Consider the following 110,546-nt stretch of genomic DNA (forward strand, 5'->3'; position numbering starts at 1 on the left):
GCTTTCGTCGAAGCCGTCACCCCCGCCATCGCCAGCGATGCGCAACTTCATGACCAGTACGAGCATCTGAAGATCAGAGGAACCAACAAGGCGCGTGTAGCGATCGCGCGCAAGCTTTTGACGATCGCCTTCCAGATCCTGCGTGACCAGCGCGCCTATGAGCCGCGCGGCGAAAGCACGATGGGAGGCGCGTCGACGATATCCCGGTTGTCCTGATGGCTTTTTAGCGAGCCCGGCAGGTCCGGGCTGCGCTCCTTAAGGAGAATGGGAAACCGGGAGCCGAACGCCACTCTGTGACCGAAGCCAAGGCATCAGGGTCACGCATTGGAGACTGGTTCAGAACCGAAGGACGGCCCTGTCCAGCGGAAGGAAGAACATTGAGCCGATCGGCAAAAAGCCGGTCAGAACGAAACCGAACCCAAGGAAAAGCCGCCAATCGAAGGCGTTTCGCCCCTTGTGTTCTTTCATTGGAGAAAATCATGCAGCAGTTTAAAGCGTTACAGCGCCTTTAGCGCGTCATATGACGCGCGGCGCCGTAGCGGCGAGGTGCGTACCTATCAAGCGGCGACGACCGATAAAAAAGACCGGCGGCAGGTGACAAGCTTTGTTCGCTTGCCTTATGTTCGTGCCGGCATCCTCCCGATCGCGCACTTGCTTTCATCCAGTCCAATGGAGCGAAACCATGGAAAAACGCAGACTTGGCCGCACTAACCTTTCAATCGCGCCGCTTGTCTTCGGCGGCAATGTCTTCGGCTGGACAGCTGACGAAAAGACGTCCTTCGCCCTGCTCGACGCCTTCTTCGATGCCGGCCTTAATGCCATCGACACCGCTGACGTCTACTCGTCCTGGGCACCAGGAAACCAGGGCGGCGAATCCGAGACGATCATCGGCAAATGGCTGAAACAGTCCGGCCACAGCCGCGACAAGGCTGTGATCGTTACCAAGGTCGGTTCCGAGCTTGGGCCGGACCGCAAGGGCCTGTCACGCCGCTGGGTCCTGCAGGCGGTCGAGGATTCACTGAAGCGGCTGCAGACTGATTATATCGACCTTTACCTCTCGCACTGGCCAGACCCCGAAACGCCTTACGAAGAAACACTTGCCGCCTATGACCAGCTTTTGTCTGAGGGCAAGGTGCGCGCCGTCGGCGCCTCGAACCTGAACTCGCTGCAGCTGCGCGAAGCGCTCGATGTCAGCGCCAATGGCGGCCTGCCGCGCTATGCGGTGCTGCAGCCGGAATACAATCTCTACGATCGCGACAGTTTCGACGGGCCGTTGCGCGATCTTTGCGTCAGCGAAGAGATCGGCGTCATCAGTTATTTCGGCCTGGCGCGCGGCTTCCTCTCGGGCAAATACCGCACGCACAAGGACCTTGAAGGGTCGGCGCGCGGCTCGGGCGTCGAAAAATATCTCGACGGCCGCGGCATGCGCATCCTCGGCGTGCTCGACGAAATCGCTGAAGAGACCGGAGCAACGCAGGCCGAGATTGCGCTCGCTTGGGTGCGAAACCGCAAGGGCATCACCGCTCCCATCGCCAGCGCCACCAATCTCGACCAGTTGACGAGCCTCATCCGTTCGACCCAGCTGACCTTGAGCGACGAGGCAATTCGACAGCTCAACGACGTCAGCGAATAGCAGGAGCAAGGCAAGGACGATGGCATTGAGCATACGGGCGGCGACCGCCAGCGACGAAACGCATTGGCGCCGCCTGTGGGCCGGCTATGTCGCCTTTTCCGGCATTGAGCTGGCGGAGGACATCGTCAGTCTGACCTGGAGCCGCCTCATCGATCCCGCTGCACCGCTCTTTGCCCGGCTGGCGATCCTCGATGGCGAACCGGTCGGTTTCGTGATCTGCCAGGAACAGCTCGCGACCTTCTTCCGACACCCCATCTGCTGCATCGAGGATCTCTACGTTGATCCATCAGCGCGCGGCCAAGGCGTCGCCCGCGCCATGATCGACGACCTGATCGCGCTCTGCCAGGCGTCGGACTGGGACCGGCTCTATTGGTATACCGAACGCGACAATGCCGTGGCGCGCCGTCTCTACGACCGCTACTCGGCAACCGACGACCACGTGCGCTACAAGTTGACTTTCGGCACGTTCACCGGCTCGGGCAAGAGTGCGTAGAACGCATGATGGCTGCCGTGCTGGTTCGCCATGCCGGGCTTGGTCAGCATCCCGCGCGGCTCGGCGAAGCTTCGGATCCGGCGCGCCGGCCGCTCGTGCCATTGGATATTGAACGCCCAGAGTTTCGGAAAGAAACAGAGCGATGAATAGGGCAGATGGTCGTGGATCCACCAGGCGATCGACTGCCAGCCGCCGAGCTCGTGGCGACGGTCCCAGACCCAGGGAATGACGATGCAGGCGGATGCGCCGATGCAGCCGTCCGCATCGCGCATGTCCCAGATGTGATCGGCCGCCGACGCCGCATTGCTCGAGCAGTTGAGACCGCGGGCATTGCCAAAACCGTTGACCGCGCGGTTTCGGTATCCGGAGCGAATGGTCAAACGGCCGAAGGTCGCTTCCAGCGGTTCCAGTAGCTCCTCGCACAACCGCCGCCCGGCCTCGATCGCCAGCTCGGGATCATCGGGTATATTCGGGATACGATGAAAATCGGCGATCTCCGAATGCAGGAACTCGCGCAAGAAGAAGTTTTTCGACAGCCGCACGCGCCCGAGATCTTCCAATGCGGTTTCTTCACTGCGCTTCCCCTCGTGACACACCGCGTCAGCGCGACTTTGCCCGGCCGACCGGCGATTGCAAGTCCGATGCAAACGCCGATAGCCGTTGATGAGGGCCATCAACCGGCCTAGCTCGCATGCTTGAAGAAATCGATGAAGGCGCGAAGGGCCGGGCGCATCTGGCGCCGGCTCGGATAGTAGAGAAACGGGCCGGCATAGGGCGCGCACCAATCCTCGAGCACGCGGATCAACCGCCCTTCGGCGATTGGCGTTTCCACCCGCGAGAGGAAGAGATAGGCAAGCCCTGCTCCACCCATCGCCGCCTTGATAATCGGCCGGTCTTCCCCAAGGATTAACGGCCCCTCGACGGAAACCGTCAATTCCTCGCCGTGCCTCTCGAACTCCCAGCGATAGAGCGTGCCATTGGAAAAGCGTCGCCGGATGCAGCGGTGGCCGGCGAGATCGCTCGGATGAAAGGGGCGGCCGAAACGCTCGAAATAATCGGGCGATGCAACAACCGCACTTTCCAGCTCCGGCCCGACCTTGACGGCGATCATATCGGCTTCGAGGCTTTCGCCGAGTCGGATGCCGGCGTCGTAGCCTTGTTCGACGATGTCGGTGAAACCATCCTCGTTGGCGATTTCCAGCACGATCTCCGGGTAGCGGTTGAGAAAGGCACCAAGCCGGGGCGCCAGGATAAGATCGGCGGCAAATCGCGGCGCCGTGATGCGCAGATTGCCGGCCGGACGGTCGCGCGTGTCCGTGGCAGCCTCCAGCGCGTGGGCGATCTCGTCGAGCGCCGGTGCCAGTCGTTCAAGGAGGCGCCGCCCCTCCTCGGTCGGCGCGACGCTGCGGGTGGTGCGCGATAAAAGCCGCACACCAAGGCTCGCTTCAAGGCTGCCGACCGCGTGGCTGACGGCCGATGGTGCGATGGCAAGCTCGCGGGCGGCACCACGGAAGCTGCCATGGGCGGCAACCGCGGCAAGGACGGCGAGTTGGGAAAGCTGGGTCCTGTTCATTGATCTAAATAATAGAACAGCCCGTGAGAGTTGACAGAGATTTTCAACCGCATGCTGCGGCCCTATCCTTTGATCATCGTCGTAGCCAGACGGCACCGGGAAGAGCGGCATGCAGGACGCCGCTTGGAGCCGACTGGCCAAGCGCCGACGAATACCGGGCGTTTCGATGCGTTCGCGGGCCACCTTGGCGCGCCTGCATGGTCGCCCCTACCCCGAAAGGACATGACATGAAGACCCGCAAACTCGGGAATGAACTGACCGTCTCCGCCATTGGTCTTGGCTGCATGGGCATGAGCTTTGCCTATGGCGGCGCCGACGAGGCGGAATCGATCCGCACGCTGCAGCGCGCCGTCGACCTCGGCGTCACCTTCTTCGACACGGCCGAAGTCTATGGCCCTTACGAGAATGAAAAGCTTGTCGGCCGGGCGTTGAAGCCGCTACGCGACAAGGTCACGATCGCGACTAAATTCGGCTTCCGCATAGAGCCCGGCAAACCAGCGGCCGAGGCGATCAAAGGCATCGACGGTCGACCGGAAAACGCAAGGGCCGTGGCTGACGCCTCGCTGAAGAGGCTTGGGATCGATGTGATCGACCTCTACTACCAGCACCGCGTCGATCCCGGGGTTCCGATCGAGGAAACCGTCGGCGCCATGGCCGATCTGGTGCGCCAGGGCAAGGTGCGCACGCTCGGGCTTTCCGAGGCAAGTTCCGAAACGATCCGACGTGCCCACAAGGTGCATCCGATCGCGGCGGTCCAGAGCGAATATTCGCTTTGGTCGCGAGACCCGGAAGAGGACGTGCTGGCGACCTGCCGCGACCTCGGCATCGGCTTCGTGCCCTATAGCCCGCTTGGGCGCGGCATGCTGACGGGCACGATCCGCAAGGCTGACGATCTTGCAGCGGACGATTTCCGTCGCTCGTTGCCGCGCTTCCAGGCGGAAAACCTCGGCGCCAACGCCGCCCTTGTCGAAACGCTGGAAGCGCTCGCGCGCGAAAAAGGCGTAACCGCCGCCCAGCTGGCGCTCGCCTGGGTGATCAATCAGGGCGACTTCATCGTGCCCATCCCCGGCGCGCGCAAGCTCCACCACCTGGAGCAGAATGCGGCCGCGGCCGATATCGTGCTGAGCGCTGACGAACTTGCCCGGCTCGGCGATGCGCTGTCGCCGGCGCTCGTTGCTGGCAAGCGCTATACGGAAGCATCGCTGGCGCTCACCAATCGTTGAACGCGCATGCCCCGCCTCCTTGCCGAGGCGGGGCATTCACCCATCGAATTTTCAGCCGGATGCACTACCTTTCCTGTCGTGACCAACAATTTCGGAGGATCGGGAATGTCCGACGAGCAGGCGATCAGCGCGGTGGTGCATCTCTATGTGGACGGCATGGCCTTTGCCAACGAAGGTGCGTTGCGCAAGGCGTTTCACCCAGACGCGGCGATCATCGGCAACTACAGAGGCGCGCTCGAATGGATGACGCGCGACGGCTTCATCAAGGCGGTTCTGGACCAGGGGGCCGCGCCGCCCGGGAGCCAGCCGGAGATGGATGTGGAGATGACCGACATTACCGGCGATGCGGCAACGGTGAAGGTGATCGACAGCTTCGCCGGCGAACGCTTTTCCGATTATCTGTCGCTGGTCAAGATCGACGGGCGCTGGGTGATCGTCAACAAGATCTACCACCTTCACGCCTGATGGCGGGATCAAGCGGGAGCCTCGAGGCCATAGGTCAAATCATGGCGCTCGACCATGTCCAGCTGGCCATGCCTGCCGGGATGGAGGATGTAGCACGGGGTTTCTATGAAGGGCTGCTCGGCCTAACCGAGGTGCAGAAACCATTGAACCTTGCCGGACGTGGTGGCTGTTGGTTCGAGCGAGGAGAGGCAAGAATTCACCTCGGTATCGACCCGGCTTTCTCGCCTGCGCGCAAGGCTCATCCCGCCTTCCTTGTCGACGACCTTGCCCTGCTCCCTTTGCGACTCGAAGCCTCCGGCGTGTCGATCACGCGTGACGCGCCACTTGCCGGATATGCCAGGTGTTACGTCAGCGATCCCTTCGGCAACCGGATCGAGCTGATGCAACGCATTGGTTAGCCGCATGGCAAAGGCCGCTGCAAGCAGCGGCCTTTGCCATGGTTATAAACCGAACGGCCTTCAGGCGCGCAACACGCCGCCTGTCGTCTTGGTGACGTTGGCGACGATCTTGGCCGTCAAAGCCTCGAAGTCCTCGTCGGTCAGCGTGCGCTCGACCGGCTGGATCGTCACTTCGATGGCGATCGACTTCTTGCCTTCGCCAAGGGACGCTCCCTCGAACACGTCGAAGACGCTGACGCCGGTCACCAGCTTGCGGTCGGCGCCGGAGGCTGCACGCAGGATGGCACCTGCCTCGACGCCCTTGTCGACGACGAAGGCGAAGTCGCGCTTGACCGCCTGGAACGGCGAAAGATCAAGTGCCGGCTTGGTGCGGGTCGCCTTCTTCTTCGGTTCCGGCATGGCGTCGACATAGATTTCGAAGCCGCAGAGTGCACCGGAGACATCGAGCGCCTCAAGCGTCTTCGGGTGGAATTCACCGAAGGAGCCAAGCACGATCTTCGGACCGAGCTTGATCGTGCCGGAACGGCCGGGATGATACCAGGCGGGACCGCCGGCTTCGAACTGGACATTGCCCATCGGCACGCCGCAGGCTTCCAAGACCGCGATCGCATCGGCCTTGGCGTCGAAGACGTCGACCGGCTTGCCGCCGCCCTTGGCAGCATTCGACCAGAGACGACCGGCGCCGTTGAGCGATGCGGTGCCACGGCGTACGCCACCGGCAACGCGGCGCTGCTGATCCGGGCCATCGCCTTCATAGGTGCCGGAGACTTCGAAGAGCGCAACGTCGCCAAAGCCCTTGTCGGCATTGCGCTGTGCCGCCGACAGGAGACCCGGCAACAGCGACGGGCGCATGTCCGACATATCGGCCGCGATCGGGTTGGCAAGCTTCAGCGCCGGCTGACCGCCGCCGAAGAGCTTCGCCTGGTCTTCGGAAATGAACGACCAGGTGACGGCCTCCAGCATGCCGCGGCTCGCCAACGCGCGCTTGGCAAGGCGGGTGCGGATCTGCAGCGTCGTCAGGATCTTGCCATTGACGGTGCCATGGCTCGGCAAGGGTGCTGCAACAATGTTGTCGACGCCGTGGATGCGCATGACCTCTTCGACGAGATCGGCCTTGCCGTCGACATCCGGGCGCCAGGACGGCACCGAAACGTTGACGCGCTCGCCCGAGCCCTGGACGCCGAAGCCAAGCTTCTTCAGGATCGTGACGCTCTCTTCCGAGGAAACCTCGAGCCCCGTCAGGCGCTTGACCTCGGACATCGGGAAATCGACGATCTTCGGGCTATAGCCGGCATAGCCGACGACTTCTGCCTTGGCCGGCTTGCCGCCGCAAAGCTCGAGGACCAGTTCGGTGGTGCGCTCGAGACCGGGCACCATGTATTCCGGATCGACACCACGCTCGAAGCGGTAGCGCGCGTCGGTGATGATACCGAGCGTGCGGCCGGACTTGGCGATGTTCATCGGGTCCCAGAGCGCCGATTCGATCAGCACGTCTGTGGTGTTCTCATCGCAGCCGGAGTGTTCGCCGCCCATGATACCGCCGATCGACTCGATGGCCTTTTCGTCTGATATGACGACGTTGTTCGGGCCGAGCTTGTATTCGCGCTGGTCGAGCGCAAGCACGGTTTCGCCTTCCTTGGCGCGGCGCACAGTCAGGTTGCCCGTAACCTTGGCCGCGTCGAAGACGTGCATCGGCCGGCCCTGGTCGAAGGTCATGTAGTTGGTGATGTCGACCAGCGCGTTAATCGGACGAAGACCGATCGACAGCAGCCGCTGCTGCATCCATTTCGGCGACGGGCCGTTCTTGACGCCGCGCACGAGCCGCAGGCCGAAGCCTGGGCAAAGGTGACGATCTTCGCCAAGGTCGATCGTCAGCTTGACCGGGGTCTCGCCTTCGACCGCAAAGGCGGGTGCCGCGCGGGCCTTCAGCGTACCGAGGCCAGAGGCTGCGAGGTCGCGGGCGATGCCGTAAACGCTGGTGCAATCCGGGCGGTTCGGCGTCAGGTTGATCTCGATCATCGGATCGTCGAGGCTGGCATAGGCCGCATAGCTCGTGCCAACAGGCGCATCATCCGGCAGGTCGATGATGCCGTTGTGGTCGTCGGAGATCTCGAGTTCCTTTTCCGAACACATCATGCCGTGGCTTTCGACGCCGCGAATGTTGCCGACGGAGAGCGTGACGTCGATGCCCGGCACGTAGGTGCCCGATGCGGCGAAGGCGCCGACGAGGCCGGCGCGGGCGTTCGGCGCGCCGCAGACGACCTGAACCGGTGCGCCTGTGCCGGTATCGACCATCAGGACCCGAAGCTTGTCGGCATTCGGATGCTGCTCGGCGGAAACGACCTTGGCGATGACGAACGGCTTGAAGGCGGCCTTGTCGTCGACATCCTCGACTTCAAGCCCGATCATCGTCAAGCGCGCACAGATCTCGTCCAGCGAAGCGTCGGTATCAAGGTGGTCCTTGAGCCAGGAAAGCGTGAATTTCATGATTTCACCTGTGTCCTCGAGCGTTTCCGGCTTAAACCGGGTTGCAGAAACACTCTATCCCTTTGTTTTTACACATTTCCTGGCGGAAAACCGCTTCGCACTTTTCCTGGAAATGCTCCAATTTTCAGCGCGATCAGGCCGAGAGGCCGCCGAACAATGTCGGCATGTCGAGCGGGCGGAAGCCGTAATGGTTCATCCAGCGGACATCGGCGTTGAAGAAGTCACGCAGGTCCGGCATGCCGTATTTCAGCATGGCGATGCGGTCGAGACCCATGCCCCAGGCAAAGCCCTGATACTCGTCCGGATCGAGCCCGCCGGATCTGAGCACGTTCGGGTGGACCATGCCGCAGCCGAGGATCTCCATCCAGTCGGTGCCCTCGCCGAACTTGACGATCGGGCCGGAGCGGTCGCACTGGATGTCGACCTCGAAGGACGGTTCGGTGAACGGGAAGAACGACGGGCGGAAACGCATCGTGACCTGATCGACCTCGAAGAAGGCCTTGCAGAATTCTTCCAGCACCCAGCGCATGTTGGCGACGTTCGCGGACTTGTCGACGACCAGGCCCTCGACCTGATGGAACATCGGCGAGTGGGTGGCGTCGGAATCCTGGCGATAGGTCTTGCCGGGGATGATGATGCGGATCGGCGGGTCCTGCGCCTCCATCGTGCGTATCTGCACCGGCGAGGTATGCGTGCGCAGCACCTTGCGCTCGCCCTTGTCATCTTCATTGAAGAAGAAGGTGTCGTGCATCTCGCGGGCCGGGTGGCCTTCCGGGAAGTTCAGCGCCGTGAAGTTGTAGTAGTCGGTCTCGATGTCAGGACCTTCGGCGATCGAGAAACCCATGTCGCCGAAGATCGCGGTGATCTCGTCGACGATCTGGCTGATCGGATGGATACGGCCACGTTCGGCCGGGGACGAGCGCACCGGCAGGCTGATATCGACGGTTTCGCGGGCCAGACGCTCGGCGATCGCCTGGTCCTTCAACGCCGACTTGCGGGCGGTGATCGCTTCTGCAACCGTGGTCTTCAGCGCGTTGATCTGGGCGCCACGGGTCTGGCGCTCTTCCGGCGTCATCGTGCCGAGCGTCTTCAGTAGCTCGGAGATCGAGCCCTTCTTGCCGAGCGCGCCGACGCGCACCGCCTCGATCGATCCTTCGTCGCCGGCGGCATCGATGTCCGCCAGCAGTGTCCGTTCCAGTGTTTCCAGTTCGCTCATTCTGTCCTGCCTCGATGCGGGAATGGGTTCGGTCTATATCGGTTGTTGTCTTCAGGATTGTGATTGCGTCGCCAGTGAGTCCGTCGCCGCCACGAGGCGCACGGGGTCATGACCGTTCTGGATGCGCAGGAAGAAGCGCGCCAGCGGCAACAATCGCGTAAAGAGCGGTTTGATCTCTGAGGGAGCGACGGCGGCTTCCGCTGGCGCCGCAAGCTTCCAGGCGGCAAAAGCCCGGTCCGGCGTTTCTGGCTTCAGCGCGCGGCTTGCGATCTGCAGGAAGAGCAGTCCGAGACGCGGGCCAACGCGCCGGTCACGCTTGATCCAGACCATACGATCCCTAGGCTGGCGTCGTTCGACACGGGATGATCCGCCGGCAAGTGCTGCCAGCAGAGCCGCCATGTCCTCGTCGTCAAGCTCGCGAACCGCAAGCGGCCCCTTTCGATCGTCGTACACTTTCGTCCCGCCAAATAAGAAAAACCCGCGCTAGCCCTGCCAGCGCGGGTTTCCCAACAAAAATCAAGAACGGTTTTGGGAAAACGCTGGCTTAACGAACAGCGCTTTCAAACTCGTTGGTCGTACCGGCTTCCTTGAGGTAGGCAAGTGCCTTCTTGGAAGCTTCGACGAGGGCGCCGAATGCTGCCGGCTCATGGATAGCCATGTCGGACAGAACCTTGCGGTCGACTTCGATGCCAGCCTTGTTCAGGCCGTCGATGAAGCGGCCGTAGGTCAGGCCGAATTCGCGGACGGCAGCGTTGATGCGCTGGATCCAGAGAGCGCGGAAGTTGCGCTTGTTGACCTTGCGGTCGCGGTAAGCGAACTGCTTCGAACGATCAACCGCAGCCTTTGCAGCGCGGATGGTGTTCTTGCGGCGGCCGTAGAAGCCCTTGGCTGCCTTGAGTGTCTTCTTGTGCTTGGCGTGAGCGGTTACGCCGCGTTTTACACGTGCCATGTCATGATCTCCTTAACGTGTCCAAAATGCCTGAAAGTCTTAGAGACCGTTGGGCAGGTAGTTCTTGATGACCTTCTTGCCATCGGGCTCCGCGAGAACCATGGTTCCACGTGCGTCGCGGATGAACTTGTTGGAACGCTTGATCATGCCGTGGCGCTTGCCAGCAGCTGCTGCACGAACCTTGCCGGTAGCGGTGATCTTGAACCGCTTCTTGGCAGACGATTTCGTCTTCATCTTGGGCATTTTGCTACTCCATTTTTCTTAAGAATTCGAAACGGACAGACGAGGTCCATTTCCAGCGTTAAGAACGGCCACGGCATGCCCTGCCGGACCGTTCGGACGGGCGCTTATACCCGGACCTCCCCGAAAGCGCAACTGCGGAATCGACGAAGCGTCATAGAAGCGACATACAACGTCAAACCGGATCGCGCCGACGCTTGCGCCGGCCGGCCGTTTCGAAGGCGAGCACCGCCTCCAGTCCGCCGAGCGGCGACTGCCCGAGGATCAACTTCGCGCCATAGGCATCGGCGATATCGGCGCTGATGGCAAGGACCCTCAAACGCAAAAAGCCGCCCTTCGGGCGGCTTCCTACCTGATCCAGTTTCCGGACATTGCGCCCGGACACCTCGGTCAACGCGGAGCGAGGACCATCATCATCTGGCGGCCTTCGAGCTTCGGCTCGGCCTCCACCTTGGCGATCGTCTGGGTGTCATCCTTGACCTGAAGCAGGAGCTTCATGCCGAGTTCCTGGTGCGCCATTTCGCGACCGCGGAACTTCAGGGTCACCTTGACCTTGTCGCCCTCTTCGAAGAAGCGATTCATCGCCCGCATCTTCACTTCATAATCATGCGTGTCGATGTTGGGACGCATCTTGATCTCTTTGATCTCGACGATCTTCTGCTTCTTGCGCGCTTCGGCCGCCTTCTTCTGGTTGGCGTATTTCAGCTTGCCGAGATCGAGGATCTTGCACACCGGCGGCTCGGAGTTCGGTGCGATCTCTACCAGATCAAGACCGGCCTCTTCCGCCATGCGGAGCGCCTGGTCGATCGGGATGGCACCGATATTCTGGCCTTCGGCATCGATAAGCTGAACCCGGGGCACCCGGATTTCCTTGTTTGAGCGCGGTCCCTCCTTGACGGGGGCGTCCGTTTTGAACGGTCTGCGAATGGTCGTACTCTCCTCGAGCTGTTTCCGAAAATGCGGTTCAATTATTAGTCGGCGCGGCCTTGGCCGAAATGCTTCAATCTGCCGCCGACGGCAATGTGTGAATTGCGACGGGAGAGTCAATAGCATGGCTCGCAGGGAAAATCACCACCTGTCGAAGCCAAGACGAATCTGTTTTAGAAAGAAATTCGCCGCCAATCCGGGCATTTGGAGAGAATTGAGATGCAAACGACGCCAGCCGAAACCGAAACAACCTTCATCGAGGTTGGCAAGGATGCCGCCCGTCGCCGCATCGCCATGCGGATCCTGCGGGCACAAAAGCGCTCCGATCGGCCGACGCTTGTGTGGCTTGGCGGCTACCGCTCCGACATGACCGGGACGAAGGCGGTCGAGGTCGAGCAGCTTGCGAGAGACAGGGCAACCGACTGCATCCGCTTCGACTATTCCGGCCACGGCGCCTCCGGCGGCGCCTTCAAGGACGGCACGATCTCGCGTTGGCTGGAAGAAAGCCTTGCCGTCGTCGAACATGCCGCCCCCGGGCAGCGCCTGATCCTGATCGGCTCATCGATGGGCGGCTGGATCGCGATGAGGCTGATCCAGGAACTACGCCAGCGCGGCCTCAGCGAACGCATCGCCGGGTTGGTACTGATCGCGCCTGCTCCCGACTTTACCGCCGAACTCATCGAACCAAACCTGACGGAGATCGAGCGGCACTCGCTTGCCGAGCGCGGCTATTTCGAGGAACCGTCCGAATACAGCCCCGAGCCCAACATCTATACGCGCGCCCTGATCGAGGACGGCCGCGACAACCGCGTGCTCGTCGGCACCATCACCACCGGCTGCCCGGTTCACATCCTGCAGGGCATGCGCGACCCGGATGTGCCCTACACGCACGCGCTGAAACTGATGGAGCACCTTCCGGCCGACGACGTCGTCATGACGCTCATCCGTGACGGCGACCACCGTCTTTCGCGCGAGGAAGACATTGCTAAAATGAAACAGGCGATCGGAAACATGCTGCCTTCGGCTTAAGCCGATAGGCCGGCGCTCGACGCCCTTTCTACCCCCAATTTCCGCGTCCATGCGCCGCAGACCGCCTGCTGCGCAGGGCTTTGCGCTGCGTTTCGGCAACGGCTTTAACCATAAAGTCCAATGGCCGAATCAGTAGATTGACTCTCCGACCCCAACGCTATTAACTCTTTATTAACGATTAGAGCAGCGTGAGGCGGAAGACCTGAACAAGCTGCCCTCAACTCAGGATTGCGCGAATACGTCCGGACAGGAAGAGCCCGGCATACCGCGTCACGCAGGGGATTTGTATGGCGTCTTGGACCGGGGTTAAGGGAAGTATCGCGGCGTTTTGCGCACTTTTCATTTCAGCGAACACGGCAATTCCCGCACAGGCGGGATCCTCTCCTTGGATGCAGACCGGCTCGGTTACCTCGCAGCCGATCGGACATTACGAGTTCTGTCAGAAGCACAAGGGCGAATGCAGCGTCAAATCGAAGACGAGCGTGGCGCCGCGTGTCACCGAGCGCGGCTGGGCGACGATCCGTCAGGTCAACGCTGCCGTGAACCGCGAAATCACGCCGGTGACCGATCAGGAACTCTTCGGCAGGGATGAAGTCTGGTCCTACCCGCAGGACGCCGGCGATTGCGAGGACTTCGTTCTCGAAAAGCGCAAGCGTCTGATGCGCAAGGGCTTTTCCCCCAGCGAACTGCTGATCACTGTCGTTCGCAAACCCGATGGCGAGGGCCATGCCGTGCTGACGGTGCGCACCGCCCAGGGGGATTTCGTCCTCGACAACCTCGAAAACGGCGTGCGGCTCTGGACCCAGACGCCCTACCGTTATCTCAAGCGCCAGGCTTCGTTCAACAGCGGTCGCTGGGTCACCATCGACAACGGCGCGGAAGTGGTCGTCGGCTCGGTCGGCAACTGATACCGCAGCATCATCGCTTTACGAAAAAGGGCCGGTCAAACCGGCCCTTTTTTCGTTTCAAACGCTGCACGCCCGATCAGGCATTACCGATCAGGATGCCCGCTGCCAGCACTAGGCCGCCGCCCAGCACAACCTGGAATGCGGCGCGCAGGAACGGCGTTTCCATGTAGCGGTTCTGAATGAACGCGATTGCCCAAAGCTCGAAGAAGACGACGACTGCGGCCGTGATCGTCGCCGTCCAGAAATGCGGAATGAGATAGGGCAGTGCGTGCCCTAGACCGCCGAGCGCGGTCATGATGCCCGATGCGAGGCCGCGCTTGATCGGCGAACCGCGGCCCGACAGCTTGCCGTCATCATGGGCCGCCTCTGTGAAGCCCATGGAAATACCAGCGCCGACCGAGGCCGACAGGCCGACGAGGAAGGTCTGCCAGGTATCCTGTGTCGCAAAGGCAGCAGCAAAGATCGGTGCGAGCGTCGAAACCGAGCCATCCATCAGCCCAGCCAGCCCCGGCTGAACGTAGGTCAGGATGAACTGTCGGCGCGCCGTCTGCTCCTCCTCCTCGCGAACATCGTCCGGTGTGTGCTTTTCACCGAGCCTGCGGGCGAGCGATTCGTGCGTTTTTTCCGCGATTGCCAGGTCGCCCAGCAGCTTGCGCGTCGCCGCATCCTGGGTGCGCGCCGCCGCCTCGACATAGAAGCGGTGCGCCGTCTCCTCCATTGCCTCGGCTTCCGCCCGCGCCTTCTCGATCGGCATTTCGGCGATCAGCCACTCAGGCTTGCGATCGGGGAAGTCGCGGACATGCTCGCGGCGGATCAGCGGGATCCGGTTGCCGAAGCGCTGTACGTGCATGTCGATCAGCCATTGCCGATGATGGCTCTCCTCCTCCGCCATTTCTTCGAACACTTTTGCCGAGTGCGGATATTTCTCTCTCAACGCATCCGCATAGGCGAGATAGATGCGTCCATCGTCCTCCTCCGACGAGATCGCCAGTGCCAGGATTTCCTGTTCGTTGAGGGAGAGAAACGGACGCTTGGAGCGGGAGAAGAGACGGGAAAACATCGTTGAAAACCTTCTTTAGAATAATTCTAAATAGAAACCCCGGGAATGTGCGTCAAGGTCAAAGCCATGCAATCACGCGACAATCACTCGACAGAGTGTCGCGGCTCGGCCACCATGCAGGCGCATGCGAATCCCCTTCCCGCGGCTGGAGCAATCGCCTCCATGAGGACCATCTACCCGCTTTCGGAAAGCAAGGATACGTTTCTGGACCGGCTCGGCGCCCGTATGGCCGCAAGGTTGCAGACGCAGACCCTTGGCTACGAACCCTACACGCCATCCGACCCGGAAACGCTGGCGCGCACGCTGCGTCCGGGCGACGTCCTCTTGATCGAAGGCAACCAGAAGGTTTCCGCCGCGATCAAATACCTGACGCAATCCACCTGGTCGCACGCGGCATTTTTCGTCGGCGACGAGATGCCGCTGACGCTCGACCAGGCGACCCTGCCGGTGATCGAAAGGCCTCAACTGATCGAGGTGAATATCGGCGAAGGTTGCGTCGCGGTGCCGCTGAAGAAATATGCATCGTTCAACACGCGCATCTGCCGACCGGTGGCGCTGACGCCCGACGATCGTACCGCGCTGGTCGGCTTCATGATCGCCCGGCTCGGCATGAAATACGACCTGAAGAACATTCTGGATATGCTGCGCTATTTCATGCCGGCACCGCCGGTGCCCGTGCGCTGGCGTCGTCGCCTGCTGGCGCTTGGTTCAGGCGATCCGACGCGGGCGATCTGCTCGACGCTGATTGCCGAAGCCTTCGAGCAGATCCGCTATCCGATCCTGCCGGAGGTCACGCGCGCGCCTGGGCGTGCGTCGGCCGCCTCCACCTATTCACGCGAAGAGATCCTGCATATCCGCCACTATTCGCTCTATACCCCGCGCGACTTCGATCTCTCGCCGTTCTTCTCGATCGTCAAGCCGACACTCGAATTCGGCTTCGACTACAAGCGGCTGCGCTGGAACGGAGATTGACCGGCACGATGCCGGTCAAATGGGGCCGGTCAGATGTTGAGGTCGAGCGCGTGCTCGCGGGCCATGAAGTCGCGCTGGCGGTCGGTGATGTAATCGCGCACGATCGGTGCTGCGTCACGCGAGCGCGACAGCTGCATGTGGAAGACCAGCTGGCTGCCGGTGCGGAACATCATTTCGGCACTGATCAGATAGAACTCCCACATGCGGGCAAAGCGCTCGTCATACATCGCGATCACCTTGTCGCGGTTTGCCTCGAACCGCTCCCCCCAATGCGCCAGCGTCGTGGCATAGTGCACGCGCAGGAACTCTAGATCGGTGACCCAAAGGCTGTTGCGCTCGACGACGTCGAAGACCTCCGAAAGTGCCGGCGAATAGGCGCCGGGGAAGATGTATTTGCGCAGCCAGGCGCTCGCCATGCCGGGCGGGCTCATGTGGCCGATCGAATGCAGCACCGCAACGCCGTCATCCGGCATCAGCGCATTGAGTTTCTTGAAAAACTCGTCGTAGTGATTCACACCGACATGCTCGAACATGCCGACCGAAACGATGCGATCGAACGGTCCCTGCACATCCCGATAGTCTTTCAGTTCGAAGCGAACACGATCGGCGAGCCCGGCCGCCTGTGCGCGTTGCGAAGACAGCGCCTGCTGCTCCTTGGAAAGCGTCACACCCAGAACCTCGACGTTTTCGAGTTTCGCCAGGTACATCGCCAGATCGCCCCAGCCGGAACCGATATCGAGCACCTTCATGCCCGGCTCCAGGCAGAGCTTGGAGGCGAGCAGCCGCAGCTTGTTGCGCTGGGCTTTTTCCAGGCTCTCGTTCGGCTCGCGGAAATAGGCGCAGGAATAGAGCATGTTCTCGTCGAGGAACAACTTGTAGAAGTCGTTGCCGAGATCGTAGTGATGGGCGACGTTCTCCTGCGCCTTGCCCTTGGGATTTGCCTGCTGGCGCTTGCGGAAGCGCATCTTTATCGCGCGCAGCACCTTCTGGATCGGGTAGGAGCCGAGCGAGAGCCGGTTGATCGAAAACAGCGTCAGGAAATCCTTGAGCGTCGAGCCTTCCTCGAAGCGCATGGTACCGTCCATGTAGGCCTCGCCAGCCGCCAGCTCCGCATTGAAGACAAGGCTGCGATAGAGCTTCTTGTCGGTGAGCCGCATGGTGACTTCAGGCCCCGGCTCGCCGGAGAAGACATGCCTCCTGCCATCAGCGTCGATCACCGTCAGGCGACCCTTGCGAATGAACGACTTCATCATATGCGACAATGGAAACATGCGGGCCCTCTCATGGCGGAAACGTCGTAGCGCCGGCATCCTAGCACCCGTTTTTCGAAATGCTCCCCCTAAATTTGCGGTTGCTTATCCGATCTCTGCCACAGCTTCCGGGCTCTGCGGCGTCGCGCATCCGGTGACGCGCCGAGGACGCTGTAACGCTTTGAACTTGCTGCCTGGTTTTGCCCCTGAAACACCAACGGTCGAAGGAGCCCAGCAGTAGAAACGACAACGGGGACGGCAGGTTGAACCTGCCGTCCCCGTTCGATGCGATCGCTCGATCGTCAGTGCTTGAGCGTGTCAGTCCTTGGCGCGCTCGACATAGGAGCCGTCTTCGGTCGCGATGATGACGCGGGTGCCAGCCTGGATATGCGGCGGCACGAGCGTGCGAACGCCGTTCGACAGAATAGCCGGCTTGTAGGACGACGATGCCGTCTGGCCCTTGACGACCGGCTCGGTCTCGGTGATTTCGAGCGTCACGTGGCGCGGCAGGTCGATGGCGATCGCCAGGCCTTCGTGGATCGAAAGAATGCAGGCCATGCCTTCCTGCAGGTAGGCCTTGAGGTCGCCGATGTCGTCAGTGGTCATGACCAGCTGGTCGTAGCTTTCCGGGTTCATGAAGTGGAAGCCTTCGCCATCTTCATAAAGGAAGGTGTGCTCGCGGTCTTCGACGAAGGCGCGCTCGACCTGTTCGGTCGTGCGGTAGCGTTCGGAGACCTTCACGCCGTCGGAAATGCGGCGCATGTCGACCTGGGTGACCGGCGTGCCCTTGCCCGGATGGAAGTTCTGCGCGGTAAGAACGACATAGAGCTTGCCGTCAACGTCGAGAACGTTGCCCTTGCGGACAGATGAAGCGATGACCTTGACCATTAGTCTTCCTTGTAACAGAGGTATGCGCGACACGGCGCGCCGGGAAAGCCGGCCCCGAAAGACGCGAAAATTATGATATCGCGCCGCCACTACCCTAATTTCGTGCAAATAGCCAGCCTGCGCCGGCATTGACGCGAAGATAGCCTAGGGCGCGAAGAAAGCCTGGATCGAACGACCATGTCGCATGCCTCACCCTGGTGGACGCCGCACGTCCATGCCGACCGGCGCCCGTTTCTTCTCGGACGCAACCGGATCCAGTCGGCGCTGCGCCGGTTTTTCGACGAGCGCGACTTCATCGAGGTCGATACCGCGACGCTGCAGGTCTCACCGGGCAACGAAGCCCATCTGCACGCCTTTGCCACCCAGGCGCTCAACCATGACGGCTCCGCCGATCCGTTCTATCTGCACACCTCGCCGGAGTTTGCCTGCAAGAAGCTCATCGCTGCCGGTGAAAAGCGCATCGCCTGCTTTGCCCATGTCTATCGCAACCGCGAGCGTGGGCCGCTGCACCATCCGGAATTCACCATGCTCGAATGGTACCGCGCCGGTGAGACCTACGAGACGCTGATGCGCGACTGCGCCGAGATCCTGACGCTCGCGGCACAGACGACCGGCGTCAGTCAGTTCACCTTCCAGGGCCGCACCTGCGACCCCTTCGCCGAGCCCGAACGGCTGGCGGTGGCCGAAGCCTTCAAGCGTTTTGCGAAAATCGACCTGCTCGCTTCGATCGCCTCCAACGGAGAAACGGACCGGGACGCGCTTGCTAGCGCGATGGTATCGGCCGGGCTGCGGGTCGCCGCCGACGATAACTGGGCCGACCTGTTCAGCCGCGTGCTTGTCGAAAAGGTCGAACCGCATCTCGGCTTTGGCCGCGCGACGATCCTCGATGAATATCCGGTCGCTGAAGCAGCCCTTGCCCGGCCGACCGCGCGCGACCGCCGCGTTGCCGAGCGCTTCGAGCTCTATGCCTGCGGCGTCGAACTCGCCAATGCCTTTGGCGAACTGACCGATGCGGCCGAGCAGCGCCGTCGTTTCGAGATGGAAATGACGGAGAAGGCCCGCGTCTATGGCGAGACCTATCCGCTCGACGAGGATTTTCTGGCAGCGCTCGCCATCATGCCCGAGGCGAGCGGCATCGCGCTCGGCTTCGACCGGCTGGTCATGCTGGCGACCGGTGCGTCGCGCATCGACCAGGTGCTCTGGGCACCGGTGGCGGAGACGGCATCATGAACGTTCACCGGCCGATCAAGACAGCCGGCGAATTGGTTGATGCCGGCCTTATCGAACCGTCACAGCAAACCGTCGTTTCGCAGGTCGCCGAGCGCTACGCGGTCGCCATCAGTCCTGCTATCGCCAAGCTGATCGACCGCAACGACCCGAACGATCCGATTGCCCGCCAGTTCGTACCCGATGCCGCCGAGCTGACGCTGCTGCCGGAAGAGCGCGAAGATCCGATCGGCGACAAGGCGCACAGCCCGGTCGCCGGCATCGTGCATCGCTATCCCGACCGGGTGCTTTTGAAGGCCGTGCATGTCTGCCCGGTATATTGCCGCTTCTGCTTTCGCCGCGAAATGGTCGGACCGCAGGGACTGGGTACGCTGACACCCGCCGAACTCGATGCGGCGATCGCCTATATCGCCGAACATGACGAGATCTGGGAGGTCATTCTCACCGGTGGCGACCCGCTGGTGCTTTCGCCGCGCCGCCTCACCGAAATCATGGAGCGGCTGAAGCCGATCGCCCATGTCAAGATCGTGCGCTTCCACACCCGCGTACCGGTGGTCGAGCCCGAGCGCATCAACGCCGATCTCGTTTCAGCCCTCAAGGCCAGCGGCAAGGCGACCTATGTGGCGCTGCACGCCAACCATCCGCGTGAACTGACACAGGAAGCGCGCGACGCCTCGGCCCGGCTGATCGATGCCGGCGTCGTCATGGTCAGCCAGTCGGTGCTGCTGAAAGGCGTCAATGACGATGCGGACGTGCTTGCCGCACTGATGCGCGCCTTCGTCGAAACCCGGATCAAGCCCTACTATCTGCACCACCCGGATCTGGCACCCGGCACCAGCCACTTCCGGCTCTCGATCGAGGAGGGCCAGGCACTCGTCGCGTCCTTGCGCGGCCGGGTCTCTGGCCTCTGCCAGCCGACCTATATCCTCGACATTCCCGGCGGTCACGGCAAGACGGTGATCAGCGCGGCATCGATCGCTGCGGACGGCGGCGGTTGCTACACCGTGACCGACTTCCGCGGCAAAGAGCACGCCTACCCGCCAAAAATCTGAGAAAAATTTCAAGACGGCGTCACAGCGGCCGGAAGCCAATCGTCAGTTGGTCATGAGCAACGATCGACGGAGTTGTAATCATGACCGATATGAAAACCGTCCGTTACGAGCAGAAAATCCCCGACGGGCTCGGCGCGCTTGCCGGCGGACGCAAGACGATCGACCAGGACAGCATTGACCGGACCAAACAGATATCGAGGCATTGAGATGGGCGGCGCAAACAGCACGGCAATTTTCGAGGAGGCGCGTCCCCGCCTTCTCGGTCTGGCTTACCGGATCCTTGGTTCGCGCGCGGACGCGGAAGACGCGGTGCAGGACACGTTCGTGAAGTGGCAGGAGGCCGATCAATTGGCGATCGAAAGCCCGGCCGCTTGGCTGACGACCGCCTGCACCCGCCGCTGCCTCGACCTCTTGAAGGCGGCACACCGCAAGCGTGTCGACTATGTCGGTGCCTGGCTGCCGGAGCCGATCCACACGGCAAGCGACGACAATGCCGAGGAGAAGCTGGCACTGACCTCGTCGCTGACCACCGCCTTCCTCTTGATGCTGGAGCGGCTGACGCCGAAGGAAAGGGCTGCCTATCTGCTGCATGAAATCTTCGGCCAGCCCTATGAGGAGGTGGCTGAAACGCTCGACATGCAGGAGGCGGCCGCACGCAAGCTGGTGTCGCGCGCCAAGACCAATATCGGCGTGGAGAAGAGCCGTCACCAGACGCCGCGCGAACGCCAGGACGAGTTGCTGTCGGCTTTCCACACGGCGATCCACGGCGGCAATATTGCCAGCCTTTCGAGCCTGCTTTCCGCCGACGTACGACTGACGGCCGATGGCGGCGGCAAGGTGGCGACGGTGCTCGGCGTGCTCTCGGGCAAGCAAACCGTGCTTGCCTTCATCGCCGACCGGCTGACCGAATACTGGGCGCACTATGTCTGGGACGTTGCCGATATCAACGGCGGCCGCGGCATTGTGCTCCGGGGCGAGACCGAAAATGATATCGCCGCCAGCGTTTCCTTCGGCTATGACGGCGACGGAAACGTCAACGACATCTTCATCGTTCGCAATCCGGACAAGCTCACCCATCTCGGTGATGCCGTCGTCCACTGAATCAGAACATTTCCACGAAAAATGCGAAGCGCTTTTCCGTCAGGAAATGCGTAAAAACAATAGGATAGAGCCGCTCCAAAACTCCATTTGAAACGGGAGTGCTCTATCGGCGCCGACGGGGCAAGCCCGACGCGGCCGCGCAACGATGCACGGCGCGTTACTTGCCCGGCAGTCGTGAGGCGACAGGAAAAGGTGCACACATATGCTCGACAAGACATCCAGACCCGCTGAAAAAGCCGACAGCGGCTGGCTCGCTCTGCTGTCGGGCGAAAACGCCATCCATTCCGTCGTGCTGAGCGGCGGCGTAGCTCTCCATGCGCTCAACATCTATGTCGTAACGACGATCATGCCGTCGATCGTGCGCGAGATCGGCGGGCTCGAATATTACGCCTGGAGCACCACCGTCTTCGTGGCCGCATCCATCCTCGGCGCAGCACTCTCGGCCCGCTTGCTTGCCGTCGTCGGCGCCGGCTCGGCCTATGCGATCGGCGCGCTCGTCTTCGGCCTCGGCACGCTCATGTGCGCCTCCGCTCCCGATATGCTGGTGCTGCTTGGCGGCCGGGCGATCCAGGGCTTTGGCGGCGGCCTGCTCTATGCGCTCGCCTATGGCGTCATCCGCCTGGTGTTTGCGCCGGCGCTCTGGACCCGTGCCATCGGCCTGATCTCGGCGACCTGGGGCACGGCAACGCTTATCGGCCCGGCTGTTGGCGGCATGTTTGCGGAATTCGCCACCTGGCGCGCCGCCTTCTGGTCGCTGCTGCCGCTGACGGCACTTCTGGCAGCACTCGCCTTCTGGACGTTGCCGCGCAACGCTTCGTCCGAAGGAAATCGCACGCCGCTGCCGGTCGTGCAACTGCTGCTTCTGGTCGGCATCGTTCTGGCTCTTTCGATCGCAAGCACCCTGTCCACATCGGGCGAACAGCTCGCCTCGGTCGGCGCGGCCATCCTCATGTTCGCAGTGCTTCTCGTCGTCGAACGCCGGGCTGCCGGCAAGCTGCTGCCGAGCAGCAGCTTCACCATAACCTCCCCGCTGGCAGCGCTTTATGCTACGATCACGCTGTTGATGATCGGCATGCAGCCGGAGATCTACGTACCGTATCTGCTGCAGGAATTGCATGGGCTGTCGCCGCTGGTTGCCGGCTACATCGCCGCACTGATGTCGATCGGCTGGACCGCCGGATCGATGACCAGCGCGCACTGGCACGGCGACAGGGCGCAGCGCACGATCTTCGCCGGACCGGCCTTCGGCCTTGCCGGCCTGGCGCTGATCGCCATGTTCATGCCGATGGCCGGCACCGGGTTTGCCGCGATCTCCGCACCGCTTTCCGCCGGTATCATGGCGGTCGGTTTCGGCATGGGTTTCGCCTGGCCGCATATCGTGACGGCCGTCTACGAACTGGCACCACAGGGCGAGGAAGAGAAGGCATCGAGCTCGATCACCACCGTGCAGCTTTTTGCCGCCGCACTGGGTGCTGCCCTTGCCGGCCTGACCGCCAATCTGGCGGGTATCGAAGCAAGCACCACCGACGGCGTTGCCCGCGCGACGCAGTGGCTTTTCTGGCTGTTCGCGCTGGCACCGGCACTGGCGATGCTGACGGCGAGGCGCGTCCGTCGGGCGCGTGCGGTGAAGGCAGCCGACGACTAGGCAGCGGATACGTGCCACCGTTTCCGAGGCCGTGCCTCCTGCATAATTCCGTAAATCGGATCCGATTTAAGGATGAAATTATGCAGCACGTTTAAAGCGCTACAGCATCCTTTGTGCGTCATATTTGACGCGCGGCGCTGTGGGGAGGAAACGATGGATGCCGACGGGATCGGCCTGAGTGGCGCGCAAGAAACACTGCTGATCACGCTGCAGGCAAAGGCCGCCGAAAGCGCGCTTCCCGATTCCCTGCTGCGCGACCATTTCGCCGCCGATGCCATGCGTCGTCTCGGGCAAGCTGCGCAGCATCTCGACGTCGGCCACGACATGACGATCGGGATCGCCATGCGCGCCTATCTCCTCGACCAGTGGACACGGGCTTTCGTCACCAGGCACCCGGATGCAACTGTGCTGCATCTCGGCTGCGGCCTCGATTCCCGCGTTTTCCGCGTCGATCCGCCCGACGAGGTGCGGTGGTTCGACGTCGATTTTCCCGATGTGATGACGTTGCGCCGCACGCTCTATCCGGATCGCGCCAACTATACACAGATCGCATCTTCGGTGACGGAGGCGGGATGGCTTGCGGCGATACCGGATGACGCGCCGGCGATCGTCGTCGCCGAAGGCGTCCTGCCCTACCTTGCGGCAGAGGACGTCTACGATCTGCTTCGGCGTCTGCTGGAACGCCTGCCGGCGGGCGAGGTCGTCTTCGACGGCTATAGCCACCTGGGCATTCAATTGCTGCGCTTCAACCCCGCCATCCGCGCCACCGGTGCTGCGCTTCGCTGGGGCATCGACGATCCACGCATGCTGGAGCGGCAGGTGCCGGGCCTCAGTCTGCTGGAGGAGGTCAGCGACTACGATCCGAGCCAGATAGAAAGAATGTCAGCGGCCGCGCGCATCGCCATCCAGATCTTCAGCGTCATGCCCATGCTGCAGCGGATGGGGCGGCTTTTGCGCTACCGCTTTTAGCAGTACGGCGACGGGACGTCCGATCGACGAAGGGCCGCACTGTTCCCGGTGCGGCCCTTCTATATCAAGGTATCGCAGAGACCTATCAGCCCTGCTTGATCGGCGCGATCGAGATTTCGACGCGGCGGTTCTGCGCCCGGCCGGCCTCGCTGCCGTTGGAGGCGATCGGCCGTTCCTGGCCGAAGCCCATGGTGGCCATGCGGCGCTGGTCGACGCCCTGGCTTGCCAGATAATTGGCAACTGAGGCTGCGCGACGCTCGGAAAGGCCCTGGTTGTAGGAGGCGCTGCCGGTCGAATCGGTGTGGCCGTCGACGTCGATCAGCGTCTTGTTGAACTTGCGCAGCACGATCGCCACGGAGTTCAGCGTGTCGTAGAAGGCTGGGATTACCTGGTCGCGGTCGGTGGCGAAGGTGATGTTCGACGGCATGTTCAGGATGATGCGGTCGCCTGCGCGGGTAACGGAAACACCGGTACCCTGCAGCTGGGCGCGCAGTTCCGCTTCCTGGCTGTCCATGTAGTTGCCGACCAAGCCACCGCCGAGCGCGCCGATACCGGCACCGACGAGAGCGGCATCACGCCGTCCCGCAGCACTGCCGCCGACAAGAAGGCCGGTCGCTGCACCGAGACCCGCGCCGATCAGCGCGCCGCCGGCGGTGTTCGACATCTTCTGCTCACCCGTATAGGGATCGGTGGTCGTGCATCCCGAGAGATAGATGGCCGCTACAGCCAGTATGGCGCATTTCTTGATCATAGAATCAATGGTCCCCATTCGTGCTCAAAGGTGCTTCATACTAGCGATTGCGGCAGGAAGATGAAGAGACGTCCCACTGATGCCATTGTTTGGCGACAAATGGCGCCACGGCCACAGTCATCGTCATGACAGGGCCGGATACTAACCGATCCTTCACACGCTCTTGATAACAAGCGCGTTCGAGGAAAATCGAGGCGGACTATCTGATGGCAATCGAGTTTGGCGATACGCAACGCAGTCTCAGCGACACGCTCAACGGGATGATCGGGTCGATTCGCGGCAACACCATCACGCTTCGCGACCTGATGACGGGCATCGGCGAACAGGGCTTTCTCTTGCTGTGCGCGCTGCTGACGCTGCCGTTTCTGCTGCCGGTCTCCATTCCCGGCGTCAGTACCGTTTTCGGCGCCGCCATCATCCTGATCTCGATTTCGATTACCCTCAACCGCCTGCCCTGGATGCCGCAGCGCATCCTCGACCGGCAGATCGAAACCGAAAAACTGGTGCCGACGCTGCAGAAGGGGGCAGCGCTTGTCTCCAAGCTCGATCGCTTCGTCAGGCCGCGCTTCGGCTTCCTGACGCAAGGCGCACTGATGAACCGCTTCAACGGCCTGATGATCATGGCCGGAGGCGTGCTGCTGATGTTTCCGCTCGGCCTCATTCCGCTATCGAACACGCTGCCGGGCATCGCCATCCTGCTCCTGTCGCTCGGCATCATCCAGCGCGACGGACTGATGGTCGCTGGCGGCTATCTCTTCCTGATCGCAACCACGGTCTACTTCACCGTCCTCGCCTATATGGCAGTTGCGGCCGGCCAGGGCCTATCCAACTTCTTCGTTTCTTAAAACGTATCGCCATCGTGAACCTGACGCGTCGTCATCGACGCGCCGGTCGCGAGTCCGGCCGGCTACAGCGCCGTGCGTCAAATATGACGCGCAAAGGACGCTGTATCGCTTTAAACTTGCTGCATAATTTTATCCTTAAATCGGATTCGATTTAAGCAATTAAGCAGTAGCCGGAACGGCGCGATCTCATGCCGATGTCGCCTGGAAGCTCTTGTAGCTGGCGGAATCGGTCTCAACCCCGAGCTTTTCCATCAGCGCCGCACGATCGATGTTGAGGCTTCTATCGAACGCGCCGATCGCTGCTGCAACCTTCGGCGCGACCTCTTCGCTTTCGAATTCGATCATGGTGCAGAAGTTGAACTTTCCCGGGCCCGCATGCTGCTCGAGGAACAGGTCCTTGACGTAGCCGTCCTGGCTGCGGATCACTTCGAGGGTCTTTTCCACCAGTTCCAGAAACTGCGTCCGTGCGGCGGTCGGCACCGCAAACTTGTTGATACGATAGAGCGGTGCGACGATACCCGCCTTTGTATTGCTGCTCATTGAACTCTCCTTGAGTATCCCTTCAAATCCCGTCGGCGGCCATTCGGCGACGGGCAGGAACACTCGTACGACCTCAAGTAAAGTTGAGGTCAACAGGGGTTCGTGAGAAATCTGCGGCTGCCTGACGGCCGGAGTAGGCTCAGGTAGCAATGCCCTTGAGCACATTGGCGACGTTGAGGCCGATTTCGGGCACACCGTAGCCGCCCTCCATGCAGACGACGACCGGCAGGCCCGTCCTCTTCAACCTCTCGCCCATGCGCAGATAATCCTCCGACTTCAGCTTGAACGACGAAATCGGATCGCGCTCGAACGTGTCGACGCCGAGCGAAACCACCAGCGCCTCGGCGCCGAAGGTCTCGATGCGATGAAGTGCATCGTCCATCGCGGCCGACCAGGCCGAATAGGCCGTGCCGCGCGGCAGGGGATAGTTCTTCGTGGTGCCGAGGCCTTCGCCAGCCCCCTCTTCATCGGCAAAGCCGAGAAAGTACGGGAAAGCGTCGACGGGATCGCCATGCAGCGAGGCGAAATAGACGTCGCCGCGTCCATAGAAGATGTCCTGCGTGCCGTTGCCATGATGGAAGTCGACATCGAGCACTGCGACCCTGGCAGCACCGAGATCGCGTAGCCGCTGGGCGGCGCAGGCGGCGTTGTTGATGAAGGAGTAGCCGCCATAGAGATCGATCGCCGCGTGATGGCCGGGCGGGCGGCAAAGCGCAAAGGCGGCCGTGTTGCCGGCGTCCACATGCTCGGCAGCCGAAAGCGCGCAATTCATCGCCGCGCGCGCGGCGACGTAGGTGCCTTCAGTGATCGATGTTTCCGCGGCAAAGGCGTAATAGCCAAGCGCGCCGTCGATATCCTTGGGCGGGTGCTGGCGCATCCGGCGCGCCGGGAAGCACGTCGGGATCGCTTCGCCGCGATAACCGTCAGCGACCCAGCGCGCCCAGGCGGTTTCGAGAAAGTCGAGATAGTCGGCCGCGTGGAGCTTGAGGGCCGTTTCCAGGCCGTGATGCGTGGGCGCAACCACATCGGCAAAGCCAGCCTCCTTCACCGCCGCCAAAATCCATTCGGCACGAAACGGCGCCTCGAACGGCGCCACCAGTTCGCCACCGAAGAGTTCTGTCCTGGCCTCACGGAGCTTGTGATCTTCGGAATAGAAAACGCGCATGGCAATGTCCCGGTTGAGTTCGTGAAGCGAGCGAAGCGTCGGCAAGCTAGCGCAGGGTTCGGGCCGTTGGCTACCTCAGCGGGCGCCCCTCATCCGGCCTGCCGGCCACCTTCTCCCCGCAAGCGAGGCGAAGGAGACGCGCGGCAAACTCCAGTCCCCCCTCTCCCCGCAAGCGGGGAGAGGGCTGGGGTGAGGGGCAGCGACACTGAAGGAGGGGCATCCGAGGGAGCGACGATCCCCCTACGCCGCGATGCGCTTGTAGAAAAGCGTCGTGGCGCACAGGCCGCCCTCCGGCCACATGGCGTAATCGGGAATGACGCCGACGCGTTCCCATCCAAGGCGTGGATAGATCGCCTCCGCCTCGCTGCCGGTTGCCGTGTCGAGCACAAGCAGCACCTTGCCGCGTGCCGCCGCCTCCCGTTCGACGGCCTGCATCAGCAGCCGGGCGACGCCCTTGCCGCGGGCGGCGCGATGGACGAGCAGCTTCTTCAGATCGCCGCGATGCGGCTGGTTGGGCATCTGCGCCACGCCGACCTGGACCGTGCCGACGATCCGCCCCTCGTCTTCGGCAACTATCAGCAGCGTTTCATCGGCGGCAACCGCATTGGCGACGCCATCCCAGTAGGGCAACGCCGCCTCCGGCGGATAGGGCTGCATGAAACCGACGGATGCGCCGCCCTCGACGCAATCGGAGAGCACCTCGGCAAGCGCCGGCATGGCGGAACGGGTTTCGGCTTCGTTGAGCAGGCGGATCGTGATGTCAGGCATGGTCAAACCCTGGTTCGGCAAAGGACGACGGCATAGTGAGCCGGCTCATCATGGGGATTGTGAAAGACGTGGCCCTGCTCGAGCCCCATGAACAGGCAGTCGCCGGCTTCAAGCACATGCGACCCGGATTCCATGGTCAGTTCGAGCCGGCCGGAGAAAAGCCAGAGGTGCTGCGTAATGCCCCGATCGGCCGGTTGGCGTTCGAAGACGACGCGCGCGCCCGGCGGGAACTCGACCTCGACGATATCGACCGGCGAGCCGACACCATCAGGCGAGACCGAGCGGCGCAGATAGCCGGATTCCGGATCCCGCCAAAGTCTTTGATCGGCGCGCCGTGCAACCGGCGAAGCCTGCTGGCCGTCAAAGGCAAAGAGCGCCGACAGCGTAGTCGAGAGGGCGCTGCAAAGCTTGGCGAGCAGTTGCGCCGTCGGGCTCACCTCGCCGCGCTCGATGCGCGAGATCATGGCCCGGCTGACGCCGGACCGCGTCGCCAGATCGTCAAGTGTCAGGTTCTGCTCGGCCCTCAGCGAACGGACGCGTTCGCCGATGGCTTGTTCGAGTGGGTCGCCGGTGATTTCCATTATTTGAGATTACATTTCTCATATAATAGAGTCAAGACCTCGGGAACTGAAAATAAAGGCTGACAATGCCGCTTTGGCGACATTGCGACAACGCGCTTTCGGCTAAGGTCCGCAACGGGCATCCTGAGCGAAAAAACGTTCCCGCTCAATAATTTAGCACGACCTCACGAAACAGGCCGTCACGGCTGATGAAACGGACCGGCACGACATGGACAAGCAACCCTCCTCGCTGACGTCGATTGCCAGCATCGTCATGTCGATGACGGCTGTGGCGATCGGCAACGGCATGATGCTCGCCTATGTGCCTTTCGTGCTGACCCGGTCCGATGCGCCGGACTGGGTGCCGGGCGCCGCCGTCACCATGATTGCCTTCGGCGGGCTTGTCGGCTGCGTGATCGCCGGACCGATGATCCGCCGCGTCGGCCATGCCCGGGCGTTTTCCTGCTCGATGGCGCTGGTCATCCTTTCGGCGCTGACGATCAGTCTCGGCATGCACCCGATCCTCTGGGTGCTCGCCCGCGGCCTTTACGGTGCTGCCGGAAACACCAATTTCATCATCAGTCAGAGCTGGCTCAATCATGCGAGCGACAACCACTGGCGCGGCAGGGCGATGGCGATGTTCTACATGGCCTACGTGATCGGGCTTGGCACCGGCGCCTGGCTGTTCGGACAGATCCCCGTCGACGGTAACCTGCCGCCGCTCATCACCATCTTCTTCACGGCACTTGCCATCCTGCCGATCGGCCTGACGCGCCTGCCCACACCGCCGGCGCCGGCCAAGGTCAGCATCGATATCCCGATGGTCTGGCGCAGCTCACCTGTCGCCTTCATCGGCGTGCTTGCCGCTGGCGGTCTTTCGATGGTGGTACAGGGCTTCACGCCGATCTATGCGGCCGCCAATCAGGTGAGCCAGGGCGACGTTGCCAACCTGATGTTCGTGATGCAGCTCGGGCTGATCGCCATCCAGTATCCGATGGGCACGCTATCAGACCGGATCGACCGCCGGCTGGTGCTGATCGCCACCTGCCTGCTGATCGTTACCGCCGGCTTCTTCGCGCTCTCGGCGACCTTCAGCAATCTTCTCATGCTGATGGTGGTCTTCGCGCTGTTCGCCGGTGCGGTCGAGACCGTCTATTCCATCGCCAACGCACATGCCAACGACCGCACTGATCCGGCGGATTTCGTGCCGCTCGCCAGCACCATGCTGGTCGCCTGGTCGGCGGCGGCAACCCTGGTGCCGATGCTCGTCACGCTGCTGACGCCGGTGTTCGGGCCGCGTACTTTCATCTATGCGGCGATGGTCGTTGCGGCGCTCTATGCGCTGTTCGTGCTGATACGCCTCAGGAAACGCGACGAGGTACCCGCCGGCGAGCGCGAGACCTTCGAACTGAAGAGCGCGCAGGTGCCGAATGCCGGCGCGCTGATCGACGCGGATGCCAGAACCGAATAGCCGCCGCAGCCCCTCATTTATAGTGAACGAAGCCTTCATTTCCCGCTTTGCGCGGCTTGAAGGCACTGCTATATGCGGCCCATGAGCACAACATCTTCCAAGACGCCCCTGTCGCATATCCGTAACTTCTCGATCGTGGCCCATATCGACCACGGCAAATCGACGCTGGCCGACCGACTGATCCAGTCGACGGGCGGCCTTGCCGAGCGGGAAATGTCCGAGCAGGTGCTCGACAGCATGGATATCGAGCGCGAGCGCGGCATCACCATCAAGGCCCAGACCGTGCGTCTGCACTACAAGGCCAATGACGGCGAAACCTACGTGCTGAACCTCATCGACACGCCCGGCCACGTCGACTTCGCCTATGAAGTCTCGCGTTCGCTGTCGGCCTGCGAAGGTTCGCTGCTGGTCGTCGATGCGAGCCAAGGGGTGGAAGCCCAGACGCTCGCCAACGTCTACCAGGCGATCGACAACAATCACGAGCTCGTCACCGTGCTCAACAAGATCGACCTTCCCGCCGCCGAGCCGGAGCGGATCAAGGAACAGATCGAGGAAGTGATCGGCATCGACGCCTCCGAAGCCGTTCTGATCTCGGCCAAGACGGGCCTCGGCATTCCCGATGTTCTCGAAGCGATCGTCACCAAGCTGCCGGCGCCGAAGAGCGAGGGCGGCGATACCGCACCGCTGAAGGCGCTGCTGGTCGACAGCTGGTACGACGCCTATCTCGGCGTCATGGTTCTCGTGCGTATCATCGACGGCACCCTGAAGAAGGGCATGACCATCCGCATGATGGGCACCGACGCCAAGTACACGATCGAACGCGTCGGCGTGCTGACGCCGAAGATGGTGGCCATGGACGCGCTCGGCCCGGGCGAGATCGGTTTCATCACCGCTTCGATCAAGGAAGTGGCCGATACCCGCGTCGGCGACACCATCACCGAGGACAAGCGCCCGACCGCCAAGGCCCTGCCGGGCTTCAAGCCGGCGCAGCCGGTGGTGTTCTGCGGCCTGTTCCCGGTCGATGCCGCCGATTTCGAGGACCTGCGTTCGGCGATGGGCAAGCTGCGCCTCAACGACGCGTCGTTCTCGTTCGAAATGGAATCGTCGGCCGCGCTCGGCTTCGGTTTCCGCTGCGGCTTCCTCGGGCTCCTGCACCTTGAAATCATCCAGGAGCGCCTGGAGCGCGAGTTCGACCTCGACCTGATCGCGACGGCGCCTTCGGTCGTCTACAAGCTGTTCATGACCGACGGTTCGGAGCGCGAGCTGCACAACCCGGCCGACATGCCCGACGTCGTCAAGATCGCCGAGATCCACGAGCCGTGGATCCGCGCGACGATCCTGACGCCCGACGACTATCTCGGCGGCATTCTGAAGCTCTGCCAGGACCGGCGCGGCATTCAGATCGAGCTGACCTATGTCGGCACCCGCGCGATGCTGACCTACGACCTGCCGCTCAACGAAGTCGTGTTCGACTTCTACGACCGCCTGAAGTCGATCTCCAAGGGCTATGCCTCGTTCGACTACCAGATCACCGACCACAAGGAAGGCAACCTTGTGAAGATGTCGATCCTCGTCAACGGCGAGCCGGTCGACGCGCTGTCGATGATGGTGCACCGGATGGCGGCCGAAAAGCGCGGTCGCGAAATGTGCGAGAAGCTCAAGGAGCTGATCCCGAAGCACATGTTCAAGATCCCGATCCAGGCGGCGATCGGCGGCAACGTCATTGCCCGCGAGACCATCTCGGCGCTCCGCAAGGACGTGACGGCGAAGTGCTACGGCGGCGACGCCACCCGCAAGCGCAAGCTTCTGGAAAAACAGAAGGCCGGCAAGAAGCGCATGCGCCAGTTCGGCAAGGTGGAGATCCCGCAGGAAGCCTTCATCGCCGCGCTCAAGATGGGCGACGAATAAGCGTCAGACACCAATGACGTGCGTGGCGAAGGGGAGAGCCTGACGCCACGCCCTTGCTTGCAGACGTTCGCTGACGGCGTCTCCGTCCTCGGACTTGAGCCGAGGATCCACCTGCAAAATCTCGAAATAACGATCGCCTCTTTGCAGTTCGTGACGATGTCAGCATGGCCCGGCAGCGGGGCAGAGCTCGTCCATGGATCCTCGGGTCAAGCCCGAGGATGACAGTGGGAGGTGGTCCTGGCCAGCAACGGATCTCGGGGCAGTCGCCCACGGGGAGGCTGCAAAGCAGAGCTGATTTCTGTTCAGCCTCACACCCGACCGCCGTCATCCTCGGGCTTGACCCGAGGCCACCACCGACCACCAGCCGTCTTCAGCTCTCAGTGAGCAGATACCGCTTCGAGATGCGATCCACCGGAAGGCCGCTCTTGAGCGGCACCGCCTTGTCCACCTTGTAATCGACGAAACCCATCTTGCCGTAATAAGCAAGGCCGCCCGTGTTGTCGGCGCGGATGGTGGCGTTGATCGCGGTGAGGCCCAGCGCACGGGCATTGTCCCTCGTGGCCGCAAAGAGCGCCGAGCCGGCGCCGCGCACCTTGGCATCAGGGCGGGAGAACGTGCCGATATCGGCCCAGCCTTCCGGCAATCCGTCGTAGCGTTCCAGTGCCTGGAACGCGCAAGGGCGGCCGTCGACATCTTCGGCAACGAAGCAGCTGACGAAGCCCGGGCCGGCGAGGTAGTGCGCGGTAAAACTTTCGAGTGTGAACGGCGTCTCATTGGCAGTCGTGCCGCCGATCCGGATGATCTCGTTGAGGAAGGCGCAGAGCGCCGGCACGTCGGCAGGCGTTGTCGGACGCACCTTGATTGTTGTCATCTGGTCGACCATCAAAAACCTCTCTTTTGAACTACAACTTGCCGGATTGCGGCAGAGGCCGCGCCGGGTTGCCGACAACCGTCGCGCCCGCCGCCACGTCTCTCGTGACGACGGAGCCGGCCCCGACGATGGCGCCATCGCCGATCGTCACGCCACCGAGAATGATGGCGCCGCCGCCGATCCACACGTCCTTGCCGATCTCGACCGTCCTTGCGATCTCGATGCCACGGCTCCTGAGCGGCACGTCCTTGTGATGCTCGGCGCAATAGATCTGCACGCCCGGGCCTAGCATCGAACCTTCGCCGATCAAAATGCGGCCGCTGTCCAGCATGGTGCAGCCGGCATTGAGATAGACGCGGGGGCCAAGCGAAATGTTGATGCCATAGGAGCAATGAAACGGCGCTTCGATGAGAACATCATCGGCAACGCTCGCGAACAGCGCCCGAAGCGCCGGCGCCATCGACCCACGCGCATCGGGTGCCATGGTGTTGTGCTGGTGCACCGCGTCACGCGCGCGCTGACGCAGCCGCTCGAGTTCCGGGTCGAGGCAGCAGTACCAATCGCCCGCCGCCATCTTGCCGCGCTCGCTGGCGCTCACGGTTTTGCCCTTGCCTCGGCCGCTTGACGCCGCGCCAGGCTTTCCGCCGGCCACAGTGCCGCCATGTCGTAATAGATGTCGAAGACCGGGGCGCCGCCTTGAAGCGATAGCCAGGAGACCTTCGAGCGCGTGAAGATATGGGCATCCGGCGGGAAATCCGAAGGCCGATCGAGGCTTGCAATGCGCAGGAAGGCGAGCCAGCCGCGACGGCCGTAATCGCTCCAGAGCGCCGTCTGGCATTCACCGCAGCGATAGACATCGTGCGGCCGGCCACTCTCGGTCGGCAGCGTCACGACGATGGGTTCGCCTGCCGTCAGCTCGATGTTCTCACGCTCGATAACGCCATTGACAACGAAGGCGCTTCCGACCTGTCGCTGGCAATCGGTGCAATGGCAGCAGTTGACGAACATCGGCCGCCGTTTCAGCCGATAGCGGATGCGTCCGCAGAAGCAGCCGCCAGCAATGGTTTTATCCATCAGCAGGCCTCCTCCAGCACCTCGTCGCCCGACGCTGCGGCAATAGCATCGCCACGCCTGATGGTGGCGACCCAGGCGCGCGCCAAAGCGAGACCGGCGGCATTGGCCTTTTCGCCATGATGCCGGGCATGGGCAGGGTACTCTGCCAACCAGTTGGGGTCGAGCCGATTGATCGTCTGCGGGAACGAGCGGTTCCAATCCTCGACGAGATCGGTGTCGGCCTCGAAGTGGAATTGCGTGCCATAGGCGGCACGGCCGATGCGAAACGCCTGATGCCGGGTGACATCGTTTTCGGCAAGGTGCACCGCCCCTTCCGGCAGCGTGAAGGTATCGCCATGCCATTGGAAGATCGGAAAGCTTTCGCCGACGCTTGCCAGCACCGGATCGCTCTGCCCCTCGGCACGCACCCGCACATCGTGCCAGCCGAATTCTTTGGCTTCGCCCAACAGGTTCTTCGCACCATAGGCACGCGCCAAAAGCTGGCTGCCGAGGCAGATGCCGAGCACGGAACGCTCGCTGTCGCCGAAACGGCGCATCAGAGCTGCCAGTTGCGGGAGATAGGGGAAAGCCTCGTCGTCGAGCGCACTCTGCTCGCCGCCGAGCACGACCAGCGCATCGAAGCCATCGGGTTCAGTCGGCACCGGGTCGCCGGCATAGGCACGGCGAACCTCGATTTCGGCCTTGACCTCGCGAAGCGCCGTGCCGACCTGGCCGAGCTCCGTCTTCGCCATGTTTTCCACCACCAGTACCCGCATCATCACCTTCCCTTTGCCGTATGGGCGGAAGATTGATCACGACATGCGCCCCGGTTCAAGAGGAGAGAACCGGCATGGTGCTCATTGACCAACGCAGCCGGGCCTTGACTTCCGTGCCAAACTTTCCGACTTTCCTGATATCATGATGCTCGCGATTTCTTCCCTTCGCTGCTTCCGGGTGTGCCCGATCGCAGGAACCTGACCCCAGCCCGGATGCTTGCGCTCTCCGGGTCAGGGGAGCCTTTCGCGTCGGCAAATGAGAACCTCCGTTCCCATGCCACGATCCGAGCGCCGCGTTTTTCCAGAAAGAATCAGCAATGACGGCGCCCATGGCCCGTCGACAAGAACGTCAGGTTATCATCATGGCGACCACCGCCCGTAACAAACTTCCCGCGATCATCATCAATGCCGAGGACCACAAGCGTCTGACGGCGCTTGCCTCCTCCGCTCTCGACCGCATCCCCGAGGTCGCCGAGGCGCTTCTGTCCGAACTCGAACGGGCGCGGGTGACCACCCCTGGCAAGCTGCCGGCCGACAGCGTCCAGATGGGATCCACCGTCGCCTTCGACGCCGACAATGGTTTTGCCAAGCAGGTGACGCTCGTCTATCCCGGCGAGGCCGATATCGAGGCTGGGCGTATTTCGGTGCTGACGCCGATCGGCGCAGCACTCATCGGCCTGTCCGTCGGCCAGTCGATCGATTGGCACGACCGCTCCGGCAAGGTCCACCGGATGACCATCCGCAACGTTACACCGGCCGAGCGGGCCTGAGCGCACCCCCGAAACGCGTCGAGGAGGCCGGTCGTCAGACCGCCCTCCCCGCTTTTCAATCAACTCTTGCCCGAAGGTCGATCAGAACTGCTTGCCGAGCTTGGCGTCGACGGACTGGCTGTTGGCGCCGCGAACGGCGAAGAAGAACAGGATCGCTGCCCAGAGAATGGACTTTTCGGCGCCACCGAGGCCCTGGTCCTGCACAACGCCATGGAAGTAGACAGTGACGAGCAGCACGATCATCGCGGCAACCGAGGCCGGACGGGTGAGAAGGCCGATCGCGATCAGGATGCCGCCGAAGAATTCTGTGGCGGCCAGCAGCGGCGACCAGAAGACGCCGGGGTAGAAGCCGAGGCTTTCGACCATGCCGACAGCCCCGAAGGGATTGATGATCTTGCCGTAACCGTGGGTTACGAGCAGGACGCCGCACAGAACGCGCAGCAGCGTTTCGGCAAAGGTATCAAGCGGCAGATAGATCTTTTCCAGTGCCGGGAGGATTGCACGGGGACGGGAGGTCGAGACGGTAGCATCAGTCATGGGTAGGTCCTCTTGGAGGTGGCTGCGACAATATGTGCAATGCAGCAATGTCTCGCCGGGCGTCTTTTCGTTTGCAAGGGAGCGACCGATAAAAACATGACTAAATCAGTTGACAATTGCGTGAGAGGCGCGTGACCGCCGGTTGTTTCCAGATCGACCGCTACCGCGCCAAGCGGTCGGCGTGACGCACCAGGGACGGTGTAACGCCTGAAACCTGCTGTGTAATTTTCTCATTTAACCGGTTCCGGTTTTACGGGGTTATGCAGTATGTTGCCGCGCACAAACCAGCCGGGAACCACCAGATGGACGAGAAGCCGCGGATCACCATCCTTTATTGCACGCAGTGCAACTGGCTTTTGCGCGCCGGCTGGATGGCACAGGAGCTGCTGCAGACCTTCGGCCAATCGTTGGGTGAAGTGGCGCTGATCCCCGGCACCGGCGGCAATTTCGAGATCCGCGTCAATGACGAACTGATCTGGGAGCGCAAGCGTGACGGCGGTTTTCCCGGACCGAAAGAATTGAAGCAGCGCATCCGCGACATCATCGAGCCGGAGCGCGATCTCGGCCACACCGACAGGAGCTGATCCTGGATTTCGGCATTCTCGCTGGCGTTTTCTCGGCAGCCTTCCTCTCCGCGACACTGCTGTTCGGCATGTCGGAGGCGGCGATCGTCGCCGCCGCACTTCATGGCGAAACCGGCCGTGTCGCCCTTTTCGTCGCGGCCACAGCTGGCAACGTCCTTGGCGCCGTCGTCAATTTCGTGCTTGGGCGGTTCCTGATCCGCTTTGAGGGAAGGCGCTGGTTCCCGATCTCGCCTGCGGCGCGGCAGAAGGCGGAGACGCTGTTTGCGAGCTATGGCCAGCCGGTGCTGCTCTTATCCTGGCTGCCGGTGGTCGGCGATCCGCTGACGCTCGTCGCCGGGCTGTTGCGCATGCCTTTTGCACTGTTCCTGGTGTTCGTGGCGATCGGCAAGGCGGCGCGTTACGCCATCGTGCTCTGGCTGACGCCGTGATACCAACCTTGCGCTGATATTGACGTCTTGCGTGGGACCGTGCGGTCATCCGGCAAGGAGCATACCGCAGGACGATGCTTTGGCATCGGTCGAGGATTGCGACGCTGCCGGTGGCCGATACACGGCCCACCCGAAGGGCCGGGCGCTTTTGGCATCCTGATAGCGTCGACACTCCTCACCGCGCCGCTTGGGTCCGGTTGCGATTGTCTCTTTGCCGGAAACCAAAATCGCTCCGGCGCGAGAGGTCAATATCAGCGCAGGTTGGTATGACCCGTTCAGCTATGGGCGAAAATGTCGGTCTCGTCCCAGCCGAGCAGATCGAGCTTGGAGCGGGTCGGCAGGAAGGCGAAGCAGGCATCCGCATGGTCCATGCGGCCATCGCGCAAGAGCCGCCCCGTCAGTTTTTCGCGCAGCGCATGCAGGTGCAGCACGTCGGATGCGGCATATTCGAGCTGCGCCGGAGACAGGGTCTCGGCCGCCCAGTCGGAGGACTGCTGCTGCTTGGAAATATCGACGTCGAGCATTTCCTTCAGATTGTCCTTCAACCCGTGGCGATCCGTGTAGGTGCGCGTCAGACGCGAGGCGATCTTGGTGCAGAACACCGGCGTCGTCGTCACGCCGAAAGTGTGGAAGAGTACGGCGATATCGAAACGGCCGTAGTGGAAAATCTTCTGCCGGGCCGGGTCGGCGAGCATGGCGACGAGGTTCGGCGCATCCTTCTGGCCGGCGGCAATACGGATCACGTCGGCGGTGCCGTCGCCCGGCGAAAGCTGGACGACGCAGAGCCGGTCGCGGCGGGGGACAAGGCCAAGAGTTTCCGTGTCGACGGCAATCGCGCCCCGGTAGCGGGCGGCATCGGCTGCGGAAATATCGCCTTCATGGAACCGTATTGCATTCGCCATCGAAAATCCCCAGATGAAACGGAAGTGGTGTCGCCTATAGCGCAAGTTTGGCCCTGGCGAAACCGTGTCATGGCACCTCGCCGCGGGTGCACCCTTCGAAAGCTCGCATTGATGCCCTCCTCTCGCACCGCCTCGGCTCTTTCGATCATATCGCTCGTGCTTGGCTTCACGGTCGTGCCGGCGCTGGCGCAGAACTATAGGGACCTGCCCGGTGTGCGCCCGATGGATCCCCTGAACGACAACGGCGACAAGGTCGTCTGCCAGCAGACACTTGTCGATCGCGACTATCCGTTCGAATCGAGCTCGCGCGGCGGGCCGCGCTACGACACGATCTACAACTGCCGCCGCGGCGATGGCCCGGTGTTCCAGGGTAGCGATTTGCCACCGTCACTCTACCGGCAGAAGCGCGGGCTCGGCTACTAATACCAACCTGCACCGGTTCGGCTTGGCAAGCCGATGAATACTTCCTAGAAAATTGGGCAAGGAACTGTGGAGGTGTTCTGCCTCCACCGAGGAGGAACAATGCCCAACGACACGAGACCGCTCGCCATCAGCGTGCCGGCGCCGCGCACGCTCGACCTGATCTTCACAGCCGACGCCTTGAAGCAACTGCACGAGCGCTACCGCATCGTTGAGACCGATCCGGATGAGATCGCCGGCCTTGGCGACGAGGTGCTGTCGCAAGCGCGCTACATCATCGGCCAACCGCCGCTCGACCACGATACCTTGGCGCGCCTGCCGAAGCTGCGGGCCATTCTCAATGTCGAGAGCAACCTGATCAACAACATGCCTTATGAGGTGCTGTTCGAACGCGGTGTCCACGTCGTCACGACCGGCCAAGTATTTGCCGAGCCGGTCGCCGAAATGGGGCTTGCGATGGCCCTCAACATCGCGCGCGGCATCGTCGACGCCGATCTCGCCTTTCGCGAGGGCCGGGAGCTTTGGGGTGGCGACGGCAATCGCTCGGCGCGACTGCTCTCCGGCTCGGACATCGGCATCATCGGCTTCGGAGACCTGGGCAAGGCGCTCAACCGGGTGCTGTCAGGCTTCCGCGCCAGGATCCGCGTCTTCGATCCCTGGATGCCGGCCTCTATCCTCCGTGACAACGGCGTCGAACCGGCATCGCTGGAAACCGTGCTGACCGAAAGCGATTTCGTCTTCGTCGTCGCATCGGTCACCAGCGAGAATGAGGGTTTTCTCGGCGCGAGGGCCTTTGCCAGCATGCGGCCGGGGGCAGCCTTCATCCTGCTCAGCCGCGCCGGCGTCGTCGATTTCGATGCGCTAATGGCCGCCGTCGAAAGCGGGCATATCGTTGCCGCCAGCGACGTCTTCCCGCAGGAGCCACTTCCGCTCGACCACAGGGTGCGCCGCCTGCCCGGCTTCCTGCGCTCGGCGCACCGCGCGGGCGCGCTCGACAGCGCCTTCAAGAAGATGGGCGACATGGTGCTGGAAGACATGGACCTGATGGACCGGGACCTGCCGCCGATGCGCTGCAAACGCGCTGAGCGCGAGACGGTCGCACGGATGCGCTCCAAGCCGGTGACGGTCAACTGATATCGACCCAGCTTGGTATAAGCTCTTCGCCATCGGAGATTTCATCGTTTCGCTGACGGCCGGGAATGCATTGCCCCCGATTAACGTGTTTTATGGGAAAAGCACGTAGCATCGCCAGGACAGGCGCGAGATCAGAGACACGCAATGGCCAACAAGACGTCCGGCTTTCTCGGAACCAGGATACGCGACAGCTGGAACAGTTCGCTGCGTTCGCTGTTCAGCCTGGTGATGGTCGCCATGCTGATCGCCGTATCCGGCATCCTTGTCGGGCTTGACTATCACCGCTCACGCAACGCCGCGATTGCGGATGCCGAATCCAACATGCGCGGCTTTGCCGGCCGCCTGGTCGATCGTCTCGGCGTGCTGTCCGGCGACACCTCGGCGCTTGTCAGCCTCGTCTCGTCGGTCGCCAACTCCTTCCTCGTGCCTCCGCCGGAGCGCATGAACGACAAGGCGGCCGTGCTGCGCGAAGGCATCAGCCGCTCGCCGCATATCGACGGCGTCTATGTCGGCTACCCGAGCGGCGCGTTTTTCCAGGTGGTCGATCTCAAGCACATCGCCTGGCGCATGGCGCTCGATGCCCCACGCGGCGCCTCCATGGCTGTCCGCTCGATGGAGCGCGACGCCAGCGGCAAATCGATCAACCGCGTCATCTTCCTGGACGAGGCGGGCGAACCGACGTCGGAGCGACGGTTACCGCCGTCGGGCTACGATCCGCGAACCCGGCCCTGGTACCAGTCGGCCGTCGACGGCACGGCTGCCGTGTCGAACGGCCCTTACGAGATGGCAACGACCGGCGCGCTCGGCATGACGATCTCGCAGGCGCACCGCGGCAATCCCAAGATCGTCATCGGCGCCGACGTGGTTCTCGACACCATCACCGATTTCCTGTCGCGCGAACGGCTGACGAAGGGATCCGTCTCCTTCATCCTCGATGCGGTCGGCCGACCGATCATCCACTCCGACCGGACGATGATGAAACGCATCATGTCGGCCAAGGACAAGGACGATCCGATCGTCCCGCCGCAGAACGATCCGCTGGTGCAAAGCATCCGCCTCAACCCGCCACCGCCTGGAAAGGCCGGTTTCGCCGAGGTGGGGGACCGGACCTATCTGGTCATGGTGACACCGCTCGAATCGGAGCTGCTGCTGACCGGACACCGGGCGGTCGTCGCCGCCCCGCTCGACGAACTCATGGCCGACGCCAACAAGGCACTGATCCAGGGGCTTGCAATATCCGGCGCCGTAGTGGCGCTCGCCGTCCTGTCGTCGCTGGTGCTCGCACACCTGATCACTAAATCGCTCAACCAGTTGACCGCCAGCGCCAACCGGCTGCAGGACCTGGATTTCACCACGCCGATCGACGTGTCGTCGCATGTCAGCGAGATCTCCACGCTCGGCGGGGCGATGAACCGGGCACGCGACGCGATCTTCACCTTCGCGCTCTACGTGCCGAGGGAACTGGTGCGCAAGGGCATCGAATCCGGCCAGTTCAGCGGCCGCGCGGCCTGGCGTCAGGAGGTCACGGCACTTTTCACCGATATCTACGATTTCACCACCTTGAGCGAACGCCACGCGCCGGAAGAAGTGGTGGCGATGCTTTCGGAATATTTCGACATCTTCAGCGAGGTCGTCGATGCCCATGACGGCACGATCATCCAGTTCCTCGGCGATTCCGTCTTTGCCATGTGGAACGCGCCGGCGCCAGACGAGCGCCATGCGGAGAATGCCTGTCGTTGCGCGCTGGCAGTCGAGGAACGGTTGCAAGCGTTCAACGAAGCGCAGCGCAAGAAGGGCCTGCCGGAGTTCCGTACGCGCTTCGGCATCCACACTGGCACCGCCGTTGTCGGCAGCGTCGGCGCGAAGGAACGGCTGCAATATACCGCCATGGGCGACACGGTGAACGTCGCCTCGCGACTCGAAGGCATGAACAAGAACTACGGCACGACGATCATGGCGAGCGGCGCCGTCGTCGCCCAGGCATCCGACGCGATCACCTTCCGGCCGCTCGGATCGGCGCAAGCCAAGGGGCGCGCCACGGCACTCGATGTCTATGAGGTGCTGAGCGCGCGGCCGATCGTCGAGGATGCAGCCTTGAAATCACCGACGACATCATCCTGAGGCGCCTGCAGCGCGCGCCGTCAACGCCGGACGCCATCTCTCTGGCGCATGACCCAACGGATGCCAGCAGCAATAGCGATCGCAAGCAACGGCCACACCGCCCAGAACACGCCCCGCCAGGACAGGAGGTTGATTGCGACGAGAGCCAGACCGGCGACAGCAAGCGTGCCGATGACCCGGTCGATCTTCCTGTTTGCCCGCACCCATCGCAAGGCCGCGAGAACCGCGAATGCCAGCAGGGGCCATGCGGCCCAGAACACGCCGCGCCAGGTCAGCAGATTGAGCGCCGCGAGGCCGGCGCCGATGACCGCCAACGTTCCCATAAGCTTTCCGGTCAGGCCCGTCGGTTCAGCCGCGGCTTCGATCGGTACGGTCGCGGATCGGCCGGATTGCTCGGCCGACCGGCCCCATTCGGCTTGGCGGTCCGCAGCCGCCCCGCTGTCATCGGACGCACCGATGCGCACGGCATAGCTCGGCACGCCGCCGTCGATGTTCTTGACCTCAAGCTGGCCCAGAAACTCGAAGCCGACGGCGATCTTGTTGCGCACCTGGTCATAGACGGTGTTGGAGATCACGATGCCGCCGGCAGGGGCGGACGCCTGCAGGCGAGCGGCAACGTTGACGCCGTCGCCATAGATGTCGTCGTCCTCGGTGATCACATCTCCGAGGTTGATGCCGATGCGAAACAGCATCTGCGCATCGTCCTTGCTTCTCGCGTTGTAACCGGCCAGCTCGTTCTGGGCGTCGATCGCCGCGCGCAGCGCCTCGACGACACTGGGGAAATCGGCGATCAGCCCATCCCCCCAGGTGTTGATGACCCGGCCGTCATGCGCCTCGATCAGGCGCGTCATGGCATCCCGGTACCGCTTGAGAGTAGCAAGCGTACCCTCCTCGTCCGCCCGCATCAGGCGGGTATAGTCCTGGACGTCAGCGGAGAAGATGGTCGTCAGCTTGCGACGCGTGTCAGCCATCGCGGATGATCCTCGCTCGAAATCCGCCGCCGCAGCGGGTGATTGAATAGTAGCGAGCCTACCACAGATCGCAAGACGCGCCGCCACAACGGCTTCCTTACTGGCTGAATGACCCTGTACCGCGCAGATGCACCAGACGCTGCAGAAATGGCTCACGCGGCGCGCTAGCAGGCACACAAACCCTATGCAGGAACGTGGCTCCGCCGCGCGGTTTCGAACTCGGGAAATCGGGCATTTTTCATCAGGCAAACTTGCGGTGGTCGCTCGCCGTTCAGGCCAAAAGCCAGAAACGAAAAAACCCCGGCAAGCCGGGGTTTTTCGAACCAAAACAAATGTTTGGCTAAAGGAATGGTGCCCAGAAGAGGACTCGAACCTCCACACCCTTTCGAGTACCAGCACCTGAAGCTGGCGCGTCTACCAATTCCGCCATCTGGGCGACGGACCGGCATGTAAAAGGCCCGAGCCGAAGTGTCAACAGGCATTTTGAAGTTTTCGTGTCAGAACACGAAAAAGGTCAGTTTGACGTCACTTTTGCCCAGGATCGAATTGTGGAAAGTCCTTGAGCTAGCAGCGATTCCGCCTCTGCTGTCGTCTCGGCCTCGACATAGCAGCGCATTTCCGGTGCGTTGCCGGACGGGCGGAAATGAATCGTTCGACCATCGGCAAGGGTAACGCGCAGACCATCGATGTCGCTGACGGCAGCCGGACGGCCAATGGCGGCAAGGAAGCCGCCGAGGTTCTCCGCCCCACCGCGCAGAAACGCCATCAGCCGGCTGCTGGTTTCGACCGGGAAGTGTTCGAGGCGGTCGCTAAGCGCGACCGGAAGACGATAGGACGCGGCCAGCGCCGAGAGGGTCATCCGGGCTTCGGCGGCGCGCCCAAGCACGGCGAGGATCGGCAGGAAGCTGTCACGGGTGGGCAAAGCCTTGAGAACACCATTGCCGACGGAGAAGTCGCTCGCGGTCAACGTGCCGCCATTGGCCTCGAAGCCGGCCACCTTCGTGCCGCCTTCCGCAACTGCCTGCGCCATTCCGGCGATGACATAGGGCGAACCGACCCGGGTGCGGATGACCGACAGACCTTCGGCTCGTTCGAGACCCGAATTGGAGGTGACCGGCGTCACGGCGATCTGGGCACCGAGGAACTCGCAGGCGACGAGGCCCAACAGGTCGCCACGAAGCGGCGCGCCCTTTTCATCGGCAACCAGCGGCCGGTCACCGTCGCCATCGGCCGAGACGATCGCATCCAGGCGATGTTCAGGCGCCCAGGCGGTAAGCTTGGCGAGCGTTTTAGGCGAAACCGCCTCGGTATCGACAGGCACGAAGTCCTCGGATCGGCCGAGAGCGACCGTCTCGGCGCCGAGATGCGTCAGCAACTCGACGAGCAGATCGCGGGCTACCGTGCTGTGCTGATAGACGCCGATGCGCAAGCCGCCAAGCGAACCGGGTGGCAACAGGTCCCTGTTGCGCTGGAGGAACAGATCTGCGGCCGACGCCGCATGGTCTTCACCGGAGCCGGCCGAAGGCACGGCCTCGCCGGCAATGGCGTCGGCAATGGAACTGATCGCCAGTTCGTCGTTCTTGTCGATCTCACCGTCGGGCCGGTAGAATTTGATGCCGTTGCGATCAGCGGGAATATGCGAGCCGGTGATCATCAGGCCCGCAGCTTTGTGGACGAGGCCATAAAGCGCCAGTGCCGGGGTCGGAACAGTGCCGCAATCGAACACGCGAAAGCCTTCGCTCTTCAGCGCATCGGCGCAAACCCCCGCAATTTCAGGACTGGAATCGCGAAAGTCGCGAGCGATCAGGATCGGATCCCCGGCCTTCGCCTGCTCGGAGGCGATCAGGTGCCGCGCGAAGGCCTTCGCATAGCGTGCAGACGGCTCGCCTTTCAGCTCCTCGGACAGGCCGCGCAGACCGCTGGTACCGAACTTCAATTGCATCTTATACTCCGTGAATGCCAACGAACGGCAATAGGCAAGAATAACAGTGACATGGCAAACGCGCCGGTGCATTCTATACCGAACGGCAGACGGCGTGGAAATCCGGCCATCGGCCGAACGGATCCGCACCATTTCGCCATGAATAAACCAAGAAAAAAACACCTAATGTGAAGCAGGGACACAACCGGAAAGCAACCCTTTCGGAAAGTGAGGAAAGCATGACGGGATTTCGGAATTTCGTTGTCGGTTGCGCCTTAGCCGCCGCCTCCCTGATGACCTCGGTCGGGCCTGCCCTGGCCATGCCGCTGTCAGGCCACGACGTTCAAATCAGGGCGCAAGGCGATGTCCAAAAGGCCCAATATTACCCGTACAGGCGATACGGAGGCGTTATGTATCCCAACGGCTGGCGTGGCGGATGGGGCGGTGGCTGGGGCCCCGGCTACTACGGCGGAGGCTGGGGCGGCCCGTATTATGGTGGCTCGGGCTTCAGCCTCTATTTCGGACCGGGCTATGGAGGCTACTACAACAATTATCCCCGCCGCTACTACCGCGAGCGCTACTACTACCGCGACAACTATGTTCGCGGCGGCACCAACGCGCATGTGAGCTGGTGCCTTTCGCGCTACCGCTCCTACAATCCGGCAACCAACCGGTTCCTCACCTATCAGGGTGTCTATCGCGCCTGCTACTCGCCCTATCGATAGGTCACGCCCAAGCGGCGCAGCGCCGGCGTTGCGCCGCTTTACCAACTCCAATTTCTTGGAAAGGCTGGTTAAGCAGCAATTAACCTCGCCATCATACCGTTTCATCACGCTCGCAACTCTTTGCCGGAATGAAATGATGCTGCTCCCGACCCAGCAATCCAACGCCACCGCGACGACCAACCTGGTCGGCTCGATCCTGAAGGATATCGAGAAGCGCCAGGCGGAAGAGGACGAAAAGGCGAAAGGCACCAAGGACGACAAGATCCTGAAGGCCCAGGTGAAGTCGGACGACGCCCAGAAGGCAGCCAATACCAAGATCAACGATCATTTCTTCAATCAGGCAGGAAACGATGCCAATAACAACCGGATGGTGCTCATCCGGGAAGTCGGCGAGTTCTTCGACCTGAAGCGAGAGGATTTCAAATCCGATTTCGCCTTTGGCAGCGCACTGTCAAAGATCGTCGAGGACCTGCCACCGGCAACCGTTCGTGACATCGAAAAGAAGCTGGGGCTGACGGATATCGATGTCTCGCTGAACGAACTGATCGAGGCGATCAAGGACCCCGAGGGCAGCCGGGGCAAGAAGCTGGACGAGGCTCTCGACAGCAAGGGGTCTGCGAACACCGGCCAAAGCAACGGCGCTACGAAGGCGATACAGCGTCTTGCAGATGCTGCAGAGGCGAAGTCGCTGGACGAACTGCAACTGGACAGCCTGACTGGTGACCTGACTCGCGTCACCGACACCGAGACACTCGCCGAGCAGCAGAAAGAGTTACAAGCGCTTCAGGCCAAGGACAATCTGGAAGACGTGCAAGACGCGCGCGAGGCCGAAGCCGAGCGCCCGCTGCCGGTTCGGATCGACGAGATCGGTCGCTACAGCCTCGCCAGCCAGACGTTTATCGCCGCCTGATCATTTCCGACGGACGATACCCAGCCGGGCCATGACCTGGTTGGGTATGCCATAGCGCCGGATAGCGTCGCGGCTATCGCGCAGGCCGCAGATCTCGCGCTGGATAAAAAACGCCCAGACCGCGTCAGCCGCATCGTCGAGCAACCGCTCGCGCAGCTCCGGCGTCGTTTCATTCCGCTCGAGCGTCTGCAATGCCGCGATCGCCTTTTCGACCTTGAGGCCATGCCGCCCGAGCGCGTCGGCACGCTCCGAAAGCAATTCGTATTCGAGAGCGCTGAGGGCACCCGCAGCCGAATAGGAGGGGTTCAGGGATCTTGGAGGGCGAACGGTCATCCGAAACTCCATGGCTCCAACACGGATAGCGCCACGCGTTGACTACAGCGCCGCGCGTCTTATTGGACGCGCAAAGGTCGCTGTAGCACTTTGAATTGCTGCATGTTTTTATCCTTAAATCGAATAGGATTTAAGGAAACATGCAGTAACACGCGCAACTGCGGTTGCAGCGTGCATCTTGCCGCCGGATCGGTCGCGATGCAAAGGGTTCGTGCGGCAACGGGTCTTTGCGCGCCCAGGCGACAAGGCACTGCGACCTCCGTCGCACCCCATCGCATGGTTAAGATTTCATAAACCTGTCTCGCCTAACATCGAAGCATCATGCCGATTCCCGTATCCGCACCTTAGCTGCGGCAGGTCTGGCCGGTTGGCCGAGACGCGCATGAGGCGCCAGCCCGAACCGAAGTGACAACCTGCCCGACGGACGGTCGAGGTGATCCGTGGAACGGCGTGAAATGCGGATGCCGGCTGTCAACGGCCGCGCGCCAACGCGAGGGTCAAGCGAGAGGGAGACCAGAATGCTGACATCCATTCTCACGGTCAAAACCGCGACCGGACTTGCCGAGGAGGCAAGCGCTCGGCCCCAACAACCGGCAGCGCCTCTTACTGCCGCCCAGCGCGGCGAAGCGATCCAGAAGGTCCTCGACGCGCTGACCCGGCATCTCGCAGGCCGCGAGATCCTATCCAAGGACGCGCTTGTGCGGCTGATGGAGGACCTTGCCCGCATCCTGAAATTCCCGCCGCTGCCACAGGAAGGCGGGCGCGACTTCGTGCGACGGCTCGTCACCTTTCTTGAATCGATGCCGATGCCGGAACGCCTGGCGCTTGAGCGGCAACTGGGCGGTCGCAGCCTGGCGCTACGGGTCGGTATCCTTGCAGACCTGCCGGCCATCCGAAATGGTGCGGCGCCACCCTCCATGGGCGCCGCATTGCCCGGCCTCAGCAACCCATCCCTGCAGCCAGCCATCCCGCTGCATCTGGCCGCCGCCAGCGCACCGGCTGCAAGCGAGGTCGCCATGCTGCAGACCGCGCTGAAAAAAACTTTTGGCGTCGGCAGCGAGAGTGACACGTCGAGTCTCGCATCGGAGGAGATGGACGCGACACCACCTGCTGAAGACGCAGCAACGGTTCGGCCTCAGACTTCGCCAGAGCGGGGAGAACCGAGAGCGATGCCCGGCAGGCTGCCTTCGCTTGATGGCCCCGAGATCGAAGCCCTGGCCGCCATCATCAATGGCGACACCGACCCCGAACTCGTCGATCCGGAGGTTGTTACCGGCAAGGCAGCGGTCGATGATGAGGAAAATGCGTCGCCGCACCCTGCCGCCGCGGCTGACGATACCGATTTGCCCGCAAAGGCCAAGGAAGCAGAGCTGCGCAACGGCACCGCCCGGACGGATGCGGGCACCGAGGCTGGCCACGCCGACGAAGGCGAGGAGCCAGACGGCACCTATGGCCCGCTGCGCGACGGCGAGGATCAGCTGCTGAACGACAGGGCAACGACGCGCGGCAACGAGAGCCGTACGGACCGCGCGCTTTCGGACGCGCTGAAGACGATCGTGCGCGATACGCTCGGCCTGCCGGGAGAACCTGCAGGCGCCGACCGACCCGAAGGGATCGCACCCGAACTCGAAAGCGCCGAAGCCGACGCAGCAGCGAGCCATACAGAGACGGATGGCACGGAGCCGGGCCGCGCAAACCCGCTCCGCCCCCGCGATACGGCTGCAGGCGCTGAGCTTGCCGCCCTGAGCGTTGCGGAAGACCAGACGGAGCCACCAGGCCCGGCGGGCGCCACCGCCGTCCAGCGCGCCCAGAGGCCGACGGACGACCCGGCGATGCAACAGGCGATCGCACGGTTGATCGAAAACGGGCTGCCGCGCGAAGCGATACCCTTTGCTATGATCCCCTATCCGATCGCAGTTGAGGACGTGAAGAGCGAGGCGGAAAAGAGCGAGCGCGACGATGGCAGAGGCGAAGGCGGCGAAGAGCCGAACGGCGACCACGAAGCGGCGCAGGGCGACGGCGGAGCCGCACGGGACGAAGCCACGCAAGATGAGCAGCAGACCGAAGGCGGCAGGGGTGAAACGGGCGGCGAATGGAACGCCGAGCCCGATGTCTACGAACTCTATCGCAAGCTCGGCGGTCTTGGCTGACCCTCCGGACTGATCGCCGAAAGCATGTCGCGCAAAAGTGTGCAGTTGGTCCTGCGAGAACGACGTGCGCAAATCAAGAGCTGAAAGTGCCGCAAGCGAATCCTAGAGATCGCGATACGCGTTAGATCGGGTCGACTTCAGAAGAGCGATCCAGAAAACCAAGGACACTGCAGCCGAACGAAACGCTCACAAGCAAAAAGCCCGCGGAGATCGCTCTCCGCGGGCCTTTTTCATTTCAGGCGTCAGCGAACGATTACTCGTTGGTCTGGCGGTTCTTCAGAGCGGCGCCGAGAATGTCGCCAAGCGAAGCGCCCGAGTCGGACGAACCGAACTGAGCAACGGCTTCCTTCTCTTCCGCGATTTCCAGAGCCTTGATCGACAGCTGGATCTTGCGGTCCTTCTTGGAGAAGTTGGTGACGCGTGCGTCGACAACCTGGCCAACCGAGAAACGCTCCGGACGCTGTTCGTCACGGTCACGCGACAGATCGGCGCGGCGGATGAACGCAGTGATGTCCTCGTGGTTGACGAGCTTCACTTCGATACCACCGTCGTTGACGGCGATGATCTCGGCCGAAACAACAGCGTTCTTGCGCAGTTCGCCCGAAGCAGCGGCGTCGCCAACTGCATCCTTGCCGAGCTGCTTGATACCGAGCGAGATGCGCTCCTTGTCGACGTCGACGTCGAGAACAACGGCGCGAACGACGTCGCCCTTGTTGAACTCTTCGATGACCTGCTCGCCCGGACGGTTCCAGTCGAGGTCGGAAAGGTGCACCATGCCGTCAACGTCGCCGTCGAGGCCGATGAACAGGCCGAATTCGGTCTTGTTCTTGACTTCGCCTTCAACTTCGGTGCCAGCCGGATGGCTATGCGCGAATGCCTGCCACGGGTTCTCGAGCGTCTGCTTGAGGCCGAGCGAGATACGACGCTTGGTCGGATCGACTTCGAGAACGACAACGTCGACTTCCTGGCTCGTGGACAGGATCTTGCCGGGGTGTACGTTCTTCTTGGTCCAGGACATTTCGGAGATGTGGATCAGGCCTTCGATGCCCGGCTCCAGCTCGACGAACGCACCGTAGTCGGTGATGTTCGTGACGGTACCCGAGATCTTCTTGCCAACCGGATACTTCGCACCGATGCCATCCCACGGATCCGACTCGAGCTGTTTCATGCCGAGCGAGATGCGGTGGGTTTCCTGGTTGATACGGATGATCTGAACCTTGACCTGCTGGCCGATGTTCAGGATCTCCGACGGATGGTTCACGCGGCGCCATGCCATGTCGGTGACATGGAGCAGACCGTCGATGCCGCCGAGGTCGACGAACGCACCGTAATCGGTGATGTTCTTGACGACGCCTTCGACAACCTGGCCTTCTTCAAGGTTCTGAACGATTTCAGAACGCTGTTCAGCACGGGATTCTTCCAGAACGGTACGACGCGAAACGACGATGTTGCCGCGACGCTTGTCCATCTTGAGGATTTCGAAGGGCTGCGGGTTGTGCATCAGCGGGGTCACGTCGCGGATCGGACGGATGTCGACCTGCGAACGCGGCAGGAAGGCGACGGCGCCGTCGAGATCGACGGTGAAGCCACCCTTGACCTGGTTGAAGATGATGCCTTCGACGCGTTCGCCGGCTTCGAACTTCACTTCCAGGCGCATCCAGCTTTCTTCGCGGCGAGCCTTTTCGCGCGAGAGAACAGCTTCGCCAAGCGCGTTTTCGATGCGCTCAACGTAGACTTCGACTTCGTCGCCGACCTTGAGCGAGCCGTCCTTGGCCTTCGCGCCGAATTCCTTCAGAGCGATGCGGCCTTCGACCTTCAGACCGACGTCGACAACGGCGACGTCCTTTTCGATGGCCGTGACGATGCCCTTGGCAACATAGCCTTCGGCAAGATCGGTCTTCGCGAAGGATTCTTCGAGAAGCGCTGCGAAATCATCACGGGTTGGGTTGGTAGCAGACATGGAATCTCCTGATGCATCTCTAAATGAGAGACGCACATGCGCCGGGGGTTGGTGTTGAACAGGCCTGAACCCAGTCCGCCCCATCAAAGGGACAATCCGGCGCGTGGACGGAATTTCAGGCTTATGCAAGAAGAGCGATCCTGACAGTGTCGCGAAAAGGCTCTTCTTCAGATCTTCTTGATCAGGGCCGCATCGATCAAAGACTTCGCGGACTGAAACGCCGCCTCTATACTCATTTCAGACGTATCAAGCAAGTGCGCGTCGTCGGCGGGGCGCAAAGGACTGTCGGCCCGACCCATATCGCGCTCGTCGCGCTTCTTCACATCGTCGAAGATCGCCGCGTAATCGGCGGCGGCGCCGTTGCCGACGATCTCGTCATAGCGGCGTTTCGCGCGCACTTCCGGCGATGCGGTGACATAGAGCTTCACCGCCGCATCCGGGCAGACGACGGTGCCGATATCGCGACCGTCGAGCACGGTGCCCGGCTCTTTCCTCGAAAACGCCCTCTGCGCCTCGACCAGCGCGCGACGCACGGCCGGCATGACGGCAATCTTCGACGCCGCCTCGCCGATCGCGTGTGCCGACAGCACAGAGCGATCGAGGCCTGCCAGTTCGACATTCAGCGCCATGCGTTCGGCCACCGCCTCATCGTCGAGCGGCAGGCCGGCATCAAGCAGCGCCTTCGCCGTGGCGCGGTAGGTCAACCCGGTATCGAGGTGGTGAAAGCCGTACTCTTCGGCGATCTGGCGCGAGAGCGTGCCCTTGCCTGCCGCTGCGGGTCCGTCGATGGCGATGATGATCATAGGTGGTCCTGCAATCGATGTTGTTGCTGGCCTTTAGATCAAATTCGCAGGCGAATCCATGCTCATCCGATGCTCCGTCACCCTTTGCCGGCAGACCTCGCGCGCATGACGATCGCAGATACATTCACCATGGCCAGCAACAGGCTACCGACAAAAGCCAGCGAAGGCAGAACCGGGCCTACCGGAAACGACTTTCCCTTATCCCAATAGACCCTAACGCCGCCAAAGAGGTCAGACAAGGTTTGCACGCTTTGGAAAAGCCCGAACACGGCAACCAAAAGCCAGAACAAGAGCATACCCCTTGAACCCCGAACCAGTTTCATTCTGATCAGGCGCGCAAAATCGAGTAACTTCAGCGGTGGATTCAATCCCGATACAACAGGTGCGAGCGGCGCGCGATCCAGCATGCGTTGCCGCGTTCGGCGTATCCTTGCAATGAAAAGCACATTGAACGAAATCAGGGCAACGGCAATGACGCTTGCGGCGCCATTGTTTAGTCCGCCGGCCCAACGGTAGCCATCCGCCAACACGGCAATAATGACGCTAACAAACAGCGCACAAAAGCCATACCCGTTGTCGACTCCAATCGACGCAAACTGTTTCGCGGTCAGCATTACCGGGTTCGGCCAGTTCCGCGGCCAATAGAAAACCGAGCCGTCATCCAGCGTCTTCCAGTTCCGGGCATTGCGCGGCGGTTTGAACGGCTCGGGCGCCTGGGATGATCGTCTGGCTCCCGCAAGCATCCATTCGATCCGACGCTCTGTGCGGCGGAAATAGAGGTAGAAGGCCGCCACCCCAAAAAGAAGCGCGGCGACAGGTATCGCAAGCGAGACCTCTCCATGGCCCGCGAAAACGCCGAGCACAACCGTTGGAATCAAGGTCAGGAACGACACAAGCGGGATCATGAACCTAAACCGCACGATGCGGCCGAGTGTCTGCTCATCGATGATAAACGTCGGCCCGGAAGGCGACCGGCGATAGAGGATCGTTCCGTCCTCTCGTTTCTCCCAATTCAAGCCGCGGTCAAACATGAAATCTTCTCCTCAAACGGCGCATAGGCCGGTGCCACGCCTCGACACACGTCAGAAGGCCATTCGGCCGCACGTCCAGGCTGCAATCACCATTCAATGCACCTAGAGGATTACTAATTTCTTTCCTTTTTTCCGCGGCGCCACGCCTTGAGATGGACGCGCAGCACGTATCCCGAGACGATGGCCAGTGCGGCGGCTTTTATCGAGCTGCCACCTTTATCGACGAAGTCCGGATGGCCGACGATCTTGGCGATGACAACAGTAGCGTAGGTGAAAAAAACCATTCCGGACAAAACGATGCCGCATAGCATCGTCATTTTGTCGTCGAACCAAAGTTCCCGAACGTACTCGAGGGTCGATGGCTGCACCGATAGTGGACCACTCTCAATATGGCGCGGCGCATTCGCCAAAATTTCTCGTAACCGCTGTCGGGCAGTGACAATAACCCCTGCGCTCACCACGACAGCAAACACAACGAAAACGACGGGTATTGCAGGTTGCTTCGCCCAAAGGCCAAAGAGAGGCGCCGCGAAAAGGAAGAAAGCAATGGGCACCACCCAGCACTTCCCAGTCAACCGGCTCAGCTCATCGAGCTCGTCTTCCGTAACGACAACCGCGGGCGCTCGCAAATTTTGCCGATAGCTTATCCTGCCGTCATCATGGCGGCGTACCAGTTTGAATCGATCGTCCACCGACATAGGCATATCCTCAACCAGTCAAACCATAGCCGATGGTCGTTACCGACGGGTCGCGCCGGCCTTTAGGATTTTACCGATGCATCATTCGATCGCAGCGCCCAGCCCGGCCATTAGCTCCAGAAACCCGGGAAAGCTGGTGGCGATCATCGTCGCGTCGTCGACGGTGACGGGGTGCTCCGAGGCAAGGCCCATGACGAGGAAGCTCATGGCGATGCGGTGGTCGAGATGGGTGGCGACGGCGGCGGCGGCATTGCCGAGACCCTTGCCGCCGGGGCGACCGTGCACGACGAGGGCGGCAGGTGCCTCCTCGCAATCGACGCCGGTGAGCTTGAGCCCGGCAGCAACGGCGGAAAGCCGATCGGATTCCTTGACGCGCAGCTCCTCAAGACCGCTCATGATAGTGCGGCCCTCGGCGAAAGCCGCCGCAACGGCCAGCACCGGGTATTCGTCGATCATCGAGGGAGCGCGATCTTCCGGCACCGTGATGCCCTTCAACTCCGAGTAACGGACGCGCAGGTCCGCCACGTCCTCGCCGCCCGCAGTCCTCGCGTTCAGGACATCTATCTGAGCGCCCATTTCCAGCAGCGTCACGATCAGTCCGGTGCGGATGGGGTTCATCAGCACGTTGAGAATGGTGATGTCGGAACCCGGCACGAGAAGCGCTGCCACCAGTGGAAAGGCCGCCGAGGACGGATCGCCGGGAACATCGATGTCCTGGCCGGTCAGTCTGCCCTGCCCTTCGAGCCGAATGATGCGTTCGCCCTCATTGCCAGTCTCAACCGCCAAGTTCGCGCCGAAGGCCTGCAGCATTCTCTCGGTATGATCGCGGGTGATCACCGGCTCGATCACCGTGGTGATGCCGGGTGCGTTCAGACCCGCGAGCAGCACGGCGGATTTCACCTGGGCCGAGGCCATCGGCACGCGATAGTTCACCGGGTTCGCCGTCTTCGGTCCGCGCAACGTCACCGGCAGGCGGCCGCCTTCGGCCGACGCCACCTGAACGCCCATCTGGCGCAGCGGATCGAGTACGCGGCCCATCGGACGTTTGGAAAGCGAGGCATCGCCGACGAAGGTTGTGGTGAAATCATAAGCGCCGACGAGCCCCATGGTCAGGCGGCAGCCGGTACCGGCATTGCCGAAATCGAGCGGGGCTTCGGGCTCAAGCAGCGCACCGTTGCCGAGACCGTCGACGATCCAGGTGCCGCCTTCCTCGCGCACCGTAGCGCCAAGCGCCCGCATCGCTCGTGCGGTGTTGATGACATCCTCGCCTTCGAGCAGGCCTGCAATGCGCGTCCGGCCGGCCGCAAGCCCGCCGAGCATCAGGGCGCGATGGGAAATCGACTTGTCGCCGCGGATACGCACCGTGCCGCCGAGTGCCTTGGATCTGCGCGCAATGGCAGGCTTTGCGATCAAGCCAGCGGACATATGAACCTTCCTCAAACCTGCGGCCGGAACCATCCATCGCCACAGGCGAAACGGCTACGGAGGCGCGACCACCTTCCGTTGCGTTGCCTAACACAATGCGATTGCGCGATCATCCTCCCGGGCGCAAGAAAAAGCAGGCGGCGCAGGGCTTTCGAGTTTTATCTTTGACAGATGCGGCCAAGATGATTATGGGGACCGGCTAATCATCATAGGCTTGATATCCTTTCCACCCGCCGGCTTTCCGGCAAGCGCCGGTTCGGCCGGCCATTCAAGAGGCTTTGACTGTGGCAAAAGCGGAACTCGGAACAAAGCGCATTGACCCGGAAACGGGGCGCAAATTCTACGATCTGAACCGTGATCCGATCGTTTCCCCCTACAGCGGCAAGTCCTACCCGCTGTCCTTCTTCGAAGAAACCTCGGTTGCCAAGGTGCTCGAGAAGGAAGAGGAAGAGGACGTCGCTGAAGTCGACACCGAGAACACGGAAGTCGAACTCGTATCGCTCGAGGAAGCTGACGACGAAGCAGCCGGCGGCGACGAGATTCCGGATCTGGGCGACGACGAGGTAGAGATCGACGGCGACGACGACGATACCTTCCTGCAGACCGACGACGAAGACGACGACGACGACATGAGCGACCTCATCGGCGTGTCCGACGACGACGACGACGTCTAAGCGCTTAAAATATTACGCGAATGCCTCCCGTCCCCTGCCAAATGGCGTGGACGGGAGCAAATCGGGCCGGAGCCAAATTATTTCCACCGGCCTGACATTTTCGGCTTGCTATCCGCGAAGAGCAGAAGTAATAAGCCGCCACTCGCCGGGCACAACAGCCCGACAAGTTTCCCGGAACCGGCCTTGCCGGACCCGATATGGGGCTATAGCTCAGCTGGGAGAGCGCTTGCATGGCATGCAAGAGGTCAGCGGTTCGATCCCGCTTAGCTCCACCAAATTTCTCCTGAAATACAAACCTTTGAACTGACCGCCTTTCACCATGTTTGGGCCAAACGTCTGCGCATGTCGGCCGGTATATTCCTTTCCGCTTTTTTTCTGGTACCAACGGGAAAATCGAACGGTTCGCTTGCGCAACCGGGTCGAATGCAAGTGCCGGGGGATCAGATGAGTTTTACCGAAACGACCAGAACGTCGTGGTTCGCGCGCCTCAAGAACGGTGTCATCGGCATCTTCATCGGTCTGCTGCTGGTCTTCGGCATGATCTGGCTGCTTGCCTGGAACGAGGGCCGTTCGGTCAAGACCTATCGGGCACTCGTCGAGGGCGCCGGCGCTGTGGTCGACATCGACAGCGGCGCTGTCGAGGCTGGCAACGAGGGCAAGCTGGTTCACATCGCCAGCCGGGTCGAGCCCGTCGGCACGCCGGCCGACAGCCAACTCGGGATCTCCGCGAAGGGGGCTGCGGGCCTGCGCCGCTCGGTCGAGATGTACCAATGGGTCGAGGAAAAGAAGAGCGAGACGCGCAAGACGCTCGGCGGCGGCGAGGAAACGGTCACCACCTATTCCTACACCAAGGAGTGGCGCAGCGACCGCGCCGATTCAGCCGACTTCCGCGACGGCAACGGGCATCAGAACCCGGAAATGCCGATCTCAAGCGAGCGGTTCACCGTCGACCGCGCGATGCTCGGTGCGTTTTCCGTCAACGGCAGGGCCGTTGCCGATCTCGGCCGCGACAGCCCCGTGCAAATGGCGGACACTGACCTGCAGCACCTCGCCGACGCGCTCGACACCAATCGCCCCGTCAAGACCGACGGCCAGACGATCTTCGTCTCCGCCGATCGCCAGAACCCGGCCGTCGGCGATCTGCGCATCGGCTTTACCCGCGAAGACACGGAGACCGCGAGCTTCGTCGCCGCACAGAAAGGTGGCAGCCTTGCCCCCTACCGCACCACGAACGGTCGCGACCTGTTCCTGAGCTCAGCCGGCATCACCAGCGCCGCCGAAATGTTTGACGCCGCCCAGAGCGAGAACACGCTGATTTCCTGGCTGGTTCGGGTGGGCGGACTGATCGGCCTGTTCATCGGCTTCACGCTGATGCTGTCCCTTATCTCCATCATTGCCGACGTCATTCCGGTGCTCGGTTCTGTGGTCGCTTTCGGTACCGGCATCATCGCCGCGATCCTAACGTTGCTCCTCGGCCCTGTCGTCATCGCCGTCGCCTGGTTTGCCTATCGCCCGCTGTTGTCGCTGGCGATCGTCGCAGTCGGCGCGCTCATTGCTTTTGGCATCGGCTATCTGCGTGCCGGCAAGGCAAAGCCGATGTCCGGCGGCGTGCCGGCCTGATGAGCGGCGCAGGGTGTTGATTGGAGCAATTCCAGCAAAAATGCGGAGCGGTTTTGCGTCCGGATTTGCGTAAGAATAACGGGATCGAGCGGCTCCACGATTGCCTGGGTACGGGAGCGCTTTAGCCGGCCGGCCGATCGGCTTTGCGAAATATTAAGGGATCGTAGCGAAGAACACGGGCCTGATGTTTCTGCTTTCCAAGATATTCTGGCTCGTCGCGCAGCCCCTTTCCCTGGCGTTCTTCGCCGTCCTTGCCGGACTGCTGATGACGGCGGCCGGCCTCAGGCGCAGCGGCGTCGCCTTCGGCCTGCTCGGTGCGCTGGTGCTCTTCGTCAGCCTGTTCACGACCTCAGGATCCTATTTCCTGCAGATGCTCGAGGACCACTTCCCGCGGCCGACGGTACCGCCAGCAACCCTCTCCTGCGTCATCGTGCTCGGCGGCGCCTTCGAGAACGAGGTGATGGCGAGCCGTGGCGGCATCGAGTTCAACCAGGCGGCTGACCGCTTCATCGAGACGGCCATGCTGGCGAAGCGCTACCCACAAGCGCGCATCCTGATTTCCGGCGGCGACGGTTCGTTCAGCGGCGCCTATGACGGCGACGCCAAGGCATCGGAAGCCTTCTTTGCCACCTTCGGCATCGGCCCTGAACGGCTGATCCGCGAGGAGCAATCGAGAACGACATTCGAGAATGCCCGCAACACTGAGGCGTTGCTGACGGCAAACAGCCTTGCCAACTGCGCCCTGGTCACGTCGGCCTTCCATATGCCGCGTTCGGTCGGGCTTTTCCGCAAGCTCGGGCTGGAGGTCACTCCCTGGCCGACGGACTACCGCACCAGCGGCACGGTCACGCCCGGCTTCGATTTCACCCAACCCTCGCTCAATGCCCAATTGGCGACGACGGCGGTGCGCGAATGGATCGGGCTGGCGGCCTATTATTTCGGCGGCCGGACGGACAGCCTGCTTCCCGGCGTTTCACCCCCCAACGCTTCACCCCGTTGACGCGGCGGGCCTGGATGCTCCAGCTTGCGATGCGACCGATAACAGCGATGCGCCTATCAACGGAGCGGCCATGACGATCCTGGAAATCCTCGACTATGCGGGTGTTGCCGTCTTTGCCGCAACAGGAGCGCTCTCAGCTTCGCGCAAGCAGCTCGATATCATCGGCTATCTGTTCCTTGCCTCGGTCACCGGTATCGGCGGTGGAACGATGCGCGACGTCATCCTTGGCGCAACGCCGGTGTTCTGGGTGCTCAACCCGACCTACCTTCTGGTTTGCGTCTCGGTGAGCGTCATCCTGTTCTTCACCGCCCACCTGTTCGGCTCGCGTTACCGGGTGCTGGTCTGGCTCGATGCGATCGGCATGTCGGCCTATTGCGTCATGGGTGCTGCCAAGGGGCTGGCGGCAACAGGCTCGCCCGGGGTCGCGCTTGTCACCGGCATGTTGACGGCGACCTTCGGCGGCATATTGCGCGACCTCCTGGCGGGAGAGCCGTCAGTGCTGCTGCGTCCGGAAGTCTATGTGACGGCAGCTCTGGTCGGCTCCGCCGTGTTCGTCGTCGCGACGATGATCGGACTGCCGCTGGCCGCAACATCGGCGCTCGGCGTGGTCTCGGCCTTCACCGTGCGCGCCGGCGCACTCAAATACGGCTGGACGCTGCCCATCGGCAAAGCAAGCCCCGGCCGCGACCCCAACGATGTGATGTAGGAAAAGGTCGCTACGACCGTTCGCGCTTGCGGCGGAGACGAATGACCACGTCAACATGGGCAATTTCCATGCCTTCAGGCGGTTCCGGCAGATTGCCGATCTCGATATTGCTGACGGGAATATCGAGGACTTCGTTCTGGCCCTCGATGAAGAAGTGGTGATGGTCGGAGACGTTGGTGTCGAAGTAGGTCTTGGCGCTTTCCACCGCGAGCACGCGGATCATGCCGGCCTCGGTGAACTGATGCAGCGTGTTGTAGACGGTTGCCAGCGAAACCGGCACGCCGGCGACAACAGCCTCTTCATGTAGTTCTTCAACGGTCAGGTGACGGTCGCCCTTGGCGAAGATCAGATCGGCAAGCGCGACACGCTGACGCGTCGGGCGCAGACCCGAGCTGCGCAATCTCTCTTCCGAACTCACTTCGGTTGCTTTCGTCATCAAGGAGCGTTCCATGGATCCCGTAAAATTTACAATACTTCCGCTGCGATATAACTTTTGCACGCTGCTCTTTCAATAGATTCTAAGGTGCAGAACGGCTGGAATGCCTGAAAAACCGGCCTATTTCAAGGAAGGCTGGTATTTAACTCTGGTCGGACCCACATTGATCCTGTAAGCGACGGCGGAACGATATCGCAATCGAAATGGGCGACGCCGACGTCGGAAACATCGAAAACGGCCATCGGTGCGCTTCATTTCACAGCGAACTTGCTCTAAAGCAGGTCTGACAACACTTTATGTTACTCGGGGAAACAACCATTGATGACGACCAGGCAATCCAGCTTCAGCTATGAGGAAATCCTGACCTGCGGCCGAGGTGAACTGTTTGGCCCCGGCAACGCGCAGCTGCCGCTGCCGCCCATGCTCATGGTCCATCGCATCACGGAAATCTCCGAGACGGGCGGCGCCTTCGACAAGGGCTTCATTCGCGCCGAGTATGACGTGAGCCCTGATGACTGGTACTTCCCCTGCCATTTCCAGGGCAACCCGATCATGCCCGGCTGCCTCGGTCTCGACGGCATGTGGCAATTGACCGGGTTCTTCCTGGGCTGGCTCGGCGAACCGGGGCGCGGCATGGCGCTGTCAACCGGCGAAGTGAAGTTCAAGGGCATGGTTCGCCCCCATACCAAGCTGCTCGAGTACGGAATCGATTTCAAGCGGGTCATGCGCGGTCGCCTCGTGCTCGGCACTGCCGATGGCTGGCTGAAGGCCGACGGCGAAACCATCTACCAGGCAACCGACCTGCGTGTCGGTCTGTCGAAGGAAAAGACCGACTAAGCCGCGGGTTCTCCGCACCGAATGAGATAAAGAAAAGGTCATTACCATGAGACGGGTTGTTGTCACGGGCCTCGGGATCGTTTCCTCGATCGGGAATGATGCCGACGAAGTCACGGCATCGCTGCGCGACGCCAAATCGGGCATCACGTTTTCTTCCGATTTCGCCGAAAACGGCTTCAAGTGCCAGGTCTGGGGCGCACCGACGCTCGATCCGAGCGATCTCGTCGACCGGCGCGCCATGCGCTTCCTGTCGCAGGGCGGCGCGTGGAACCACGTGGCCATGAAGCAGGCGATCGCCGACTCCGGCCTCGAGGAAGCGGTCATTTCCCGCAACGAGCGCACCGGCATCATCATGGGCTCGGGTGGTCCGTCCACCCGCACGATCGTCGAGGCGGCGGACACGACCCGCAAGAACGTGAGCCCCAAGCGCATCGGCCCGTTTGCCGTGCCGAAGGCGATGTCGTCGACGGCTTCGGCCACGCTTGCGACCTGGTTCCAGATCCACGGCGTCAACTACTCGATCTCGTCGGCCTGCTCGACGTCTGCCCATTGCATCGGCAATGCCGCGGAGATGATCCAGTGGGGCAAGCAGGACGTGATGTTCGCCGGCGGCCACGAGGACCTGGACTGGACGATGTCCAACCTGTTCGATGCCATGGGCGCGATGTCCTCCAAGTACAACGACACGCCGTCGACCGCATCGCGCGCCTATGACGTCAGCCGTGACGGTTTCGTCATTGCCGGCGGTGCCGGCGTGCTGGTGCTCGAAGAGCTGGAACATGCCAAGGCGCGCGGCGCCAAGATCTACGCCGAAATCGTCGGCTACGGCGCGACTTCTGACGGCTACGACATGGTCGCCCCATCAGGCGAAGGCGCGATGCGCTGCATGCGCCAGGCGCTGTCGACCGTGAAGGGCGACGTCGACTACATCAACACGCACGGCACGTCGACCCCGGTCGGCGACAGCAAGGAAATCGGCGCCATCCGCGAAGTGTTCGGCGCGAAGATCCCGCACATCCAGTCGACGAAGTCGCTCACCGGCCACTCGCTCGGCGCTGCCGGCGTCCAGGAATCGATCTACGGTCTCCTGATGATGCAGGGTGGCTTCATCGGCGAGAGCGCCCATATCAGCGAACTCGACCCGGAATTCGATGGTGTGCCGATCGTGCGCAAGCGCATCGACAACGCCAAGATCGATACGGTTCTTTCCAATTCGTTCGGCTTCGGCGGAACCAACGCAACGCTCGTCTTCCAGCGCTACAACGGATAACACCATGACGGGACTGATGAATGGAAAGCGTGGCCTCATCATGGGTGTGGCCAACAACCACTCTATTGCCTGGGGCATCTCGAAGGCGCTGGCAGCGCAGGGCGCGGAACTGGCCTTCACCTACCAGGGTGAAGCGCTTGGCAAGCGCGTGAAGCCGCTGGCGGCCGAGGTCGGCTCCGACTTTCTGCTGCCTTGCGACGTCGAGGACATCGCTTCCGTCGATACGGTCATCTCGGCCATCAAGGAACGCTGGGGCAAGCTCGACTTCATCGTCCACGCCATCGGCTTTTCCGACAAGAACGAGCTGAAGGGCCTCTACGCCGACACGACGCGCGACAACTTCAGCCGCACCATGGTGATCTCGTGCTTCTCCTTCACGGAGATCGCCAAGCGCGCCGCCGAACTGATGAACGACGGCGGCTCGATGCTGACCCTGACCTATGGCGGCTCGGTGCGGGTGATGCCGAACTACAACGTCATGGGCGTTGCCAAGGCGGCTCTCGAAGCCTCCGTGCGCTATCTTGCGGCCGACTACGGCGTGCGCGGCATCCGCGTCAACGCGATTTCTGCCGGCCCGATCCGCACGCTTGCAGGCGCCGGCATTTCCGATGCGCGGGCCATGCTCTCCTGGCAGCAGAAGAATTCGCCGCTTCGCCGCACCGTCACCATCGACGATGTCGGCAGTTCGGCGCTCTACCTGCTTTCCGATTTGTCGCGTGGCGTCACCGGCGAAATCCACTACGTGGATTCGGGCTACAACATCACCTCGATGCCGGCGCTCGACGCGCTCAGGACCGCCGACGCCGAGTAAAGCTGATGGGTGGGCACAGCCCAGAGATGACGAGCCCCGGTGCGGTTATCGCCGGGGCTTTTTTGTTGGCGTGTTTTCCAGTTTGGTTGGCTCCCGCGCCCGGCGCCTGCCGCTATTCCAGATCCATCGTGGTGAAGACCCGGCAATTGTCGGGCGCAGGCGTGCCACGGCAAATATCCGCATCGACCAGTTGGCCGACGGGCAGCTCGCTCGTCAACAGCAGCACCGTGGACAATTGATAGCGGCCGAGATTGCCGTCCGCGCTGCGCAGGCGTTCGACCAGGGACTGGTATCGCACGCCCATTTCACCGTAGTAAGCCACGAGTTTCCGGGTGTCGGCCTCGTTTCCGGCTAGCGTCGGAATGTCTTCGACGATCGCCCCCTCTCCCGCGAGTCGTCGATTGCCGGATGCAAGGACAAGCGTACATGCCTGTGAGCAGGCTCCAAGCGAAACTGCCTTGCCGATATACTCGGCCGCCTTGCGGTCGTTTGCGGTACAGTTCTTCTGATCTCGCTGACATCCAACGAAAATGGTCGTGCCCACCGCCACGCTCAGCTTGCTCTTGCGGATGAGGCGGCCGAGTGCCATCGCAGCCGCCATATCGCCACCGGGCGATCGCAGGACCAATGGTAGCTTGCGGCCTGCGAGCGTTTTCAAGGTTGCCTTCAGCAGTGCCGGCGTCTTCGGACCGATGGTGCCTGCGGCGGAAATCCATTCCGGACATGTCGGCTCGCAACCGACCTCGTTCGAGCGCACGACGACAAACCGCATCTGCTGCTCAGCCGCCATTGCCGGCCGCTCCATCAACAGGCTTGCGGCCAGCAGACAGATCAGCAGCACTACTCGTCGCAGGCGGGGCGTGGCGCAGCCGACGGGAGAACTCCATATGCGCATTCCGGTCTCCAACCCAGATCCCCTCGTCTAACGCTTCAGGTCCGACATAACGAAAACCCGGCAATTGGCGGAGGCGGGCACCGTCTTGCAGACCCCGGCCGCGGTCAGCAGCTCGACCCCGCCCAGTTGCGTGATCAACTTCATCTCCATCATCGCCACAGGTTCGATCTTGCGCATGTCGGCAGCGGGCGTGATCTTCATCTGATCGATGACCGCACGCCCGACGCCCATTTCCGCTAGGTATGCGGCCAGTTCGCGCTCCATCGCCTTGCTCATCTCGTAGGTCTTGCGGTTGCCAACATTCTTTTGGCTGACGACTTTCTTGCTGATTATCTTCTTCCTGCCGTTCACGATCCGATATTTCTCCTGGTACCGTGTCTGGACCTGAGCGTAGACAGCGGTGATCTGGTGAACGCCCAGATATGCCCACTGGCCGACCACACGCCGGGCACCGCCGGCAAGCATCAGCGGGCAGGCGGAGTTGCAATAGGCTCCGCCCGAATAGGCAGTCCCGATGAGGCGGGCACCCTTGCCGTCATTGTCGCGGCAATCCTTCTGCTGCGGCTGACAACCGACGAAGCGCGTCTTGCCGACCGCCACTTCGAGCTTTCGCGCCCGGATGATCCGTCCGAGCACCATGGCGGCATCGACGTCGCCGCCGAGCGACGTCACGACGATCGGCAGGCGGCGGTCGCCGATCGCCTTGAGCAGCTTCTTGAGATGCGTCGGACTTTCGCGAACGATCGTCCCCTCGGCCGATATCCACTCCGGGCATGTCGGCTCGCACCCCGGCTGATTGCTGCGAACCACCAAGAACTGCATGTCAGCGCCGCCGGCCGGCGATGCCAGAACTGTCGAGGCTGAGGCCAGGAGCCCGGCCAACAGACAGAGAATGGCCACGGAATGCAGGAAGACGTCGCGTAGAAGTGTCGTGCCGAGCAAAGAAGTCCCTCATCCCGACTGTTTGAGCGTCGATCAGAACGCAGCGCTTTCGCTGGATTCCAGTCTCGCAGCCCCGCCCGGCGCCGGGCTGAAGAAAATGTCTAGTCCGCAAAATCCATGCGGCAAATGTGACTGTCGAAACAAATGTCAGGCGACAATTCTGGTTGCGTTGTCATGGAATAACACCAACGATAGCACGACACGAAAACGGAGGGCAACAGCACTCACATCGTGGATCGCTGGGCCATTCCGGACGACGGGGCTGTCTCGATAGCCGACGTTTGCGACGCCACAGCCGCTCCAGGGGGCGTAACCGGCAATGCCGTTCAAAAGCGCCGCTGGGGCGCCTTGTATCGACGCCCCTTCCGAGACAAGCGTGAGAAAAGAGAGGTTTTTTCCGCTGGCGATCGCGTCAACGCCGACGTCACTGGCTGCGGGCGTCGTCATGGACCGAAAGGTTCAAGGCCAGAGAAACAGGACAAGCAGGACGACGATGATCGCCAGCACGACCAGGCCGGTACGCGTGCGCCGCGCCGGATCCAGCGGCAGACGGTAGAGGCTCTTCAGGAACGACAGGGGCACTTCCGAGGTGGCTCCGTGCCCCTCGGCGTGCTTTATATCCTTGGCGATGGCTTCGGCCGCATCCTCGGTCAAAGGCGGCCTGTTCACTCCCCACGTCATGGCACCCATCCTTCGACGAGACACATCGGCAGCGAGCATGGTGAGCCCGATCAAGGATGATGGCAACAGGCAATCTTTTGCCTTCACGCCGACGGATGAGGCGCACACCCAAAAACGAAAGAGCCGGGCGACGAACCCGGCTCCTTGCTTGACTTCGATTGCGGCTCAGCGCTTGCCCCAGAGAACCTTGAAGCGTGCGTTGCGGCAGGTCTCGCCATATTCCTTGAAGGTCTCGGCGAGCACCTGCTCATACTGCAGGCCGCGATTGGCGACCAGCATGACCTTGCCGCCCTGCTTCAGCGCCTTGTGCGCCGCCTTGATGATCGCCACGCCCAGCGCCGGTTCGGCGGCATGGCCTTCGTGGAACGGCGGGTTCATGACGATGAGATCGTATTTGTCGCGCGGCTCTTCGCTCGTCAGGTCGAACCAGTAGAAGCGCGCCGGCATGCGCGGAGCGTTTGCCGGCATGTTGACGCGGGCCGCCTCCAGCGCATCGTGGTCGGCCTCGAAGAGGTCGATGCCCTTCGTGCCGGGCGACGCTTCGGCGAGCTTGACCGCGAGATAGCCCCAGCCGGCGCCGAAATCGGCGGCATGGCCGTTGAAGTCGCGCGGCAGGCGCGAGGCCAGCAGTTCGGAGCCGGCATCGATGCGATCGTGCGAGAACATGCCCGGAGAAGCTGCGAACAGGCCGTCGACCCGGACCGGCACCTTGGCAAGTTTCTGAACAGCGTCGGTGACGTCTTCCGGTCGGGTGAACCAGAAGGCGACGCCGTGATATTTCGGCAGGTGATCGCCATCCCATTCGAACTTGGCGATGCGCTTCTTCAGCGACTGGATGCCATCTTCCTTGCCGCCGGCAACGACGATGAGCGCGCCGTCGCGCGTGCGCTTCAGCGCCTCGGCGATGCGGTCCTCGTTTTCACCCTTGTGCTTGCCGCACAGGATCAGCGCGACGTCGTAGTCCTCACCGGTGACCACAGGCGCCACGTCGGCGCGCTCGGCCTCAAGGGCGCGATACAGCGGCCTTAGCGGCTGGACGGAAGCGATCGACGCCCCGAAGCCCTCGGGCAGCCTGTAGCCCGCCTCAGCACCGAGGAAGAGCACACGCTCGCCCTCGCCCGGCGGGTCGATAACCCCGGTTTCGAACGGGTGGAACAGGGTCTTCAATGCGTCTCGGCTCATCGGTTTCTTCCGTCGATATCAGTACAAGAAAAGGGCGCGGAGCGATCCGCTCCGCGCCCCGAATGCGTTCGGGTAGAGACCGCTTATTCAGCGGCTTCGCCGTCACCCTTCTTTTCTGCAGCAACTTCCTTGCCGGTCGCCTGGTCGACGACCTTCATGGAAAGGCGAACCTTGCCGCGCTCGTCGAAGCCCATCAACTTGACCCAGACCTTGTCGCCTTCCTTGACGACGTCGGTGGTCTTGGCAACGCGCTCCGAGGCAAGCTGCGAGATATGGACGAGGCCGTCACGGGCGCCGAAGAAGTTGACGAAGGCGCCGAAGTCGGCGGTCTTGACAACGGTGCCTTCGTAGACCTGGCCGACTTCCGGCTCGGCAACGATCGAGTGGATCCACTTGCGGGCCGCTTCGATTTCCTTGCCCGAAGAAGAAGCGATCTTCACGGTGCCGTCGTCTTCGATGTTGATCTTGGCGCCGGTCTTTTCGACGATTTCGCGGATGACCTTGCCGCCGGAGCCGATGACTTCACGGATCTTGTCGACCGGGATGTTCATCACTTCGATGCGCGGTGCGAATTCGCCGAGCTGGCCGCGGCTTTCGGAGATGGCCTTGGCCATTTCGCCGAGGATGTGGAGACGGCCGCCCTTGGCCTGGTTGAGCGCAATGCCCATGATCTCTTCGGTGATGCCCTCGATCTTGATGTCCATCTGGAGCGAGGTAATGCCGGCGTCGGTGCCTGCAACCTTGAAGTCCATGTCGCCGAGGTGATCTTCGTCGCCGAGGATGTCGGAGAGAACGGCGAAGCGCTCATCTTCCTTGATCAGGCCCATGGCGATACCGGCAACCGGCTTTGCCAGAGGAACGCCTGCATCCATGAGAGCGAGCGAGGTGCCGCAGACCGTCGCCATCGACGACGAGCCATTGGATTCGGTGATCTCGGAAACGACGCGCAGCGTGTAGGGGAACTGCTCGGCTTCCGGCAGCATCGGGCGGATAGCGCGCCAGGCGAGCTTGCCGTGACCGATTTCGCGGCGGCCCGGGGAGCCCATGCGACCGGTTTCACCGACCGAGAAGGGCGGGAAGTTGTAGTGCAGCATGAAGCGTTCTTTGTACATGCCGGTCAGGCTGTCAACGTACTGTTCGTCTTCGCCGGTGCCGAGCGTGGCAACGACGATCGCTTGGGTTTCACCGCGGGTGAAGAGCGCCGAACCGTGGGTACGCGGCAGAAGACCGACTTCCGAGACGATCGGACGTACGGTTTCGAGATCGCGGCCGTCGATGCGGCTCTTGGTGTCGAGGATGTTCCAACGAACGATCTTGGCCTGCAGGTGCTTGAAGACAGCGCCGATAACCTCAGGCGTATGCGCCGGCTCGATGCCTTCCGGCAGGAAGTGCGCCTTTACCTTCGCCTTGACAGCGTCGACGGCAACGTAGCGAGCAACCTTCTCGGTGATCTTGTAGGCATTGCGCAGTTCGTCTTCGGCAAGCGAAAGCATGGCGTTTTCGAGAGCGGAATGATCTTCCGGTTCGAATTCGCGCGGCTCCTTGGCGGCAACTTCAGCGAGCTTGATGATGGCGTCGATGACCGGCTGGAAACCCTTCTGGCCGAATACGACGGCGCCGAGCATGATGTCTTCGGCCAGTTCCTTGGCTTCCGACTCGACCATCAGCACGGCTTCCTGCGTGCCGGCGACGACGAGGTCGAGGGTCGACTCGTCCATCTCATCGAGATGCGGGTTAAGAACGTACTGGCCGTTGATGTAGCCGACGCGCGCGCCGCCGATCGGGCCCATGAACGGGATGCCGGACAGCGTCAGCGCAGCGGAAGCTGCAACCATCGACAGGATGTCGGGATTGTTTTCGAGGTCATGCTGCATGACCGTGACGATGACCTGGGTGTCGTTCTTGTAGCCATCGGGGAAAAGCGGGCGGATCGGGCGGTCGATCAGACGCGAAACCAGCGTTTCGTTCTCGCTCGGACGACCTTCGCGCTTGAAGTAGCCGCCCGGGATTTTGCCGGCGGCGTAGGTCTTTTCCTGGTAGTTGACGGTCAGCGGGAAGAAGTCCTGGCCCGGCTTCGGCGACTTGGCCGAAACGACGGTGGCGAGAACGACGGTTTCGCCGTAGGTGGCGAGAACGGCGCCGTCAGCCTGACGGGCGACCTTGCCGGTTTCGAGCTTGAGCGGACGCCCAGCCCATTCGATTTCAACCTTATGGGTATCGAACATGTTCTGTCCTTCGTGTGCGGCAGACCTTTCCGCGGCTGTTGCAGCGCGGGTGGTCGAAAAACCGCCTGGTATGGCGCATCACGGGCAAGACAACGGGAGGCTTCAAAAGAGACCGGCCGCTTTCCGCTTTGCAAGACCTGGCTGCTCTGCAGCGGGTTCTGCAAGCAGGCGCCGAAGCATCCTGCAATCCTGCCCCATGACGGGCCATCGGTTGATCCGCGGATCCGGCCCATCCGGCCCGCTGGATACCTCTCCTTGTGTGCGCCTAGTGCGCTTGCGGAGAGTTCATTTCCTGAGCGCTCTGCGCTCCATAATAAAAAAGGCCGGCGGACCGCATGCGATCCGCCGGGCAAGTCGCTTAGCGACGGATGCCGAGGGCACCAATCAGCTTGGTGTAGCGCGCTTCGTCTTTCTTTTTCAGATAGTCGAGGAGCGAACGACGGCTGGAAACCATCGCGAGAAGACCACGGCGGGAATGGTTATCCTTCTTGTGGCCCTTGAAGTGTTCGGTCAGGTTGTTGATCCGTTCCGTCAGGATAGCTACCTGGACTTCCGGAGAACCGGTGTCGCCTTCAACGGTTGCATATTCCTTGATGAGCTGAGCCTTACGCTCTGCAGCAATCGACATCGGATGATCCTTTCGATTTCGAGGATTTAGGGACGCCTTCAGCCGGGATGTCGTCCAGCTGCGGCCGTGAATGCAACGGGCATGCGCCTTTTGCTGGCGTGCCTATAACCGAATTGGATGAAAAAGGAAAGGGTCATGAAAATGGCTCTTCAGCGATGGCCGGCCGCCTCTCAATTGCCTGACGGTCGCGGGCGCATCGGCGCCGACTTCAGCTGGTCGCCATCAACCGGGACACAGTCGAGATAGGCGGCAAACACCCATCCGAGTTCGCCGGCAACGCTCGAAACCAGCGCCCAGCCCCTGCCGGCATGCCGGCGTTCGCCGACCCGGCGAACCTTGCTGCCATTGGCCAATGTCATGACGATCCGGCCGTTCGGTTCCGTGCGGACATTACGGCGCCGCGCGTCAAATATGACGCGCAAAGGACGCTGTAACGCTTTAGACCTGCTGCATAATTTTATCCTTAAATCGGATCCGATTTAAGGAATTATGCAGTAAGCGGCGTGCCGGTCGGGTCTGAGACGACACAGGCCACATCCTGGCCGGCGGCGGGTGCCGCAGCCATCAGGCTCAACACGACTGAGAGAATGCCGATGCGACCTGTCCAGCCCCGCATTCCTGCCCCTTTTCAAAACCAACCGTTCAAAACCGAATGCGTCTCAAGGCTCCGCGTCGTCCCCTTCGCCACCCTTGGCATTCCGCGGGATGTTGATCCGCCACTCGATGCCGTCGGGATGCATGATCCGTTCTAATTCGGCCTTCAGCGCCATCCCGAGCATACGCTCCAGCACCAGCGTTCCAAAGCCCTTGCGGGTCGGGTTCGTCTGCGCCTCGATGTCGGCCCCCTCCTCGCGCCAACGAACGGCGATGCCCTCGTCGGACAGCGACCAGCTGAGCTTGACGACACCGGTGGTATTGGCAAGCGCACCATACTTCGTGGCGTTCGTGGCCAGTTCATGCAGCGCCATGCCGAGCGTTTGTGCGCTCTCCGTGTCGAGCCTTAGGGGCGGGCCCGACAGGACCACACGCTTGGGATCATCCGGGGTGAACGGCTGCAGCTGGTTCTGGGCAAGCTCGCGGAAATCGACGCCCTGGGCGGCGTTGGCAATCATCAGATCTGTCGAGCGAGCAAGGCCGGCGATGCGCTTGCGGAAGGAGTCCGCGAAGTCGGCGACGCTTTCGGCCGAATGCACCGACTGATTCAGCATCGACTGGATCACCGTCAGCTGGTTCTTCGAGCGGTGGGCAACCTCGCGCATCAGGAAGCGGATCTCGCCCTCGGCCTTGGTGCGCGACGCCGCGGCCTTGGCAAGGGCTGCGGATACGGTCTCGACTTCGGCGATCATATGCGGGCGCGGCTCGATGCGCTCGCCGGCGCCGAGGCGGCGTGCGTCGAGCGCGACCAGTTTCACCCCTTGCGACAGAAGCCTTGCGATCGCCAGCGATCCCGCAATGGCAATGCCGGCAAAGATGATGCCGCCAAGCGACAGCCACAGGAAGGACCAGGTGGCCGGCGCATCGACCGTGGTGCGCGGCGCCCAGGCGATGATCCGCCAGCCGGTCACGACGGAGAACTCCGTTGCCACCCGATAGGCGGTACCGTTTTCGGTGATGTTGCGCACGCCGATGCTGATCGCCGGCACCTTGTCGAGGAAGAACGGTTCACCCGCCTTGACCCCGGTGTCGGAGGAAATGATGACCTTGCCGTTGCCGTCGACCAGAGCGGCGTTCCAGCCGGGCGACAGCGTTTCGCGGTTCACGGCCTTGGCCATGCTCTCGGCGTTCTGCGTCAGAGCGAGCAGGTATTCCTCGCCGGTTGGAAGCTTCGCCGGCAAATAAACGTTGAAGACCCACTTTTCGGCCGTCTGGCCGAAGAAGACGTTCGAGACCAGCGGCGCACCATTGTTGGTGAAGGCCCGCTCGACGGAGGCGGGATCGGAGGCCTTGGCGAGCGGCGTGCCAAAGGGCACCCGGGTGTTCATGAGCTGATTGTGCTTGCGGTCGATGACGATCAGATAGGAATCGGTATCGGCGAGCGCCGTCGAGGCCCTGCGATAGAAGGCCTCCATGTCGCCGCCCTCCATCGCCGGTGCGGTCGACAGCACCTTCAGCGTCGTCAGCATTCCCTCGACGTCGCGCTCGACGATGCGCGTCACCGATCCGGTCGAGGCCTGCAGCAGCGCGGTGATGACCTGCTCCTGTGCGTCGACGCTGCGCTTCAGCACCACGAGCGAAAAGATGAACGCGGGAACGATCGCGATCAGCAGCAGCGAAGTCAGGTAGAAACGGAAAGGCCGCGTCATGCGGTGACGAACGAAATCGAGAGCTGTCGCCAGGCGACCCACGGCAGTCTCCCTTCCCTCTTGCGAAACCTGCGCCAAATGCACCGCCTTTCAACCACAGCGTCGCGCGTCGAATATAGCGCGCGAAGGCCACCGCAACACCTTAAAACTGCGTCATAATCCTCGCTCCAAATCAATGCCGATCCGGAAAATCATGCAGCAGCCATGACCGCCGGACGGCGGCCGAAACGGGCGACAGCAGGCGACGAGCGCCTGCTTGCGAGCTGGAAACGGAACCGTTTCGAAGCAGCCCCAAGCCCTTGGGCGGGATCATGCGTCAGCGATGCGGCAAAGGCAAATGTGGCGATCGAAGCGATCAGCCGACGGCAAAGACCCGCTTCGGGCGGAACTCGCCTTCGGCGATCTCACCGATGGCGATCAGCTTGCCGCGGGTGGTCGCATAGGCTTCTGGCGTTGCCAGAGGCGCGTCTCGGCCACGCAGGATGATAGGATTGCCCATCTTCAGCCGATGCGCCTGGTCGTCGCTGACGGCGATATGCGGCAGGCTGGACAGCGCCTCGCCGGTTTCGATGACGAACGCATCGAGGGCTGCCAGCCGCTCGTCCTCGTCTTCGATCTTTTCGAGTGCCACCAGATCGGCGAGCGGCACCATGTCATCCTCGCCGAACGGCGCGACGAAGGTGCGCCGCAGCGAAGCGATGTGGCCGAAACAGCCTAGATCGCGGCCCATGTCGCGGGCGATCGAGCGAACATAAGTGCCCTTGCCGCATTCGATCTCGAACTGGGCGAGATTGGGCGCGGCGCCGAGCAGCGTCAGGCGGAACACCTCGACTTCGCGTGCCGGGATATCGACGGTCTCGCCATCGCGGGCGAGATCGTAGGCGCGCTCGCCGTCGATCTTGATCGCAGAGAACTGCGGCGGCACCTGGCTGATAACGCCGGTATAGTTCGGCAAGAGGGCGCGGATCGCCTCTTCGGTCGGGCGTGCGTCCGAAGAATGCGTCACCTGGCCTTCGAGATCGTCGGTCGAGCGCTCTTCGCCCCAGGCGACCGTAAATTCATAGATCTTGCGGCCATCCATGACATAGGGGACGGTCTTGGTCGCGTCGCCAAGAGCGATCGGCAGCATGCCGGACGCCAGTGGATCGAGCGTGCCGGCATGGCCGGCCTTCTGCGCCTTGAACAGCCACTTGATCTTGGAAACGGCTTCGGTCGAGCCGAAATCGAGCGGCTTGTCGAGGATCAGCCAGCCCGAGATCGGACGGCCCTTGGGTTTACGCGGTTTGGACATGAACTCTTCTATTCTTCGTCGTCGGTATTCGGATCGAGGTCGCGGCTGACTTCGGGCGAACGAAGCAGGGCATCGATCTTCTTGTAGTTGTCGAAGCTGGTATCGTCGCGGAAGCGAACTTCGGGCATGTACTTCAACTGGCGCAAATGCGGGCCGAGGCGGCCGCGAATGTACTTGGCGTTCTTGTTCAGCGCCTCGATGACCTCAGCATGATTGGGAACGCCGAGCGGCGTCACAAAGGCGGTCGCGATCCTCAGGTCGGTCGACATGCGCACTTCGGAGATCGCGATCAGCGTCTTCTCGATCACGGGATCGCGGACGTCGCCCCGCTGTAGAACCTGCGTGATCGCGGCGCGCACCTGTTCACCGATGCGCAGCATGCGCTGGGAGGGGGCAGAGGATGTGGCTCTGGTCATTGGTCAATACCTCAAAAAAATGCGAGCGCCGAAGGATAACCCGGCGCCCGCACAATTTCTAATCGGACGGATCTTACAGCGTCCGCGTGATGTGTTCGACGCGGAAGCACTCGATCGTGTCGCCTGCGCGGATGTCTTCGTAGTTCTCGAACGCCATACCGCATTCCTGACCGACGTTGACTTCCGAGACTTCGTCCTTGAAGCGCTTGAGCGTCTTGAGCTTGCCTTCGTGGATGACGACGTTGTCGCGAACCAGACGGACGCCGACGCCGCGCTCGACCTTGCCTTCGGTGACGCGGCAACCCGCGACCTTGCCGACCTTGGTGATGTTGAACACCTCAAGGATCTCGGCGTTGCCGAGGAAGGTTTCGCGACGCTCGGGCGAAAGCAGACCGGACATCGCCGCCTTAACGTCATCCACCAGATCGTAGATGATGTTGTAGTAGCGGATTTCGATGCCTCCACGCTCGGCTGCCGAACGGGCCTGATTGTTGGCACGAACGTTGAAGCCGATGATGGCGGCGTTCGATGCTTCTGCGAGCGAGATATCCGACTCGGTGATACCGCCAGCACCCGAATGGACGATGCGCGCACGCACTTCGTCGGTTCCGAGCTTGTCCAGCGCACCGGCGATCGCTTCGATCGAGCCTTGCACGTCGCCCTTGATGACGAGCGGGAACTCCTTGAGACCGGAGGTCTGGAGCTGGGTCATCATCTGCTCGAGCGAACCGCGCGAACCGGACTGACGGGCAACTGCCTTGTCGCGGGCAAGCCGCAGGCGGTATTCCGAGATCTCGCGAGCGCGGCTTTCGTTTTCGACGACGGCGAACTTGTCGCCTGCTGCCGGCGTGCCCGACAGGCCGAGAACTTCGACCGGCATCGACGGACCGGCTTCCTTGACGTGTTCACCCTTGTCGTTGACCAGGGCGCGCACACGGCCCCACTGGTCGCCGGCAACGATGATCTGGCCCGGACGCAGCGTACCCTTCTGAACGAGCACGGTTGCGACGGCGCCGCGGCCACGGTCGAGTTCGGCTTCAACCACAGTACCTTCGGCTGTCCGGTTCGGATTGGCCTTGAGGTCGAGGATTTCGGCCTGGAGCAGGATCGCTTCGAGCAGCTTGTCGAGGTTGGTGCCGTTCTTCGCCGAGACTTCCACGTCGAGAACTTCACCGCCCATGGATTCGACGAAGACTTCATGCTGCAGAAGTTCGGTGCGAACCTTCTGGGCATTGGCCGCCGGCTTGTCGACCTTGTTGATCGCCACGATGATCGGAACACCGGCCGCTTTGGCGTGGTTGATGGATTCGATCGTCTGCGGCATCACGCTGTCGTCGGCCGCAACCACCAGGATGGCAATGTCGGTCGCCTGGGCACCACGGGCACGCATGGCGGTGAACGCCGCGTGGCCGGGTGTGTCGATGAAGGTGATCTTGTTACCGTTCTGCTCGACCTGGTAGGCGCCGATGTGCTGGGTGATGCCACCCGCTTCGCCGGCAACCACGTTGGCATGACGGATGGCGTCGAGCAGCGAGGTCTTGCCGTGGTCGACGTGACCCATGATCGTGACGATCGGCGGACGCGAGACCAGTTCTTCCTCGATGTCGGAAACGTTGAAGATGCCTTCTTCGACGTCGGACTCGGAAACACGCTTGACGGTGTGGCCGAATTCGCCGGCGATGAGTTCAGCCAGGTCGGCATCGATCAGATCGCCGGGCTTCATCATCTGGCCTTCCTTCATCAGGTACTTGATGACGTCGACGGCGCGTTCGGACATGCGCTGCGACAGTTCCTGAATCGTGATGGTTTCCGGCAGAACGACTTCGCGCGAAATCTTCTCGCGGGTCTCCTGCATCTGGCTGCGCTTGAACTTCTCCTGGCGGCGACGCATCGCCGACAGCGAACGGGCGCGCTGGCCGGCATCCTCGTCGGCAGCGGTGGTCAGCGTCAGCTTGCCCTGGCGGCGACCATCGTCACCCTTCGGGCGCGTGACCGGCTTTGCCGGCTCCGGACGCACGACCTTGCCACGAACCGGACCTGCGCCGGGGCGCGGGCTGCGATCCTCATCCTTTTCGTTGTCGACCTTGCGGCCGCGCAGAGCACCGGCCGGTGCCGGCGTCGGAAGACCTGCTGCCGGGGCGGCGGCGGGCCGTGCAGCCTGCGGGCGATTGTCGACGCGACGCTCGCCGGCTGCAGGTGCGCGAGCAGCCACGGGGCGCTCTTCGACAACCTCTTCGGCCTTGGCTTCGGGCTCGACAGCCGGGCGGGCTGCTTCCTCGGCGGCGCGACGTGCGGCGTCTTCCTTCTCCTGCAGGAGACGGGCTTCTTCCTCACGCTTGCGGCGCGCTTCGTTCTCGGCGCGGATGACCGCTTCTTCAGCTTCGCGGATCTGGGCTTCGGCCAGAGCGCGGCGGCGCGCATCGATCTCACCGGCGGAAAGCTGGTTCAGAACGACACCGACGCGCGGACGGTTCGCCTGGTTGGCTTCCTGGCGCGTCTGGTGCTGCTGTGGCTGCGGGGCCGGGCGGCCCGAAGGCTGCGGCTGAGCCGGACGCTGTTCGGCCGGCCGTGCGGCGGGAGCCGCGGCAACCGGCGTGATCGGGCGCTCGTCCTTGGGGCGATGGAAGGGGCGTTTCTTGGTTTCGACCACGACCGCCTTGGTGCGGCCACGGCCCATGTCCTGACGCACGGTCCCCTGCGAAACCCCGGAGGGCTTCAGGGTCAGCGTCTTCTTGCCTGCTGCGCCGCCTGTCTTGTCGTCGTTGTTGTCGGTCATTCCGTTCCGTTCCTAGCGATCAGGGCCGGATGCGTATCACCTGACCCTGTCTTCCAAATTGTCTCAAACAATGTACGCGATGCCGGATTTTGCCGGTGACGCGCGTCATTGCTGTGGCTTGCCAGCGCCGCCTTCGGCCCGGACCGGGACGGATCCACGGTACTTTTCGAGCATGATTGCGCGCTTCACTACACCCTCACCCGCCTGCCCTGCAAGCGTTGCGGCATGGATAAAAGCATTACTTCCCAAAAGGCCCTCCATTTCCGCCGCCGTGAAGGGGCGGAACGCGGGTATTTCCGTTTCATCTTCAACCACAAAGCTCATCGCCTTGCGGGCCTGGTCAATCTTGCGGACGCCGTCGGCTGCCGCATCACTCGCGTGGAAGACGGCGAGTGCCGCCAATCCACGAACTGCCTGCTCCGTCTTCGTCGCGCCGGAGATGAACTGGGCCGCCTTGCGCGCCATGTTCATCATTCCGGCAAGCTGCTCGACGAGCAGCCTGTCCACGTCATCGGCAAGCGTCGCATCGACCTTGACGTCGGCCTTCAAGGCCCGGGCGAAGAGCTTCTTCGCCATGGCCTTTTCGACCAGCGCCCGCTCCGCCTTGACCCAGCAGCCGCGCCCCGGAAGCTGACGCTTCAGATCGGGAACGATGCGGCCGTCGGGTCCGGCGACGAAGCGGATCAGATCGTCGGGSGAGCCACTCTCGCGCGTGACGATGCAAGTCCGGGTGCTGCCGCTCTTGTCCTTCGGACCGTTGTCCGAAGGCAGAACGTCAGCGTCAGTCGATGCGGTGGTCGCCATCAGGCGTCCTGTTCCGCGCCTTCGGCAACCTCGATCGCCTCATCTACTTCCTGCTCGACGGCGAGGTCGTCTTCCGTGATCCAGCCGGCAGCAAGGCGAGCCTGAACGATCATGGCTTCAGCGTCGGCACGCGAAACTTCGAACTTCGAGAACGTGCCCTCGAAGCGCTTGGTCTCGCCGTCCTTGCGTTCGCTCCAGCCAACCAGGTCGTCAGCGGCGCAACCGGCAAAGTCCTCGATGGTCTTGATGCCTTCCTCGCCGAGCGCGACCAGCATCGGGCTGGTCAGGCCATTGATCGTGCGCAGTTCGTCGGCAACGCCGAGTTCCTTGCGCTTGGCATCCATCTCAGCTTCCAGCCTGTCCAGGTACTCGCGGGCGCGGGTCTGGATTTCGGTAGCCGTTTCGTCGTCGAAGCCGTCGATCGAGGCAATTTCGTCGAGATCGACATAGGCAAGCTCCTCGACAGCCGCAAAGCCCTCGGAAGCCAGAACCTGACCGACCATCTCGTCGACGTCGAGCGAGTCCATGAACAGGTTGGTGCGCTCGTTGAATTCCTTCTGGCGACGTTCGCTTTCTTCCTGCTCGGTGAGGATGTCGATATCCCAGCCGGTCAGCTGCGAAGCGAGGCGAACGTTCTGGCCGCGGCGGCCGATGGCCAGCGACAGCTGCTCGTCCGGAACCACCACTTCGATGCGTTCCGCATCTTCGTCGAGAACGACCTTGGCGACTTCCGCCGGCTGCAGCGCGTTGACGATGAACGATGCCGGATCCTGCGACCACGGAATGATATCGATCTTTTCGCCCTGCAGTTCGCCGACGACGGCCTGAACGCGCGAACCGCGCATACCGACGCAGGCGCCGACCGGATCGATCGACGAGTCGTTCGAGATCACGGCGATCTTGGCGCGCGAGCCCGGATCGCGGGCAACCGACTTGATCTGGATGATGCCGTCGTAGATTTCAGGCACTTCCATGGTGAAGAGCTTGACCATGAACTGCGGATGCGTGCGCGACAGGAAGATCTGCGGGCCGCGCTGTTCGCGGCGAACGTCGTAGACGAAGGCGCGGACGCGGTCGCCGTAACGCATGTTTTCGCGCGGGATCATCTCGTCGCGACGGATGATGCCTTCGCCACGGCCGAGATCGACGATGACGTTGCCGTATTCGACGCGCTTGACGGTGCCGTTGACGATCTCGCCGACGCGATCCTTGAATTCGTCGAACTGGCGGTCACGCTCGGCTTCGCGAACCTTCTGCACGATGACCTGCTTGGCCGACTGGGCAGCGATACGGCCGAAATCCATCGGCGGCAGCGGGTCGGCAATGAAGTCGCCGAGCTTGGCGTCCGGGTTGCGGTCGCGGGCCAGTTCAAGCGGGATCTGGGTGGAATAGTCTTCCGCCTTCTCGACCACTTCCAGCAGACGCTGCAGGCGGATTTCGCCGGTCTTGGAATTGATGTCGGCACGGATGTTGGATTCCGAACCATAGCGGGAGCGCGCGGCCTTCTGGATCGCATCGGCCATCGCGGCCAGAACGATCTCGCGGTCGATCACCTTTTCGCGTGCCACTGCATCTGCGATCTGCAGAAGCTCGAGCCGGTTAGCACTGACTGCCATCTCATGTCTCCGTCTGGTTGCAGGGGGCCTCAAGCACCGCCCCGGCTTTTATTCGTCGATAGGTGAATCTTCGTCTTCAAAATTCTCGTTCGCGGCGCGCGCTGCCTTGGCCTTCTTGTCGGCCGTCAGGGCGTCGCGGATCAGGTCGTCGGTCAGGATCAACCGCGCCTCCGCAAGCGTGGTGAAAGGAATGGTAACCGTCGCTTCCTCGCCATAAGCAGGCTGATCGCGCTCGATCTGGAAACCATCCGCATCCACGGACACGATCTTGCCGCGGAAACGCTTGCGGCCTTCAACCAGCACCGAGGTCTCGCATTTCAGCAGGTGACCCTGCCAGCGGAAGAAATCGGACTTGCGCACCATCGGGCGATCGATGCCGGGCGACGACACTTCCAGATGATACGCCTTGTCGACCGGATCTTCCACATCGAGAACCGGGGAAATGGCCATCGAGATCGCTTCGCAATCTTCGACGGTCATGGTGCCGTCGTTGCGCTCGGCCATGATCTGCAGCGTCATGCCGTTCTGGCCGGACATGCGCACGCGTACCAGGCGATAGCCCATCGGCGTCAGCACCGGTTCGATGATGTCGGCGATGCGCTGATCAAGACCGGTCTCGGTGATCAGGCGGGGTTCAATTTCATTTTCAGCCGTTGTCGGATCGGACAAACGATGTCTCCTCATGGGACCGGCTAATAAAAAAGAGCGGGTCCTGACGGGCCCACTCTTCATCTACCGATCAAGAATTTGAGGCCCATATACGCCTCGTTGCCGCAAATTGCAAGGTGTTCGACCGGTGGTGGCCGAAGCCGCCAGATCGGGGCGGATGGCAGGCAATCGATGCGACGGCAAGTTTCAGCGGCTGGCACTTCGGCCTTCGAGGTTTATAACAGGCAACGAACCGCTTCGATATCGCAATCAAAAGACACGAGAGAGAAGACGAGGTGCCCACCCGTATTTCGCCACTGGCCCCCTTCAAGCACGACATCTTCCGCACCATCTGGATAGCAAGCCTCGCCTCCAACTTCGGCGGCCTCATCCAGTCGGTCGGCGCCGCCTGGCTGATGACCTCGATTTCCTCGTCGGCCAACATGGTTGCGCTGGTGCAGGCGTCGACCGCGCTTCCCATCATGATGTTCTCGCTGGTGTCCGGCGCGCTTGCCGACAATTTCGACCGGCGGCGGATCATGCTGGTGGCGCAGTGTTTCATGCTGACGGTGTCGGCGCTTCTGACCATCTGCGCCTATTTCGGCATCATTACGCCGTGGCTGCTCCTGCTCTTCACCTTCCTGATCGGCTGCGGCACGGCGCTCAACAACCCCTCCTGGCAGGCCTCGGTCGGCGACATGGTTCCGCGCGACGACCTGCCGGCGGCCGTGGCGCTGAACAGTATGGGCTTCAACATCACCCGCAGCGTCGGCCCGGCGATCGGCGGCGTGATCGTGGCGACGGCGGGTGCAGCGGCGGCCTTTGCCGCCAACTCGCTCAGCTACTTCGCCATCCTCTTTGCGCTGATGCGCTGGCGGCGCGAAGTGACCATGAGCCCACTGCCGCGCGAAACGCTCGGCCGGGCGATTACGGCAGGCCTGCGCTATGTCGTCATGTCGCCCAATATCGGCAAGGTGCTGGTGCGCGGTTTCCTCTTCGGCCTTTCGGCAAGCGCCATTCTCGCGCTTCTGCCGCTGGTGGCGCGCGATCTCGTCCAGGGCGGACCGCTCACCTACGGCCTGATGCTCGGCGCCTTCGGTCTCGGCGCGATCGGCGGCGCATTGCTGAGCGCAAGACTGCGCGAAATGATGTCGAGCGAAGCGATCGTTCGCCTGGCTTTTGGCGGCTTTGCCGTGAGCACGGTCGTCATTGCCTTCAGCCCCTATGCCTGGCTCAGCTGTCTCGTGCTCCTGGTCTCCGGCGCATCCTGGGTGCTGGCCCTGTCGCTGTTCAACACCACCGTCCAGCTTTCGGCTCCGCGCTGGGTGGTCGGCCGGGCGCTGTCGCTCTACCAGACCATGACCTTCGGCGGCATTGCCGGCGGCAGCTGGCTCTGGGGCACGACGGCCGAGCAATATGGTGCCACCAATGCGCTTGTTGTCTCCTGTCTGTTGATGCTGGCGGGTGCGGTCATCGGCCTGCGCCTGCCGCTGCCCGAGTTCAAGTCGCTCAACCTCGATCCGCTCAACCGCTTCAACGAGCCGCTGCTCGAGCTGGACCTGAAACCCCGCAGCGGCCCGATCGTCATCATGATCGATTACGAGATCGACGATGCCGACATACCGGAGTTTCTGGAGACCATGGCCGAACGGCGGCGCATCCGCATCCGCGACGGCGCCGGCCATTGGGCGCTGATGCGCGATCTGGAAATTCCGACCACCTGGACGGAAACCTACCATGTGCCGACCTGGGTGGAATATGTGCGCCATAACCAGCGCCGGACGCAAGCCGACGCCTCGGTCGGCGACAAGCTGACGGCGCTGCATCGCGGCGCAGCGCCACCGCGGGTGCATCGCATGATCGAGCGCCAGACGATCGTTCCGACGCATTACGAGCGCTACAAGCGGCAGGTGAACGTCGACATGCACTGAGGCGAAGCGCGCGCCTAGGATTGGGTAAACACGCCGGCAGCAGCAGACTTACCGGAGCTTCGCTTTCAACGTGGCGTCGGGAAAGCAGGTCGGCGCCAGGCCGTTCTTGGCCTGCCAGTCGCCGAGCGAGCGGCGCGTCTTGTAGCCGGCCAGACCATCGGCCTTGCCGACGTCGTAGCCCTTGGCAACCAGCGCCTTCTGCATCGCCAGGACATCGGAGCGCAGCATGTTGCCGACATCGCCCCAGGTGCCGCGGAAGGCACCGCCACCCGCGCCGATGCGATCGGCAAGGTTGCCAATGAACAGCGCATAGAGGTCCGAGTTGTTGTATTCCTTGAGCACATAGAAATTCGGCGTGACGATGAACTCCGGCCCATGAGTGCCGGCCGGAACCAACATCATCGACGGCGCCGAACGCTCATGCGACGGGAAGGCTTTTCCGGAAATGCGGGTGATGCCCTTGGCCGCCCAATCGGACATCGGCCGGGCAAGATCCGGACCTTCCTGTGCGCAGGAGACGCCGGCCGGGATCGACACTTCGAAGCCCCAGTCGCGGCCACGTTGCCAGCCCTTCTTGACGAGATAGTTGGCAATCGACGCCAAGCTGTCGGGAACAGAGTTCCAGATATCGCGGCGGCCGTCGCCGTCGAAATCGACGGCATATTGCAGGAAGCTCGACGGCATGAACTGCGGCTGACCCATGGCGCCGGCCCAGGAGCCGCGCATCGACACCTCTTCGACGTCGCCGCTGTCCAGAATATGCAAGGCCGCGATCAACTCGCGGCGGAACAGATCCGGCCGGGTCGACATGAAGGCCTTGGTCGCCAGGACATCGACGACCGGATAGGGAATTTTCGCGCGTCCGAAGCCGGATTCGCGGCCCCAGATCGCCACGACCACCGATGCCGGAACCCCATAGGTCTTTTCGATCCGCTTCAGGGTAGACGCGTGCGTCGAAGCAAGGCTTCGCCCCGTTGCCGCCAATCCCTGCAGCCGCTTTTCGGAGAAGTAGCTGCCGGGCGAGGAAAACTCCGCCTGGCTCTGCTTCTGCTCCTTCGGCTTGGGGAAGCCGGGTGGGGCCAGATCGGGCAGGTCCCAGTTCAGCTTTACGTCAGCAAATGCGGCCTTGAACGATCGCGCTGATACACCCGACTTCTCGGCTTCCGGCCAGAGATCGCGCTGCAGCCACTGGCGAAACTGGTTCTCGACATCCGCCTTGGAGGCAGCCTGGGCGAAGCCCGTGAAAACGCAGAACAACAATGTCGACAGTGATAGAAATCTCAGCATCCGGCTTCCCTATCGGTTGGATCGCGGGCGGTTGGGGCAAAAGCCCCGATCAATTCGAGGTGTCAGATCGAGGTGCGGGCGCGAAGGGCGGCCGCCAGCGTGCCCTCGTCGAGATAATCGAGTTCGCCGCCAACAGGCACGCCATGGGCAAGCCGCGTGATCTTCACCTCCATCCCCTCGAGCTGGTCGGTGATATAGTGGGCGGTAGTCTGGCCCTCGACCGTGGCGTTGACGGCGATGATCAGTTCGCGGACGCCGCCATTGGCAACGCGCTGCACCAGCCCCTTGATGTTGAGGTCGTCGGGGCCGACGCCGTCGAGCGGCGACAGCGTGCCGCCGAGCACGTGATAGGCGGCGTTCATCGCCGCGGCCCGTTCCAGCGCCCAGAGATCGGCGACATCCTCGACGACGATGATCACCGACTGGTCGCGGCGTTCATCCGCGCAGACCGTACAGGGATCGATCGTGTCGACATTGCCGCAGCACGAGCAGATGCGCACCTTGCGATGGGCCTCGCCCATGGCTTCCGCCAGGGGCCCAAGCAGCTGGTCCTTCTTCTTGACCAGATGCAGCGCCGCGCGCCGCGCCGAACGCGGCCCCAGCCCCGGCACCTTTGCCAGAAGCTGGATCAGTTTTTCGATTTCGGGACCGGTGACTCGCTTTGCCATGCGGCGCTTTTAGCCCATATCGCCGACAAACGGAATCGCCTTGCCGGAATATCACGCGGCTCCCGCCCTCCATTGCGCCGGAACTCACGGACGCATCGAAGCACGGCTCAACGGGTGGCGATGACGACGGCCGCCCCGGCGATGGTTCCGGCGCTGGCGCGGTTGGCGAGGCGAACGGCGCGCTTGCTCTTCAGGAGCTTGCGCGCATTGGCGGCCATGGTCACCCAGCCGAAATCGACCACGACCAGAACCACCAGCATCGTCGCAACCAGCTCCATCCAGCCGATCAAGGTGACCGAGCGCAGGTCGATGATCGAGGGCAGCAACGCGACGTAGAACATCATCACCTTGGGATTGCCGAGCGTCACCGTCAGGCCGGCAAAGAACAGCTTGGAGGGTGAGCGCGACTGCGGCAGGCTGTCGCCGGGCAGATCCGGTTCGGCCATCCACATTTTCCAGGCGAGATAGAGCAGGTAGGCGACGCCCAGCCACTTGATGGCAACGAACAGCAGATGGAAGCTTTCGGCAATCGCCGCCAGGCCCGCCACCGCAAATGACAGCCAGATGGCCTCGCCGATCCAGAGCGCCACAAGGAAGGGTAGAACGTCGCGCGCGCCCTTCGAAAGCACGCGGGCCACAAGGGCGGCGACGCTCGGGCCGGGCGAGCCGGCCGCAACCAGCAAGGCGCCGGCAAACATAAGCAGGGACGTCATGGTCATGCGCGATCCTCCTCGAGAGGCGGCAAATTACCATGCTTTGCCGTCGGCGCCAGCCTTCCGCCGCTGCGAAATTGCGTGCATCGAACATCAACACAATCTAATGTTGTTGTTCGGAGATGGAGGGTGCGATGAACGATACGACTTTCCGTTACGCCAAACCCAGCGAAGAGTGCGACCTCATCATGAAGGGTGGCATCACCTCCGGCGTGGTATTCCCGCGCGCCATCACTGAACTGGCAACCCGTTACCGCTTCATGCACATTGGCGGAACTTCGGCTGGCGCGATCGCCGCCGTGATGACGGCGGCCGCGGAGTACCGGCGGCAAACCGGCGCGACGGTGGAAGAGAAGAATGCCGGCTTTGCCCTCATCGACGGCATGCCTGGCGAGCTGGCGGCAAACCTTTCAACCTTCTTTCAGCCCTCTGCCGACACGGCCCCCCTCTTTCGCATCGGCATGGCCGCCATTCGCACCCAGCACAGCAGGGCCATGGCCTGCGCCTTGGAGACGCTGCGGGTCTTTGCCCTGCCGGCGTTGCTTGGCGCTGCACCCGGCATTTTGATCCTTATTGCAGGTGTGCTCGGCACCGGCGCCGCGACAATACTGCTCGGCATCGTCACCGCTTTGACCGGCGCAATCTTGATGATCCTCTATCAATTCTACCAGGCGGTAGCGGTGCTCTTGCCGGCCAACGATTTCGGTCTTTGCAGCGGCCTGACCCAGCCGGGCATGAAGAACCCGGCTTTCACCAACTGGATCTCCGAAAGAATAGAGGCGATAGCCGGTCCCCTCCGGCAGGATGGTTCGGACAGGCCGTTGACAATTGGCGACCTCGAGGCGCACGACATCACGCTTAGAAGCGTGACCACCGACCTCTCCTCGCGCCGTCCTTACGAGTTGCCATTCGGAGACCGGGTCCATAATTATCGCAAGTCGGAGTTCGAGGCGTTGTTTCCGTCCTCGATCATGGCGTACCTGCTCAAGGAGAGCAAACCACGCGACATCGTCGCGGCCGATGGGTCGAAGGACTTCTACCAGCTACCGCCGGCAAACAAGCTGCCCGTGGCCATTCTCGCCCGGATGAGCCTGAGCTTTCCCGGGCTGATCCGTGCCGTGCCGCTTTACCGCTACGACTACTCGCTGAAAAGCAGCGCACGGCGCGATCCCGCTACGCACATCCGCTGTCTGTTTTCCGACGGTGGCATCACCAGCAACTTTCCGATTCACCTTTTTGACGGCCTTCTGCCTGGGCGACCGACCTTCGGCATCTCGCTTGCCAGTTATGATCAGCGGCGGCACGGCGATGACGCGGACGGGGCAAGCCGCGTCTATCTTCCGCGCAGGACGTCCGAAGGCAAGGTCGCGCCCATCTACCCGGTCGACGGGCTGTTCGGCTTTGTCGGTGCCATCCTCGACACGGCGCGCAATTGGCAGGACACGCTGCAGAGCCAGCTGCACGGTTACAGCGAGCGGATCGTCGAAGTCAGGCTCGACGACGACAAGGAGGGTGGGCTCAATCTGGATATGGATCGCGAAACCGTCGCCTATCTCAGCGCACTCGGCGGAAAGGCCGGCGAGACTCTTCTTAACGATTTCGACTTCAACGAACACCGTTGGCGTAGAGCGTTGACGATGCTGCCGACATTGGCGGAATCGCTCAGAAAGCTCTCGGCGCGCTACAATGCGCCGCCGACGGACAGCACCGCCGACTATCCAACGATCCTGACGAAATACGACCCGACCGGATTGGTGGGGTCGTCCAAGGCCGAACGCGCAGCGCTCAACGATTTCGCCTTCAAGCTCGCCGAGATCGGCGCGGCGCTCGATCAACGACCGATACCGCCGGCCTCTACACAGAAAGCCGATCTGCGCATCACCGCCAGCATGGACACCAATCCGCGCGGCGCCACTCCGGCGAAACCGATCGTTCCCGCACCGGCGCCCGACTCATAGAGTCGTTTCCGATTTGGACGGAACCGCACAAATGATCTATCTCTTTGTTTTTACGCATTTCCTGACGGAAAACCGCTTCGCACTTTTCCTGGAAATGGTCTAGCAGCGAAGAACGGCCGATCAGAACGGCAGCTTCATACCGGGCGGGATCGGCAGGCCGGCTGTGAGTTCGCGGGTCTTTTCGGCCTGGACGGCCTCGGCCTTGTCCTTGGCGTCCTTGTGGGCGGCGACGATCAGGTCTTCGAGGATCTCGACATCGTCTTCCTTGAACAGCGACGGGTCGATCTTCAGGCTCTTCAGAGTGCCCTTGCCATCGAGGCGGACGGTGACGAGGCCGCCACCGGAGACACCATCGACTTCGAGCGCAGCGATTTCCGCCTGCATCTTCTCCATCTTGGCCTGCATTTCCTTGACCTTGCCCATCATCCCCATGATGTCGCGCATCGTCGTCTCCTGTTCTCTAGAAATTTCCGGTCGTTCGTTCCGACCGACTATTCGATATCGTCGCCGGGGACGATATCGCCATCGGCAGATTCGGCTGTGGCCGGAGCTACGCTCTCGGCCTCTTCCTCCTCGACGGCGCGAATGCGCACGTCGGTGATCTTGGCGCCCGGGAAACGGGCGAGGATGGCAGCCACATCCGGATCCTGGCGCGCATCGCTGACACGCTTTTCCTGGGCCTGCTGTTCGGCTTCGATCATGGTCGGCTCGCCGGGGTCACGGCTGTAGCTGACGATCCAGTGAATGCCGGTCCATTCCTTGAGCTTGACGGCGAGTTCGCCGAGCAGCGTCTTCGGCGCATCATCCGGGACGTTGACGTCAAGCCGGCCGGGCTCGATGCGCACCAGCCGCACGAAGCCGCGCACCAGCGTCTTCAGCTTGATGTCTTTATTCTTGGCGCAGAGGTCGGCGATGTCGCTGACCGAATTGACCGGCACCGACGGCTGAGCCTTTGCTGAAGGCGCGGCTGCCGGCCGCTCCTCGGTGTGTCCGACGCTGATCGGCTGCGGGCTGACATCGGGAACCGCGCGCAACATCGTCGCGCCGTTGCCGGTCGGCCGTCCCATCGATGTCGACTGGGCCGCCTGCGCCTGCACGGGCGCGCCGACTGACGCCAGCATGCCGCCGCCACTTCCACCACCGGGCGCCGGACGGACGCTGCCATTGTCGCTGCCGGACAGTTCGAGCACGCGTCTCGCCGCGTCTTCGGGCGACGGAAGATGGGCCGCATGGGCAAGCCGGATCAGCACCATTTCGGCAGCACCGGCCGGGCGCGACGAACTTTCGGCTTCAGGAATGCCCTTCAGCAGCATCTGCCAGATGCGCGACAGCGTGCTGACGGCGACATTGCCGGCAAACTCCGCTCCGCGCGTCCGCTCGATCTCGCTCAGGGACTGATCGCTGGCCGCATCCGGCACGTATTTCAGCCGGGTGACGAGATGGGTGAAATCGGCAAGGTCGGTCAGAACCACCGTCGGGTTGGCGCCGGCCTCGTATTGTGCCGAAAATTCTGCGAGGGCTGCGGCAACGTCGCCCCTGACGATATGTTCGAACAGATCGACGATGCGGGCGCGATCGGCAAGTCCGAGCATCGAACGCACCGTCTCGACCTCGACGGAACCGCCGCCATGGGCGATCGCCTGATCGAGCAGCGACAGGCCGTCACGGGCAGAGCCTTCGGCCGCACGCGCGACCATCGCCAGCGCTTCGGGATCGAAGGAAACGCCTTCCTTGCCGAGAATGGTCGAAAACAGGCCGACGAGGTCGGAGCCGCTGATGCGCCGAAGATCGAACCGCTGACAGCGCGACAGCACCGTGATCGGAACCTTGCGGATTTCGGTGGTGGCGAAGATGAACTTCACATGTTCCGGCGGCTCTTCCAGCGTCTTCAACAGACCGTTGAAGGCCTGCGTCGACAGCATGTGCACTTCGTCGATGATGTAGACTTTGTAGCGCGCCGAAACCGGGCGGTAGCGCACCTGCTCGATGATCTCTCTGATATCGTCGATGCCGGTATGGGAAGCGGCGTCCATCTCGATGACATCGACATGGCGGCCGTCCATGATCGCCTGGCAATGCTCGCCGAGAGCACGCAGGTCGATCGTCGGCCGATCGATTTCGGGTGTCTTGTAGTTCAGCGCACGGGCGAGAATGCGGGCGGTGGTGGTCTTGCCGACCCCGCGCACGCCGGTCAGCATATAGGCTTGAGCGATGCGGCCGGTTTCGAACGCGTTGGTCAGCGTGCGCACCATCGGCTCCTGGCCGACCATCAGGTCGGAGAAATCCTTGGGGCGATACTTGCGCGCCAGAACGCGGTAGGCGGCTGGTTTCTGTTCGGATGAAATGGACGTTTCGTCGCTCATCGACCCTGCCGCTGCTTGAACTCGTGTCCCGACAGGACGGATTTACGGCACCGCGCGTCGCATGGGATGCGTCTGGACGCCGCAACATTCTGTGATGCTGCCTGATTGCTGAGAGCTATCTCGATCTCAGCAATCAGGCAGGTGGGAGGCTGGCACGATGACCCGTGCCGGGCTCGTTAGGGCTGCTTCCTTCCGGACCTGACCCGGTTGGCGAGTGGCTCGTCCACCACCAACCTCCCGGCTCCCATATCGGCAATATCGCAACCAAATGCAAGCCAAGCCATCAAAAAACTGATATCGATATGCAAAACAAGGCGAATCCGCTCCCGGCACAAGGAGACCTTCTTGACGACATTCACCCTTGACGAGCGGCTTGAACGCGACGGCATCCCGATCGCCTCGATCGGCCTCTGCCAGATGCGCCTGATGAACGATCGCCGCTGGCCCTGGCTGGTCCTCATTCCCCAACGCGGGGACATTTCCGAGATCTTCGATCTCACGCCGCTCGACCAGACGATGCTGACTTTCGAAACCAATATGGTGGCGACCGCCTTGAAAAAGGTCACCGGTGCCGAGAAGATCAATATCGGCGCGCTCGGCAACATCGTCCGGCAGCTCCATGTGCATATCATCGCCCGCAGTGACGGCGACCCGAACTGGCCCGGACCCGTCTGGGGCTTCGGCAAGTCGGAGCCTTGGGGCGAGCAAGACCATCAGGCATTTGCAGCCCGCATTCTGGAAAATCTCTGAACATGACGAAATCGATCTTTGACCTTCGAAGCCCTCATCCGGAGCCGAGCACTCTCGTCGCCTTTTCCGAGAACCACCTGGATCGCCAGTCCGAGCACCGGGCCGACGACTGCATCGAAGTCGCGCTCAAACATCCGGGCGCCCATTTCCTCGCCTTTTCCGGACCGAAGCTGATCGTCAAACACGACGAGAAGATCATCGACCCGCTGTTTGCACCCTATGAGCTCGACGGGCTTGAGCCGGTGCTCGACGACACCATCCTGCTCGGCTACCTGCCGAACGGCGAGCCGCGGCTCGCCGTGCCGACCGGCCTTACCGAAGACAACATGGCCGAGCCGTTCAAGATCGCCGACGGACGCACGCTCTACCGCCAGCAGATGCTGCCGGAAGAACTTCTCGGCCAGTTCGCCCAAGGCTCGAGCCTCATCACATGGAACGCCAACAACCGCTTCTGCGGCCGTTGCGCCGGGCCGATGGAAGGCAAGGCCGGTGGCTATCGCCGCGTCTGCACAGCCTGCGGCCATATGGTTTTCCCGCGCACCGATCCCGTCGTCATCATGCTGACCATCGATCTGGAGCGTGATCTCTGCCTGCTCGGCCGCAGCCCGCATTTCACGGCCGGAATGTATTCGTGCCTCGCCGGCTTCGTCGAGCCGGGCGAAACCATCGAAAACGCCGTGCGCCGCGAAACCCACGAGGAATCCGGCATCCACATCGGCCGCGTGCGCTACCACGCCTCGCAGCCGTGGCCGCTGCCGCACTCGCTGATGATCGGCTGCTATGCCGAGGCGAAATCGACGGCGATCAAGCGCGACGAACAGGAGCTCGAGGATGTCCGCTGGTTCACCCGCGCCGAAACGGCAGCAATGCTGGAACGCACGACCGGCGTGGCCGATACCGGCGACGAGCATATTCCGCCGCCGAAGGGCGCCATTGCCCACCGGCTGATGCGCGACTGGCTGGCCTGGGACGAGCACGGCTGAGCACAGACCTGCCGATACGAGGAGACTTAAGGTGTCCCGCTCCGAACGGCTTCTCGACCTGCTGCAGGTTCTCAGACGCTACCGCCAGCCCGTCAGCGGACGGCGTCTGGCGGAGGAGACCGGCGTCAGCCTCAGAACGCTCTACCGCGATATCGCCAGCCTGCAGGCGCAGGGCGCCCATATCGAAGGCGAGCCGGGGCTCGGCTACATCCTGAAACCCGGCTTCATGCTGCCGCCAATGATGTTCTCGCAGGAGGAGATCGAGGCGCTGGTGCTCGGCTCACGCTGGGTGGCAAAACGCGCCGACACCCATCTGGCGGCGGCCGCCGCCGATGCGCTCGCCAAGATCGCCGCGGTGCTGCCGGCGGATCTGCGCGACGAGCTCGACGCCTCGACACTGCTCGTCGGGCCAAGCCCGCCGGTGGCCGACGGCATCGACATTGCATTGTTGCGCAAGGCGATACGCCACGAGCGCAAGCTCGACCTCGTCTATATCGACAACGACGGCAGCGAGACCCGCCGCACGGTCTGGCCGTTTGCCCTCGGCTTCTTCGAGAATGTTCGAGTTCTGGTTGCCTGGTGCGAGCTGCGCCAGGGCTTCAGGCATTTCCGGACCGACCGCATCAGGCAGGCTGACATGAGCGAGAGCCGCTATGCGCGCCGGCGGCAGGTGTTGCTTCGGGAATGGCGCACGACGCAGAATATTGCTGCGCCTGAAGGCAGGCGGGTCGGTTCGGCATAAGGCATAAAAACCGGAAATCGATGCTGACAGAAATTGGCAGTGGTGCGCGCTAATCTGCAACTCCCAAACAAGGAGACGGATTATGGCCAAGGCAAATCTCACTATTCTCTATGTCGAAGATCCGCTCGCAAGCGTCGAATTCTATCGCAAGCTGCTCGGCAAGGAGCCGCTCGTCTCCTTCCCGACCTTTTCGTCCTTCGAGCTGCAGGGCGGCTTCGTGCTCGGGCTTTGGGCACAGGATAAGGTGGCGCCACCACCGCCGTCGAAGACCGGCAGCCGCTCGGAATTGGCATTCATGGTGGAAAATGAGGAGGCGGTTCGCGCGCACTATGAAAAATGGAAGGACGCTGGCCTGCCGATTGCGCAGGAACTGACGAAGATGGATTTCGGACCGACCTTCGTGGCGCTTGACCCGGATGGACACCGCCTGCGCGTGTGCCTTTTTGACGAGTAGCGCCAGTTTGACGCGCGGCGCTGTAGTGCATTGCGCGTATCCCGCCAGCTTGGGTGGCGGGATACGGCGAATTGTGCTGATTAGCGGCCGTAAACGGCGGCCTGGATCTGCGAACGGGAAATACCGATATCGCTCAGGGCGTGGTCATCCAGCGAATTCAGCTCGCGGATCGCACGGCGCATTTTTGCATATTCAACGATCTTCTGACGGATCTTCATTTTTAACACTCCATATGTGAACGAGTGTCAAATAGGCATTTGCACATTGTTTAGGTACCGCCGCGATTGCAGATTAGGCATGCACCAGACGCGTAGCGAGTTAACGCATTGGTAAGCCTGATCTGCAGTGCGGCCGGAGCCGCCAGAGCGTCTCCGGTTTAGACGGGTCGTAGAAACGCTCTGTCTCTGAGATGCTTAAAGCACACCACGCATCGGATGCGCCTTGTAGGTGCCGAGAATGCGGACCTTCTCCGAGAAGAAGCGCAGCTCCTCCATCGCATGGCGCACCGACGTGTCGTCCGGATGACCTTCGATGTCGGCGTAGAACTGCGTGGCCACGAACTTGCCGCCGAGCTGGTAGCTCTCGAGCTTCGTCATGTTGATGCCGTTGGTGGCAAAGCCGCCCATCGCCTTGTAGAGCGCGGCCGGAATGTTGCGCACGTTGAACACAAAGGTGGTGATGATCAGTTCGTCATCGGCGCTGCGGGAGAGCATCTGCTCGTCACGCGACAGCACGACGAAGCGAGTCACGTTGCTTTCGGTGTCCTCGACATTTTCGGCAACGATCTCGAGGCCGTAGAGGTCGGCGGCAAGCCGCGGCGCGAGCGCCGCCATCGAGCGATCACCCTGCTCCGACACCAGCTTGGCGGCTCCTGCGGTATCGCCGGCAACCACCGGCTTCCAGCCATTGGCGCGCACGATCTTGCGGCACTGACCGAGCGCATGGATGTGGCTGTGAACGGTGCGGATTTCGTCGCGCGTCACGCCCGGCAGCACCATCAGCTGGAAGCGGATCGGCATGAAATATTCGCCGACGATATGCAGCCGCGATTCGGGTAGCAGGTGGTGGATGTCGGCAACACGGCCGGCGATGGTGTTTTCGATCGGGATCATCGCGAGATCCGCCTCGCCATTCTCGACCGCCACGAAGGCGTCTTCGAAGGTCTGGCAGGGAAGCGGCTCCATCGACGGAAACATGTCGCGGCAGGCCATGTCGGAATTGGCGCCGTAATCGCCCTGGAAGGAGATCCTGTTGGTCTTCGTGGTCACACTGTCTTCCTTCTCAGGCTTTTTCGGAAAGGATGCGGCGGGCTTTTTCGAGCTCGACCGGAGTGTCGACGCCGAGCGGTACGGTGTCGACGATTTCGACATCGATGCGCATGCCAGCTTCAAGCGCGCGCAATTGCTCAAGCGATTCGCGCTTTTCCAGCGTCGACGGCTTCAGAGCGACGAATTTTTCGAGCGCCTGGCGGCGGTAGGCATAAAGCCCGATGTGGTGGTAGAGCGGGCCCTGTCCGTAGGGCGCGGTCGCGCGGGTAAAATAGAGAGCGCGCAGGCGCGTCGCCGACAGCGGCGAGCCGACGATCTTGACGATGTTGGGGCTCTTCTTCTCTTCCTCGTCGGTGATCGCCACCGTCAAGGTGGCGATATCGGTCGAGGCATTTTCGACAAGCGGCCTCAGCGAGGCACGGATAGGAGCCGGCTCGATCGTCGGCAGATCGCCCTGCACGTTGATGACGAACTGCGCCTCACTGTCCGGATCGGCCTTCGACAGCGCCTCATAGATCCGGTCGGAACCGGACTGATGGTCGACCCGCGTCATGATCGCCTCGAAACCGGCGTCGCGCACGACATCGAAAACACGCGGGTCGTCGACGGCGACGACGACCCGTCCGACATCGGCTTCCGCCGCGCGCTTGGCAACCTGGACGATCATCGGCAGGCCGCAGATATCGGCGAGCGGCTTGCCCGGCAGACGCGTGGAGGCCATGCGCGCCGGAATGAGCACGATGGCTTTGCCTGAATTTTCGCGATTCATGATGTGGCCTTCAAAAACCCCGCCCAAAGTGTCAAAAAGTCTCAGTTGGGGGCCCATAATCTCTGTTGCAACGCAGAGCCAAAAGACATAGGTTCCGCGCGATTTCAAGATGGGCCGGGTTTTTGTTTACGCCGGTGGCAAAGGGAGCGTTTGCAGATGAACTCATATGTGAACATGGGCGTGGGTGCCTTTCTGGGTACGGTTTTCGTTCTGATGTCCGTATCCATTGCGTCGGAAGGCATTTTCCATTCCGAGGCTCCCGAGAAGGAAGGCTTCGCGATCGTTGCCGAAGAAGGCACGGCCGAAGCTGGCGGCGGCGCCCAGGAAGCGGCTGAAGTCGACATCAAGCCCTTGCTCCTCAAGGCAGACGCTGCAGCCGGCGGAACCGTGTTCAAGAAATGCGCAAGCTGTCACACCGTGGATAAGGGAGGAGCCAACAAGGTCGGCCCCAACCTGTGGGGTGTCGTCAACCGCCCGATCGCCTCGCACGAAGGTTTCAGCTACTCGGCTGGCATGAAGACCTTCTCCGAAGGCAGCAAGGTCGTCTGGGACTACGACCACCTCAGCTTCTTCATCGAAGCGCCGAAGAAGCACGTTCCGGGCACCGCTATGGGCTTTGCCGGCGTGAAGAAGCCTGACGAACGCGCCAACCTGATCGCATATCTCCGCGAACAGGCCGATGCTCCGGCCGCTCTCCCGGATGCAGCGGCCGCAGAAGCTGCTCCGGCTGCCGCTACCGAAGGTGCTGCCGAGAAGCCGGCCGAAGCGCCCGCAACGGAAGCCAAGCCGGCCGAAGGCCAGGCTGCGCCGGCTCAATAAGCCCCAAGCTCCGTTACGATCGAATTTCGCAAAGCCCGGCCATCGCGCCGGGCTTTTTGCTGTCTTCACCGGACCCGCCGGTCACATCAGGATGTAGGCCCAGACCGAAACGCTGGCGACACCCAGCGCTGTGGTCAGCGTGATGGTCGAGGACGCCAGCGCATGGCCGACGTTGAAATGATTGGCGATCAGCCATGCGTTGACGCCGGTCGGCACCGCCGAGGTCAGCACAAGCGCGGTCGTCCAGTTGTCGTTGAGGCCGAGCAGGTGGCAGGCGGCAAAGACGACGCCCGGCAGAACCACAAGCTTCAACAGGCTCGTCACCGTCGCCAGCCCGAGATTGCCGACAAGACCATATTTGTCGAGCGCCATGCCGATCGAAACCAGCGCCGCCGGCGCGGCAATGGCGGCAAGCTGATCGACGACGCTCTTGACCGGACCGTCGAGCGGCTGGCCAAGCAGATGGAAAGCGGCACCGAAGGCAAGGCCTATGACCAGCGGATTGCGCAGCAGGTTGCGGGCAACGCCGCCCAGGAGCTTCAGCGGGCTTTGGCCCGGCTTGCCGCTTACCCTGCGTTCGGCGCGCTCCATCAGCACGGTGCCCGCGATCATCATCACCGGCAGGTGCACCGACAGCAGGATCGACAGCGCGACGATCCCCTCCTCGCCGACGATGCGCGAGACCAGCGGCAAGCCGATGAAGACGGTGTTGGCGAAGGCCGAGGAAACACCGGCCAGCACGCCCATGCGCGCATCGCGGCCAAAGGCGAGCGTCGCCGCCAGATGGCCGATGGTCCAGGTGACGGCGACGCCTGAGAAATAGGCAACCCAGAGCGGCCAGGGCGAGCCGTCCTTGAAATCCGCCTCGGCGATTGTGCGAAACAGGAGAACAGGCACCGCGACGCGGAAAACGAAATCACCGAGCGCGTCGCCAACGGTCGGTTTCAGGTAGCCGAGCCTGACGATCAGCCAACCGGTGAGGATCAGGATGAAGATGGGCAGAACATTCTGGAAAATATCGGACATGCGTGAGCCTTGGGAACGGTCCGATAGAGATAGACCCGTTCCGGCGACCGCCGCAAGGTTGCAGGACCGGATCCACGCCCCTGACGAAGCCGTCGACCAAGGTAAAAAAGACCGGAACATTCGCTTGTCCGGGGCGTTCCCGAACAGCAGTGGGAAAACGACCATGCCAACAGAAAAGCCCATCTACTCCCATAAGGACGACGATCCTCATCTGAAGGATGACGATCTGGCGGGCAAGGTTCTGCGCTTCATCCGCTACGCCACCTTCGTCGACACCACCGATATCTCAGTGATCGTGCTCGGCGAAATGGTCGTGCTGTCGGGCCAGGTCCCAAGCGATTCCGATGTTGCCTGCGCCGGCGACGCGGCGAGATCGGTAATCGGCGTCACCAGCGTCGAGAACCGCCTGACGGTGAAGCCGGGCAAACATTCATGATCTGCTTGCTTGACCGCAAGCGGTTGTTGTTGGCAGCTTGGGCTGGTAAATGGACACGGCGCCAACCACAACGCGCGCGATTTCCTATGGAGACCGGAATGGGGACGCCTGAGTCAGCAACCAAGTAAGCCGCAACAACACTCCCAATCGTTGTTGCGGCGTCTGTCCGGTCATTTCACACTACCGATAAGAAGGCAGAGCGCCGCTGAATGTCATTCATTTGAGCGGATGTTCAATCGTGCCCAATCATAAATCATCAACCTGGAACTATTCAGTGCCGGCAGCGCTGTTGCTGATGGCCCCCTTCGACATTCTCGCCTCCCTGGCGATGGATATCTATCTGCCGGTCGTGCCTGTCATGCCGGGCATTCTCGCCACGACGCCAGCGATCATCCAGCTGACGTTAAGCCTCTACATGACCATTCTCGGCGTCGGCCAGATCGTCTTCGGGCCCATCTCCGATCGCATCGGTCGGCGTCCGGTCGTCATCTGTGGGGCGCTGCTGTTTGCGGTCGCATCGCTGCTGATGGCCGCCACCGTGTCGGCCCCCGCCTTCCTCGCCCTTCGCCTGCTGCAGGCGATCGGCGCCTCGGCAGCGCTCGTTGCCACCTTTGCCACTGTCCGCGATGTCTATGCAGACCGGCCCGAAGGCGTGACCATCTACGGCCTCTTCAGCGCGATGCTCGCCTTCGTGCCGGCCCTCGGCCCGATCGCCGGCGCGCTGCTTGCCGATCGCTTCGGCTGGCGGGCGATCTTCCTGGCACTCGGCCTACTCGCCATCGCGGCCATGGCGAATGCGATACCGCGATGGCGGGAAACCAGGCCAACCGGCACCGAAGGCGAGAGAAGATCCTTCGGCCCGATCCTGCGCAACGGAGCGTTCTGGACCTACACGCTCGGCTTCAGCGCCGCGATGGGCTCGTTCTTCGTGTTCTTCTCGACAGCACCACGCGTGCTCATCGATCGAGCTGATTATTCCGAACTCGCCTTCAGCCTGGTCTTTGCGACGGCGGCCCTTGTGATGATCGTCACGACCCGTTTTGCCAAACGCTTCGTGGCGCTCTGGGGCATCACCGGCAGCCTTGCCCGCGGGATGGCGCTGCTCATCCTCGGCGCGGTGCTGCTCGTCGTCGGCCAGAGCGTCGCCGCACCGTCGTTCTGGACCTTCATCCTGCCGATGTGGGTCATCGCCGTCGGCATCGTCTTCACCGGTTCGGTCACCCCCAATGGAGCCCTCCAGGCTTTCGGCCATGTGGCAGGAACGGCGGTCGCGCTCTACTTCTGCATTCAGAGCCTGATTGTCGGGGTGCTCGGCACCCTGGCTGTGGTTCTGCTTGGTGGAGATACCGCATTTCCATTAGCCGGCTATTCAATGACAATGGCGATCGTCACGCTGGTCGCGCTCGGTGTGCTGGCGAGGCAACGCCCGGCGGAAGCCTGATCCGATGAACCTGCCACAGGGCGTATCGACCATCTCGGCACGCCCTGCGGCACCCCTTGTTTACCCCCCGACAGCGCTGGCAAAGCGAATGCGAGTACAAGGCGTGCACATCGACAACGATTGCCTCTTGACCTCGCCCCAGGGGCAAGCCTCACAGTCAGATCCATGAGCGAATCTTATCTCCTTGCGGGCCGTTTTGGCGCCGCCACACGACTGTCACCAAAGGCGCTGCGGCTTTATGCCGAGCAGGGCCTGCTGGTGCCCGCCTATACCGATCCGACGACGGGCTATCGCTACTATGCGCCGGAGCAGGCCGCCCGGGCACGGCTTATCGCGCGCCTTCGACGCCTTGGCCTGTCGGTGGCGCGCGTCGCGCAATTGGTGGAACTGGATGCGCAGAGCCGCCTTATCGAATTGCGGTCCTGGCTGGACGCTCAAAACGAGCGGCTGAGCGAGCAGACCGAGCTGGTGGTGGCGATCGCGCGGCAGACGGACGGCGGTGATGCCGACCTAATCTCGGCGATTGCCGTACGCGAGGTGGCAGCCTGCAAGCTGATCTCCTGCCAACGTCAGCTCGATATCGAGGCGCTTGATGCATTCCTGGCAACCGCCCAGGCGGAGATCCGTGGTTACCTGCGCCATTGCGGGATTGCCAGCGACGGCGCCATGACCGTGCATTTCCATGAAACCGTTAGCCGCGACAGCGAGGGACTGGTGGAAGTCGCCATCGCCTATGAAGGCGGCATCGAGCCGGTCGACGACCTGCGCATCCGCCTTCAGGCCGCGCGGCGAGAGGTCTTTCTGCCGGTGCCGGCGGCTTGTGAAAACTTCCCGCTGATCTTGCGCGTCTACGACGCCATCGAAACCTGGCTGGATGCGCGAACCGACATCAACAGCAGCGGCAGCCCCTACGAACTACCCCGGCAGCAACGGCGCGTCCTTCGATGTCGCCTACCCCATAATGTTTCCGTCTTAGGCGGAATCAGAACCACTCTATCTCTTTGTTTTATCCGCATTTCCTGACGGAAGACCGCTCCGTACTTTTCCTGGAAATGCTCTAACAGGACAGACGATCATGATGCATTTCGCCTATACGGGCTCCGGCCCCTATTGCTACGCCAACTCTTTCGCAATGATGTTCGGCGCGCAGGCCCCCTCCACCGCGGTGATCGAATTTGCCACCAGCAGTCCGTTCGGCATGCAACTGCTCGGCGGCACCCTGCCGTTCTTCGACCCCTATGGCTGGGATCCGGAAGCCGGCTCTGAAGGCGCGCTTGCGGCGCTCGGCTGGACATCGACGCTCAGCAAGGGCGGCGATGCGGACGACGCGCTTTCCCGCCTGCGCGCAGCCCTCAAGGACGGACCGGTCTGGATCGGCCCCATCGAGATGGGGCATCTGCGCCACCAGCCGGGCATGAACGGACCGATCGACGCCGACCATTACGTCGTGGTGCTCGACATGGACGAGGACAGCGTGCTGATGCACGACCCGCAGGGCTACCCCTATGCGCGCCTGCCGCTCGCCAACTTCATGGCCGCCTGGCGCGCAGACACGCTGAGTTATGGTGACGCCTACACCATGCGGACCGACTTTGTCCGTATCGCCGAGATATCGGAAATCGAGACGATACGGGCGTCGATCCCGGCCGCCATCCACTGGCTGTCGATGGAGACGGACCTGCCCGTTCCTCCCGGAACCCTCGGCAATGCCGAAGCAGCCGAAACGCTCGCCGCGCGCGTCGCGACCGGTTGCGACAAGAACTTGCGCGCGCATCTGGTCCACTTCGCCATCCGGACCGGCGCCCGCCGCGCGGCCGACGCGGCCGCCTGCCTCGCACGGGCGGGTTACAACGAGGCGGCCCGCATTGCCGATGAACAGGCACGGCTCATCGGAGCGCTGCAGTATCCGCTGGTGGTGCGCAAGGACGCAGTCGCGGCGGCCACCTTGCGGGCACTCGCCCCGACCTATGACCGGATGAAGACCGCGCTGGAGCACGGTTGCTGATCTGCGATCGACCGCCGCTCGGGCCGTCGGCGCGGCCGGAGCGGCGGGACACGCGGTTATACGAGCAGTTCGGAAAAACTGCTTGCCCGTTCCGCGTTCTCACGCTTGAGCGGTTCGTAGTGCAGGCCGACCACGCCATTCTCGTAGGTGTCCGTGCCCATCAGCCGCAGATCATATCTGTCGGGAAGCTCATCGAACCAGGCGGCACCCGGGGACGTGACGGGATAGACGAAGAAGTGGAAGATATCGACGAGGCCGAGACCGATGACCGTCTGGGCCAGGCTGGCGCCGCCGGAAAGGTGAATATCGCCACCGGCGCGCGCCTTCAGATCCAGGAGATAGGCTGCCAGCAATTCGTCATCGTGGGCAACGACCTGCTCGACATTGTTCCATTCGGTCAGCGTCTGGCGTCCCGAGCGCGAGAAGACCAGTTTGCGATAGTCGTGCATCCTCCGCGCCATCTTGCGGTTGGTTTCGGTTCCCACGTCCTCCGACAGGGCGCCCGGCCAGTAGGATGCCATTTCCTCGTAGGTCACGCGGCCGACGAGTACGGTGTCATAGGTGGCGTAGAGCCGGTCGATCGCCCGATATTGGTCGTCGCCGACGCTACCGAGCCAGGCCAGCGGATCGTCGAGGCGACCGTTGAGCGTCGTCATCATCTGCAGGACAATCTTGCGCATGTCGACCTCCTCTACTGGGTTCTGCCCTCCACGAGCCGGGCAAGCTGCGCGATGACCGTGCCCCAGCCATCGTGAAAACCCATCTCCTCGTGCATGTTTCGGTCGGCGTTGCTCTTGTGCATGACGTGGGCGGCATAGTCCGTGCCCTCAGGATGATCCTTGAGTGTGATGATCGCCGTCATGAAAGGGTTTTCGGCCGGGCGCCACCCCGCGACCAGCGAATTGGTAAAGACAATGCGCTGGATGTCGTCGACCGCCAGAAAGCACGCATCCAGATGCGGCGTGAACGCACCGCCGCCTTCGCTGATCCTTGTGACGAAGGCGCACGCCCGGCCGCAGGTCCATATCGACCACCTGGCATCTGGCCGGCGCCGGAACCCACCATTGCTCGAAGCTGGCGGGATCGGTCCATGCATTCCAGATCGTCGGCCGCGGCGCCTTGATCAGGCGCGATATCGTCAGGTCGAGATCGGGGTTGTGAGATCGGATCATGTCATTTCTCCTTGTTCTCAGCTGATATCACGAACTGTTCAAGCCGATCGGTGCGGCCTTCCCAAAGGGCGCGCTGCTCCGACATCCACGCTTCGATGGCGGCAAACCGGCTCTTCTCGATGGTGCAGGTGCGCACCCGGCCCTGCTTCTCGGTGCGGATCAGGCCGCTGCCTTCGAGAAAATGGATGTGTTTCATGAACGACGGTAGCGCCATGTCGAACGGCTCTGCCAGATCGCTGATGCTGGCTGGCCCTCGACCGAGCCTCGCCAGCACGGAGCGCCTCGTGGGGTCGGCCAGGGCCTGAAAAATTCCGTCCAAAGGGCTCGAATACTGTTCCATAAGGCTAAGTATCATGACGAAACACTTAGCGCAACGGCTAACTGTTTGCCCTCCGCCGGCGACGCACCAACACCCGCGCAAGCTCCGCGCACATCAATGATCTGGGTCAGCGCACAAGGTTGCGACTAGCGACGGCTGAGTACGATGAAAAATTAACCCTTGGTGAAGAAATGGCGGACAGAGAGGGATTCGAACCCTCGATACGCTTTCACGTATACACGCGTTCCAGGCGTGCGCCTTCAACCACTCGGCCACCTGTCCATCCGTCAACAGCCGATGGTCATGCGGCTGGATGGGAAGGGCGAGGCCCTTCGTGTCATCCGGCGCGAACCGGCGGACGGGCGGGATATATACCGATGATTTGCGCGGGATCAACTGCTTTCTGACAGATTGTTGACATCTTATGAAACTTGGCAGCGAACGGCTGCCATTGCGCTTGTCGAACACGGGGCCTATCTCTTGCGGCAGAGTTGTTCGGCGCCTCCTTTCGAAGGCCGCCGGAACGTTGCACCATCCCGGATTGCCACGTTCTCCCCTCGCGCCGGCTTTGCCCTCAAGCAGGGGAACTGATGCCGTAAGACGGGAGCGACGGTTCGATCTGGGGCGATAGAGTTTGAGAAATGAGGGACCGATGCGCTTCGTGCTGCGACTGGCGAGCTTTGTGGTGCTGCTTGCGGCCGTCCTTGCGGGGGCTGTCGATGCCATCCAGTCCGTCGCAGCCTCCGAGCTGGTGATGACGTCGCTCGGCGACGATCTCGAAGCGCTTGGCCCCGACACCGCTAGCTGGGTGCTGTTCGCGCAGCGGACGGATACCGGGCCGATCCTCTGGCACACGGTGCTGCACTGGTTCTTTACGCAGCCGGCGTTTGCGGTGCTCGCCCTTCTCGCCCTCCTCCTGTGGATGGCCGGATACAAGAAGCGGCCGGCGGCCGGCCGTTTCGCTGCCTGATCATCGCGGGGTGCTCATCCCGCGTCGACCGACAAGGAGTTTCGTGATGTTCCTGATCGACATGTTCAACAAGAAGACCATCATGCCCGACGCGCAGACGGCACTGCGCGGGCGCGAGGACGCCATTCCGACCGCCGCCACGCATTTCGTCTCGGGACACCCGCTGAAGGGCCCCTACCCGGAAGGCATGGAAAAGATCCTGCTCGGCATGGGATGCTTCTGGGGCGCGGAGCGGCTGCTCTGGAATAAGCCGGGCGTGTATGTCACCGCGGCCGGCTATTCCGGCGGCATGACGCCGAACCCGACCTACCAGGAAACCACCACGGGACTGACCGGCCACACCGAGGTGGTGCTGGTGGTCTACGATCCGGAGGTGGTTCCGTTGTCGAGCCTGCTCAAGACCTTTTTCGAGGAACACGACCCGACCCAGGGCATGCGTCAGGGCAACGATATCGGCACGACCTATCGCTCCGCCATCTATGTCTATGACGACGCGCAGCTGAAGGAAGCGAAGGCCGCGCGCGATGCCTTCCAGGCGGCGCTGAAGAGATCGGGCCACACCGGCAAGATCACCACCGAGATCGCGAAGGCCGGCCCGTTGTATTTTGCCGAGGACTACCACCAGCAGTATCTGGCGAAGAACCCTGTTGGTTATTGCGCCCTGCGTGGCACCGGCGTCAGCTGCCCGATCGGCGCCTAGGGCCTATCGCGATCAGCGGGATCCGCCTGCTGCGTTTCAGGCTTTCGCTTTTGCGCATGTCGCGCACAACCCACTGTATACTCTTGCGCGATATGCTCTTGGCCTTTTACATGCTGCTGGTGTCCACCCCCCGCGCTAAAAGGTCAAGCGAACCGGCATTTTAACCCTGCTTGTGAATGCCGGTCGACATTTTTACCATCCGAAAAATTTTGAGTGTTTTTTTGCCGTGACCGTGCAAGGATGCGGCCACCCTAGCCCCCACGAGAGGGGTGGGTTCCGCAGACAGGTTCCATCCGGGGCCCGCGGGAGGACCCGATAAAGATCAATAGCGACAACAGGGCTGCACGATGAAAAAAACCATTCTCGGTCTCTTTGCCTTTTCCATGATGTCCGCGACGGCTCTGGCCGCCGACATCAAGCCGGCCATCATTTACGATCTGGGCGGCAAGTTCGACAAATCGTTCAACGAAGCCGCTTATAACGGCGCCGAAAAGTTCAAAACCGAATCGGGCGTCGAATACCGCGAATTCGAAATCGCCAACGATGCACAGCGCGAGCAGGCCCTGCGCCGCTTCGCCAGCGACGGCAACAACCCGATCGTCATGGCCGGCTTCAACTGGGCGGCACCGCTCGAAAAGATTGCCGGCGAATATCCGGACACCAAGTTCGCGATCATCGACATGGTGCTCGACAAGCCGAACGTGAAGTCGATCGTGTTCAAGGAACAGGAAGGCTCCTACCTCGTCGGCGTGCTCGCTGGTCTCGCTTCGAAGTCGAAGACCGTCAGCTTCGTCGGTGGCATGGACGTGCCGCTCATCCACAAGTTCGCCTGCGGCTATGTCGGCGGCGCGAAGTCGACCGGCGCTGACGTGAAGGTTCTCGAAGCCTACACCGGCACGACACCGGACGCCTGGAACGACCCGGTCAAGGGCGGCGAAATTGCCAAGTCGCAGATGGACCAGGGTTCGGACGTGGTCTACCACGCAGCCGGCGGCACGGGCGTTGGCGTCCTGCAGGCCGCTGCAGATGCCGGAAAGCTCGGCATCGGCGTCGACTCCAACCAGAACGGACTGCAGCCGGGCAAGGTTCTGACCTCGATGCTGAAGCGCGTCGACGTCGCCGTCTACGAAGCCTTCACTGCTGCCAAGAACGACAAGTTCGAGTTCGGCATCTCCAATCTCGGCCTCAAGGAAGATGGCGTCGGCTACTCGCTCGACGACAACAACAAGGCTCTGATCACCCCGGAAATGCTCGATGCGGTCGAGAAGGTGAAAGCCGAGATCATCGCCGGCAAGGTCCAGGTGCACGACTACATGAGCGACGAAGCCTGCCCCTACTAAGGGCTTCCGCCTGAAAATGAGAAAGGCCGCCGTTCGCTAGAACCGGCGGCCTTTTTATTTCCCTGTCCTGCGGAGCCATTGAGCCGCGCCATCTCCCTGGCTTTGCGCATTTCCTGACGCAAAGCCGCTTCGCACTTTTCCTGGAAAAGCTCTAGTAATGCGGCGGCCGGGTGATCGGAGGCGCATCGATCGATTGCTCCTCGAGGCTGAGGAAGCGTTCCGTCAGCCGGTCGAGCTTTGCTCGGGTCTGTTCGACCACTTTCCATTGCTCGGCAAGTTGGTCGGAAAGCTCTTCGATCGTCTTGGCCTGGTGAGCCACCGTCTCTTCAAGGCGGGTGACCCGGTCTTCGGCGTTGTTCATTTCAGCTGCTCCGTCCTGTCGCGGCCATCCCGGCGGGCGACGCCTGCAGCGCCGTACGTCTTCAGACGCACAAAGGTCGCTGTATCACTCTGAATAGCTGCATGTCGGTATTCCTAAATCGAACAAGATTAAGGAAACATGCAGCGGGGGATTTGCCGGCAGATTGGCCAGCGGATGTCCGCTGTCAAGCAGATTGCGTCTCAGGGCCTGGCCGTGGCCCCTCGCGTCAGCGAAAATCCCGGATCGCTTGCCGACAGCCTCTTGTGCAGGTGCACCATCATGCCGGCGGCAAAGAGCGGCGTCAGCAGGTTGAGCAGCGGTACGGCGAGAAACGCCGCAAGGATCAACCCGGCCAGGAACACGGTCGAGCGGTGCTTGGCGCGGAAAAGCCGCGCCTCCGCCGGCGACCGGTAGCGCATGGCGGCAAACTCGAAGAACTCCCGCCCCAGCAGGTAACCGTTGACGAGGAAGAAGGCGATCAGGTTGACGCCGGGCACGAGCAGCAGGAACAGCGCCAATATGTTGCCGAGAATGACGACGCCGAGGAACTTGGCGGAGCCGGCAATCGCCTCTCCGAGCGGCAAGGGCCTGCCCGCCGGCTCGCTCGGATAGTCGCGCGCCTCGACCACGTCCGCGACATCGTCAAGGAAGAAGCCGGCGATCAGCGCCGTCACCGGCGCTAGCAGCAGGGCCAGGGCCAGCGCCAGCCCGAGGCTCGCGAAGATGCCGAGCACGAAGGTGAGCCAACCCGCCCAGGCGGGCGTGCCAGGCATCAACGCATCGAGCCATGGCAAAGCAAGCCAGATGAAGAGTTCGCGCAGGCCGAACCACAGTGCTGCGAGCGCCAGAAGCGTCAGGCCGAGCACTTTCCAGAACACCGAACGGGTCTCCGGTGCAAAGAGATTGGCAAAAGAAAGCCGCGCCGCGTCCAATATCATCAAATCTCTCCAGTGCCGGGCAGGGTTCGATGAGGCATGTAGGCAAACGCCTTCGTATCGACAAGGCAGGACGGCCGGCATCATCTGCTTTCGGCAAAATTCCTGCGGCGAAGACGGACGAACCATGGCAAACGCCACGGGGAGCGATATGGTAGAGCTTGTTGCACAAAACTGTGCAGGGGTTTTGCGCGACATGCGCAAGAACAACGACTTAATGCGCAGTCAGCGAATCCTGGAGATCGCGACACGCTTTAGATCAAAAGCCTGCCCACGCGGGCCAACGGAAGGACGAGCTGCCGCTGGCGGCAGGCGGACAAGGGGAGACCATGACCAGACAGAAAACGCTCGCCGGGCTTTCGGTACTCGTCCAGGAAGGCAAGCTCGACCCGGTCACGCTTGCAGAGCAAACACTTGCCGGCATCGCGGCGCACGGCGATCAGTCGATCTTTGTCGGCATCACCCGCGAACGCGCGCTTAAGGAGGCCTCGGCGGCCTCCGCCCGGCTTCGTGCGGGCCGATCGCTCGGCCTGCTCGATGGTCTTCCGGTCGCCTGGAAGGATCTCTTCGACGTCAAGGGCAGCGTGACGACCGCGGGTTCCGCGGTCCTGCGGGACACCCCGCCTGCTGGCAGTGACGCCGCCGTGGTCGGCGCGGTTGCCGGTGCCGGCATGGTCAGCGTCGGGCGAACCAACATGAGCGAATTCGCCTTCTCCGGCCTCGGCATCAATCCGCATTACGGCACGCCGCACAACCCGGCCTCGACCGATGTCGAGCGCATCCCCGGCGGCTCCTCGTCGGGCGCGGCGGCGGCGGTCGCGGCCGGTCTCGTGCCCGCGGCAATCGGTACCGATACTGGCGGCTCCGTCCGAATCCCGGCGGCCATGACCGGCATCATCGGCTACAAAGCGACGCGCGGCCGCTATTCGATGAAGGGCGTCTTCCCGCTCGCCGAAAGCCTCGATTCGCTCGGGCCTCTCTGTCATACGGTGCAGGATGCGGTCTGGCTCGACGCCGCCATGCATGGACTGACCGCACCGGTGGTTCGCCGCGGCGAGATCGCCGGCCTCTCGATCGTCATCCCCGAAACCATCGTCTTCGACGAGGCGGAAAACGAAGTCGTCGAAGCCTTCGAGGATGCGGTCAAGCGGCTGGAAAAGGCCGGCGCCACGGTCACCCGCCGCGCCTTTCCGACGTTCAAGGCGGTGTTCGATCTGATGGCGCGCCACGGCGCGCTCGTCACCGCCGAAGCCTTCGCACTTCACCGGGAGCGCCTGGCAGGCTCCGAGGCCGAACGCATCGATCCGCGTGTCGTCGCGCGCACCAGGCTCGGCGAGAAGATCACCATGCCTGACTATATCGCGCTTCTCGATGCGCGCGACCAGCTGATCCATGAAACGGTCGAGAGCCTGAAGCCGGGCGAACTCATCGTCCATCCGACATTGCCGCATGTCGCGCCGCCGTTGGCGCCGTTGCTGGCCGACGACGAGCTGTTCTTCAAGACCAACGCCACGACGCTGCGCAACACGCTCATCGGCAACTTCCTCGATTTCTGCGGCATCTCGATCCCCTGCGGCACCGGTGCCGGCGAAATGCCCGTGGGCCTGCAGTTGGCTGCACCGCACCATCAGGACGACCGGTTGCTCTCGATCGCACTTGCCGCCGAAGCCGTGATCCGGGGAGAGGCATGATCGTCTGTTTCGATATCGGCGGATCGGCGATCAAGGGGGCGATCGTGCATTCGCGCGAACGGATCTTTCCGCTGCCGCGCCGCACGACGCCGCTCAACAATTTCCGCCAGTTCGTCCAAACGCTCGAATCCGTGCTCGACGAAGCCGGCGGCCACCCGGAATGCGTGGCGATCTCGATTACCGGCGTCATCGACCCGGAGACGCGCCGGATCAAATGCGCCAACATCCCCTGCATCGACGGCCGCGAACTGGTGGCCGAGCTCGAGCGCGAGCTGCACCTGCCGATCAAGATCGCCAATGACGCCGACTGTTTCGCCCTTGCCGAAGCGGGCGCCGGCGCCGGCCGGGGTCACCGCATCGTCTTCGGGGCGATCCTCGGCACCGGTGTCGGCGGCGGCTTGGTGGTCGACGGCCAGTTGATCAACGCCGACGGCGGCTTTGCCGGCGAATGGGGACATGGACCGGCACTTGCCGCGGAAGCGGGTGAACCGCCGATCGCCATCCCCGCCTATGCCTGCGGCTGCGGCCAGCGGCGCTGCGTCGACACGGTCGGCGGCGCGCGCGGGCTCGAACGACTGCACGACACCGTGCACGGCAAGACCATGTCGAGCCATGAGATCATCGAGGCGTGGCTCAAGGGCGACACGGAAGCGAAACGCACCGTCGAGATTCTTGTCGATCTCGTCAGCTCACCGCTGGCGCTCGTCATCAACACCACGGGAGCGACGATCGTACCTGTCGGCGGCGGTCTTTCCAACGTTGAACCGCTGCTTGAGGGGATCGATCTGGCGGTTCGTAGCCGGATTCTGCGGCAGTTCAAACGGCCGCTCGTCGTGCGCGGCGAGTGTCAGGTCGAGCCCGGCCTGATCGGCGCAGCCCTGCTCGGCCTTGGAGGAGAAAAGGCATGAATGGCATCGGACTTGAGGTTTGCGTCGACGACGCCGACGGGCTTGCCGCGGCGATCGAGGGCGGGGCGGACCGGATCGAACTCTGCGCAGCACTTTCCGTCGGCGGGCTGACGCCGACCGCCGGGTTGATGGCACTCGCCGGGCCGCCACGGGTACCCGTCTATGTCATGGTCCGGCCGCGGCCGGGCGACTTCGTCTTTGGCGCCGCCGATCTCGACATGATGCGCCGCGATATCGATGCGGTGCGCGATGCCGGACTTGCCGGCGTCGTTCTCGGTGCGTCGCTTACCGATGGCCAGCTCGATGCGCCCATGCTCCGAAAACTGACGGGCCATGCCGCAGGCCTCGGCCTCACCTTGCACCGCGCCTTCGACCTGGTGCCAGATTTCAAGGACGCAATCGAACTTGCGGTTGAACTCGGCTTTGAGCGGATCCTGACATCCGGAGGCGCGAGGAGCGCGCCACAGGCCATCGAGAAGCTGGCGGAGCTTGTCGAGCTGGCAGGTGGGCGGCTTTCGATCATGCCTGGTTCCGGCGTGACGCTTGAAACCGTCGATGCGCTGCTTGCCCGACTGCCCGTCACGGAAGTGCATTCATCCTGCTCGATCCGTGAGCCGGCTCATGATCGGCGACTGGTCGAGATGGGCTTCGTGACCGAGGATCGGCGCCGCACGGATGTGGCGACCGTTCAGGCGATGAAAGCGCGGCTTTCGGCGGGGTAGGACGTTCGCGCGTCGGATCTTCGCCACGCTTTCAGTTCACGCTAAAGAAAGGCCCGACGATCACTCCGATCGTCGGGCCTCAATTTTTCGATAGATCGGTGATCAGGCTGCGTAGACCTGGTTGCCGCCAATCCAAGTCGATCCCATGGCGAGTTCTGATGTCAGAAGCACGAAATCCGCATCTGCCCCGGGCAGAACACGGCCCTTGTGCGAGGAGATGCCCATGGCGTCGGCGGGATAGGCCGATGCCATGCGAAGGGCTTCCTCGACCGGTAGGCCGAGCTTTTCGTGCACGAAGCGCACCGACGAGAGCATGTCGATATCGGCGCCGGCAAGCGTGCCGTCGGCGAGCGTCAGACGACCGCCGTGGCGCAGGATCTCGCGGCCATTGAGCTCGAAGCTCGTCATGTCCGTTCCAATCGGCGACATCGCGTCGGTCACCAGGAAGATCTGGCCCGGGCCGGTCTTGGCCCGCAGCGCCACACCCATCGAGGCGGGGTCGACATGGTAGCCGTCGGCGATCAGGCCCGCGTGCAGGGTGCCTGTCGCAAGGGCTGCACCGACGACGCCAGGCTCGCGATGACCGAGACCGCTCATGGCGTTGAACAGATGCGTCACCGTCTTCGCCCCTGCCTTGGCATAGGACACGGCGGTCTCATAGCCGACATCCGTATGGCCGAGGCTGACGATGGCGCCGGCGTCGGCAAGGGCTCGAACCTGCTCTTTGGTCGCATTTTCCGGTGCGACCGTGACCATGAGGGTGCCGAGCGCCCTGGCGCAGTCGAGCATCTCCTTGAGGTCGGCGTCATCCATCGGTCGGATCAGCGCTGGATCGTGCGCGCCCTTTCGTGCGACCGAAAGATGCGGACCTTCCAGATGCAGGCCGAGGAAGCCGGGCACGCCGGCCGCCTTGGCCTGAAGGCCGGCGGCGATCGTTGCCGTGCGGACTTCGCGCGTATCGGTGATCAGCGTCGGCAGAAGTGCGGTCGTACCGAACTTCGCATGGGCCGAACAGATCTGGCGGATGCTTTCCAGCGTCGGCTGCGCGTTGAGAAGCGCCCCGCCGCCGCCGTTGACCTGCAGGTCGATGAAGCCGGGCACCAGCAGCAGGCCGTGGGCATCGACGATCGTGGCACCGGCCGGCAGATCGCCGGCTGCCACGATGGCCTTGACACGACCCGCCTCGATCAAGAGAGCGGCGCCGTCATGCCATTCGATACCATCGAACAGGCGGGCGCCGATGATTGCCTTCTTCTCGGTCATCTCGTCTCCGTTACCTTCTTGAGGCTTGCCGGTGCGTCGGGATTGAGACCGCGCGAGCGCGACCAGGCTTCGACGAAGCCATAGAACGGCAGGATCAGGGTCAGCGCGTCGGTGATCGGGTGTCCCGTCTCGACGAACGGCAGGCGCTTGGCCTTGCCGGCGCGGTTCGACGTCACATGGACCACGGCGCCCTTCTCGGCCATGCCGTCGGCGATCTCGGCGACGGACCCTTCGGCCGCATCGCGCGCCGCAAGCGTCAGCACCGGGAACTTGGCGCCGACAAGCGCCACCGGTCCATGCAGCACTTCGGCGGCCGAATAGGCTTCCGCATGCATGCCCGAAGTTTCCTTGAACTTCAGCGCCGCTTCGCTGGCGATCGCCAGCGCCGGGCCACGGCCAAGCACGTAGAGCGATTCGGCCTCGCCGAGATCGGCGGCGAACTCATGCCAATCCAGCTTCACCGCCTTGGCGAACTGGTTCGGCAGATCGGCCACGGCGCGCTGCAACGCCGCGTCGCCGGTCCATTCGCCGAGAACGGCAAGGCCGGCGACGATGGAGTTGACATAGGACTTGGTTGCAGCAACGGCGATTTCCGGGCCGGCGAGAATGTCGAGCGGATGGGTGCATGCCTTCGAGATCGGTGACGGCAGGGTGTTGGTAAGTGCGATTGATACGGCGCCGGCATCGGTTGCGGCCTGGGCCATCGCGACGATATCCGGGCTCTTGCCCGATTGCGAAATCGCAATTGCCGCCGCGCCACCGAGCTTCAGCTTGGCGCCATAGATCGACGCGAGCGACGGCCCGAGCGAAGCGACCGGTCGACCGGCCTGCAGCTCGATCGCATATTTCAGGAACAGGGCGGCATGGTCCGAAGAACCGCGCGCGATCGTCACCAGGAAAGCCGGGTCCTTGGCGCGCAGCGCTGCGCCGGCCTGCTTCAGGGCCTCGGAAGAATGCTCGAGCAGTCGGGCCGCCGCTTCGGGGATCTCGTCGATTTCTCGGCGCATGTTGGTCTGCATGGTCAATTCCTTTCTTGCGGAGCGACGGTCAGGATTCCGACAGGGTCAGTTCCGCGACAAAATCATAGGCGTCGCCCCGATAGAGCGAGCGGGTGAATTCGACGACGCGTCCCGATGCGAGATAGGAGACGCGTTCGATGGAAAGGCCGGCAGAGCCGACGGCGACGCCGAGCATGGAGGCGTCCGGATCCTTGATGTTGCAGGCGGAGATGCGCTGCACGGCGCGCACCGGCCGGGAACGGGTCTTGTCGAGCGCGGTATAGAGCGACGAGGTGACGGCCTGCGGATCCGGCAGGAATTCGGCCGAGATGCTGGCGCGCTCGATCGCGAGCGGCATGTCGTCAGCGATGCGCAGACGCCCGAGCCTGGCCACCAACGCGTCGGCCGGCAGGCCGAGCGCCATCATCTCATCCGGCGACGGATGATACAGGCCTCGCTCCAGCCAGCGGGCATGAGTGTTGAGACCACGGCGCGCCATGTCCTCGGTAAACGAGGTCAGCCGCGACAGCGATTGCTGCACCTTGGAGACCGGCTTGACGACAAAAGTGCCGGAGCCGTGGCGCCGCACCAGCAAGCCGTCGCGCACGAGATCGTCGACGGCCTTGCGCACGGTCACGCGGCTGATATTGGCGTAATCGGCCAAATCGCGCTCCGGCGGCAGGGCGTCGCCATGATTGAGCTTGCCCGACTGGATCGCGTCTTCCAGCGATTGCCGCAGTTTCAGATAGAGCGGACCGGATCCACCGGCCTGCAGGCCTTCGAGCGGCAGAATGGCAGCGAGATGATCGGTCATGCGCCGACCTCCGAGCGGGAGCCGAAGCGCTGTGCGGCGAGTGCGACGGCGCCGGTGAGCGCGTCGGCCTCGGCTTCGACAAAAAACGGCTGGTGGCGCTCGGCAAGCCAGGGACGATAGAGCGGCGCGAGGCCACCGAGCAGGCAGAGCTTGCGCCCGCCCCGGGCGACCACGACGTCTAGCGCCTCGTCGACCGTGATCGCCGCAGTCTTGAGCAGACGCACGGCGACGGGATCGCCCGCCTGCGCCGCTTCGAAGACACGCGGGGCATAGCGGCCGAACTCACCCGGCTTTGCCAGGCGCGCGAAATCGACGACAGCACTCGGATCGTTCCTGAACTCGGCCATGACGGAATCGGTTATCGGCGACGCCTCATGGATGCCATCGAAGGCAAGCAGGCTTTCCTGCAAAAGCGCATGGCCGATGCGTGCGCCACTGCCATGATCGCCGATCGTGAAGCCCCAGCCGCCGACATAGCTGACGATGTCGGCCTGCCGCAGGATATAGATGCTGCCGGTGCCGAGAATGGCGACGGCGCCGTCCTCGTCGCCGAGCGCGCCCTGCAGGGCAATCAGACCATCCGATTCGATATCGGCTGCGGCAAACGGCAGGCGTCGCTTCACATAATGCACGGCATCGCCGACATTGTGCCCGGCGACGCCGACAATTGCGCGCGCCTCGGCGATACCAGAGGGATCAAGACCGGCTTCTTCAAATGCCGCCCGCGCAGCGTCGCCAATATG

At 62.5% G+C, this 110,546-nt stretch carries 115 protein-coding genes, 3 tRNA genes, 1 other RNA gene and 2 pseudogenes (1 of these 121 running past the window's edge); 52 read left to right on the forward strand and 69 right to left on the reverse strand.

From position 1 onward, the window contains the following. From ASD52_RS06390 to ASD52_RS06400, 3 genes and pseudogenes are all read left to right on the forward strand, one after another. Window positions 1-216, forward strand: a pseudogene (locus ASD52_RS06390) (IS110 family transposase); the annotation flags it as partial. 466 nt (window positions 217-682) lie between these two features. After that, window positions 683-1,633 (forward strand): aldo/keto reductase, encoded by a 951-nt coding sequence (locus ASD52_RS06395; RefSeq protein ID WP_025425561.1) that lies wholly within the window; start codon window positions 683-685, stop codon window positions 1,631-1,633. A 19-nt stretch (window positions 1,634-1,652) separates the two neighbouring features. Then, on the forward strand, window positions 1,653-2,126 hold the full coding sequence (locus ASD52_RS06400; protein WP_057223705.1) for a GNAT family N-acetyltransferase: 474 nt from the start codon (window positions 1,653-1,655) through the stop codon (window positions 2,124-2,126). On the opposite strand, the gene ASD52_RS06405 is transcribed toward ASD52_RS06400, so the two are convergent. Together ASD52_RS06405 and ASD52_RS06410 are read right to left on the reverse strand one after the other, a co-directional pair. Next, window positions 2,078-2,722 (reverse strand): hypothetical protein, encoded by a 645-nt coding sequence (locus ASD52_RS06405; RefSeq protein WP_038576634.1) that lies wholly within the window; start codon window positions 2,720-2,722, stop codon window positions 2,078-2,080. The genes ASD52_RS06400 and ASD52_RS06405 overlap by 49 nt on opposite strands. A gap of 86 nt (window positions 2,723-2,808) precedes the next feature. Further along, entirely contained in the window at window positions 2,809-3,699 is an 891-nt protein-coding gene (locus tag ASD52_RS06410; protein ID WP_025425558.1) for a LysR family transcriptional regulator, read from the reverse strand. 227 nt (window positions 3,700-3,926) lie between these two features. Between ASD52_RS06410 and ASD52_RS06415 the strand changes: the two genes are divergently transcribed. From ASD52_RS06415 to ASD52_RS06425, 3 genes are all read left to right on the forward strand, one after another. Then, window positions 3,927-4,922, forward strand: a complete 996-nt coding sequence (locus tag ASD52_RS06415) for an aldo/keto reductase (protein ID WP_025425557.1) — start codon at window positions 3,927-3,929, stop codon at window positions 4,920-4,922. A 105-nt stretch (window positions 4,923-5,027) separates the two neighbouring features. Beyond that, window positions 5,028-5,387, forward strand: coding sequence for a nuclear transport factor 2 family protein (locus tag ASD52_RS06420; RefSeq protein ID WP_025425556.1), 360 nt, complete (start codon window positions 5,028-5,030; stop codon window positions 5,385-5,387). 41 nt (window positions 5,388-5,428) lie between these two features. After that, a complete protein-coding gene (locus ASD52_RS06425) occupies window positions 5,429-5,785 on the forward strand; it encodes a VOC family protein (RefSeq protein ID WP_234907898.1) in 357 nt (118 codons plus the stop codon). A 60-nt stretch (window positions 5,786-5,845) separates the two neighbouring features. Here the strand turns inward: ASD52_RS06425 and pheT are convergent, their stop codons facing one another. The 7 genes from pheT to infC form a co-directional block, all read right to left on the reverse strand. After that, complete coding sequence (gene pheT / locus ASD52_RS06430) at window positions 5,846-8,272, reverse strand: phenylalanine--tRNA ligase subunit beta (protein ID WP_025425554.1); 2,427 nt, start codon at window positions 8,270-8,272, stop codon at window positions 5,846-5,848. A 133-nt stretch (window positions 8,273-8,405) separates the two neighbouring features. Continuing rightward, a complete protein-coding gene (pheS, locus tag ASD52_RS06435; protein WP_057204340.1) occupies window positions 8,406-9,488 on the reverse strand; it encodes a phenylalanine--tRNA ligase subunit alpha in 1,083 nt (360 codons plus the stop codon). 51 nt (window positions 9,489-9,539) lie between these two features. Beyond that, window positions 9,540-9,941, reverse strand: a complete 402-nt coding sequence (locus ASD52_RS06440) for a hypothetical protein (RefSeq protein ID WP_025425552.1) — start codon at window positions 9,939-9,941, stop codon at window positions 9,540-9,542. 91 nt (window positions 9,942-10,032) lie between these two features. Continuing rightward, complete coding sequence (gene rplT, locus ASD52_RS06445) at window positions 10,033-10,437, reverse strand: 50S ribosomal protein L20 (RefSeq protein WP_025425551.1); 405 nt, start codon at window positions 10,435-10,437, stop codon at window positions 10,033-10,035. Between the two features lie 39 nt (window positions 10,438-10,476). Further along, entirely contained in the window at window positions 10,477-10,680 is a 204-nt protein-coding gene (rpmI, locus tag ASD52_RS06450; protein WP_025425550.1) for a 50S ribosomal protein L35, read from the reverse strand. A gap of 172 nt (window positions 10,681-10,852) precedes the next feature. Then, complete coding sequence (locus tag ASD52_RS06455; protein ID WP_156407901.1) at window positions 10,853-11,002, reverse strand: hypothetical protein; 150 nt, start codon at window positions 11,000-11,002, stop codon at window positions 10,853-10,855. A 65-nt stretch (window positions 11,003-11,067) separates the two neighbouring features. After that, on the reverse strand, window positions 11,068-11,604 hold the full coding sequence (gene infC / locus ASD52_RS06460) for a translation initiation factor IF-3 (RefSeq protein WP_038576631.1): 537 nt from the start codon (window positions 11,602-11,604) through the stop codon (window positions 11,068-11,070). 219 nt (window positions 11,605-11,823) lie between these two features. Between infC and ASD52_RS06465 the strand changes: the two genes are divergently transcribed. Together ASD52_RS06465 and ASD52_RS06470 are read left to right on the forward strand one after the other, a co-directional pair. Continuing rightward, complete coding sequence (locus ASD52_RS06465) at window positions 11,824-12,633, forward strand: alpha/beta hydrolase (RefSeq protein ID WP_025425547.1); 810 nt, start codon at window positions 11,824-11,826, stop codon at window positions 12,631-12,633. A gap of 287 nt (window positions 12,634-12,920) precedes the next feature. Further along, window positions 12,921-13,541: a transglutaminase-like cysteine peptidase gene (locus tag ASD52_RS06470; protein ID WP_025425546.1), complete on the forward strand. Its 621-nt coding sequence runs from the start codon at window positions 12,921-12,923 to the stop codon at window positions 13,539-13,541. Window positions 13,542-13,617: 76 nt separating this feature from the next. Here the strand turns inward: ASD52_RS06470 and mbfA are convergent, their stop codons facing one another. Then, window positions 13,618-14,601 (reverse strand): iron exporter MbfA, encoded by a 984-nt coding sequence (gene mbfA / locus ASD52_RS06475; RefSeq protein ID WP_025425545.1) that lies wholly within the window; start codon window positions 14,599-14,601, stop codon window positions 13,618-13,620. 162 nt (window positions 14,602-14,763) lie between these two features. On the opposite strand from mbfA, the gene ASD52_RS06480 reads away from it, so the two are divergent. After that, the gene (locus ASD52_RS06480) at window positions 14,764-15,573 is read left to right on the forward strand and encodes a YiiX/YebB-like N1pC/P60 family cysteine hydrolase (RefSeq protein WP_038575805.1); all 810 of its coding nucleotides are present in this window, start codon (window positions 14,764-14,766) and stop codon (window positions 15,571-15,573) included. Window positions 15,574-15,602: 29 nt separating this feature from the next. Here ASD52_RS06480 and ASD52_RS06485 read toward each other — a convergent pair whose 3' ends face one another. Beyond that, a complete protein-coding gene (locus tag ASD52_RS06485; RefSeq protein ID WP_025425544.1) occupies window positions 15,603-16,844 on the reverse strand; it encodes a cyclopropane-fatty-acyl-phospholipid synthase family protein in 1,242 nt (413 codons plus the stop codon). Window positions 16,845-17,141: 297 nt separating this feature from the next. Next, window positions 17,142-17,711: an elongation factor P gene (efp, locus tag ASD52_RS06490; protein WP_025425543.1), complete on the reverse strand. Its 570-nt coding sequence runs from the start codon at window positions 17,709-17,711 to the stop codon at window positions 17,142-17,144. Between the two features lie 177 nt (window positions 17,712-17,888). Between efp and epmA the strand changes: the two genes are divergently transcribed. The 6 genes from epmA to ASD52_RS06515 all read left to right on the forward strand — a co-directional run bounded on the left by epmA (window position 17,889) and on the right by ASD52_RS06515 (window position 23,705). After that, entirely contained in the window at window positions 17,889-18,941 is a 1,053-nt protein-coding gene (gene epmA / locus ASD52_RS06495) for an EF-P lysine aminoacylase EpmA (RefSeq protein WP_025425542.1), read from the forward strand. Then, complete coding sequence (locus ASD52_RS06500; protein ID WP_025425541.1) at window positions 18,938-19,990, forward strand: lysine-2,3-aminomutase-like protein; 1,053 nt, start codon at window positions 18,938-18,940, stop codon at window positions 19,988-19,990. Before epmA ends, ASD52_RS06500 begins: the two co-directional genes overlap by 4 nt. Before the next feature lie 80 nt (window positions 19,991-20,070). Beyond that, the gene (locus ASD52_RS40560) at window positions 20,071-20,196 is read left to right on the forward strand and encodes a hypothetical protein (RefSeq protein ID WP_255569777.1); all 126 of its coding nucleotides are present in this window, start codon (window positions 20,071-20,073) and stop codon (window positions 20,194-20,196) included. 1 nt (window position 20,197) lies between these two features. Continuing rightward, window positions 20,198-21,091 (forward strand): RNA polymerase sigma factor SigJ, encoded by an 894-nt coding sequence (gene sigJ, locus ASD52_RS06505; RefSeq protein ID WP_025425540.1) that lies wholly within the window; start codon window positions 20,198-20,200, stop codon window positions 21,089-21,091. Between the two features lie 202 nt (window positions 21,092-21,293). Further along, complete coding sequence (locus tag ASD52_RS06510; RefSeq protein WP_081788828.1) at window positions 21,294-22,736, forward strand: MFS transporter; 1,443 nt, start codon at window positions 21,294-21,296, stop codon at window positions 22,734-22,736. Window positions 22,737-22,889: 153 nt separating this feature from the next. After that, entirely contained in the window at window positions 22,890-23,705 is an 816-nt protein-coding gene (locus ASD52_RS06515) for a class I SAM-dependent methyltransferase (RefSeq protein WP_025425538.1), read from the forward strand. A gap of 85 nt (window positions 23,706-23,790) precedes the next feature. On the opposite strand, the gene ASD52_RS06520 is transcribed toward ASD52_RS06515, so the two are convergent. Then, complete coding sequence (locus tag ASD52_RS06520; protein WP_025425537.1) at window positions 23,791-24,456, reverse strand: OmpA family protein; 666 nt, start codon at window positions 24,454-24,456, stop codon at window positions 23,791-23,793. A gap of 206 nt (window positions 24,457-24,662) precedes the next feature. Between ASD52_RS06520 and ASD52_RS06525 the strand changes: the two genes are divergently transcribed. Next, a complete protein-coding gene (locus ASD52_RS06525; protein ID WP_025425536.1) occupies window positions 24,663-25,301 on the forward strand; it encodes an exopolysaccharide biosynthesis protein in 639 nt (212 codons plus the stop codon). Window positions 25,302-25,487: 186 nt separating this feature from the next. Here the strand turns inward: ASD52_RS06525 and ASD52_RS06530 are convergent, their stop codons facing one another. From ASD52_RS06530 to ASD52_RS06545, 4 genes are all read right to left on the reverse strand, one after another. Next, entirely contained in the window at window positions 25,488-25,841 is a 354-nt protein-coding gene (locus ASD52_RS06530) for a hypothetical protein (RefSeq protein WP_025425535.1), read from the reverse strand. A gap of 139 nt (window positions 25,842-25,980) precedes the next feature. Next, on the reverse strand, window positions 25,981-27,006 hold the full coding sequence (locus ASD52_RS06535) for a histone deacetylase family protein (RefSeq protein ID WP_025425534.1): 1,026 nt from the start codon (window positions 27,004-27,006) through the stop codon (window positions 25,981-25,983). 240 nt (window positions 27,007-27,246) lie between these two features. Further along, window positions 27,247-27,774 carry a GNAT family N-acetyltransferase gene (locus ASD52_RS06540; protein WP_025425533.1) on the reverse strand — a complete coding sequence of 176 codons (528 nt, stop codon included), beginning with the start codon at window positions 27,772-27,774 and terminating at the stop codon, window positions 27,247-27,249. Between the two features lie 2 nt (window positions 27,775-27,776). Then, window positions 27,777-28,355 carry an XRE family transcriptional regulator gene (locus ASD52_RS06545; RefSeq protein ID WP_025425532.1) on the reverse strand — a complete coding sequence of 193 codons (579 nt, stop codon included), beginning with the start codon at window positions 28,353-28,355 and terminating at the stop codon, window positions 27,777-27,779. Window positions 28,356-28,563: 208 nt separating this feature from the next. On the opposite strand from ASD52_RS06545, the gene ASD52_RS06550 reads away from it, so the two are divergent. Next, entirely contained in the window at window positions 28,564-29,805 is a 1,242-nt protein-coding gene (locus ASD52_RS06550) for an MFS transporter (RefSeq protein ID WP_025425531.1), read from the forward strand. 72 nt (window positions 29,806-29,877) lie between these two features. Further along, window positions 29,878-31,713: a translation elongation factor 4 gene (lepA, locus tag ASD52_RS06555; RefSeq protein WP_025425530.1), complete on the forward strand. Its 1,836-nt coding sequence runs from the start codon at window positions 29,878-29,880 to the stop codon at window positions 31,711-31,713. Between the two features lie 370 nt (window positions 31,714-32,083). On the opposite strand, the gene ASD52_RS06560 is transcribed toward lepA, so the two are convergent. The 4 genes from ASD52_RS06560 to ASD52_RS06575 are packed head-to-tail and all read right to left on the reverse strand — an operon-like array spanning window position 32,084 to window position 34,413. Continuing rightward, window positions 32,084-32,584, reverse strand: coding sequence for a GNAT family N-acetyltransferase (locus ASD52_RS06560; RefSeq protein ID WP_025425529.1), 501 nt, complete (start codon window positions 32,582-32,584; stop codon window positions 32,084-32,086). Window positions 32,585-32,615: 31 nt separating this feature from the next. Next, entirely contained in the window at window positions 32,616-33,182 is a 567-nt protein-coding gene (locus ASD52_RS06565; RefSeq protein WP_025425528.1) for a sugar O-acetyltransferase, read from the reverse strand. After that, the gene (locus tag ASD52_RS06570; RefSeq protein ID WP_025425527.1) at window positions 33,179-33,658 is read right to left on the reverse strand and encodes a GFA family protein; all 480 of its coding nucleotides are present in this window, start codon (window positions 33,656-33,658) and stop codon (window positions 33,179-33,181) included. The genes ASD52_RS06565 and ASD52_RS06570 overlap by 4 nt, the downstream gene beginning before the upstream one ends. Next, a complete protein-coding gene (locus ASD52_RS06575; protein WP_025425526.1) occupies window positions 33,658-34,413 on the reverse strand; it encodes a type 1 glutamine amidotransferase in 756 nt (251 codons plus the stop codon). Before ASD52_RS06575 ends, ASD52_RS06570 begins: the two co-directional genes overlap by 1 nt. 362 nt (window positions 34,414-34,775) lie before the next feature. Between ASD52_RS06575 and rnk the strand changes: the two genes are divergently transcribed. Next, window positions 34,776-35,183 carry a nucleoside diphosphate kinase regulator gene (gene rnk, locus ASD52_RS06580; protein ID WP_038576621.1) on the forward strand — a complete coding sequence of 136 codons (408 nt, stop codon included), beginning with the start codon at window positions 34,776-34,778 and terminating at the stop codon, window positions 35,181-35,183. A gap of 81 nt (window positions 35,184-35,264) precedes the next feature. Here rnk and ASD52_RS06585 read toward each other — a convergent pair whose 3' ends face one another. Further along, entirely contained in the window at window positions 35,265-35,720 is a 456-nt protein-coding gene (locus ASD52_RS06585; RefSeq protein ID WP_025425524.1) for a DoxX family protein, read from the reverse strand. A 302-nt stretch (window positions 35,721-36,022) separates the two neighbouring features. On the opposite strand from ASD52_RS06585, the gene ASD52_RS06590 reads away from it, so the two are divergent. Together ASD52_RS06590 and ASD52_RS06595 are read left to right on the forward strand one after the other, a co-directional pair. Further along, window positions 36,023-36,304, forward strand: coding sequence for a SelT/SelW/SelH family protein (locus tag ASD52_RS06590; protein ID WP_025425523.1), 282 nt, complete (start codon window positions 36,023-36,025; stop codon window positions 36,302-36,304). Window positions 36,305-36,387: 83 nt separating this feature from the next. Next, window positions 36,388-36,732, forward strand: a complete 345-nt coding sequence (locus ASD52_RS06595) for a VTT domain-containing protein (RefSeq protein WP_025425522.1) — start codon at window positions 36,388-36,390, stop codon at window positions 36,730-36,732. A gap of 275 nt (window positions 36,733-37,007) precedes the next feature. Here the strand turns inward: ASD52_RS06595 and ASD52_RS06600 are convergent, their stop codons facing one another. Continuing rightward, the gene (locus tag ASD52_RS06600) at window positions 37,008-37,634 is read right to left on the reverse strand and encodes a ribonuclease D (protein WP_025425521.1); all 627 of its coding nucleotides are present in this window, start codon (window positions 37,632-37,634) and stop codon (window positions 37,008-37,010) included. Between the two features lie 111 nt (window positions 37,635-37,745). On the opposite strand from ASD52_RS06600, the gene ASD52_RS06605 reads away from it, so the two are divergent. The 3 genes from ASD52_RS06605 to ASD52_RS06615 all read left to right on the forward strand — a co-directional run bounded on the left by ASD52_RS06605 (window position 37,746) and on the right by ASD52_RS06615 (window position 41,309). Further along, window positions 37,746-38,057: a hypothetical protein gene (locus tag ASD52_RS06605; protein ID WP_057223707.1), complete on the forward strand. Its 312-nt coding sequence runs from the start codon at window positions 37,746-37,748 to the stop codon at window positions 38,055-38,057. Window positions 38,058-38,156: 99 nt separating this feature from the next. Beyond that, entirely contained in the window at window positions 38,157-39,188 is a 1,032-nt protein-coding gene (locus ASD52_RS06610; RefSeq protein ID WP_025425519.1) for a hydroxyacid dehydrogenase, read from the forward strand. A 144-nt stretch (window positions 39,189-39,332) separates the two neighbouring features. Further along, window positions 39,333-41,309, forward strand: a complete 1,977-nt coding sequence (locus ASD52_RS06615; protein WP_025425518.1) for an adenylate/guanylate cyclase domain-containing protein — start codon at window positions 39,333-39,335, stop codon at window positions 41,307-41,309. A gap of 20 nt (window positions 41,310-41,329) precedes the next feature. On the opposite strand, the gene ASD52_RS06620 is transcribed toward ASD52_RS06615, so the two are convergent. The 3 genes from ASD52_RS06620 to ASD52_RS06630 all read right to left on the reverse strand — a co-directional run bounded on the left by ASD52_RS06620 (window position 41,330) and on the right by ASD52_RS06630 (window position 44,222). After that, window positions 41,330-42,280: an adenylate/guanylate cyclase domain-containing protein gene (locus ASD52_RS06620; RefSeq protein WP_025425517.1), complete on the reverse strand. Its 951-nt coding sequence runs from the start codon at window positions 42,278-42,280 to the stop codon at window positions 41,330-41,332. Between the two features lie 349 nt (window positions 42,281-42,629). Then, window positions 42,630-42,716, reverse strand: a tRNA-Leu gene (locus tag ASD52_RS06625). 78 nt (window positions 42,717-42,794) lie between these two features. Then, complete coding sequence (locus tag ASD52_RS06630) at window positions 42,795-44,222, reverse strand: phosphomannomutase (RefSeq protein ID WP_025425516.1); 1,428 nt, start codon at window positions 44,220-44,222, stop codon at window positions 42,795-42,797. A gap of 218 nt (window positions 44,223-44,440) precedes the next feature. Between ASD52_RS06630 and ASD52_RS06635 the strand changes: the two genes are divergently transcribed. Continuing rightward, entirely contained in the window at window positions 44,441-44,926 is a 486-nt protein-coding gene (locus ASD52_RS06635; protein ID WP_025425515.1) for a BA14K family protein, read from the forward strand. 136 nt (window positions 44,927-45,062) lie between these two features. Then, window positions 45,063-45,836: a hypothetical protein gene (locus ASD52_RS06640; protein WP_025425514.1), complete on the forward strand. Its 774-nt coding sequence runs from the start codon at window positions 45,063-45,065 to the stop codon at window positions 45,834-45,836. On the opposite strand, the gene ASD52_RS06645 is transcribed toward ASD52_RS06640, so the two are convergent. Further along, entirely contained in the window at window positions 45,837-46,169 is a 333-nt protein-coding gene (locus ASD52_RS06645; RefSeq protein ID WP_057223709.1) for a DUF6665 family protein, read from the reverse strand. It abuts the gene before it with no gap. A gap of 518 nt (window positions 46,170-46,687) precedes the next feature. Between ASD52_RS06645 and ASD52_RS06650 the strand changes: the two genes are divergently transcribed. Beyond that, window positions 46,688-48,319, forward strand: coding sequence for a hypothetical protein (locus ASD52_RS06650; RefSeq protein ID WP_057223710.1), 1,632 nt, complete (start codon window positions 46,688-46,690; stop codon window positions 48,317-48,319). A gap of 253 nt (window positions 48,320-48,572) precedes the next feature. Here ASD52_RS06650 and rpsA read toward each other — a convergent pair whose 3' ends face one another. From rpsA to aroA, 5 genes are all read right to left on the reverse strand, one after another. After that, a complete protein-coding gene (gene rpsA, locus ASD52_RS06655) occupies window positions 48,573-50,279 on the reverse strand; it encodes a 30S ribosomal protein S1 (RefSeq protein WP_025425511.1) in 1,707 nt (568 codons plus the stop codon). A 167-nt stretch (window positions 50,280-50,446) separates the two neighbouring features. Beyond that, window positions 50,447-51,082 (reverse strand): (d)CMP kinase, encoded by a 636-nt coding sequence (gene cmk / locus ASD52_RS06660; protein ID WP_025425510.1) that lies wholly within the window; start codon window positions 51,080-51,082, stop codon window positions 50,447-50,449. 77 nt (window positions 51,083-51,159) lie between these two features. Then, entirely contained in the window at window positions 51,160-52,113 is a 954-nt protein-coding gene (locus ASD52_RS06665) for a hypothetical protein (protein ID WP_057204354.1), read from the reverse strand. Window positions 52,114-52,226: 113 nt separating this feature from the next. Continuing rightward, window positions 52,227-52,811 carry a hypothetical protein gene (locus tag ASD52_RS06670; RefSeq protein ID WP_025425508.1) on the reverse strand — a complete coding sequence of 195 codons (585 nt, stop codon included), beginning with the start codon at window positions 52,809-52,811 and terminating at the stop codon, window positions 52,227-52,229. Between the two features lie 81 nt (window positions 52,812-52,892). Then, on the reverse strand, window positions 52,893-54,236 hold the full coding sequence (gene aroA, locus ASD52_RS06675; protein ID WP_025425507.1) for a 3-phosphoshikimate 1-carboxyvinyltransferase: 1,344 nt from the start codon (window positions 54,234-54,236) through the stop codon (window positions 52,893-52,895). Window positions 54,237-54,520: 284 nt separating this feature from the next. On the opposite strand from aroA, the gene ASD52_RS06680 reads away from it, so the two are divergent. From ASD52_RS06680 to ASD52_RS06700, 5 genes are all read left to right on the forward strand, one after another. Next, a complete protein-coding gene (locus ASD52_RS06680) occupies window positions 54,521-54,910 on the forward strand; it encodes a TIGR02300 family protein (RefSeq protein WP_025425506.1) in 390 nt (129 codons plus the stop codon). A 199-nt stretch (window positions 54,911-55,109) separates the two neighbouring features. Further along, window positions 55,110-55,185: transfer RNA gene (locus tag ASD52_RS06685), tRNA-Ala, on the forward strand. A gap of 169 nt (window positions 55,186-55,354) precedes the next feature. After that, a complete protein-coding gene (locus ASD52_RS06690) occupies window positions 55,355-56,530 on the forward strand; it encodes a TMEM43 family protein (protein WP_025425505.1) in 1,176 nt (391 codons plus the stop codon). A 184-nt stretch (window positions 56,531-56,714) separates the two neighbouring features. Continuing rightward, window positions 56,715-57,530, forward strand: a complete 816-nt coding sequence (locus tag ASD52_RS06695) for a YdcF family protein (RefSeq protein ID WP_025425504.1) — start codon at window positions 56,715-56,717, stop codon at window positions 57,528-57,530. A gap of 70 nt (window positions 57,531-57,600) precedes the next feature. Continuing rightward, a complete protein-coding gene (locus tag ASD52_RS06700; RefSeq protein WP_025425503.1) occupies window positions 57,601-58,236 on the forward strand; it encodes a trimeric intracellular cation channel family protein in 636 nt (211 codons plus the stop codon). 10 nt (window positions 58,237-58,246) lie between these two features. Here ASD52_RS06700 and irrA read toward each other — a convergent pair whose 3' ends face one another. After that, complete coding sequence (irrA, locus tag ASD52_RS06705) at window positions 58,247-58,672, reverse strand: iron response transcriptional regulator IrrA (RefSeq protein ID WP_025425502.1); 426 nt, start codon at window positions 58,670-58,672, stop codon at window positions 58,247-58,249. Between the two features lie 321 nt (window positions 58,673-58,993). Between irrA and fabA the strand changes: the two genes are divergently transcribed. The 3 genes from fabA to fabI are packed head-to-tail and all read left to right on the forward strand — an operon-like array spanning window position 58,994 to window position 61,590. Then, window positions 58,994-59,509 (forward strand): 3-hydroxyacyl-[acyl-carrier-protein] dehydratase FabA, encoded by a 516-nt coding sequence (fabA, locus tag ASD52_RS06710; protein ID WP_025425501.1) that lies wholly within the window; start codon window positions 58,994-58,996, stop codon window positions 59,507-59,509. A 46-nt stretch (window positions 59,510-59,555) separates the two neighbouring features. After that, a complete protein-coding gene (fabB, locus tag ASD52_RS06715) occupies window positions 59,556-60,779 on the forward strand; it encodes a beta-ketoacyl-ACP synthase I (protein ID WP_025425500.1) in 1,224 nt (407 codons plus the stop codon). 4 nt (window positions 60,780-60,783) lie between these two features. After that, the gene (gene fabI, locus ASD52_RS06720; RefSeq protein ID WP_025425499.1) at window positions 60,784-61,590 is read left to right on the forward strand and encodes an enoyl-ACP reductase FabI; all 807 of its coding nucleotides are present in this window, start codon (window positions 60,784-60,786) and stop codon (window positions 61,588-61,590) included. A 112-nt stretch (window positions 61,591-61,702) separates the two neighbouring features. On the opposite strand, the gene ASD52_RS06725 is transcribed toward fabI, so the two are convergent. From ASD52_RS06725 to rimP, 16 genes are all read right to left on the reverse strand, one after another. Beyond that, window positions 61,703-62,485: a hypothetical protein gene (locus ASD52_RS06725; RefSeq protein ID WP_128090450.1), complete on the reverse strand. Its 783-nt coding sequence runs from the start codon at window positions 62,483-62,485 to the stop codon at window positions 61,703-61,705. 27 nt (window positions 62,486-62,512) lie between these two features. Beyond that, complete coding sequence (locus tag ASD52_RS06730; protein WP_051509143.1) at window positions 62,513-63,427, reverse strand: hypothetical protein; 915 nt, start codon at window positions 63,425-63,427, stop codon at window positions 62,513-62,515. 147 nt (window positions 63,428-63,574) lie between these two features. Beyond that, window positions 63,575-63,874, reverse strand: coding sequence for a hypothetical protein (locus tag ASD52_RS39050; protein ID WP_025425498.1), 300 nt, complete (start codon window positions 63,872-63,874; stop codon window positions 63,575-63,577). Between the two features lie 12 nt (window positions 63,875-63,886). Then, on the reverse strand, window positions 63,887-64,108 hold the full coding sequence (locus ASD52_RS06740) for a hypothetical protein (RefSeq protein ID WP_057223720.1): 222 nt from the start codon (window positions 64,106-64,108) through the stop codon (window positions 63,887-63,889). A 165-nt stretch (window positions 64,109-64,273) separates the two neighbouring features. Further along, on the reverse strand, window positions 64,274-65,290 hold the full coding sequence (locus ASD52_RS06745) for a class I SAM-dependent methyltransferase (protein WP_025425496.1): 1,017 nt from the start codon (window positions 65,288-65,290) through the stop codon (window positions 64,274-64,276). Between the two features lie 83 nt (window positions 65,291-65,373). Then, window positions 65,374-67,515, reverse strand: a complete 2,142-nt coding sequence (pnp, locus tag ASD52_RS06750) for a polyribonucleotide nucleotidyltransferase (RefSeq protein WP_025425495.1) — start codon at window positions 67,513-67,515, stop codon at window positions 65,374-65,376. Window positions 67,516-67,873: 358 nt separating this feature from the next. Then, window positions 67,874-68,143 (reverse strand): 30S ribosomal protein S15, encoded by a 270-nt coding sequence (rpsO, locus tag ASD52_RS06755; protein ID WP_025425494.1) that lies wholly within the window; start codon window positions 68,141-68,143, stop codon window positions 67,874-67,876. A 170-nt stretch (window positions 68,144-68,313) separates the two neighbouring features. Then, window positions 68,314-68,565, reverse strand: a complete 252-nt coding sequence (locus ASD52_RS06760; protein ID WP_025425493.1) for an SH3 domain-containing protein — start codon at window positions 68,563-68,565, stop codon at window positions 68,314-68,316. Window positions 68,566-68,630: 65 nt separating this feature from the next. Continuing rightward, a complete protein-coding gene (locus ASD52_RS40565) occupies window positions 68,631-68,759 on the reverse strand; it encodes a hypothetical protein (RefSeq protein WP_255569776.1) in 129 nt (42 codons plus the stop codon). Window positions 68,760-68,802: 43 nt separating this feature from the next. Further along, window positions 68,803-70,524, reverse strand: a complete 1,722-nt coding sequence (locus ASD52_RS06765; protein ID WP_025425492.1) for a sensor histidine kinase — start codon at window positions 70,522-70,524, stop codon at window positions 68,803-68,805. Between the two features lie 277 nt (window positions 70,525-70,801). Next, the gene (gene truB / locus ASD52_RS06770) at window positions 70,802-71,737 is read right to left on the reverse strand and encodes a tRNA pseudouridine(55) synthase TruB (RefSeq protein WP_025425491.1); all 936 of its coding nucleotides are present in this window, start codon (window positions 71,735-71,737) and stop codon (window positions 70,802-70,804) included. An 8-nt stretch (window positions 71,738-71,745) separates the two neighbouring features. Next, window positions 71,746-72,153, reverse strand: coding sequence for a 30S ribosome-binding factor RbfA (rbfA, locus tag ASD52_RS06775; protein WP_025425490.1), 408 nt, complete (start codon window positions 72,151-72,153; stop codon window positions 71,746-71,748). A 73-nt stretch (window positions 72,154-72,226) separates the two neighbouring features. Further along, window positions 72,227-74,929 carry a translation initiation factor IF-2 gene (gene infB / locus ASD52_RS06780; RefSeq protein WP_025425489.1) on the reverse strand — a complete coding sequence of 901 codons (2,703 nt, stop codon included), beginning with the start codon at window positions 74,927-74,929 and terminating at the stop codon, window positions 72,227-72,229. Between the two features lie 105 nt (window positions 74,930-75,034). Then, window positions 75,035-75,733, reverse strand: coding sequence for an RNA-binding protein (locus ASD52_RS06785; RefSeq protein ID WP_025425488.1), 699 nt, complete (start codon window positions 75,731-75,733; stop codon window positions 75,035-75,037). Beyond that, entirely contained in the window at window positions 75,733-77,349 is a 1,617-nt protein-coding gene (nusA, locus tag ASD52_RS06790) for a transcription termination factor NusA (protein ID WP_025425487.1), read from the reverse strand. The genes ASD52_RS06785 and nusA overlap by 1 nt, the downstream gene beginning before the upstream one ends. 48 nt (window positions 77,350-77,397) lie before the next feature. Further along, entirely contained in the window at window positions 77,398-78,033 is a 636-nt protein-coding gene (rimP, locus tag ASD52_RS06795) for a ribosome maturation factor RimP (RefSeq protein WP_081788827.1), read from the reverse strand. Between the two features lie 260 nt (window positions 78,034-78,293). Here rimP and ASD52_RS06800 point away from each other — a divergent pair, with 260 nt between their 5' ends. Then, on the forward strand, window positions 78,294-79,928 hold the full coding sequence (locus ASD52_RS06800; RefSeq protein WP_038575795.1) for an MFS transporter: 1,635 nt from the start codon (window positions 78,294-78,296) through the stop codon (window positions 79,926-79,928). Between the two features lie 48 nt (window positions 79,929-79,976). Here the strand turns inward: ASD52_RS06800 and ASD52_RS06805 are convergent, their stop codons facing one another. The 3 genes from ASD52_RS06805 to ASD52_RS06815 all read right to left on the reverse strand — a co-directional run bounded on the left by ASD52_RS06805 (window position 79,977) and on the right by ASD52_RS06815 (window position 82,602). Then, window positions 79,977-81,215, reverse strand: coding sequence for a lytic murein transglycosylase (locus ASD52_RS06805; protein ID WP_025425484.1), 1,239 nt, complete (start codon window positions 81,213-81,215; stop codon window positions 79,977-79,979). A gap of 62 nt (window positions 81,216-81,277) precedes the next feature. Beyond that, window positions 81,278-81,883, reverse strand: a complete 606-nt coding sequence (gene recR / locus ASD52_RS06810) for a recombination mediator RecR (RefSeq protein ID WP_025425483.1) — start codon at window positions 81,881-81,883, stop codon at window positions 81,278-81,280. Window positions 81,884-81,990: 107 nt separating this feature from the next. After that, a complete protein-coding gene (locus ASD52_RS06815) occupies window positions 81,991-82,602 on the reverse strand; it encodes a LysE family translocator (protein WP_025425482.1) in 612 nt (203 codons plus the stop codon). A gap of 128 nt (window positions 82,603-82,730) precedes the next feature. Between ASD52_RS06815 and ASD52_RS06820 the strand changes: the two genes are divergently transcribed. Further along, entirely contained in the window at window positions 82,731-84,554 is a 1,824-nt protein-coding gene (locus ASD52_RS06820; protein WP_025425481.1) for a patatin-like phospholipase family protein, read from the forward strand. A gap of 120 nt (window positions 84,555-84,674) precedes the next feature. On the opposite strand, the gene ASD52_RS06825 is transcribed toward ASD52_RS06820, so the two are convergent. From ASD52_RS06825 to ffs, 3 genes are all read right to left on the reverse strand, one after another. Beyond that, window positions 84,675-84,998, reverse strand: coding sequence for a YbaB/EbfC family nucleoid-associated protein (locus ASD52_RS06825; RefSeq protein WP_025425480.1), 324 nt, complete (start codon window positions 84,996-84,998; stop codon window positions 84,675-84,677). A 47-nt stretch (window positions 84,999-85,045) separates the two neighbouring features. Continuing rightward, complete coding sequence (locus ASD52_RS06830; protein WP_025425479.1) at window positions 85,046-86,917, reverse strand: DNA polymerase III subunit gamma/tau; 1,872 nt, start codon at window positions 86,915-86,917, stop codon at window positions 85,046-85,048. Between the two features lie 141 nt (window positions 86,918-87,058). Beyond that, window positions 87,059-87,155: signal recognition particle sRNA small type (gene ffs / locus ASD52_RS36585), an RNA gene on the reverse strand. A 107-nt stretch (window positions 87,156-87,262) separates the two neighbouring features. Here ffs and ASD52_RS06835 point away from each other — a divergent pair. From ASD52_RS06835 to ASD52_RS06850, 4 genes are all read left to right on the forward strand, one after another. After that, a complete protein-coding gene (locus ASD52_RS06835; protein ID WP_025425478.1) occupies window positions 87,263-87,667 on the forward strand; it encodes an HIT family protein in 405 nt (134 codons plus the stop codon). A 2-nt stretch (window positions 87,668-87,669) separates the two neighbouring features. Next, complete coding sequence (gene nudC / locus ASD52_RS06840; RefSeq protein WP_025425477.1) at window positions 87,670-88,650, forward strand: NAD(+) diphosphatase; 981 nt, start codon at window positions 87,670-87,672, stop codon at window positions 88,648-88,650. A gap of 31 nt (window positions 88,651-88,681) precedes the next feature. Further along, a complete protein-coding gene (locus ASD52_RS06845) occupies window positions 88,682-89,392 on the forward strand; it encodes a YafY family protein (protein WP_025425476.1) in 711 nt (236 codons plus the stop codon). Window positions 89,393-89,474: 82 nt separating this feature from the next. Further along, window positions 89,475-89,846: a VOC family protein gene (locus ASD52_RS06850; RefSeq protein ID WP_025425475.1), complete on the forward strand. Its 372-nt coding sequence runs from the start codon at window positions 89,475-89,477 to the stop codon at window positions 89,844-89,846. Between the two features lie 80 nt (window positions 89,847-89,926). Here the strand turns inward: ASD52_RS06850 and ASD52_RS36995 are convergent, their stop codons facing one another. The 3 genes from ASD52_RS36995 to ASD52_RS06860 form a co-directional block, all read right to left on the reverse strand. Further along, on the reverse strand, window positions 89,927-90,064 hold the full coding sequence (locus ASD52_RS36995; RefSeq protein ID WP_065784874.1) for a DUF1127 domain-containing protein: 138 nt from the start codon (window positions 90,062-90,064) through the stop codon (window positions 89,927-89,929). Window positions 90,065-90,259: 195 nt separating this feature from the next. After that, window positions 90,260-91,114: a prephenate dehydratase gene (locus tag ASD52_RS06855; protein ID WP_025425474.1), complete on the reverse strand. Its 855-nt coding sequence runs from the start codon at window positions 91,112-91,114 to the stop codon at window positions 90,260-90,262. Between the two features lie 13 nt (window positions 91,115-91,127). Next, window positions 91,128-91,883 carry a 3-deoxy-manno-octulosonate cytidylyltransferase gene (locus tag ASD52_RS06860; protein ID WP_025425473.1) on the reverse strand — a complete coding sequence of 252 codons (756 nt, stop codon included), beginning with the start codon at window positions 91,881-91,883 and terminating at the stop codon, window positions 91,128-91,130. 156 nt (window positions 91,884-92,039) lie between these two features. Here ASD52_RS06860 and ASD52_RS06865 point away from each other — a divergent pair, with 156 nt between their 5' ends. Beyond that, the gene (locus ASD52_RS06865; protein WP_038575793.1) at window positions 92,040-92,702 is read left to right on the forward strand and encodes a cytochrome c family protein; all 663 of its coding nucleotides are present in this window, start codon (window positions 92,040-92,042) and stop codon (window positions 92,700-92,702) included. A gap of 81 nt (window positions 92,703-92,783) precedes the next feature. On the opposite strand, the gene ASD52_RS06870 is transcribed toward ASD52_RS06865, so the two are convergent. Next, a complete protein-coding gene (locus ASD52_RS06870; RefSeq protein WP_025425472.1) occupies window positions 92,784-93,728 on the reverse strand; it encodes an AEC family transporter in 945 nt (314 codons plus the stop codon). A 163-nt stretch (window positions 93,729-93,891) separates the two neighbouring features. Here ASD52_RS06870 and ASD52_RS06875 point away from each other — a divergent pair, with 163 nt between their 5' ends. From ASD52_RS06875 to ASD52_RS06890, 4 genes are all read left to right on the forward strand, one after another. Further along, on the forward strand, window positions 93,892-94,164 hold the full coding sequence (locus tag ASD52_RS06875; protein WP_025425471.1) for a BON domain-containing protein: 273 nt from the start codon (window positions 93,892-93,894) through the stop codon (window positions 94,162-94,164). A 238-nt stretch (window positions 94,165-94,402) separates the two neighbouring features. After that, window positions 94,403-95,605 carry a CmlA/FloR family chloramphenicol efflux MFS transporter gene (cml, locus tag ASD52_RS06880; RefSeq protein WP_057204370.1) on the forward strand — a complete coding sequence of 401 codons (1,203 nt, stop codon included), beginning with the start codon at window positions 94,403-94,405 and terminating at the stop codon, window positions 95,603-95,605. 165 nt (window positions 95,606-95,770) lie between these two features. Further along, window positions 95,771-96,628 carry a MerR family transcriptional regulator gene (locus ASD52_RS06885; protein WP_200954007.1) on the forward strand — a complete coding sequence of 286 codons (858 nt, stop codon included), beginning with the start codon at window positions 95,771-95,773 and terminating at the stop codon, window positions 96,626-96,628. 52 nt (window positions 96,629-96,680) lie between these two features. Further along, window positions 96,681-97,610 (forward strand): hypothetical protein, encoded by a 930-nt coding sequence (locus ASD52_RS06890; protein WP_025425468.1) that lies wholly within the window; start codon window positions 96,681-96,683, stop codon window positions 97,608-97,610. Window positions 97,611-97,666: 56 nt separating this feature from the next. Here ASD52_RS06890 and ASD52_RS06895 read toward each other — a convergent pair whose 3' ends face one another. The 4 genes and pseudogenes from ASD52_RS06895 to ASD52_RS06910 all read right to left on the reverse strand — a co-directional run bounded on the left by ASD52_RS06895 (window position 97,667) and on the right by ASD52_RS06910 (window position 99,383). Continuing rightward, window positions 97,667-98,290 carry a dihydrofolate reductase family protein gene (locus tag ASD52_RS06895; RefSeq protein WP_025425467.1) on the reverse strand — a complete coding sequence of 208 codons (624 nt, stop codon included), beginning with the start codon at window positions 98,288-98,290 and terminating at the stop codon, window positions 97,667-97,669. 11 nt (window positions 98,291-98,301) lie between these two features. Further along, a pseudogene (locus ASD52_RS06900) lies at window positions 98,302-98,782 on the reverse strand (SRPBCC family protein). Between the two features lies 1 nt (window position 98,783). Beyond that, the gene (locus tag ASD52_RS06905; RefSeq protein ID WP_038576608.1) at window positions 98,784-99,122 is read right to left on the reverse strand and encodes a metalloregulator ArsR/SmtB family transcription factor; all 339 of its coding nucleotides are present in this window, start codon (window positions 99,120-99,122) and stop codon (window positions 98,784-98,786) included. A gap of 171 nt (window positions 99,123-99,293) precedes the next feature. Beyond that, window positions 99,294-99,383, reverse strand: a tRNA-Ser gene (locus ASD52_RS06910). A gap of 370 nt (window positions 99,384-99,753) precedes the next feature. Between ASD52_RS06910 and ASD52_RS06915 the strand changes: the two genes are divergently transcribed. The 3 genes from ASD52_RS06915 to ASD52_RS06925 all read left to right on the forward strand — a co-directional run bounded on the left by ASD52_RS06915 (window position 99,754) and on the right by ASD52_RS06925 (window position 102,111). Next, window positions 99,754-100,071 carry a hypothetical protein gene (locus ASD52_RS06915; protein ID WP_025425464.1) on the forward strand — a complete coding sequence of 106 codons (318 nt, stop codon included), beginning with the start codon at window positions 99,754-99,756 and terminating at the stop codon, window positions 100,069-100,071. A 46-nt stretch (window positions 100,072-100,117) separates the two neighbouring features. Next, window positions 100,118-100,771: a peptide-methionine (S)-S-oxide reductase MsrA gene (gene msrA / locus ASD52_RS06920; protein ID WP_025425463.1), complete on the forward strand. Its 654-nt coding sequence runs from the start codon at window positions 100,118-100,120 to the stop codon at window positions 100,769-100,771. 347 nt (window positions 100,772-101,118) lie between these two features. Further along, a complete protein-coding gene (locus ASD52_RS06925) occupies window positions 101,119-102,111 on the forward strand; it encodes a BMP family ABC transporter substrate-binding protein (RefSeq protein ID WP_025425462.1) in 993 nt (330 codons plus the stop codon). Between the two features lie 151 nt (window positions 102,112-102,262). Here ASD52_RS06925 and ASD52_RS06930 read toward each other — a convergent pair whose 3' ends face one another. Both ASD52_RS06930 and ASD52_RS06935 read right to left on the reverse strand, forming a co-directional pair. Further along, window positions 102,263-102,472 (reverse strand): SlyX family protein, encoded by a 210-nt coding sequence (locus ASD52_RS06930; RefSeq protein WP_025425461.1) that lies wholly within the window; start codon window positions 102,470-102,472, stop codon window positions 102,263-102,265. A 200-nt stretch (window positions 102,473-102,672) separates the two neighbouring features. After that, the gene (locus ASD52_RS06935) at window positions 102,673-103,410 is read right to left on the reverse strand and encodes a sulfate transporter family protein (protein WP_057204371.1); all 738 of its coding nucleotides are present in this window, start codon (window positions 103,408-103,410) and stop codon (window positions 102,673-102,675) included. Window positions 103,411-103,736: 326 nt separating this feature from the next. On the opposite strand from ASD52_RS06935, the gene ASD52_RS06940 reads away from it, so the two are divergent. Genes ASD52_RS06940 through ASD52_RS06950 form a run of 3 tightly spaced genes read left to right on the forward strand, consistent with a single transcriptional unit; the run spans window position 103,737 to window position 106,728 of the window. Beyond that, a complete protein-coding gene (locus tag ASD52_RS06940; RefSeq protein ID WP_057204374.1) occupies window positions 103,737-105,098 on the forward strand; it encodes an amidase in 1,362 nt (453 codons plus the stop codon). Further along, window positions 105,095-106,006, forward strand: a complete 912-nt coding sequence (locus ASD52_RS06945; RefSeq protein WP_025425458.1) for an ROK family protein — start codon at window positions 105,095-105,097, stop codon at window positions 106,004-106,006. The genes ASD52_RS06940 and ASD52_RS06945 overlap by 4 nt, the downstream gene beginning before the upstream one ends. Continuing rightward, window positions 106,003-106,728 carry a copper homeostasis protein CutC gene (locus tag ASD52_RS06950; protein ID WP_057204376.1) on the forward strand — a complete coding sequence of 242 codons (726 nt, stop codon included), beginning with the start codon at window positions 106,003-106,005 and terminating at the stop codon, window positions 106,726-106,728. The genes ASD52_RS06945 and ASD52_RS06950 overlap by 4 nt, the downstream gene beginning before the upstream one ends. A gap of 102 nt (window positions 106,729-106,830) precedes the next feature. On the opposite strand, the gene nagA is transcribed toward ASD52_RS06950, so the two are convergent. The 4 genes in view from nagA to ASD52_RS06970 are tightly spaced (at most 28 nt apart) and all read right to left on the reverse strand, a layout consistent with a single transcriptional unit that may run on beyond the window. Next, a complete protein-coding gene (gene nagA / locus ASD52_RS06955) occupies window positions 106,831-107,991 on the reverse strand; it encodes an N-acetylglucosamine-6-phosphate deacetylase (RefSeq protein WP_025425456.1) in 1,161 nt (386 codons plus the stop codon). After that, window positions 107,988-109,010, reverse strand: coding sequence for an SIS domain-containing protein (locus ASD52_RS06960; protein WP_025425455.1), 1,023 nt, complete (start codon window positions 109,008-109,010; stop codon window positions 107,988-107,990). The genes nagA and ASD52_RS06960 overlap by 4 nt, the downstream gene beginning before the upstream one ends. A 28-nt stretch (window positions 109,011-109,038) precedes the next feature. Then, entirely contained in the window at window positions 109,039-109,803 is a 765-nt protein-coding gene (locus ASD52_RS06965; RefSeq protein WP_025425454.1) for a GntR family transcriptional regulator, read from the reverse strand. Next, window positions 109,800-110,546, reverse strand: the 3' portion of a protein-coding gene (locus ASD52_RS06970) for an N-acetylglucosamine kinase (protein WP_025425453.1). Its footprint extends 138 nt past the window's final position; the window shows 747 of its 885 coding nt (coding positions 139-885); the start codon falls outside the window, past its right edge — the gene reads right to left on this strand; its stop codon occupies window positions 109,800-109,802. Before ASD52_RS06970 ends, ASD52_RS06965 begins: the two co-directional genes overlap by 4 nt.

Origin of the sequence: Ensifer sp. Root142 (assembly GCF_001426785.1) — a bacterium.
In the GTDB taxonomy this organism is placed as follows: domain Bacteria; phylum Pseudomonadota; class Alphaproteobacteria; order Rhizobiales; family Rhizobiaceae; genus Ensifer; species Ensifer canadensis.

Excerpts from the sequence above, each read along its gene's own strand:
- ASD52_RS06925 (WP_025425462.1), top strand. The coding sequence starts at position 101,119 with ATGAAAAAAACCATTCTCGGTCTCTTTGCCTTTTCCATGATGTCCGCG.
- rbfA (WP_025425490.1), bottom strand. The coding sequence starts at position 72,153 with ATGACCAGAGCCACATCCTCTGCCCCCTCCCAGCGCATGCTGCGCATC.
- msrA (WP_025425463.1), top strand. The coding sequence starts at position 100,118 with ATGTTCCTGATCGACATGTTCAACAAGAAGACCATCATGCCCGACGCG.
- ASD52_RS06825 (WP_025425480.1), bottom strand. The coding sequence starts at position 84,998 with ATGCGCGACATCATGGGGATGATGGGCAAGGTCAAGGAAATGCAGGCC.
- ASD52_RS06895 (WP_025425467.1), bottom strand. The coding sequence starts at position 98,290 with ATGCGCAAGATTGTCCTGCAGATGATGACGACGCTCAACGGTCGCCTC.
- ASD52_RS06850 (WP_025425475.1), top strand. The coding sequence starts at position 89,475 with ATGGCCAAGGCAAATCTCACTATTCTCTATGTCGAAGATCCGCTCGCA.
- ASD52_RS06395 (WP_025425561.1), top strand. The coding sequence starts at position 683 with ATGGAAAAACGCAGACTTGGCCGCACTAACCTTTCAATCGCGCCGCTT.
- ASD52_RS36995 (WP_065784874.1), bottom strand. The coding sequence starts at position 90,064 with ATGAAGATCCGTCAGAAGATCGTTGAATATGCAAAAATGCGCCGTGCG.
- rplT (WP_025425551.1), bottom strand. The coding sequence starts at position 10,437 with ATGGCACGTGTAAAACGCGGCGTAACCGCTCACGCCAAGCACAAGAAG.
- ASD52_RS06590 (WP_025425523.1), top strand. The coding sequence starts at position 36,023 with ATGGACGAGAAGCCGCGGATCACCATCCTTTATTGCACGCAGTGCAAC.
- pheS (WP_057204340.1), bottom strand. The coding sequence starts at position 9,488 with ATGAGCGAACTGGAAACACTGGAACGGACACTGCTGGCGGACATCGAT.
- ASD52_RS06465 (WP_025425547.1), top strand. The coding sequence starts at position 11,824 with ATGCAAACGACGCCAGCCGAAACCGAAACAACCTTCATCGAGGTTGGC.
- ASD52_RS06935 (WP_057204371.1), bottom strand. The coding sequence starts at position 103,410 with ATGATATTGGACGCGGCGCGGCTTTCTTTTGCCAATCTCTTTGCACCG.
- mbfA (WP_025425545.1), bottom strand. The coding sequence starts at position 14,601 with ATGTTTTCCCGTCTCTTCTCCCGCTCCAAGCGTCCGTTTCTCTCCCTC.
- ASD52_RS06950 (WP_057204376.1), top strand. The coding sequence starts at position 106,003 with ATGAATGGCATCGGACTTGAGGTTTGCGTCGACGACGCCGACGGGCTT.
- ASD52_RS06670 (WP_025425508.1), bottom strand. The coding sequence starts at position 52,811 with ATGTCGGTGGACGATCGATTCAAACTGGTACGCCGCCATGATGACGGC.
- ASD52_RS06695 (WP_025425504.1), top strand. The coding sequence starts at position 56,715 with ATGTTTCTGCTTTCCAAGATATTCTGGCTCGTCGCGCAGCCCCTTTCC.
- ASD52_RS06940 (WP_057204374.1), top strand. The coding sequence starts at position 103,737 with ATGACCAGACAGAAAACGCTCGCCGGGCTTTCGGTACTCGTCCAGGAA.
- ASD52_RS06575 (WP_025425526.1), bottom strand. The coding sequence starts at position 34,413 with ATGCGGGTACTGGTGGTGGAAAACATGGCGAAGACGGAGCTCGGCCAG.
- ASD52_RS06815 (WP_025425482.1), bottom strand. The coding sequence starts at position 82,602 with ATGACCATGACGTCCCTGCTTATGTTTGCCGGCGCCTTGCTGGTTGCG.
- fabB (WP_025425500.1), top strand. The coding sequence starts at position 59,556 with ATGAGACGGGTTGTTGTCACGGGCCTCGGGATCGTTTCCTCGATCGGG.
- ASD52_RS06805 (WP_025425484.1), bottom strand. The coding sequence starts at position 81,215 with ATGCTGAGATTTCTATCACTGTCGACATTGTTGTTCTGCGTTTTCACG.
- ASD52_RS06620 (WP_025425517.1), bottom strand. The coding sequence starts at position 42,280 with ATGGCTGACACGCGTCGCAAGCTGACGACCATCTTCTCCGCTGACGTC.
- ASD52_RS06525 (WP_025425536.1), top strand. The coding sequence starts at position 24,663 with ATGGCAATCGAGTTTGGCGATACGCAACGCAGTCTCAGCGACACGCTC.
- ASD52_RS06885 (WP_200954007.1), top strand. The coding sequence starts at position 95,771 with ATGAGCGAATCTTATCTCCTTGCGGGCCGTTTTGGCGCCGCCACACGA.
- ASD52_RS40560 (WP_255569777.1), top strand. The coding sequence starts at position 20,071 with ATGACCGATATGAAAACCGTCCGTTACGAGCAGAAAATCCCCGACGGG.
- infB (WP_025425489.1), bottom strand. The coding sequence starts at position 74,929 with ATGACCGACAACAACGACGACAAGACAGGCGGCGCAGCAGGCAAGAAG.
- ASD52_RS06635 (WP_025425515.1), top strand. The coding sequence starts at position 44,441 with ATGACGGGATTTCGGAATTTCGTTGTCGGTTGCGCCTTAGCCGCCGCC.
- nusA (WP_025425487.1), bottom strand. The coding sequence starts at position 77,349 with ATGGCAGTCAGTGCTAACCGGCTCGAGCTTCTGCAGATCGCAGATGCA.
- ASD52_RS06905 (WP_038576608.1), bottom strand. The coding sequence starts at position 99,122 with ATGGAACAGTATTCGAGCCCTTTGGACGGAATTTTTCAGGCCCTGGCC.
- ASD52_RS06570 (WP_025425527.1), bottom strand. The coding sequence starts at position 33,658 with ATGGATAAAACCATTGCTGGCGGCTGCTTCTGCGGACGCATCCGCTAT.
- ASD52_RS06530 (WP_025425535.1), bottom strand. The coding sequence starts at position 25,841 with ATGAGCAGCAATACAAAGGCGGGTATCGTCGCACCGCTCTATCGTATC.
- lepA (WP_025425530.1), top strand. The coding sequence starts at position 29,878 with ATGCGGCCCATGAGCACAACATCTTCCAAGACGCCCCTGTCGCATATC.
- ASD52_RS06645 (WP_057223709.1), bottom strand. The coding sequence starts at position 46,169 with ATGACCGTTCGCCCTCCAAGATCCCTGAACCCCTCCTATTCGGCTGCG.
- rpsO (WP_025425494.1), bottom strand. The coding sequence starts at position 68,143 with ATGTCGATTGCTGCAGAGCGTAAGGCTCAGCTCATCAAGGAATATGCA.
- ASD52_RS06420 (WP_025425556.1), top strand. The coding sequence starts at position 5,028 with ATGTCCGACGAGCAGGCGATCAGCGCGGTGGTGCATCTCTATGTGGAC.
- ASD52_RS06865 (WP_038575793.1), top strand. The coding sequence starts at position 92,040 with ATGAACTCATATGTGAACATGGGCGTGGGTGCCTTTCTGGGTACGGTT.
- nagA (WP_025425456.1), bottom strand. The coding sequence starts at position 107,991 with ATGACCGAGAAGAAGGCAATCATCGGCGCCCGCCTGTTCGATGGTATC.
- ASD52_RS06515 (WP_025425538.1), top strand. The coding sequence starts at position 22,890 with ATGGATGCCGACGGGATCGGCCTGAGTGGCGCGCAAGAAACACTGCTG.
- rpmI (WP_025425550.1), bottom strand. The coding sequence starts at position 10,680 with ATGCCCAAGATGAAGACGAAATCGTCTGCCAAGAAGCGGTTCAAGATC.
- ASD52_RS06820 (WP_025425481.1), top strand. The coding sequence starts at position 82,731 with ATGAACGATACGACTTTCCGTTACGCCAAACCCAGCGAAGAGTGCGAC.
- ASD52_RS06615 (WP_025425518.1), top strand. The coding sequence starts at position 39,333 with ATGGCCAACAAGACGTCCGGCTTTCTCGGAACCAGGATACGCGACAGC.
- ASD52_RS06890 (WP_025425468.1), top strand. The coding sequence starts at position 96,681 with ATGATGCATTTCGCCTATACGGGCTCCGGCCCCTATTGCTACGCCAAC.
- ASD52_RS06485 (WP_025425544.1), bottom strand. The coding sequence starts at position 16,844 with ATGTTTCCATTGTCGCATATGATGAAGTCGTTCATTCGCAAGGGTCGC.
- ASD52_RS06400 (WP_057223705.1), top strand. The coding sequence starts at position 1,653 with ATGGCATTGAGCATACGGGCGGCGACCGCCAGCGACGAAACGCATTGG.
- nudC (WP_025425477.1), top strand. The coding sequence starts at position 87,670 with ATGACGAAATCGATCTTTGACCTTCGAAGCCCTCATCCGGAGCCGAGC.
- ASD52_RS06965 (WP_025425454.1), bottom strand. The coding sequence starts at position 109,803 with ATGACCGATCATCTCGCTGCCATTCTGCCGCTCGAAGGCCTGCAGGCC.
- ASD52_RS06700 (WP_025425503.1), top strand. The coding sequence starts at position 57,601 with ATGACGATCCTGGAAATCCTCGACTATGCGGGTGTTGCCGTCTTTGCC.
- ASD52_RS06870 (WP_025425472.1), bottom strand. The coding sequence starts at position 93,728 with ATGTCCGATATTTTCCAGAATGTTCTGCCCATCTTCATCCTGATCCTC.
- pheT (WP_025425554.1), bottom strand. The coding sequence starts at position 8,272 with ATGAAATTCACGCTTTCCTGGCTCAAGGACCACCTTGATACCGACGCT.
- ASD52_RS06610 (WP_025425519.1), top strand. The coding sequence starts at position 38,157 with ATGCCCAACGACACGAGACCGCTCGCCATCAGCGTGCCGGCGCCGCGC.
- ASD52_RS06510 (WP_081788828.1), top strand. The coding sequence starts at position 21,294 with ATGCTCGACAAGACATCCAGACCCGCTGAAAAAGCCGACAGCGGCTGG.
- ASD52_RS06520 (WP_025425537.1), bottom strand. The coding sequence starts at position 24,456 with ATGATCAAGAAATGCGCCATACTGGCTGTAGCGGCCATCTATCTCTCG.
- irrA (WP_025425502.1), bottom strand. The coding sequence starts at position 58,672 with ATGACGAAAGCAACCGAAGTGAGTTCGGAAGAGAGATTGCGCAGCTCG.
- ASD52_RS06915 (WP_025425464.1), top strand. The coding sequence starts at position 99,754 with ATGCGCTTCGTGCTGCGACTGGCGAGCTTTGTGGTGCTGCTTGCGGCC.
- ASD52_RS06725 (WP_128090450.1), bottom strand. The coding sequence starts at position 62,485 with ATGCGCATATGGAGTTCTCCCGTCGGCTGCGCCACGCCCCGCCTGCGA.
- sigJ (WP_025425540.1), top strand. The coding sequence starts at position 20,198 with ATGGGCGGCGCAAACAGCACGGCAATTTTCGAGGAGGCGCGTCCCCGC.
- rnk (WP_038576621.1), top strand. The coding sequence starts at position 34,776 with ATGGCGACCACCGCCCGTAACAAACTTCCCGCGATCATCATCAATGCC.
- ASD52_RS06600 (WP_025425521.1), bottom strand. The coding sequence starts at position 37,634 with ATGGCGAATGCAATACGGTTCCATGAAGGCGATATTTCCGCAGCCGAT.
- rpsA (WP_025425511.1), bottom strand. The coding sequence starts at position 50,279 with ATGTCTGCTACCAACCCAACCCGTGATGATTTCGCAGCGCTTCTCGAA.
- ASD52_RS06650 (WP_057223710.1), top strand. The coding sequence starts at position 46,688 with ATGCTGACATCCATTCTCACGGTCAAAACCGCGACCGGACTTGCCGAG.
- ASD52_RS06740 (WP_057223720.1), bottom strand. The coding sequence starts at position 64,108 with ATGACGTGGGGAGTGAACAGGCCGCCTTTGACCGAGGATGCGGCCGAA.
- rimP (WP_081788827.1), bottom strand. The coding sequence starts at position 78,033 with ATGAGGAGACATCGTTTGTCCGATCCGACAACGGCTGAAAATGAAATT.
- ASD52_RS06605 (WP_057223707.1), top strand. The coding sequence starts at position 37,746 with ATGCCCTCCTCTCGCACCGCCTCGGCTCTTTCGATCATATCGCTCGTG.
- ASD52_RS06860 (WP_025425473.1), bottom strand. The coding sequence starts at position 91,883 with ATGAATCGCGAAAATTCAGGCAAAGCCATCGTGCTCATTCCGGCGCGC.
- ASD52_RS39050 (WP_025425498.1), bottom strand. The coding sequence starts at position 63,874 with ATGACGACGCCCGCAGCCAGTGACGTCGGCGTTGACGCGATCGCCAGC.
- ASD52_RS06425 (WP_234907898.1), top strand. The coding sequence starts at position 5,429 with ATGGCGCTCGACCATGTCCAGCTGGCCATGCCTGCCGGGATGGAGGAT.
- ASD52_RS06500 (WP_025425541.1), top strand. The coding sequence starts at position 18,938 with ATGAACGTTCACCGGCCGATCAAGACAGCCGGCGAATTGGTTGATGCC.
- ASD52_RS40565 (WP_255569776.1), bottom strand. The coding sequence starts at position 68,759 with ATGCGGGGCTGGACAGGTCGCATCGGCATTCTCTCAGTCGTGTTGAGC.
- ASD52_RS06930 (WP_025425461.1), bottom strand. The coding sequence starts at position 102,472 with ATGAACAACGCCGAAGACCGGGTCACCCGCCTTGAAGAGACGGTGGCT.
- ASD52_RS06875 (WP_025425471.1), top strand. The coding sequence starts at position 93,892 with ATGCCAACAGAAAAGCCCATCTACTCCCATAAGGACGACGATCCTCAT.
- ASD52_RS06545 (WP_025425532.1), bottom strand. The coding sequence starts at position 28,355 with ATGGAAATCACCGGCGACCCACTCGAACAAGCCATCGGCGAACGCGTC.
- cmk (WP_025425510.1), bottom strand. The coding sequence starts at position 51,082 with ATGATCATCATCGCCATCGACGGACCCGCAGCGGCAGGCAAGGGCACG.
- fabI (WP_025425499.1), top strand. The coding sequence starts at position 60,784 with ATGACGGGACTGATGAATGGAAAGCGTGGCCTCATCATGGGTGTGGCC.
- ASD52_RS06585 (WP_025425524.1), bottom strand. The coding sequence starts at position 35,720 with ATGACTGATGCTACCGTCTCGACCTCCCGTCCCCGTGCAATCCTCCCG.
- ASD52_RS06535 (WP_025425534.1), bottom strand. The coding sequence starts at position 27,006 with ATGCGCGTTTTCTATTCCGAAGATCACAAGCTCCGTGAGGCCAGGACA.
- ASD52_RS06415 (WP_025425557.1), top strand. The coding sequence starts at position 3,927 with ATGAAGACCCGCAAACTCGGGAATGAACTGACCGTCTCCGCCATTGGT.
- ASD52_RS06690 (WP_025425505.1), top strand. The coding sequence starts at position 55,355 with ATGAGTTTTACCGAAACGACCAGAACGTCGTGGTTCGCGCGCCTCAAG.
- fabA (WP_025425501.1), top strand. The coding sequence starts at position 58,994 with ATGACGACCAGGCAATCCAGCTTCAGCTATGAGGAAATCCTGACCTGC.
- ASD52_RS06470 (WP_025425546.1), top strand. The coding sequence starts at position 12,921 with ATGGCGTCTTGGACCGGGGTTAAGGGAAGTATCGCGGCGTTTTGCGCA.
- ASD52_RS06960 (WP_025425455.1), bottom strand. The coding sequence starts at position 109,010 with ATGCAGACCAACATGCGCCGAGAAATCGACGAGATCCCCGAAGCGGCG.
- ASD52_RS06665 (WP_057204354.1), bottom strand. The coding sequence starts at position 52,113 with ATGTTTGACCGCGGCTTGAATTGGGAGAAACGAGAGGACGGAACGATC.
- ASD52_RS06745 (WP_025425496.1), bottom strand. The coding sequence starts at position 65,290 with ATGAGCCGAGACGCATTGAAGACCCTGTTCCACCCGTTCGAAACCGGG.
- epmA (WP_025425542.1), top strand. The coding sequence starts at position 17,889 with ATGTCGCATGCCTCACCCTGGTGGACGCCGCACGTCCATGCCGACCGG.
- ASD52_RS06560 (WP_025425529.1), bottom strand. The coding sequence starts at position 32,584 with ATGACAACAATCAAGGTGCGTCCGACAACGCCTGCCGACGTGCCGGCG.
- ASD52_RS06640 (WP_025425514.1), top strand. The coding sequence starts at position 45,063 with ATGCTGCTCCCGACCCAGCAATCCAACGCCACCGCGACGACCAACCTG.
- aroA (WP_025425507.1), bottom strand. The coding sequence starts at position 54,236 with ATGTCCGCTGGCTTGATCGCAAAGCCTGCCATTGCGCGCAGATCCAAG.
- ASD52_RS06410 (WP_025425558.1), bottom strand. The coding sequence starts at position 3,699 with ATGAACAGGACCCAGCTTTCCCAACTCGCCGTCCTTGCCGCGGTTGCC.
- truB (WP_025425491.1), bottom strand. The coding sequence starts at position 71,737 with ATGTCCAAACCGCGTAAACCCAAGGGCCGTCCGATCTCGGGCTGGCTG.
- ASD52_RS06550 (WP_025425531.1), top strand. The coding sequence starts at position 28,564 with ATGGACAAGCAACCCTCCTCGCTGACGTCGATTGCCAGCATCGTCATG.
- ASD52_RS06480 (WP_038575805.1), top strand. The coding sequence starts at position 14,764 with ATGAGGACCATCTACCCGCTTTCGGAAAGCAAGGATACGTTTCTGGAC.
- efp (WP_025425543.1), bottom strand. The coding sequence starts at position 17,711 with ATGGTCAAGGTCATCGCTTCATCTGTCCGCAAGGGCAACGTTCTCGAC.
- ASD52_RS06945 (WP_025425458.1), top strand. The coding sequence starts at position 105,095 with ATGATCGTCTGTTTCGATATCGGCGGATCGGCGATCAAGGGGGCGATC.
- pnp (WP_025425495.1), bottom strand. The coding sequence starts at position 67,515 with ATGTTCGATACCCATAAGGTTGAAATCGAATGGGCTGGGCGTCCGCTC.
- ASD52_RS06830 (WP_025425479.1), bottom strand. The coding sequence starts at position 86,917 with ATGAGCGACGAAACGTCCATTTCATCCGAACAGAAACCAGCCGCCTAC.
- ASD52_RS06540 (WP_025425533.1), bottom strand. The coding sequence starts at position 27,774 with ATGCCTGACATCACGATCCGCCTGCTCAACGAAGCCGAAACCCGTTCC.
- ASD52_RS06630 (WP_025425516.1), bottom strand. The coding sequence starts at position 44,222 with ATGCAATTGAAGTTCGGTACCAGCGGTCTGCGCGGCCTGTCCGAGGAG.
- recR (WP_025425483.1), bottom strand. The coding sequence starts at position 81,883 with ATGGCAAAGCGAGTCACCGGTCCCGAAATCGAAAAACTGATCCAGCTT.